Source organism: Tessaracoccus massiliensis, assembly GCF_000826065.2.
GTDB lineage: Bacteria > Actinomycetota > Actinomycetes > Propionibacteriales > Propionibacteriaceae > Arachnia > Arachnia massiliensis_A.
The window spans coordinates 1-113,822 of sequence record NZ_LN623539.1; the positions used below are offsets into that span (position 1 = coordinate 1).

The following is a 113,822-nucleotide window of genomic DNA, read 5'->3' on the forward strand; positions in this document are numbered from 1 at the left end:
TCACAGCGCTGGCAGTAGCCGCCCGCGGCACGGCAGCAGGAAGTAGGATCGGGCATCGTCGAGGTCCTTGAAGATCAGGCGGTGTGGTAACCCCGATTCTTGAGGGCCTCGACCCCCTTCACCCCGCCGACACGCCCGCCATCGGATCCACGCTCACCCCACGCTCAAGTCCGAAGAGCCACTAAACCCCACCACCACCGGTGGATCAAGGCTCAGGGACCGGCTGCGGGTTTCGACACCGCTCGTAGAACTCGCGGGCTCAACCAGCGACGCGGGCAGCGGCTCAACCAGGATCACCATGGCCACAGCGTGACCGCCTTTGGCATGGGCGGCGAATGCCCCCATCAGAGAATGCGGCACTCACCTGTGGCATAGGTGGCGCTCACGCTCAGGGATCAGCGAACGCGTTCCCTGAGCAGGATGGTGACGGCTGCGACGGCGACGACCACAGCGGTGACGGCGAAGGCCTGGCCGAAGCCGAAGCCGCCGGCCAGCGCACCGATGGCCATGGCTCCGGTGCCGGTGCCGACGTCGAAGCCCACGTTCCAGATCACCGAGGTCGAGGGGCGGTTCTCTTCGCCCGCATCGGCGTAGGAGCGCACCAGCGTGACCGTCTGCAGCGCGCCGTAGGCCAAGCCGAGGAGGGCGGCGCCGAGGATGATCCACACCACGGAGCGGTTGGTCAGCGACAGCGCGATGGCCGCCAGGCCCACGCCGGCAACGGCCAGCAGGGACCAGATGAAAGGCCTCGTGCCGTAGCGGTCGCTGAGGCCGCCCACGCCGAACCGGCCGACGGCGGCGACGCCGGTGACGCCCAGCAGCACGGTCATCGCCACCGCGGTGTTGTCCACCAATTGCGGCGCGAAGGTCAGCACGGCGCCGCCGGAGGCGGTGACCAGGAGCAGCGCCAACACGGGCACCCAGATGCGGGGCAGCACCCTCAGCAGCGGCGCGCCGGACGTGGAGGCGGTGGGGTCATCGGCCGTCTGGCGCACGATCTCCCGGCCCAGTTGGGCAACCCACAGCAGCGCCACGACGGGCACGAGCCCCAGGATGAGCGTCCACCGGGTGCCGATGGTCTCGGTCAGCAGCGGCGCTACCGTCATCAGCGCCAACTGCGGGATGGACACGGCCAAGCCGTATAGGCCCACGCCCCTGCCCCGCGCCTCCGGCGGTACCAGCAACGCGACAGCGGTGGAGCAGCACACGGTGATGATGCCGAAGCCCACTCCGCGCAGCGCGTTGGTGCCCAGCACCACCCACAGTTCGGGGCTGATCGCCTGCAGCGCCGCGGGCAGACCGAGGGCAATCAGGCCGAGCGCAAGGGTACGCGTCCAGCCCCATGCCGCGAGCAGCCGGTTGACCTGCAGTTGGGTGAGCACGGTGGTGGCCATCAGTACCGTCGTGGCCAGGCCGGAGCCAAATTCTCCCGCACCGCCCTGGGCGGCCCAGAGGGGTGAGACGGGCATCAGCAGCGCGAACCCGGCGAACGCGATGGACGCGGTCAGCAGGACCAGCGGCATACCTGGCGCGCGCAGCACCACGAGGCATCACTCACCTTCAGCAGAGTGTGGACAAAAGCCTGCCCACTCTACCTCACGGGGACGCGGCTCAGGTGGTGCGGTTGACCAGATCGGCGCTCACCTGAAGGAGCGCGTCCTTCGCCTCGCCGTCGGGCAGCGGCGCGAGGTGGGCCCGGGCGATGTCGGCGTGCCGCTCGACCTCCGCCTTGGCGCGACCCATCACCGGATGCTCCCGCAGCCCCTGGAGCGCGGCTTCGAGGGCCGGATCCGAGGTGAGGTCGCCGTCGATCAGCCGCAGCAGGGCGGCGTCGGCGGGATCGTTCTCCGCGCGGAGCATCAGCACGGGCAGGGTGGGCACGCCCTCGCGCAGATCGGTGCCGGGGGTCTTGCCCGTGGTGGTGGAGGTAATGTCGATCAGGTCATCGGAGAGCTGGAACACCAGCCCGATCTCCTCACCGAAGTTGGCCAGCGCGGTGAGCACCTCATCGGAGGCGCCGGAGACCATGCCGCCGAACCGGGCCGACGCGGCGATCAGCGAGCCTGTCTTGTCGGCGATCACCTGGATGTAGTGCGCCAGCGGGTCCTCGCCCTCTGCCGGGCCCTTGGTCTCGGCGATCTGGCCCTGGACCAGGCGGGAGAAGGTCTCAGCCTGGAGCATGACGTACTCGACCCCGAGTTCCGCGACGGTGGTGGATGCCCGGGCGAACAGGAAGTCGCCCACCAGGATGGCCACGGAGTTGCCCCACAGCCGGTTGGCCGAGGGGGCACCGCGGCGGAGGTCCGCGTCGTCCATGACGTCATCGTGGTAGAGGCTCGCCACGTGCGTGAGCTCCATCACCTGGGCGGCGCGCATCAGGTCTTCATGGTCCGCCTCGTCACCGAAGTGCGCGGAGAGGAACACCAGCAGCGGCCGGAACCGCTTGCCGCCCGCCGCGATGATGTGGCGGGCAGCTTCGGTCACGAACGGTGAGCTGGCAACGGCGCTCTCCACCAGCCGCTCCTCGAACTCGTCGAGGAGGGTGGTGAGGCGTGCGTCGAGCGGGGCGTTGCCCACTGGCTATCTCCTAGCGTGGTGTCAGCGGATGAACTGAGCGGCGCCGGCGATGAGGTCGAGCACGACACCCGGCACGAGGCCGAGGACCAGCGTAGCCACACCGGCGACCGCGAGCACAACCCATGTCGCGATGGACGCGGATTCAACCTCGCCCACGGTCTCCTCATCGGCGTCCTGGAACCACATGGCCACGACGACCTTGAGGTAGAAGAAGGCGGCGATGACGCTCATCACGACCGCGACCAGGACGAGCCAGCCGTAGCCGCCCTGCCACGCGGAGGCGAAGACGGTCAGCTTGCCGATGAAGCCCGCGGTCAGCGGGATGCCGGCGAAGCTGAGCATGAACAGCGTCATGAGCGCCGCTACGACGGGGCTGCGCTGGCCGAGGCCCTTCCAGGCGTCCAGCCCGTTGGCCTCGCCGCCTGCGCGGCGCACCATCATCACGATGGCGAACGCGCCGAGCGTGGCCAGGCCGTAGGTCAGCAGGTAGAACGCGACGGCGGCGACCGAGGCCACCGAGATGCCCTCCCCCGCCTCGACGGCGCCGACGACGCCCACGAGGATGAAGCCGGCGTGGGCGATCGACGAGTAGGCCAGCAGGCGCTTGATGTCGGTCTGGGCGAGCGCCGCGGTGGCGCCCACCAGCATCGTGATCACGGCGACCACCGCGAACAACAGCTGCCAGTCCCAGGCCAGGCCGCCGAGCGCGACGTAGAACACGCGCAGGAGCGCAGCCACGGCTGCGGTCTTGGTGGCCACGGCCATGAAGCCGGTCACCGGGGTAGGCGCGCCCATGTAGGCATCGGGGGTCCACATGTGGAACGGCACGGCGCCGATCTTGAACAGCAGGCCCACCGAGGTCAGCAGCATGCCGCCCAGCAGCAGCCAGTGCGACCCGGCGTTCGCGCTGATGGCCTCGGCGACGCCCGCGAGGCGCAGCGACCCGGAGTAGCCGTAGAGCATCGCGATGCCGTAGAGCATGATGGCCGAGGCCACGGAGCCCAGCAGGAAGTACTTCAGCGCAGCCTCCTGGCTCAGCAGGCGACGGCGACGCGCCATGCCCGTGAGCAGGTACAGCGGCAGCGACAGGATCTCGACGGCCACGAACACCACCAGCAGGTTGTTGGTGGCGGCGAACAGCAGCATGCCGAACAGCGCGAACACCATCAGAGGGTAGACCTCGGTGTGTTCCCGGCGGAGGCGGTCAGCCTCGCGCTCGAGCGGGGAGCCCGGCACGGTGGCGGCAGACGACGCGAACGCCGACACGCCGCCGCCGACGCGGCGCTCGGCGAACAGGGCAACCCCACCCAGACCGACCAGTAGCAGGATCGTCCAGAACACGTAGGCCGGGCCGTCGATCGCCAGCAGCCCCATGGCCGCCAGCGACGGCGCCTCCTGCACCCAGTTGAGGATGGTCACGCCCAGCGCGGCGAGGATGCCGATGGTGGCAAGACCAGCCTGCACGGGGTGGCGCAGGTGGTGCGGCAGGAACCCTTCGAGCAGGATGCCGAGGGCACCCACACCCAGCAGGATGAACAGCGGCGTCAGCAGCATCCACTCCAGAGTCGGAGCCGGGATCGGCGTCTCCAAGAGGTTGATCATCAGTTGCCTTCCTCTGCCTGCGGGGCGGGATCCGTCACGCCGACGGTGCCCATGACGCCCTGAGCTGCCTGATCCGCCACGTTCAGCACCGGCTGCGGGAAGAAGCCGAGGATGAGGAGCAGACCGATCAGCGGGACGGCCACGGCCTTCTCGCGAAGCGTGAGATCAGTGGTCACGTGGGTGGTGACCTGCTCGGTCACCGGGCCGGTCATCGTGGTCTTGTACATGCGCAGCACGTAGACGGCTGCCAGCACCATGGCCAGCACCAAGAACACGACGAGGACCGGGTGGCGCTGCCAGGAGCCGGCCAGCACCAGGAACTCGGACACGAAGCTGCCCATACCGGGCAGGGCCAGCGCCGAGAGGCCCGACATCAGGAGCACGCCAGCGAGCACCGGGGCCACCTTCTGCACGCCTCCGTAGGCGTCGATGTCGGCGGTGCCGCGGCGATGGATCATGAACCCGACGACGAGGAACAGCGCGGCGGTGGACAGGCCGTGGTTGAGCATGTAGAAGATCGAGCCGGTCAGCGACTGGGTGGTCAACGCGAAGATGCCGAAGACCATGATGCCGAAGTGGCTGATCGAGGTGTAGGACACCAGGCGTAGCAGGTCCTTGGCGCCGAACGCCATGAACGCGCCGTAGAGCATCGAGACGATGGCCCAGATCAGGATCACCGGGGTGGCCCACTGCGTGGCCTCCGGGAACGCCTGCAGACAGATCTTGATCATGCCGAAGGTGCCGATCTTGTCCAGGATGCCGACCAGCAGCGTCGAGGTGCCGGGCGTGGCCTGCTCCGCCGTGTCCGGCAGCCAGGTGTGGAGGCCGGCCAGCGGCGCCTTCACCGCGAAGGCGAAGAAGAAGCCGGCGAACAGCCAACGACCCATGGAGGTGCTCATGTCGAGGCCCACCAAGTCGCCGATCAGGAAGCTCGGGTTGCCCTGGGCCGCGGTGGCGGCGTACACACCGGCCACAGCGACCAGCATCACGAGGCCACCGGCCAGCGAGTAGATCAGGAACTTCACGGCAGCCGCGCGGCGACGCGGCCCACCGAATCCTCCGATGAGGAAGTAGGTGGGGATCAGCGTGGCCTCGAAGGCGACGTAGAACAGCAGGATGTCCGAGGCCATGAACACGAACAGCGCCAGGCCCTGCATCAGCAGCGCGAGGGCGAAGAACGTGGAGCCGCCCCAGCGGGAGCCGGGCTCCTCGCCGACGTGCCACTCGGCGAGCAGCACGACCGGGACGATGATCACGGTCATCAGCACCAGGATGGCGCCCATGCCGTCGATGTCGAGGGCGTAGTGCGCACCGATCGACGAGATCCACGGCACGTTCTCGGCGAGCGCCTCACCCTGCGTGTGCAGGACGAACACCAGCACGCCCAGCACGAGGGTGGTCAGCGCGATGCCGTAGCCGACGAGCTTGCCGACGTGGCCCTTCAGGAAGAACAGCACCAGCGCGCCCACGATGGGCAGCAGGGCAAGGATGGTCAAAAGAGGCAATGTCATTTCTCAGATACTCCTTAGCCCAGCTGCCCGATGATGACGACGGCGGCGAGGGCGAGCAGGCCCACCCCGGCGGTGAGGCCGTAGCTGCGCACGTAACCGTTCTGCAGCTTGCGGAACCATTCGCCCACACCGCTGGCCACTGCCGCGGAACCCATCACCGCGCCGTCTGCCACGCCGCGGTCGAAGGCGCCCAGGCCGGTGGCCAGGCCCTTCGCGGGGCGGATGACGACGTGCTCGTTGAACGCATCGCCGTAGAGGTCGTTGCGGCCGGCGAGCACCATCGGGTTCTTCGTGGCGGGCGCCTCGCGGGGGATGTCGCCCTTGTGCAGGAACCAGCCGATCGCCACGCCGACGGCGACCACGGCGAGCGTGATGAGGCCGACGGTGGTGAAGTGGATCAGCGGGGTGTTGTGCGGCTCCTGGCCCGTGGTGGGGGCCAGCCAGTCCTGGATCCAGCCGTTCATCAGCAGGCCCGCACCGACGGAGGCGATGGCGAGCACGATCAGCGGCACCGTCATGACCAGCGGCGACTCGTGCGGCTCGACGCCGTCCTCCCAGCGCTTCACGCCGAAGAACGTCATCATCATCAGGCGCGTCATGTAGTAGGCAGTGATGCCGGCGCCGATCATGGCGAGCACGCCGTAGATCATGTTCTGCTGGAAGGCCGCCTCGATGATGTGGTCCTTCGAGTAGAAGCCGGAGAGGAACGGGAAGCCGATGATGGCCAGGTAGCCCATGGCGAACGTCAGGAACGTGATCTTCATGGGCTTGGCCAGCGCGCCGAAGTGGCGCATGTTCACGTCGTCGTGCATGCCGTGCATCACGGAGCCGGCGCCGAGGAACATGTTGGCCTTGAAGAAGCCGTGCGTGATCAGGTGGAAGATCGCGAACGAGGCACCGATGGGGCCAAGGCCCGCGGCGAGCATCATGTAGCCGATCTGCGACATCGTGGAGCCCGCGAGGACCTTCTTGATGTCATCCTTCGACGTACCGATCCAGGCACCGGCCAGCAGCGTGACCGTACCGACGATGGCCACCGCGGTGGTGGCGATGGGGGCCGCCTCGTAGATCACGTGCGAGCGCACCACGAGGTAGACGCCGGCGGTGACCATGGTGGCCGCGTGGATCAGGGCCGACACCGGGGTGGGGCCCTCCATCGCGTCGAGCAGCCAGCTGTGCAGCGGCACCTGCGCGGACTTACCGCAGGCACCCAGCAGGAGGAAGAAGCCGATCAGCGTGACCCACAGCGGACTGAGGTTCTCGACGCCGGCGTTGACGTCCTCGAACCGCACCGAGCCGAACATGGCCAGCATGGAGAAGATCGCCATCGACAGGCCGAGGTCTCCCACGCGGTTGACGATGAACGCCTTGTTGCCGGCGGCGGCCGCGGCGGGGCGGTGCGCCCAGAAGCTGATCAGCAGGTAGGACGCGAGGCCCACGCCCTCCCAGCCGAGGAACAGCACGAGGTAGTTGTTGGCCAGCACGAGGATGAGCATCGCCGCGATGAACAGGTTCAGGTAGGCGAAGAACCGGCGACGGCGCTCGTCGTGGGCCATGTAGCCGATCGAGTAGACGTGGATCAGCGAACCCACGCCGGTGACGAGCAGCACGAACAGGATCGACAGCTGGTCCACCAGGAAGCCGAGCTCGATCGACCAGTTGCCGGTGGCGATCCACTGGTACAGGTCGACGTTGATGGCGCGGTCATCGGCGGGGGCACCGAGGAGCTGTAGGAACAGGACCACGCCGATCGCGAAGGACGCGATGGGGGCCAGGGTGCCGAGCCAGTGGCCCCAGGTGTTGGTGGCCTTACCGGCGACGAGCAGGAAGGCGGCGGACGCCGACGGAATGGCGACGAGCAGCCACACCATCAGGCCGGTGCTCGACAGGGCGGAGACAGATTCAAGGAGTTGCACGCTCAATGACCCCTTACAGCTTCATCAGGTTGGCGTCGTCGACCGAGGCCGAGCGGCGGGAGCGGTATACGGCGACGATGATCGCCAGACCGATCACGACTTCGGCGGCTGCCACGACCATCACGAAGAAGGCCGCGACGAGTCCGTCGAGGTTGCCGTGGAATCGGGCGAACGCGACGAACGCGAGGTTCGTGGCGTTGAGCATCAGCTCGATGCTCAGGAAGGCGATGATCGCGTTGCGGCGCAGCAGGAAGCCCGCGATGCCGATGGCGAACAGGATCGCCGACAGGATCAGGAAACCCTCGGGGTTCATTCGTCGTCTCCTTCGATCTCATCGGTGGGACCCTCGAGCGCGCCGTAAGCGGCGGTGGTGGGGGCGCGCAGCTCGTCGACATCGACCACCACACCACGCATGGTGAGGGTCTGCGACACCGACTTCTCCGCGACGGAGCCGTCCGGCAGCAGTGCCGGGATGGAGATCGCGTTGTGCCTGGCGAACACACCAGAGTTGGGTAGCGGGCCGGGGTGCTCCCCCTCCTCGGCGTAGGCGCGCTTGCGGGCCTCTGCGGAGTCCACCTGGGAGTCCTTCGCGCGGAGGCGCTCGCCGTGGGCCAGCACCATCGCGCCGACGGCGGCGGTGATGAGCAGGGCGGCGCTCGCCTCGAACAGGAACACGTACTCGCCGAACAGCTTCGCGGCCAGCGACGGGATGTTGCCGCCGTACTCGGCGTTGGCCTCAGCCAGGCCGGCCGGCTGGCCACCCATGGTGAACTGGCCGACGGCGGCGATCATCAGGATGCCGACGCCCAGCGCGACCAGCGACGCAGCGATGCGGTGGCCCTTGAGGGTCTCCACCACCGAGTCGATCGAGTCGACACCGATCAGCATGACGACGAAGAGGAACATCATCAGGATGGCGCCGGTGTAGACGACGATCTGGATGACGAACAGGAACGGTGCGTCCTGGGCGGCGTACAGCACGGCCAGGGAGACCATGACGCCGGCCATCGCGACAGCCGAGTGGATGGGCTTGCGCGAGAGGAGGAAGATCAGGGCGCACACCACAGCGAAGGGGGCGCACACCCAGAAGGCGACCTCACTGGCGGTCACCAGCGGGATCAGGGGGATCATTTGGCCGCTCCTGTGGTCGTAGAGCCGGTGCGGGTGTCGGGCGTGCCGGTGGACGGCAGGCCCAGGAAGTAGTCCTTCTCGTCGTCGCCGAGACGACGCGGGTGCGGGGGCTGCTCCATGCCGCTGAGCAGCGGCGCGAGGAGGTCTTCCTTCTCGTAGATGAGCTTCAGGCGCGTGTCATCCGAGATCTTGAACTCGTTGGTCATCGTCAGCGCTCGGGTGGGGCAGGCCTCGATGCAGAGGCCGCAGAAGATGCACCGCAGGTAGTTGATCTGGTAGACGTGCCCGTACCGCTCACCCGGCGAGTAACGGGCGTCGTCAGTGTTGTCGGCGCCCTCCACATAGATGGCGTCTGCCGGGCAGGCCCATGCGCACAGCTCACAGCCGACGCACTTCTCCAGGCCGTCCGGCCAGCGGTTGAGCTGGTGCCGGCCATGGAAGCGCGGCATGGTGACCTTCTCCGCGCCCTTCTTGTGCGGGTAGGACTGCGTGAACGTCTTGCGGAAGATCGTGTTGAACGTGATGCCGAAACCGGCCCACTGATCGAAGATGCCCATCAGGCTTGATTCCCTTCTGCGGTGACCTCAGCAACAGGCTCGGTCTCGTCCTGCCCGGGGCCGCGGACGACCCCGGCCAGCTCGGGCAGCATCTGGCCCGGCATCGGCGGCACGGGGTAGCCGCCGGCGAAGGGGTCGTAGACCTCTTCGACGACGGGGCGCTCCGCCGGAGTCTCGGTGACCGGGTTCTTCCCACCGAACAGCCACCACAGCACGATCAACAGCGCGAGGCCGAGGCCAAGGGTGGCGTTGCGGAACTGGGTGTTGGCCACGAGGGCCACCACGATGATCCAGATCAGGGAGATCTCGATCAGCGCCTTCCAACCGAGGTTCATGAACTGGTCGTAGCGCAGGCGCGGCAGCGTGCCACGCAGCCACACGAACACCGAGATCAGCAACTGGACCTTGATCATGAAGAAGATCGGGCCGAACCACGGGTTGTTGAACAACTCGATGTTGTTCAGCGGCCAGAACGGCAGGTAGCCGCCCAGGAACAGCGTGGTGCACACCGCGGAGACGGTGGCCATGTTGATGTACTCCGCGAGGAAGTACAGCGCGTAGCGGAAGCCGGAGTACTCGGTGAGGTAGCCGGAGACAAGCTCGGACTCACACTCGGGCAGGTCGAACGGCGCGCGGTTGGTCTCGCCCACCATGGAGATGGCGTAGATGATGAACGACGGGATCAGCAGCAGGAAGTACCAGCTCTGCAGACCCAGCGGGATCTCGGTGTTGGTGAACGGGACCACCAGCTGCAGCGTCTGGCGCTGCGACTCGACGATCTCCGAGGTGGACATCGAGCCGGCCATCAGGAACACCGCCACCATCGACAGGCCCATGGAGATCTCGTAGGAGATCATCTGCGCCGTGGAGCGGATGGAGCCGAGGAAGGAGTAGGTGGAGTTGCCGGCCCAACCGGCCAGCACGATGCCGTAGATGCCGATCGAGGCGGAGGCCAGGATGAACACCGCCGCCACCGGGAGGTCGGTCAGCTGCAGGCGGGTCTCCACACCGAACATGGTGACCTGGCCGCCGAACGGGATGACCGTCCAGCAGGTGAAGGCCGCCACCGCTGTGAGGACCGGCGCCAGGTTGAAGATCCATTTGTCGGCGTTCTTCGGGCGGAAGTCCTCCTTGACCAGCAGCTTGGCGCCGTCGGCGAGGGCCTGGCCGAGGCCGAAGGGGCCGTTCATGATCGGGCCGAGGCGGTGCTGCATCTTGCCGACGAGGCGCCGCTCGTACCAGACGTTGAAGATGGTCCAGACCAGCAGGATGACGAAGAGCGCCACCACCTTGATCAGAATCAACCACCAGGGGTCATTCATGAAGATGTTCATGCCGAAGCTCCTTCAACGACCGTGACTGCCGTGACGTGGACTGGCGTGCCTGGGGTGGCGGCGAGCCGCTCCCCCGAGCCGGGGTTCATGGGCACCCAGACGACACCGTCGACCATATCGGCGACGATCTCGATGGGGAGCACGAGGGCGGTGCCGTTGGCCTCGACCGTGACCACCTCGGAGAGCCCGAACTGCTCAGCCGTGGCGGCCGAGACCCGGGCGACGGTGGGCCGTGCGGTGGCGCGCAGCGCCAACTCGTAGTCGTTGCCCTGCGAGGCGTCGAGCAGTTCGCGCCAGCCGGCGACGACGAGCTCGCCCCGGGCGGGGGCAGCCTCGACGGTGGGTGCCGCGGGCCGTGCACCGTCCCAGGCGCCGAGCTCGGTGAAATCGGCGTAGGCGGCCTTGGGGGCGCGGAAGCCGAGATCGGAGCCGAGTGCATCGGAGAGTGCAGCGAGGATACGGATGTCCGTCATGGGCGAGACGGGGCGCTTGACGATGGTCTTGACCCGGCCGGCCCGGTGTTCCCAGTTGAGGAAGTGACCGGACTGCTCTTCGAGGAGATCCGCGGGGAAGACGACGTCTGCGCGCTCGGTGACCGCGCTGATGCGCTGTTCGATGCTCACCACGAACTGGGCGGCCTCGAGGCCGGCCAGTGCGGCCTCGGGATCGGCCAGGTCGTAGGGATCGACGCCGGCCACGACCACTGCCTTGAGCGAGCCGTCTGCCAGCGCGGCGAACTGCTCGTCGGCGGAGAGGCCGGCCTCGGCGGGCAGCGAGCCGACGCCCCAGTGGGACGCGACGTCGACGCGGGCCGCCGCATCGGAGACCGGACGGCCGCCGGGAAGGAGGCCCGGGAGGCAGCCCGCCTCGATGGCGCCGATGTCGCCTGCGCGGCGCGGGATCCAGGCGAGGCGGGCGCCGGTGGCGTCGGCCCTGGACGCGACGGCGCTGAGCACGCCCGGGAGGGCGGCGGCGCGTTCGCCGACGAGGATCACGGTGCCGGAGTCGAGCTCATCGAGCTGCTCGAGCGCGGCAGCCTCTGCCCCCGGTGCGGCGGGCACCAGCGTGGCATCCAGCTTGTCCGAGCCGCGGGTACTGAACGGGGCGATCGTGGTGACCTTGAGATTCTTCTTACGCACCGCCTTGCGGAGGCGGAGGAAGACGATGGGCGACTCGTCCTCGGGCTCGAAGCTGACCAGCACCACGTGCTTGGCCGACTCGAGGTCCTCGTAGGTGACCGTCTCGCCCAACTCCCGGCCGGCCACGCGGGCGGCGAGGAACTCGGCCTCTTCCGCCGAGGCGGGACGCGAGCGGAAGTCCACGCTGTTGGTGCCGAGCACCGCGCGGGCGAACTTGCCGTAGGCGTAGGAGGCTTCCACCGTCAGGCGTCCGCCGGTCTGGACGCCGACGGCGGTGCCGGCGGCGCGCAGCCCCTGGACGGCGATGTCGATCGCCTCGGGCCAGGAGGCGGGCTCGAGCACACCGTCGCGCCGCACGAGCGGGCGGGTGACGCGGTCGTCGCCGCGGCCGTACATGAAGCCGAAGCGGCCCTTGTCGCAGCTCCACTCTTCGTTGACCTCGGGCTTGTCGCCGGCGAGGCGGCGCTTGACCTGGTGATGGCGCTGGTCCGTGCGGAGTTCGCAGCCAGCGGCGCAGTGCTCGCAGGTCGTGGTCGCGGAGACCAGGTCGAACGGGCGGGCCTGGAAGCGGTAGGCGGCCGAGGTGAGGGCGCCGACGGGGCAGATCTGCACCACGTTGCCGGAGAAGTACGAATCGTACGGGTCCTGCTCGTAGATACCGATCTGCTGCAGCGCGCCGCGCTCCACCAAGGCGATGAACGGGTCACCGGAGATCTGCTCCGAGAAGCGGGTGCAGCGCGCGCACAGCACGCAGCGTTCGCGGTCGAGGAGGATCTGCGCGGAGATGCTCACCGGCTTGGGGAAGGTGCGCTTCAGCTCAGTAAAACGGCTCTCCCCCGGGCCGTTACTCAGGGCCTGGTTCTGCAGGGGGCATTCGCCGCCCTTGTCGCAGATGGGGCAGTCGAGCGGGTGGTTGATCAGCAGCAACTCCAGCATGCCGCGCTGCGCCTTCTCGGCGACCGGCGAGGTGAGCTGGGTGTTGACCACCATGCCCTCGGCCACCGGCATGGTGCAGGAGGCCTGCGGCTTGGGGAAGCCGCGTCCGTTGCCGGCATCCGGGATGTCAACCATGCACTGGCGGCAGGCGCCGACCGGGTCGAGCAGCGGGTGGTCGCAGAAGCGCGGGATGGCCGTGCCGACCATCTCGGCGGCGCGGATGATCAGCGTGCCCTTCGGGACGCTCACCTCCGTGCCGTCGATGGTCAGCGTCACCAACTCGGGCTTGGGGGCCACCTCAGCCGAGGTCGTCGTGGCGTCGACGGTCATCGGACGTCTCCTTCCGGGGCGAACAACGCGCTCTTCTCATAGGGGAACAGCTCCCACGCGGGCGTGTGGTAGCCCTGCTCGAACTCAGAGCGGAAGTGCTTGACAGCGCTGGTCACGGCCGCGACCGCGCCGTCGGCCAGCGCACAGAACGAGCGGCCGCCGATGTTGTCGCAGATGTCGAGCAGCTTGTCGACGTCGCCCTCGGCGGCGGTGCCGGCCTCGAACTTCATCAGAAGCTGCACCAGCCACCAGGTGCCCTCGCGGCACGGGGTGCACTTGCCGCAGCTCTCGTGCTTGTAGAACTCGACGAAGCGCAGCGTGGTGCGCACCACGGAGGTGGTGTCGTCGAAGATTTGCAGCGCCTTGGTGCCCAGCATGGAGCCGGCCGCGGCCATGCCCTCGTAGTCCATGGGGGTGTCGAGGTGCTCAGCCGTCAGGATGGGGGTCGACGAGCCGCCGGGGGTGAAGAACTTCAGTTCGTGCCCGTCGCGCATGCCGCCGCCCAACTCGATGAGTTCGCGCAGCGTCACGCCCATGGGGGCCTCGAACTGGCCGGGGGTCTTGATGTGGCCCGACAACGAGTAGATCGTGAAGCCCTTGGACTTCTCGGTGCCCATCGACTGGAACCAGTCGACGCCGTGGTTGACGATCGCGGGGACAGAGGAGATGGACTCGACGTTGTTGACCACCGTCGGCGACGCGTACAGACCGGCGACGGCGGGGAACGGCGGGCGCAGACGCGGCTGGCCGCGGCGCCCCTCGAGCGAATCCAGCAGCGCCGTCTCCTCGCCGCAGATGTAGGCGCCGGCGCCGGCGTGCACGATGATGTCGAGGTCGTAGCCGGTGCCCTGGATGTTCTTGCCCAGGTAGCCGGCCGCGTAGGCCTCACGGACCGCCTGCTGCAGGCGGCGGATGACGTGCAGCACCTCGCCACGGCAGTAGATGAACGCCGTGTGGCAGTTGATGGCGTAGGACGAGATGATGATGCCCTCCACCAGCGTGTGCGGGGTGGCCATCATCAGCGGGATGTCCTTGCAGGTGCCCGGCTCCGACTCGTCGGCGTTGACCACGAGGTACTTCGGGTTGGGGTTGTCCTGCGGCACGAAGGACCACTTCATGCCCGTGGGGAAGCCCGCGCCGCCACGGCCGCGGAGGTTGGCGTCCTTGACCAGCGTGATCAGATCGGCAGGCTGCATGCCCAGGGCCTTGCGCATCGCGCGGTAGCCGCCGGTGGCCTCGTAGCGCGCCAGCTTCCAGGAGTTGGGCTCGCCCCACTGCTCACTCAGGACGGGGGTCAGCAGATCGGTCACTGTGCAGCCTCCTGCTCCGGGGCCTTCCAATTGTTCTGGCGGGCGATCTCGACGCCGGCCAGCGACGCGGGCCCGGCGGACGGTCCCTCATCTGCACGGCCGTCGGGGAAGCCGGCGAGCACGCGCTCTGCCTCGCGCCACGTCGTGATGACGGCGCCACGGGAGGAGATGACCTCCTGATCACCCAGCAGGCGGTCGAGCAGGTCGTCGGCCTTGGCGGGCGTCATGTTGTCGAAGAACTCCCAGTTGACCATCATCACCGGGGCGTAGTCGCACGCCGCGTTGCACTCGAGGCGCTCCAGCGAGATCTGGCCGTCGGGGGTGGTCTGGCCCTCGTCGATGCCGAGCTTCTTCTTGGCCCGATCGAGGAGGATGTCGCCACCCATCACGGCGCACAGCGCGGTGGTGCACACACCCACGTGCTGCTTGCCGGCGGGGCGGCGCTTGTACATGGTGTAGAAGGTGGCCACGCCGGAGACCTGGGCGGTGGTGATGCCCAGCACGTCGGCGCACACCTCGATGCCGCGGGGGCTGATGCGCCCGTCCACGGACTGCACCAGGTGCAGCATCGGCAGCAGCGCGGAGCGCGGCTGCGGGTAGCGGCCAGCGAGCTCGCGCAGTTCCGCGATCGTGGTCTCGTCGATGTTGCTCGACTGGTCGGTGTAATCCACCGAGCCGGAATCCGGGAAGTGGCTCTCAAAATGGCCGCTCATCGGTCCACACCTCCAAGGACGGGGTCGATGCTGGCGAGCGAGACGACGACGTCGGACATCATGCCGCCCTCGCACATCATCGGGACCGCCTGCAGGTGGTTGAAGCCCGGGTCGCGGAAATGCACCCGGTAGGGGCGGGTCCCGCCGTCGGAGACGACGTGGCACGCCAGTTCGCCCTTGGGGGATTCGATGGCCTGGTAGACCTGGCCGACCGGAACCCGGAAACCCTCGGTGACGATCTTGAAGTGGTGGATCAGGGCCTCCATGGATTCACCCATGATGTGCTTGATGTGCTCGTTGCTGTTGCCCTGGCCGTCGGCGCCCAGCGACAGCTGCGCGGGCCAGGCGATCTTCTGATCGGCGACCATGACGGGCTGGCCCTGCGTGCGCTCCAGTCGCTCGATGCACTGCTCGACGATCTTGAGGGACTCCCAGCACTCCTGCAGACGGATGCGGAAGCGGCCGTAGCAGTCGTTGGAATCCCAGGTGACCACGTCGAAGTCGTAGGTCTCGTAGCCACAGTAGGGCTGCGTCTTGCGCAGGTCCCACGGGTAGCCGGTGGCGCGCAGCGGCGGGCCGGACATGCCCATCATGGTGGCGGCAGTGAGGTCCATCACGCCGACGCCGGACTGACGGCCGATGAAGATGGGGTTCTCGTTGCAGAACGTGGCGTACTCGGGCAGGTGCTTCTTCAGCCAGTCGACGATGGTACGCAGGTGGCTGATGCCGTCCTCAGGCAGGTCGTTGGCGACGCCGCCGGGACGGATGAACGCGTGGTTCATGCGCAGGCCGGAGATGGCCTCGAAGAAGTCGAGGATCATCTCGCGCTCGCGGAAGGCGATCGTCATGACCGTCAGCGCGCCGAGCTCCATGCCGCCGGTGCCCATGGCGACCAGGTGTGAGGCGATGCGGTTGAGCTCCATCATCAGGACGCGGATGATGGTCGCGCGCTCTGGGATGTCGTCGGTGATGCCGAGCAGCTTCTCCACGGCCAGGCAGTACACGGCCTCGTTGAACAGCGGGGCGACGTAGTCCATGCGCGTGACGTAGGTCACGCCCTGGGTCCACGTCTTGTACTCCATGTTCTTCTCGATGCCGGTGTGCAGGAAGCCGATGCCGGGGCGGATGGACTTGACGGTCTCGCCGTCCATCTCAAGGATCAGGCGAAGCACGCCGTGCGTCGACGGGTGCTGGGGACCCATGTTGACGACGATGGTCTCGTCGCCACGCTCGGCCTGCTCTGCGGCGATGTCGCCCCAGTCGCCGCCCTGCGCGAGGTAGAAGCGGTCCGCCTTCTCGTCGGTGCTGCCGGCGAAGATGTCTTCGGTGGTTGCATGCGTGTGGGTCACGAGTAGGTCCTCCGGTTGTCGGGAGCGGGCACCTTCGCGCCCTTGTACTCGACGTCGACGCCACCCAGCGGGTAGTCCTTGCGCTGCGGGTGGCCCTTCCAGTCATCCGGCATGAGGATGCGGGTCAGCGACGGGTGGCCGTCGAAGATGATGCCGAACATGTCCCAGGTCTCGCGCTCGTGGTAATCAGCCATGGGGTAGGTGGCCACGATCGACGGGATGTGCGGATCCTCCTCGGGGCAGGTGACCTCGAGGCGGACGCGGCGGTTGTGGGTGTAGCTGAGCAGGTGGTAGACGCTGTGCAGTTCCGCGCCCTTCTCCTGCGGGTAGTGCACACCGGAGACCGACACGCAGATCTCGAACCGCAGGTGCGGGTCGTCGCGGAAGGTCTTGGCGACGGCGGCGAGGTGCTCGCGGGGCACATAGATGGTCAGCTCGCCGCGGTCGAACAGCACGCGGGCGCCACCCAGTTCCTCGGGCAACACCTCCAGCGCACGGCTGTGGATGGCGTCGGCCGGCTCGTCGAACGGGGGCTCGGAGCGGCCCGGCATCGTCAGCTCGCGGGCGAGGCCGCCGTAGCCGGAGGTGTCCCCGGAGCCGCGCGACCACATGCCGGCCTTGCTGGCGAACACCGGCTGCTGCGCCGGCATGCCAGACGTCGACGGCAGGTTCTCCTCGGGCGTCAGTTCGTCGCTCATCGCATGAGCCCCTTCATCTCGACCTTCGCGGGTGCGGCGAGGGCGGCCTGCTCCAGGTCCTCGATCCGCTGCTCCATGTTGGCGCCGATCGGGTGGCTCTGGACCTTCTGGCGGAGCTTGAACATGGCCTCGATCAGCATGTCGGGGCGCGGCGGGCAGCCGGGCACGTACATGTCGACGGGCAGGAAGTGGTCACAGCCCTGCACGATCGAGTAGTTGTTGAACATGCCGCCCGACGATGCGCAGGCGCCCATCGAGATGACCCACTTGGGGTTGGGCATCTGGTCGTAGACCTGGCGGATGACCGGGGCCATCTTCTGCGACACGCGGCCCGAGACGATCATGAGGTCCGCCTGGCGCGGGGAGGCGCGGAAGACCTCCTGACCCCATCGGCCGGAGTCGTAGCGCGGCGTGCCGAAGGCCATCATTTCGATGGCGCAGCAGGCCAGGCCCATCGTCGCAGGCCAGAACGAGGCCTTGCGGAGCCAGCCGAAAACGCCCTCGAAGGTGGTCAGCAGGATGCCGCTAGGAATCTTGTCTTCGATACCCATGAAATAAGATCTCCGATCATTCCCAGTCGAGGCCGTTGCGGCGCAGGACGTAGATGTAAGGGATGAAGAACAGCACGATGAACACGATCATGGCGATGATGGCGAACATGCTGAGCTGGTTGTAGGCCACGGCCCACGGGAGCAGGAACACGACCTCGATGTCGAAGACGATGAACATCATCGCCGTGATGTAGTACTTGACCGGGAACCGGCCGCCGCCGATCGGCTGGGGTGTGGGCTGGATGCCGCACTCGTAGCTGTCGTACTTCGCACGGTTGTAGCGAGCCGGGCCGGTGACCAGGCTCAGCCCCATGGAGACCACGACGAACACGGTGGCGAGCAGCACCATGCCGACGATGGGGATATAGGGGTTCATCCTTCTTTCCTTCCGATCAGGCCGCCGGAGCGACCTTGCACAAGGTGTTAATGATCCGGTCCATCGCGTCCCCATCCCTGGAGTCGGTCAGGTTGGCCAGCAGCTTCATGACGAAGCGCATCAGCATGGGGCGGGGCAGGCCGTAGCGGGTGCAGATGTACATGATCCGCGGGTCGCCGATGAGCTTGGTGAAGATCATTCCGAGCCGATAGTAGCCACCGAGGCTGTCCTTCAGCGCGGCGGGGTAGGCCTGCATGGCCTTTTCGGCCGACGCGGTGCCGACGCCGCGGCTCTTTGCCTCGGCCAGCGCGTTGGCGGCCATCTCCCCCGCCTCCATGGCGTAAGCGATGCCCTCGCCGTTGAAGGGGCTGACCATGCCGCCGGCGTCGCCGACGAGCACCAGGCCCCGGCCGTAGTGGGGCTGGCGGTTGAAGGCCATGGGCAGCGCGGCGCTCTGCACCTTGCCCACCATGTTCTCTTCGCGGTAGCCCCACTCCTCCGGCGTGGCGGCGAGCCAGCGCTTCAGGAGGTCGCGGTAGTTGGTCTGGCCGAAACCCTTCGACGTGCTGAGCACACCCAGGCCGACGTTGCAGGTGCCGTCGCCCATCGGGAAGATCCAGCCGTACCCGGGCAGCAGGGTGGACTTGCCGGGCTCGCCGTCCCACAACTGGAGGTGGGACTCGAGAAACGGATCGTTGGTCTGCGGGCTCTTGTAATAGGTGCGCACCGCCACGCCCATGGGCCGGCTGTCGATCTTGTTGAGGCCCATCGACACCGACAGTCGCGACGAGTTGCCGTCCGCGGCCACCACGTAGGGGGCCTTGAAGACGCGGCCGTCCTTGGTCTCGACGCCGGTGATGCGGCCGGTACGTTCGTCCAGGACGGCACCGGTGACGTTGGCGCCCTGCACCAGCTCCGCACCTGCCGAGACGGCGTGCTGGGCGAGCATGTCGTCGAAATCCGCGCGGGGGCGCTGCACGCCGTAGGGCGGGAAGTCCGTCAGGTCTGGCCACAGCAGTTCGAAGGGCTCGACGTGGCCGCCGTAGACGCGCAGGCCCCTGTTGTGGATCCAGCCGGCCTCTTCGGAGGTGTCGATGCCGATCTTTGTCAGGGCCCGGGTGGCGCGGGGGGTGAGGCCGTCGCCGCAGACCTTCTCACGCGGGAAGTGCGACTTCTCGAGCAACGTGACGGACAGGCCGTGCCGTGCGAGGTAGGTGGCTGTCGCCGATCCGCCCGGTCCTGCGCCGACGACGATGACATCGGATTCCTGGGTGGGGCGGGCCGTGCCAGAGCTGGCGAACGACATACACACTCCTGTCGGCTGCGACGGTTAATACCGGCTCAGTCTAGGGGTGGCCGGACGTTTCGGCCAACCAGACCAGACCGGCCTATTAGGTCATGCCTGCGTTGCCAAATTAAGCGCCGACAAGGCGCTTCGTCAGGGCGGCAAATGGAGCCTTTCGGGGCGCTGAGTGGCCGCGCGAGGGCGCCACGGCTATCCTCGGCAAGGTGATTCTGGACTTCGGGAACGCGAGGACGCGTGCGACGACGGTCGCTATCGACGACCCCGGACCCCTCGAGCGGTTCTTACCGGAGTCAGGCGCCAGCGCCGCATTCCTGCGCCGTGGCGAGGGTTTCGTCGCGCTGGGCGAGGTGGCCCGCTTCGAAACCGACCGCCTCGAGGCGGCCGACGTGTGGTGGGACGAGATCTCCGCGCAGATCGACCACGACTCCGAGATGCTCGATGAGTTCGGCACCGGGCCCATCGCCGTGGGCAGCTTCACTTTCGACCCCGATCGCTCCGAAGAGCGCTCGGTGCTGTCCGTGCCCGAGGTGGTCATCGGCCGCCGCGGAGGCCTCACCTGGATGACCAAGCTGGGCGACGCCCACAGCAGCGCCGCGCTCCCCTCCCCCGGCGAGCCGACACGGGGGCCGAAGGCCATCGCCACCACCGACGGCTCGATGGCCGATGACGTGTGGACCGACATCGTCGCCGAGGCCGTCGGCCTCATCAGGCAGGGCGAGGTGCACAAGGTGGTGCTGGCCCGGGACCTCATAGCCCGCGCCGATGATCCCCTCGACCTGCGCCACATCCTGATGCGCCTCATGGAGTCCTATCCCATGACGTGGACCTACCTGGTCGACGGCATGATCGGCGCAACCCCGGAACTGCTGGTCCGCCGCCAGGGCGGGCTGGTCACCTCCCGCGTGCTGGCCGGCACCGTCTGGAGCGACGAGGACACCGCCGATCCACTGCGTCTGGCCACGCAGCTGGCCCGCTCGCAGAAGGACATCTCGGAGCACGAGTTCGCCGTCGATTCCGTCGCCCAGGCCCTGGCCCCCTACTGCCAGGCGATGAACGTGCCCGAGGCGCCGTCGGTGCTGAAGCTGCCCAACGTGATGCACCTGGCCACCGACATCACCGGAGTGGTCGACGGCGCGGCGAGCGCGTTGACTCTGGCCGCGTCGCTGCACCCCAGCGCCGCGGTGTGCGGCACGCCCACGCACCTGGCGCTGGACATCATCGCCGAGTTGGAGTCACTGGACCGGGGACGTTACGCCGGCCCCGTCGGCTGGGTGGACAAGGACGGCGACGGCGAATGGGCGATCGCCCTGCGCGGCGGCCACGTCCGGCCCGAGAACCCGCACGAGATCCAGCTGTTCGCCGGCGCCGGGATCGTCGCCGATTCCTCGCCCGAATCCGAGTTGGCCGAGACCGGGGCGAAGTTCGTCCCGATGCTCCAGGCCCTCGGCCTCAACGGCCCCTGAGCGCGGAGGCCAAGGCCACAAACACGCTGCGGGCGGGCTCAACCAGCGGGTCAGCGGTTGCGTTGGACCTTGATCTTCTGCTTCGGGGGCAGCTCGCCGGCACGGCGACGCTTCTCCTCCTCCAACGCCTTCTTCTGCAGTTCCTGCTGCTCCATGAGCTGCTCGCGGTCGAGGCCGCTGCGCAGGATCATGAAGGCGATCAGGCCGATGACCAGGGAGATCCACACGGGCCAGCCCAGAACGATGGGCAGGGTGACCAGGGCCACCATGTCGATGCCGCGCAGCAGCGAGAACATCAGGCCGGGGGGCATGGCGCCCAGGCCAGTGGCGACGATGGGGCCGGAGTAGTCCGGCGGGCGGGCCGAGACCCAGCGCACCGCGCCGAGGAAGCCGGCGGCGCCGGTGACGACGGCGGCTGAGGCCGCGTCGAACGGTTCTGCGGCGATGCCGCCGCCCACACCCATGAAGGCGGGAAGCGCGGCGATGGCCCACAGCAGCGCGAGGATGCCGGGGACCACCATGGCGGCCTGCTTGACCTTGCCCGGGTCGAACGGGAAGCAGCGTTGGAGGCCCTTGGTGCGGGTCAGCACGCGCAGGGAGTTCATGAACGGAACCAGCGCGGCGACGAGCACCAGGGCGGAGATGGGCGGGTTGAGCTGTGCCAGGCCCAGGGCCTGCACGGCATAGGGCACCACGACGGTGGCGGCCAGCGTCAGTAGCGGCAGCGGCTGGCGCCAGAGGCGTTGCACGTCGCGCATCACCAGGGCGTTCATGCCGGAGCCGGAGCCGCGGGTGGGCTTCACGTGGCCGCGCTCGCGGGCCTTGGCCTCGATGAGGATGTCGCGGATGAGGGCGAACTCGAGCGCGAAGGCGGCACCTTGGAGGCCGCTGAGCAGCGAGCCACCGGCGGTGAGGCGGTTGCGGCGCACGCCGCGGAGGCGGCGGTGGGCGATGAATCCCGCCACCAGCATCAGCAGCAGGCCGGCGCCGGCGACGATGAACGCGAGTTCGACGGCCAGCAGTTGGGCCTCACCGAGGTCGATCCAGCCGGCGGCGCCGATGACGAGCAGCACCATGGTGGCGATGGCGACCGCGCCGATGACCCACTGCACGAGGGTGACGATCCAGCGGCGGTCCAGACCCTGCTCGGCGGCGGCGAAGGCCAACAACCCGGCGGCGCCGAAGCCGCCGGCCAGCGCCCAGATACCCACCTCGTGCAGGGGCGATCCGGTCAGCGCAGCGACAAGGGCGCCGAGCAGGGCCCCCAGCACAAGGGCGAGGCCGATGGCGGCGACCAGTCGGCCGGCCAGCAGCCGCCGTCGGTCTGTGGGGCCGTCCATCAGCCAGAAGCCCTCCGCTGCGGAGGCGACGACGGGGCCGAACATGCGCGACAGGATCAGGGTGGAGGCCAGGATGCCAGCCACGGAGGCCCAGGGCAGGAGGCCGCGGGCGGCGAGGCAGCCGGCGGTGTCGCACACGGCGACGACCTGCTGGGCCCGCACGATGGAGGAGATCACCATGGCGCCGATGAGCACGATGCTGAAGACCATGACGTAGCCGTCGGACAGCGCCTGCATGAGGCTGCGGTCTGCGCGGCCGCGGCGCCAGTCCTTCATCAGCAGCTTGAGCTGCTTCTCGTCGACGACGCCGATCTCGCCGAAGCGTTCCCCGGTGACCGACATGGCTCAGACCCCCAGCCGGATGGAGCGGGCTCCGATGGCTTCGAGGAGGGCGGGTTCGTGGCTGGCCAGCACGATGGCCAACCCGCCGGCGAGGTCCGCCTTGAGGCGTTCGCCCAGCCAGGCGACGCCTTCCACGTCGAGGCGCTGCTCCGGCTCGTCGAGGACGAGGAGTTCGCGGGGGCGGACGAAGGCGGTGGCCAGGGCGAGGCGGCGGCGCTGGCCCGAGGACAGGGTGGAGGGCAACTGGCCGGCCTGCGGCACGAGCTGGACCTCTTCGAGCACCTCGTCGACGAGCTCGTCGGGCTCAAGGAGGCCGTGGGCCCGGGCGAGGAGGTCGAGGTGTTCCACGACCGAGAGGTCCGGGAAGAAGTCGAGGTCGTCTATGACGGTGGCGACGGTGCGGCGGATGTCCGGGTTGGTTTCGGAGACCTTGACGCCCCGCACGGTCACGGTGCCCTCGTCCGGCCTGTCGGCGCCGACGAGGCAGCGCAGCACGGTGGACTTGCCCGCGCCGTTGCGCCCGGTGAGCGCCACAGCCTCCCCTGCGTGCACCTTCATGGAGAAGTTCTCCACGATGGTCACGGGGCCGTAGCCCTTCTTGAGGTTGTCCACCTGGAGCACTACATCTTTCTTAGCCACGCCCGCCATTGTCCACCATCGCGGAAGCGGGGGCGAACCGGCGCCCGCGGCAACTGTCGGGGCTCGGCGCTAGGGTGAAGCAATGCACAGTGAGACGGGCCGTCGCGCCACCCTCGACAAGCGCCGGGGCGATGTCGCCGCCATGTTCGACGGCGTGGCCAAACGCTATGACCTGTTCAACGATGTGTTGAGCATGGGCCAGGTCCGCAGGTGGCGCCGCGCCACCGTCGAGGCCATCGATCCGCAGCCCGGCCAGCGCATCCTCGACCTGGCCGCCGGCACCGGCACGTCGTCGGCGGTGCTCGCCGCCCGCGGCGCCTACGTGGTGCCCTCAGACATCTCGCTGGGGATGTTGGCGCAGGGTCGCGTGCAGCAGCCCGGGCTGGATTTCGTGGCGGGAGATGCGCTCGCGCTGCCGTTCCAGGACGAGACGTTCGACGCGGTGACCATCTCCTACGGCCTGCGCAACGTGGAGCGCACGCTCGATGCCATCGCGGAGATGTACCGGGTGACCAAGCCGGGCGGGCGCGTGGTGATCGCCGAGTTCTCCACCCCCACCAACCCGCTGTTCCGTCACATCTACACCGATTACCTGGTGGCCGCGCTCCCCCGCATCGCGAAGCTGTCCAGCAACCCGGTGGCCTACGGCTACCTGGCCGAGTCCATCCTCGCCTGGCCGGATCAGCGCGGCCTGGCGGAGCTGATGATGGAGGCCGGATGGCAGGGCGTCGAGTGGCAGGACCACGCCGGGGGCATCGTCGCGCTGCACCGGGGCTGGAAGCGCTGATGAGCGGCTTCGTGCTGGACGCCTACGCCGCGCGCAGTTGCCCGGTCAAGACGTTCCACACCTTCGATCCCACGGTCACGCAGCCGGATCGGCCGCACGACGAGTCGCTGCGCGAGCAGTTCCAGGGCGGTTCGGATTTCCGCGACGCGGTGTTGGCGAAGCTCGCCCAGACCGACGGCGTGGTGGACCTGCGCGGCATGCACGCAGACGGCGCCTCGCCCGAGGAGCGGCTCAGGGCCGCGCTGGAGGCGATGGGCGCGGGAGCGACCCTCATCCTGGGCGGGCTGCTGCCGATGGACCTCGACGGGCATCGCAGCGGACGCCCGGATGCGCTGGTGCGCGGCACGGACACCGAGGCCGGCACCCCCGGCTACTGGCCGCTGAAGGTCAAGCCCTACCGGGTGCGCGAGAAGCAACTGCGCAGCACCCAACTCCAGACGTCCACGCTGCAGCAGGTGGGCACGCTGGAGGAGTTGCCGGATCTACGGTTCCGCGTTTACCGCGAGGGCGCGCTGCTGGAGCTGGCCCACCACTGGCGGTTGTTGGAGTCCTGCGGGTTCGCGTCGTCGGAGCCGCTGGTGGCCGTCGTCGGCGACGACAGGCAGGCAGATGCGGAGCCGTCGGCCACGTGGGTCAACCTCACCACCAAGTTCATCCGCACCTACTCGAAGACGGCCGGGCACAAGCAGCGCTCGCCGCTGGAGCGCTACGACCACGAGCACGGCTTCCGCGTCTACGTGGCCGAGCATGCGCGGGAGCGCACCGGGCACGACGACCCCTCCCCCGTGGTGCGCCCCATCCGCGTCAAGGAGTGCGAGTCCTGCGCCTGGTGGCAGGTGTGCCGCCCGCAGATGGACGACGACGACCTGTCGCTGCGCATCTCCAAGGCTCCCCTGGACGTGCGCGAGTTGCAGACGCTACTGGGGCTGGGGATCCGCACGGTCGCGGAGCTGGCCGAGGCGGATATCGACGCGATCCTGCCGCAGTACCTCCCCCTCACGCAGCACCGGGACCGCTCGGAGCACCGGCTGCGCCAGGCGGCCCGCCGGGCCCGCATGCTGGCCAAGGGTGTCGAGCTGGAGCGGGTCAGCGTCGAGCCCATCGGGGTGCCGCGCGCCCCCGTCGAGGTGGACCTCGACATCGAGACCGCGGACGACGGCTCGGTCTACCTGTGGGGCGTGCTGATCACGGATGACGAGGGATCGCGCTTCGAGCACTTCAGCCGCTTCGAGCCGTTGACGCCGGAATCCGAGGCCGAACTGGCCGCCGAGTTCGCGCAGTGGCTGATCGGCATGGTGCGGGAGCACCCGGGCCTGCAGGTATTCCACTACAGCGACTACGAGACGGTGCATCTGCGCCGGATCGCGGAGCGCAGCGACAACCCCGCCCTACTGGCCGCCGTCGAGCTGGTCCGGGACCACTTCACGGACCTGTTCGGCTTCGTGCGCGACAACTTCGTCGGCGTCGACGGGTTAGGGCTCAAGGTGGTCGCCACCCGCGGGGCCGGCTTCAGTTGGCGCGACGAGGAGCCCGGCGGCCTGGCCTCGCAGACGTGGTTCAGCGAGGCGGTGCACGGTGGGACCGACGAGGTGCGCGGCTGCGCCCGCCAGCGGGTGCTCGACTACAACGAGGATGACGTACGCGCCACCCTTGCGGTGCGCAACTGGCTCACCGCGCAGGATGTCACCTGAGCTCGTTGCGCCACGGGTGTGGTCTCGAGTCCGCCTGTCAGGGCGGGCCAAGCTGGGTGTGGGTGACCACGGCACGCTCAGGGACCAGCCAACGGCACGCTCAGAGACCGGGGCGGGTGACGGTGGCGACGATGAAGTCGGCGTCGCTGCGCAGGGCGTCGCCCAGGTCCTCGGCGGTCGCCACGCGAACCGCGCGCCAGCCCATCGCCGCGGCGACAGCGACGAGGTCCAGGCCCTGCGGGGTGCCGAAGACCCGCTCAAAGCTGTCCGCGTAATCGGGCGCGCCCTGTTCCAGGGTGTGGAAGATCGACCCGCCGTCGTCGTCGGCCACCACGACGCGCAGCCCGGGCCACGGTTCAAGCGTGGGCCGCACCAGGGCGCCGAGGTCGTGCTGCACGGTGAGGTCCCCGATGAGCACGGTGGTGGGGCGGGCGTCGGCCAGGGCGATGCCGGTGGCGGTGGCGATGGTGCCGTCGATCCCCGCGACGCCGCGGTTGGCGAACAGGCGCGGGGAGTCGTCGGCCACGGGTAGCGCGTCTGCGACGCGGATGATGGAACTGGAGCCGAGCACCAGGTCGTGCCCACCGTCGAGGGAGCCGAGCACCGCCTGCGCCACGTGGCGCTGCGTGAAGCCCTCCCCCACGGTGGCGGCATCGGCGGCGCGCCACCGCGCGAGCCACGCCTCGTCCTGTTCCGGCACCTCCACCGCGTCCGCCACGACGACGGCGCGGTGCCCGGGGTCCGGCCAGGCAGCGGTGGGGCTGACGATGATCAACTCGACGTCAGGCCGGCTGAGCAGGGCGGTCACCGGACGCGACAGCGTGGGGTGACCGAAGACGACCACCCGCTCGATCTCCGCGCCGAGCGTGCCGAGGAGATCCCGGTACCCGGCGATGGCGCAGCCGCCGCCTCGCGCGTTGGAGGTGGGCTCTGCCACCAGCGGCGCGCCCGCCGCCTCGGCGACCCTGCGGGCTTCGGCACCCATCTCGGGCGGCGCGTCGCCGGCGAGCACGACGGTGCGCAGCGGCCGCTCCGCCCGATGGGCGACGCCTGGCTGGCTCGGGCTGACGAGCAGGGGCCATTCGGCGGGCGCGGGCAGCTCGCCCACCAGGGGTGCGGCGAACTCCGCGTTGAGCTGGACGGGGCCGGGCTGGCGGGTGCGGTGACCCGCGGCGAGCACGACGGCTCGGTGCACGCCGGCGGCCCAGGCCGCGGCGTCGCCGGATTCGGACGACAGCCGGATGACGCCCAGTGCGGACGGGCCCAGGGCGCCCAACTGATCGGCGGTCTGGCTGGCGCCCGTGCCTACGAAGTGCGCGGGGCGGTCCGCGGTGACGAACACCAGCGGAATGCCGGAGTTGCGGGCCTCCATCGCGGCGGGTGCGAGGTTGGCCACGGCGGTGCCGGAGGTGGTGATGACCGCGACGGGCCGTTGCCCGGCCTTCGCGAGGCCGAGTGCGGTGAACGCGGCGACCCGTTCGTCGACCCGGACGTGCAGCCGCAGCACGCCCGCCCGGTCCGCACGGTCAGCTGCCAGCGCCAGCGCGGCGCTGCGGGAACCGGGGGCGAGCACGACGTCGCGGGTTCCCATGCTGATCAGCGCGTCGATGATGGTGCTGCCCAGGTGGATGCTGCTCATTGCGCCCTCTCCCATCGCTCCAGCCAGAATCTGGTGAGCTCCGGGCCCGCCGCATACTCCTCCAGCAGCGCGGGCTCCACCGTAACGGGGCGCACCGGCAGCATGCCGTCGACAGGGAAGAATGGATCCGCGGTGACGTCGCCGGCCAGCAGCCGCGCCGTCTCCAGCCCGCAAGCGAAGGGCAACTGCGGCAGCGCGGCGGCCAGTGCCACCCCTGCACGCAGACCCACGGACGTCTCGACGGCGCTGGAGACCACCACCGGCATGCCGAGCTCCTCGGCCAGGCGGAGGCAGGCGCGGACCCCGCCGAGGGGCTGCACCTTCAGCACGGCGACATCGGCGGCGCCGTCCTGTTTAACCAGGAACGGGTCGGCCGCGCGGCGGATGGACTCGTCGGCGGCGATGGGGGTGCCGAGGTCCATGGCCCGCAGCGCGGCGAGCTCGTCGACGGTGGCGCAGGGCTGCTCCGCGTACTCGAGCCCGTACTGCTCAAGTTCCCGCAGCGCGTCGGCCGCTGCGTCGAGGCTCCAACCGCCGTTGGCGTCCACGCGGAGGCTCGCGCCGGGGACGGCATCGCGCACGGCGGCGACCCGGGCGATGTCGTCGTCGAGCGACTCCCCCTTCGCCGCGACCTTGATCTTCAGCGTGCCGCAACCGGAGGCGACCGCGCGCTCCGCTGCCTCCGCCGGTGGCAGGCCCGGCACGATGCCGTTGACCGGCACCTCGCCGCGCACCGGTTCCGGGTAGCCGACTTCCGCCATCTCGACGGCGGCGCGGAGCCAGGCGGTCGCCTCGGCGTCGTCGTACTCGGGGAACGGGCTCCACTCCCCCCAGCCGGCGGGACCCTCGAAGAGGATGCCGCTGCGCCGCGTGATGCCGCGGAAGACGACGGTCAGGGGGATGTCGTAGACGTGCAGCTTCATGCCAGGTAGATCCCGACGAGGAGGCCCAGGCCGATGCCGATCTCGGCGAACCCGGTGGACTGGATCACCGGGATCAGGCCGCGTCCGTTGGCGCCGCCAAGCACACGGCGCAGCGGCTCGATCAGCAGGCCGATGGCCAGCAGCGCCACCAGCGCCCACCAACTGGTCAGCGCCGCGAAGCCGATGACCGCGGCCACCGTGAGCACGGCCAGCGCCAGGTAGAAGAGGCGGGTGTTGCGGTCCCCCAGGCGCACGGGCAGCGTCATCTTGCCGGTGAGCCGGTCCGTGGGGATGTCGCGCAGGTTGTTGGCCACCAGGATGCCGCTGGCGAGTGCCCCGACGGCGGCGCCGGCGAGCCAGGCGTGCAGCGGCGCCGCGTCGGCGATGACGTAGGTGGTGCCCACAGTGGCGACCAACCCGAAGAACACGAAGACCATCACCTCGCCCAGGCCGAGGTAGCCGTAGGGCCGCTTGCCGCCGGTGTAGAACCAGGCCGCCACGATGCACAGCGCGCCGAGAATGAGGAGCCACCAGTGGCCGCTCAGCGCCACGATCGCCAGGCCGGCGACGGCGGCCACGCCGAAGGACAGGAACGCGGCCCGCTTGACGGCTCCCGGCGAGGCGAGCCCGGAGGCGGTGAGCCGGGTGGGGCCCACGCGGTCGTCGTCGGTGCCGCGCACGCCGTCGGAGTAGTCGTTGGCGTAGTTGACGCCCACCTGCAGTGCCAGCGCCACCACCATGCACAGCGCCGCGATGCCCCAGTGGTAGCGGCCCAGCGCGGCAGCCGAGGCGGCTCCGGCGAGGATGGGGGCGACGGCTGCGGGGAGGGTGCGGGGGCGCGCGCCGGCCACCCAGATGGAGAGGGAGTCGTTCATGATTGAACCAACTGTAGAAGAGATTTCCGGTCCGGCTTGCCACCGCCGGTGCGGGGCAACCGCGCCACGGTGACCAGCTGCCGCGGCAGCCCTGCCGCCGGCAGCACCTCGCGGAGCCTGTCGCGCCACTCCTGCAGCGTGCCCCCGGGCGCGAACAGCACGACACGCGCACCCCACTCCGGATCCTCGACGGCCAGCACCTCGGCCTCCTGCTCGACGGCGAGCACGGCCCGGCGGACCTCCGCGAGATCCACGTTGACGCCCCCGCTGATCACCACGTCGTCGATCCGCCCGTCGATCACCAGCCGCTCCCCCTCCCAATGCGCCCGGTCGTTGGTGACGATATGGCCAGTGGGCCCGTCGAGCTGCACGCGGCCGTGCTCCCCCAGCGTCACTTCGACGCCCGGCAGCGGCACGCCGTCCCACACGACGCCGCCGCAGGTCTCGCTCATGCCGTAGGTCTCGATCACGCGGATCCCGGCGCCCTCGGCGCGCGTCCGCATTTCGGGGCGCAGTGCGGCCCCGCCCACGAGCACGGCGTCGAAGCGGGCCAGGGTCGCCGTCGTCGAGGGCGCCTCCAGCGCCCGGTACAACTGCGTGGCGACGATCGAGACGCAGTTGCGCCCAGGGGCGGGTTCGAGATCGGTGAGATCCGAGGATGCGGTGCGCACCCCGTCGCCCAGATGGCCGCGGACCAGCACCATCAGCCCGGCCACGTACTGGGGCGCGAGCGTGAGGTGCCAGGTGGCGGTGAACCCGAGCCGCTCGGTGGCGGCTCGCGCGGCGGCGGCGAGCGCGTCGCGGTGCAGCACCACCAGCTTGGCGTCCCCGGTGGAACCGGAGGTGGCGACGACAGCGCAGCCCTCCGGCGCGGCGCCCTCGCCGGGCGCGAGCCACAGGCCCGGGCCGCCGTCGAGGAGGGTGGCGACCGACCCGATGAGCTCGTGCATCCGGCCACCTTATCGGCGCGCCCGGGGCGCCGGGTAGACTCAGGCCATGCCTAGGGTTCTGCTGATCATCGCCGTGGTGATGCTCACCGTGTACTGCGTGGTCGAGGTGGCTCAGTCTCGCGGCTACAAGGTGCGCGCCATGCCGCGCTGGCTCTGGGCCTTTGCCGTCATCGTGCTGCCCGTCGTGGGCCCTGTCGCGTGGCTCACCCTGGGCCGGCCGGTGAAGAACCAGCCGCAGGTGCGCGGCTACCGCGCCCCTGATGACGATGAGGATTTCCTGCGCGGCCTGCGTTGAGCGTTCACCTGGGATGCGTACAATCACCGCCGATCGTCTGAGTTGAGGAGGACCCGTGCCGGATGGCGTGAAGGTGGTGGCCCAGTGGCTGCTCGATTGTTCGCGTGAGTTTGCTGCCCGTACCGATGAGCTCGATGAGCTCGACAAGGAGTTGGGCGACGGCGACCACGGAACGAACATGCGGCGCGGCTTCGCGGCCGCCGAGACCCTCGACCTCAATCAGAACACCCGCGCAGCCGATGCGCTGCGCCACGTGGGCATGGCCCTGGTGCAGAACGTGGGCGGCGCCTCCGGGCCACTGTTCGGCACGTTCTTCCTCCGCGCCGGCGCCGCGTGGGATCCGTCGTTGACCACCGCCGGTATCGCACGGGCGGTCCGCGCGGGCGTCGACGGTGTCATCGCCCGCGGCAAGGCGCAGGCCGGGGACAAGACGATGGTCGACGCGCTGCTGCCGGCCGCCGAATCGTTGGAGGCATCCCCCGCGGCGGGTGAGGACATGACCTCCGCCCTCGCCAGGGCGGCTGATGCCGCGGAGGCGGGGCGCGACGCCACCGTCGACATGGTGGCCCGCAGGGGGCGTGCCGCGCTGAAGGCGGACCGTTCCGTGGGCATCATCGACCCGGGAGCCGTGTCCATGGCGTTGATTCTGCGCACCGCCGTTCGCCACATCGGCTGACCCGCTCGCACCTCACCCGCTGAGGGGAATAGGGTGGGTGACATGAGCTACGAGGCACCTCACAAGGCAGTCATTCTGGCCCGCGGGCTGGGTACCCGCATGCGCAAGGAAGCTGAGGGCGTGGACCTCAGCGAAGAACAGTCCAAGGCCGCAGACGCCGGCGTCAAGGCGATGATCTCCGTCGGCCGGCCGTTCCTGGATCACGTGATGACGGCGCTGGCTGATGCCGGCTTCACCGACGTGTGTCTGGTCATCGGCCCCGAGCACGACATGATCCGCGACTACTACGACAACATCGACAAGCAGCGCGTCACCGTCTCCTACGCCATCCAGGAGGAGCCCCTCGGCACCGCCAACGCCGTCCTGGCCGCGGAGGAGTTCGCCGGCGACGAGCGCATCCTGGTGATCAACTCGGACAACTACTACCCCGCCGAGGCTCTTGAACTGCTCAAGGACGTCCCCGGCTCCGCGCTGGTGGGCTTCACCCGCGACGGCATGCTGAACAAGTCGAACATCGCCCCGGAGCGGATCGCCGCCTTCGCGCTGGCCACGGCAGACGAGGAGGGCAACCTCAAGGAACTCGTCGAGAAGCCGGACCAGGAGACCATCGACCGCCTCGGCGACGACGCGGTCATCTCCATGAACTGCTGGCTGTGCACGCCCGCGATCTTCGACGCCGCCAAGGCCATCCCGAAGTCCGCCCGCGGCGAGTACGAGATCACCGACGCGGTGCGCTACGCCATCGACCACGGCGACCCGTACGCGGTGGTCAAGGCCGACGTCGGCGTGCTGGACCTCAGCAACCGCAAGGACATCGAGTCCGTCGTCGCAGCCCTGGGTGACAGCGAGGCCCGCCTGTGAGGTGGTTCGTCCCCGGCCGCCTCGAGGTGCTCGGCAAACACACCGATTACGCCGGCGGCCGGTCACTGCTGGCTGCCGTGGACCGCGGCATCACCATCACCTTGGAGGACGCCGACGAGGGCATCTACGCCTCCACGACGGCGGTGGAGGGTGAACTGCATCTCACCCCGGGCACCCCGTCGGGCCTCCCGAAGGGCCACTGGGGCAACTACGTGCAGGCTACCATCGACAGGCTGCACCTCAACTTCGGTGAGCTGAAGCCCGCCCGCCTGATCATCGACTCCAACCTGCCGCTGGCCTCGGGCATGAGTTCGTCGTCGGCGCTGGTGGTGGCGGTGGCGCTGTCGATCATCGACCACAACGACATCCGCGAGCGCGAAGAGTGGAAGGCCAACGTCCACGACGACATCGACCTGGCCGGCTACATGGCCACGATGGAGAACGGTCTCACGTTCGGCACGCTTGAGGGCCTGCGCGGCGTGGGCACGTTCGGCGGCTCGGAGGATCACACGGCGATGCTGTGCTGCCACGAGGGCAAGCTGACCGAGTTCACGTTCTGCCCCATCGAGGAGGGCGAGTCCGTCGACCTGCCCGCCGAGTGGTCGTTCGTGGTGGCCGTCTCCGGCGTGCTGGCGGAGAAGACCGGCGCGGCGCTCGAGTCGTACAACAACGCCTCGCTGCGGGCCCGCGAACTCGCGGAGCGCTGGAACGACGCCACCGGCCGTGAGGACGCCGTCCTGGCAGATGCGCTGGCCTCGGATGCCGATGCGTTGGAGGGGCTCCGCTCGATCGCAGCCTCCGATGAGGCGCTCACCAAGCGCCTGACGGCGTTCGTCACCGAATCCGAGGTCGCCATTCCGCAGGCCGTCAAGGGGCTCAAGGCGGGCGACTTCGAGGCCTTCGGTAAGGCGGCGGACCTGTCGCAGCGCAACGCCGACGAGCAGTTGGGCAACCAGATCCCGGAGACCAACCGCCTCCAGGCCCTGGCCCGCGAGCTCGGCGCCACCGCCTCGGCCGGTTTCGGCGCAGGCTTCGGCGGCTCCGTCTGGGCGCTGGTCAGGACCAGCGAGGCTGAGGCGTTCGCCGAGAAGTGGCTCAGCGCCTACGTGGGCGAGTTCCCCGACGTCGCCGAGACAGCCTCGACGATCGTCACCCGCCCCGGCGGCCCCGCCCGCCGCCTCTGACCGCGCTGGTTGAGCCGGTCGCCCCCGAGGAACGAGGGGCGCGACCGTGTCGAAACCCCCGCAGCCGATCTGGCACCTCAACCCCACTCTGAGGGACCGCTCAGATGAGGTTCTCGTCCTCGTAGCTGCGGGGGTCCTCGATGGGCTCGAGGTGTCCCAGCACGAGGAGGTCCGGGAACTCCTCCCTGATCTCTTCGACCAGGTCCTCCAACGCGTCGTGGCCCTCCTGCACGGACCAGGCGCCGGGCACCAGCAGGTGGAAGTCCATGAAGGCCCGGGCGCCGGAGACGCGGGTGCGGAACGCATGGAACGCCATCTCGTCGCCCGCCGTCGCCGCCGCCAGAATCTCCCGCAGCCGGTCGTTGGTCTCCTTCGGCAGCGACTCGTCCATCAGCCCTGAGGTCGACTCCATCACCAGCCGCCAGCCGGTCCACAGAATGTTGAGGCCCACGCCGATGGCGATGACCGGGTCCAGCCAGTTCCAGCCGGTCAACGCCACGAGGACGACGCCGACGATGACGCCCGCCGTCGTGATGAGGTCGGTGTAGAGGTGCTTGGCGTCGGCGCGCAGTGTGATGGAGTTGTGCTGCTTTCCCGCGCGCATCAGCACGAATGCCACGGCACCGTTGACCGCGGCGGCCACGGCGGAGATGGCCAGGCCCAGGCCCACCTGCTCGATGGGTTGCGGGTCGAGCAGGCGGCGGATCGCGAAGACGAGGATGGCCGCGGCCGCGACGAAGATCATGATCCCCTCCACCGCGGAGGAGAAGTACTCGGCCTTGGAGTGGCCGAAGTGGTGGTTCTTGTCCGCCGGGCGCGCGGCGACCCTCAGTACGTACAACGCCACGCCGGCGGCCACGAGGTTGACCACCGATTCCGCCGCGTCGGACAGCAGACCCACCGAGCCGGTGACCCACCACGCACCCGCCTTGAGGGCGATGGTGACGAGCGCGGCGGCGATCGACAGCCACGCGAACTTCGTCAGGTCAACACGCTGAGCAGGGGCGGAGGTCACTGGTCAATCGTGGCCCCACGAGGCGGGCGGCGCAACCAGTGGCAGGCTCAGCGAAGCACGTTGCGTAGCTGATCTCCGGCTGCGAGCGCCTTCAACTGCCCGCCCAGGAACTCGGTGGCGCCCTGCGGCCGGTCGCTGGCCACGTGCGGGGTGATCAGCACATTCGGCTCGCCCCACAGCGGCGACGACTCCGGCAGCGGCTCGGTGGCGGTCACGTCCAGCGCCGCCGCGGCCAGGTGCCCCGAGCGCAGCGACTCCAACAGCGCCTCCTCGTCGACGGTGGTGCCGCGGCCGACATTGACCAGCAGGGCGCCATCCTTGAGTTGCGCCAGCCGCTCAGCGTTGAGCGACTTCGCCGTCGCGTCCCCGCTGGGCAGGATCATGATCAGCAGATCTGTCTCGGCCAGCACCTCGGGCAGTTGCTCGTCGGTGACCACCGGGTAGCCGTGCCGCTCCCCGGCGCTGCGGGCGACCCCGGTGACCGCCGCCCCCAAGGACGACAGCAGCGGCGCCAGCGTCGAGCCGATGGAGCCGAAGCCCCAGATGGTGACCTTCGCGCCCCTGAGCGTGACGATGCGCCCGTCGTCGCCCCGTTCCGAGACGGCGCCGCCCAGGTGGTGGTCCCACGTCCGTTCCTGTTGGTTGGCCAGCGCCAACGGGAGGAACCGCACCAGCGCGAGGCTCAGCGCCAACGCGTGCTCGGCCACAGTGACGTCGTGCAGGCCGACGCCGCTGGCGATGGTCACGCCGTCTGCGAAACCGGCGGCGACGACGTTGTCCGGCCCGGCGGCCAGCCCCTGCACCAACTTCAGCCGGCCCATCCGACGCGCCGCGTCCTCGAATACCGCCGTGGGCTGCTGCCACGCGACCAGCACCTCGGCGTCGAGGTGTTCCTCGGGCACCGGCTGGTCGTGGGGGACGACGACGACGTCCACGCCGTCGAAGCTGGGCTCGCTACCTGGATACGTGCTGGGGATGACAACCTTCATGGCATCCAGACTAGGCCGTGTCTCCCTATCCAGCGGGAGCGGATAACATGACGTGGTGCTGACCATGCAAGATGCCCTCCGCCGCCTGTCCGACTACTGGACCTCGAAGGGTTGCCTCACGTGGCAACCGTTCAACACCGAGGTCGGTGCCGGCACGATGAACCCGGCCACCGTGCTGCGCGTGCTCGGGCCCGAGCCGTGGGACGTGGCCTATGTGGAGCCGTCGGTGCGCCCGGACGATTCGCGCTACGGCGAGAACCCCAACCGTCTGCAGATGCACACCCAGTTCCAGGTGATCCTGAAGCCGGAGCCCGGAGACCCGCAGGAGCTGTACCTCGGCTCCCTTGAGGCCCTCGGCATCGACCTCTCCGCCCACGACGTGCGATTCGTCGAGGACAACTGGCAGCAGCCGGCCATCGGTGCCTGGGGCCTCGGCTGGGAGGTGTGGCTCGACGGCATGGAGATCACGCAGTTCACCTACTTCCAGCAGGTGGGCGGCCAGAACCTCGACCCCATCCCCGTGGAGCTCACCTACGGCGTGGAGCGCATCCTGATGGCGCAGCAGGGCGTGACGCACTTCAAGGACATCGTCTACTCCATCGCCGCTGACGGCAGGCCCGTCACGTACGGCGAGGCCTTCGGCCAGCAGGAGTACGAGATGAGCCGCTACTACCTTGACGACGCCGATGTCGACGCCAACCGTCGCCTGTACGAGACCTACGTCTCGGAGGCCACCCGCATGGTGGAGGCCCGCCTCCCCGTGCCCGCGCACGGCTACATCCTCAAGTCCAGCCACGCGTTCAACGTGATGGACGCCCGCGGCGCGATCTCCACCACGGAGCGCGCCAAGGCGTTCGCGACCATGCGCCGCCTGATGCGCGACACCGCCGCCCTGTGGATCGAGCGCCGCGAGGAACTCGGCTTCCCCCTCATGCGCGAAGACTCGCCGGCTGAAGATGGGACGCTGGTTGAGCCGCGCCCAGCGACGGAGTCGCCGGCGCGTGTCGAAACCCCTGAAGCCTCCCGACCGAGTCCACTCTCCGACGAGCCGCAGACGCTCGCCTTCGAGATCGGCGTCGAGGAACTGCCCCCGCACGTCGTGCCGCAGACCGTCGTCGCGGTGCGCATGGCGCTGACGGAGAAGCTGGCCGCCAGCCGCCTCACCCACGGCGAGATCACCGTTGACGGCACGCCCCGCCGCATCGTCGCGGTGGTCGACGGCGTCGCCGCCCGCGAGCCCGACGCCGAGCAACTGCGCAAGGGCCCCAAGTGGTCCGCCGCCTTCGACGCCGACGGCAACCCCACCAAGGCGCTCGAGGGCTTCATGCGCGGCCAGAAGGCCGACGCCAGCCAGATCGTGCGCGCCGAGATCGGCGGCAACGAGCACGCCGCCGTCCGCGTCAATGTCGCCGGCCGCGACGTGCTCACCGTCGCCGGCGAGGCCATCGCCTCGATCGTCGTCGGGCTGCGCGCCGAGAAGAACATGCGCTGGAACGACGCAGACCTGTCGTTCTCGCGCGCCATCCGCTGGCTGGTGGCGCTGTGGGGCACCGAAGTGGTGCCGGTGACCGTCTCCGGCCTCACCGCGGGCCGCACCACCTACCTGCAGCGCCCCGTCAAGGGCGAGGAGGACGGCAAGCGTTCAGACGGCGCCCTCGTCGGCCACGTCGAGGTTGCCTCCGCCGGTGAACTGCTGACCACCATCGAGGCCGGGCACGTCCAGCTCAGCACCGAGGCCCGCCGCGCCTCCGTCGTCGAGCAGGCGAACACCCTCGCCCGCGGCGTGGACGGCTCCATCGACGTGGAGGCCGAGGCCGCCGTCATCGACGAGATCACCAACCTCGTGGAGGACCCCCACGGCGTGCTGGGCAACTTCGACGCCCGCTACCTGGAACTCCCCGAGCAGATCCTAACCGCCGTCATGCGCAAGCACCAGCGCTACCTGCCCGTCTACCGCGACGGGAAGCTCGCCCCGCACTTCGTCACGATGGCCAACGGCCTGTGCGACGACGACGTGGTGCGCGCCGGCAACGAATCGGTCATCCGCGCCCGCTACGAGGATGCGCTGTTCTTCTGGAACGCAGATCTCGAGGCCGAGGGCGGGGTGGAGGCCTTCGTTCCGGGCCTCGACAAGCTGACGTTCGAGGATCGCCTCGGCTCGGTGGGCATGCGTGCGCGCCGCATCGCGGACGTGGCCGGCAAGCTGGCAGCCCGCCTCGGCATCGACGGCGCGGATCGCGAGACGCTCGCCCGCGCAGGGCAGCTCGCCAAGTTCGACCTGGCCACCCAGATGGTGGTCGAGATGAGCTCCCTGGCCGGCTTCATCGCCCGTGAGTACGCCGTACGCAAGGGCGAGAGCCAGTCCGTGGCGGATGCGTTGTTCGAGATGGAGCAGCCGCACACCTCCGCCGATGCGGTGCCCGCCTCCGTGCCGGGCGCGCTGCTGGCGCTGGGCGACCGCTTCGATCTGCTGGCCGCCATGTTCGCGCTGGGCGCCAAGCCCACCGGCTCGTCGGACCCGTTCGGCCTGCGCCGCGCGGCGCTGGGCGTGGTGCGCATCCTGCGCGAGTCCGCCGGCACCCCGCTGGAGCGCCTGACCGTGCGCGCCGGGCTCGAGGACGCCGTCGCGCGTCTGGCTGAGCAGGGCGTCGACGTGGCCGAGGACGCCGTCGATTCCGCGCTGGAGTTCACCATCGGTCGCTTCGCACAGTTGCTGCGCGACGAGGGCACGCCGGCCGCCCTGGTCCAGGCGATCCTGCCTGCCGCCGACGCCCCCGGCCGCGCCGCGCGCCTCCTCTCGGAGCTCAGCGCGGCCTCGGACAGCCAGGAACTCCGTGATCTGGTGGCCACCAACGTGCGCATCGCCCGCATCCTCCCCGAGGGGGTCGAGGCGTGCTACGACGCGTCGAAGGTGAGCGAGCCCGCCGAGGTCGCGTTGAGGGAGGCTCTGGAGGCTGTGCCCGCGGACACGCCCGCGCAGCCCGTCGGCGAGGTGCTGACCCGCACCGCGCCGGTCGCGGCGGCTGCCGCCACGTTCTTCGACGACATCCTCGTCAACGCGGAGGACCAAGCTGTGCGTGCCGCCCGCCAGGGCCTGCTCGCCTCCGTGCTGGCCCTGTCGCCCGAGGGCATCGACTGGAAGGCCCTCGACATCGCGTTGTGATCGCCGGTTGAGCACGCTGGTTGATCCGCCCACGCCTGAGGAACCAGGGCCGTGGTCGTGTCGAAACCTCCCATGCGTCCAAGTAGGCTGTACCCATGGCTGGTAAGGGTTGGTTCGGGCTGGACTTCTTCGCGAAGGACCCCCAGCCGAAAGTGGTCAGTTGCACGCTCTCAGGTGGCGGGTCGCGGGCCAGCTTCCAGTTGGGGGCCCTCGACTACCTCTACCGGCACGACGACCAGTTCACCCCGACGATCTTCGTGGGCACCTCAGCCGGCTCCATCATCGCGGGGACACTGGCTCAGGGCGGCAGTAATGACGAGCAGTACACCTATCTCCGCAGGCTGAGGTCGATCTGGGAGGGCATGCGCAGTTCGGACGACATGTTCACCCCGCGACCCTGGTACGCCACGTTGGAACAGCAGGGCCCCACCCTCATGGAGCTGATGAAGCCCGTGAAACCGGAGCCGCAGAGGCCGCGCCAGCCGCTGCTCCAGTTGCCGCAACTGCCGCAGTTGCCGTTCCGCCGCCAACAGCAGGAGCCCACCAGGCACGAGCAACTCCACGGGTCGGAGCCCAACCCGCTGGAGTTGGCGCTGCAACCGGATGAGGAGATCCGCTCGGAGTGGTCCCTGGCCTCGATCGGCGCCATGGCCTCCGCGCTGGGCAAGGTGAGGCTGGGCGACCTCAACGCGGCTGCCATGGGCGCGGAGCGCTCACGCTCGATGTACCGCCCCGGCCCGGTGCTCGCCCAGTTGCTCGACGACGAGATGTTCGTGCCGGAGCGGGTCGCCGCCTCGGGCATGACCCTGCGCGTGGCGATGGTCAGCCTCGAGACCGGCGAACTGCGCTACATGACGGAGACCGGGCAGCTGGTGGGGCGTTGGAACGAACACTTCGACGATCACCCGCGCAACCTCGCGCTCGGCATCCTGGCCTCCTGCTCGATCCCCGCCGTCTTCCGCCCGGTGCCGATCGGCGGGGAGACCTACGTCGACGGTGGGGCCAGGGAGAACCTGCCCGCCGAGTTGGCGATCGGCCACCTGGGCGCGGCCCGCAACTACGTGGTCAGCTCGCAGGGGCTGGGGGTGCAGCACCGCGCCTCGATGGCGGAGGCTGACCTGTTCGCCATCGTGATGCGCTCCACCGAGATCCTCATCGACGAGGCCGGCCGCGACGAGCTCGCCTACGCGCATTCCACCGACGCCACGGTCATCCATCCGGAGTTGAGCGTCCATGACGCCATGTCGGTGCACCCCGGGCTGATCGACATCAACGCCGCCTACGGCTGGCTCCGCGCCGCCGAGGAACACCTGGAGCTGGGGCCCGACGCCGAGGCGCGGCACCGTCGCATCATCGAGTTGCGGATGCGGATCGTCCAACTCGAGGAGCAGTATCTGGCGCTCGAGGAGCCCACCCGCCGCGACGTGCAACGGCTGCGCAGCGCGAAGGTGCAGCTCCGCGACACAGTTCGTTCCGCCCACGGCATCCCGCTGCCAGACGGCGCGGACGAGTGGTGGCGACAGTGGGAGAGGCATCCAGATCCGGTGGTGATCGACCCGCCTTGGCTGGACCACCCCGAGCCTTCCGTTGCCGAAACGTAGCTACTTTGTCGGCCGCTCGCGGTACGGTCATTCCATGAGACAGTTCACCCGCCGCGTGATCACGCTCCTCGCCATCCCTCTCTTGCTGCTGATGACCTCCTGCATCCGCATGACAGCCGATTATGAGATCGTCAGCGATGAGGAGATCCACTTGGCCGCAGACATCGGCATGAGGAACTCCGCTGCCAAGGAGATGGGCAGCGAGATGCCGGATTTCTGTGACCAGGACGGGTTCGATGTCGACGAGGGCGGGAAGGCTGAGCCGTACGCCGATGAGGGCGACGACGGGTACACCGGCTGCCGCATCAGCGGCACCGCCTCGCTGGCGGACATGAACGAGGGCGGCACCTCGATCACGTTCGTCGACGACGTGTGGACCTTCCACATGGAAGGTCAGGAGTCCGGCGGCCAGGAACTCAGCGCTGACATGTTCTCGGATTTCCGGATCAGCGTCACGTTCCCGGGCAAGGTCCTCACACACAACGGCTCCTCCACCCTCGAAGGCACCACGGTGACCTGGACCAACCCGTCAGACCTGTTCACCGCAGAAGGCTTGAAGGCCACCGCGGAGAACTCCGGCGGCAACCTGCTGTGGCTGTGGATCACCCTCGGCGTGCTGGGCCTGGCCGCGATCGGCGCGGTGATCTTCCTCGTCACGCGGAAGAAGAAGGGGCCCGAGGCCAACCCGTACCCCCAGGGCCAGCCGTACCAGCAGCAGGGGCAGCAGCACCCGCCGCAGGGCCAGCCCTATGGCCAGCAGACGCCCCCTCCGGGCCCACCCACGCCGCCGCCTCCGCCCAGCGGTCCCCCGTCGGGGCCGCCCGTGGGTCCGCCCGCCGGCCCGCCCCCGCAGAGCTGACCGAAGCGGGCACGGCCTGGAAGAAGCTCGAGGTCGAACATCATCCCAACCTCAGCGATCACCTTGCTGGACGCGCACAGGTGGACGAGAGTTCGACCATGCTCAACTGCAGGGGATAACATCGATGTATGGCGATGAAGACGAACAGGGCGCGGTCTGCGGCCGGCGGTGAGGTCGAGGCCATCACCCCGGCGGCCTCGTTGTTCCACAGCTTCAGCGATCCGTCCCGGCTGGTCATCTTGCACCATCTTCAGCTCGGCGAGCACCGGGTGGTTGATCTGACTGCACACCTGGGGCTGTCGCAGAGCACCGTGTCCAAGCATTTGGCATGTCTGCGCGAGACGGGCATGGTGACCGTGCGCTCGGAGGGGCGTGCCTCGGTCTACTCTCTCGCACATCCCGAAGCGCTGGTCGGCCTGCTGTCGGCGGCGGAGCGGGTGCTCGCACTGACAGGCGACGCGGTGACGTTGTGTCCGGTGCACGGCACGGCCGCCATCTCGCGGGCGAGCCAGGAGGCTCACGGGTAGGACGACTACCGTACCGAAGCCCCTGACGCGGCATTCAGGGATGCAGAGCGCCGGCGGCCTCGTGTTCGCTGTGGCGTTCGGTCTCCAACTGGATGGTGGTGTGATGGATCGCGACGTCGAAGTGTTCGGCGACGCAACGGCGCGCGTGCGCCAAGATCTCGACGGCATGCCCGTCGGTGAAACAAGAGTCGTCGAGCACTACGTGCGCTGACAGGGTGGGCAGTCCGGTGGCCACCGTGGAGGCGTGCAGGTCGTGCACGTCCTGCACGTGGTCCATCGAGAGCAGATGGCGGCGTACCTCATCGAGGTCGAGGCCACGCGGGGTGAACTCCATCAGCACACTCGTCGTCTCGCGGATGAGCAGCGCGGCTCGCGGGACGATCATCAGGGCGATGGCGATCGCGGCGAGAGTGTCGGCGCGCTGGTAGCCGGTGGTCATCATGAGGATCGCCGAGACGATCACGGCCAGAGTGCCGAGGGCGTCCATGAGTACCTCGAGGAAGGCCGCCTTCATGTTGAGGTTCGCGCCCCGGTTGGAGGCGAGCACCATCATCGCCGCGAAGTTCAGGATCAGCCCCAGGATGCCGAACACGAGTAGCTCAGACGCGGCGACCTCGGGCGGGTTCGCCCACCGCTCGATGCCCTCCATCAGCGCATAGCCGCTCGCCCCGACGAGCAGCACCGCCTGACCGAGCGCGGCGAGTACTTCGATCCGGCGGAATCCCCAGGTGTGTCTGGTGCTCGAAGGCCGGATCATCAGGGTCGCGGCCACTAGCGCCACCAGCAGCCCGGCCGAGTCGGTGAGCGAGTGCACCATGTCCACCAGCAGCGCCAGACTCCCCGTCACCCAGGCGCCGACGCCCTGCGCTACGACGATGGCGAAGACCAGAGCGAACGCCACGGCCAACCTGCGCCGGGAGTCCGGCGCCTGGGCCACTTCCTCCGGACTCGGTCCGTGATCATGTCCAGCACCCATCGAGACCCCTCACACTCGTGCACCATTCGCAGGCGGAACACCCATACGCGCCACTGGCGATTACATCGCCATAACTCGATGTTATCGATATGATAGAGGCGTGGCAACTGGCCCGAATCGATCACCCGTGCCGGGCGTCGGGTGGGGCCGGCCATCACCTCAGCCTGTCGCTGCGTCCTCGTCGACGCCGACCCGTGCGGTGCCCCCAGCGGGGATCGAACCCGCGACCCATGGATTAAAAGTCCACTGCTCTGCCAGCTGAGCTATAGGGGCCTGGACAGGATAGCGCGACTTCGGCGTGGCACGCTTGGAGGCATGCCCCCGTGGTTCTGGTTCGTCATCGTCGTCGCCGTCGGCCTGCTCGTCCTGGCCGGCGCAGTGTTGCTGGACCGCCGCGCCGCCCGGCAGATCTCAGGGGCAGGTGAGCCTGCGCCCCGCCGGGACCACCCCGCCGTCGACTCCCACGTGCCCCGCTACATCACCCAGGACAAAATTGATGACCTTCCCGCCCCTGGCACGGGGCGTGAGCGCGACCTCCCCAAACAGGGCGAGGGCTTCGCGTTCGGGCACGCGCACCCGGATTTCGCGACCAACCCTGATGGCGCCTCCCGGGACAACCCGCGCGTCCTGGTGGTCGACGGCGAGGTCACCGCCATGCGGGAACTGTTGGCGCCGCTGCGATCGGCCACCGCGGAGACGCCCCTCGTCATCGTCGCCGACGGCTTCCACACCGATGTCCTCACGACGTTGGCGGCCAACAGGCGGGCGCTGGGGCTGGCCGTCGTCGCAGCCAAGGCCGACCAACGGGAACGCACACGGCTGGCCGAGCTCACCGGCGCCACCCAGCTGAGTGTGTTGGACCTCCAAGCCGGATACGTCCCTGAGCCCGCGCTGGGGAAAGCCACCCACTGGTCGAGCACCGGATCTCGTACCTGGGTCCACTGAACCTCAACCTCAAGGGGTCAACCTCAAGCTCGACTTGAGTTGAGCCGAACCTGAAAGACCTGAACGCCTCTCATAAAGAGCAGCCTGGTCTCGCCCGCCCGACGCAGCGCATGAAACCCCAAGCCAGAGCGGTTTTCACGGATGACATGGGCGGAACTACACCCCGGTACTTCCCTCACACTTTCCGGCGTGTCGCCTTGAAAGCTCTAAGGAAGCTCTCAAGTTCGGTTGTTCACGTTGCCACTTCCTCCTTAGTGTCCTCCGGAGTGGGGGATGTGTCGGGGCCACCCAACGGCCCGGGGAAGCGACACGTCCCCTCTTTTCTGGGAAGACGACGAGGGAGTCACGTGAAGAAGGCACTCAAGAGCCTGAAGCTCGGTGCGGCCACGGTCGGCATCGCCGTCCTGGCCCAAGGGCTGGGCGGAGTGGCGCTCGGCCCCTTGGCCGACGCCACAAACAGCGAGGTGACCGCGAAAACACGCGTCCACGTCCGAACCGGGCCCACCACGGCCAGCAAGAGCCTCGCCGTGCTCGACAGGGGCCAACGCCTCCCCGCGCATGCCTCGAAGGACGGCTGGACCCAGGTCACCTTCAACGGGCAGAAGGCCTACGTCGCCAGCGTGTACCTGCGCGGCAACAGCGTGCTCTCGGGCGCCCCGGCCTCCGAGGTGCGCAACGGCACCAGGCAGTCCACGAAGGGCACCGTCTACACCACTGCGGGGCTCAACCTGCGGACCGGCCCGTCACTGAACGACGGTGTCGGCCTGGTGGTCAAGCGCGGCACCCGGCTCGAGCTCACCGGCACCGTCAGCGGCGAGTTCGCCCAGGTGACCTACCAGGGCAAGACCTACTGGGCCGCCGCACGCTACCTCAGCGCAACGGCGGCCTCGGCCGTGTCGTCGCTGCCCATGGCTACCGGCAAGGCCCGCGCCACAGCAGCATTGATGGTGCGCCCCTCCCCCACCGCCACCTCCTCCAGCCTCGGCGACGCCCCGGCGGGAACCATCTTCGACGTCACCGGCGAGAAGAAGGACGGCCTCGCGCAGGTGATCTACAACGGTGCCGTGCGCTGGGTGACCGCCCAGTACCTCACGCCCGTCCCGCTCACGGCGGACGCGCCGTCGGCCCCCAGCACGCCGTCCACCTCCAAGCGCTACGCCACCACCGTGCTCAACATCTGGGCGGCCAGCACCGGCTCCCGCTACAACGGCGAGATCCCGCGGGGCGGCGAGCTGCAGGTCACCGGGATCGTCGAGAACGGCCGCGCGCAGATCGTGCACAACGGCGAACTGCGCTGGGTCACGGCACGCTATGTTTCAACCACGCCGCCCGCCTCCTCCTCCAGCGGCGCAAACCCGGGCAACGGCGGCGACATCAACAAGGGCTACTCGTCGGGCCTGGAAAAGACCAACGCCAACGTGCAGGCCATCGCCTGGGACGTGTGGGGCCGCTTCCCGCAGATCACCACGCAGTACGGCTGGCGACGCGACGTCACACCCGACCATCCGGCCGGCCGCGCCGTCGACGTGATGATCCCGCGGTACCGCTCCAACCAGGCGCTCGGCTGGGAGATCGCGAACTACTACCGCGCCAACGCGAGCAAGTTCAACATCAACTACATCATCTTCGGGCAGAATATCTGGTCCGTGCAGCGCAACTCTGAGGGCTGGCGCCCCATGGCCTCCCGCGGCAACGACACCGCCAACCACTACGACCACGTCCACATCAACACCTACGGCTGACGCCCGCGAGGCCGTTTGCCTCCCCGGGCGGAAGTCTCTACACTTCTACGAGCTAGTCCCCATCGTCTAGCGGCCTAGGACACCGCCCTTTCACGGCGGTAGCACGGGTTCGAATCCCGTTGGGGATGCGATGCCGTCCACACCTCGGCGGGGGCGACAAACCGGTAGCGACAACGGGTTTCACCCGATGTGACAACTGCGAGGAAGTCACGCTATAGTTACCGGGCTGGTTCACCCCAGCAAGGTCGGGAAACCGGCCAGGTCAAGAAATTGGCCCCGTAGCGCAGTTGGTTAGCGCGCCGCCCTGTCACGGCGGAGGTCGCGGGTTCGAGTCCCGTCGGGGTCGCTGGTATGGCGGCAACGCCCAGCCAAACGGCCAGGTAGCTCAGTTGGTACGAGCGTCCGCCTGAAAAGTGGAAGGTCGCCGGTTCGACCCCGGCCCTGGCCACCACGACACCTGCAACCCCCCGCCCAGCGCGGGGGTTTCTGCTTCTGCGCGAGAAGCCGCTCAGGGACGGGCGTAGCAGCGCAGGAAGCGCCCGAACTCGGCGAACGCGACGGCGCGGACGGCCTCGGATGAGAGCGTCAGGTCGTGCATCGCGTCGGGGACCCGCACGATCACCACGGTGTCGCCCAGCTTCGGCGCGCTGGCCGCGATGAGGTTGACGTCCAGCACGGTGTCGGCCAACTGGTGCTCCTCGCTCCACGTCCTGCTGAACAGCGACCGCTGCGAGATGGCCACCAGCACCGGGCAGTCGATCCGTAGCCCCTCGGCGACATCGGATTGGCCCTTGGCGATGGCGGCGAGCCACCCGAACCGCACCTTGAAGTCCGGGTCGCCCTTGAGGTTGAGGTTGAATTCCCATTCCCCGTCCTCGTCTGCGGAGATGGCGCGCCGGTAGAAGCCCGAGTCGTTGACGGGCACCACCGTGGTGGGAGCAACAGATCTGGCGGCGCTCAGGGCGGGCCGCAGCAGCGTGTTGCCGTGCGCCTCCAGCCAGGGCGCGTTGAGGACGACGGCGGAGAAGGTGCCGGGCCGCTCGTGGGCGTACAGGGCGCACGTGAGCCCGCCCGTCGAATGGCCCATCAGCACGATCTCGTCGTGCCCCTCCCCCTGCAGGATGTCGACGGCGGCGTCGAGCTCCACGAAATAGTCGTGCACCTCGCCGATGTAGCCGGCGAGCTGCCCGGCGCGCAGGGAGCGCCCGTACCGGCGCAGGTCGAGGGCGTAGAAGTCGTAGCCCAACCCGGCCATCGCGTCGGCCAGGTGCCGCTGGAAGAAGTAGTCGTTCCACCCGTGCACGTAGAGCACCGCACGCGTCGCCGTCGGCGCATTCCGGCGCACGACGGTGGCCGCCAGGGAACCTTCGGGCTCCTTGGCGTAGGTGGGTTCGTCACCCAGCTCGATCGGGCGCTGTTCGTATCCCGGCAGCTCGGTGTCGGGGACCCAGCCGGTCATGCGAGTGGACTGTCAGGAAGAGCGGCGGTAGTCGCCGAGGTCATCGTCCTCAGGAATCTCGTACTCCGCTGCCAACTCTGCGTAGGGGTCAGGTTCCTCGTTTTCCCGGTCGTCGAACTCGTCGACAACGTCGCCACGCAACTCACGCTCGAGGGAGGAGAAATCAGTCTCCACCAAACGATACTTGAGCTCACGTGCGACCTTGGTCTGCTTCGCCTTTGCACGGCCGCGCCCCATATCGGGTCGACCCCCTTGCTTTGCTCATCGCGTACTTGCCGCGGATCTGGTCACTAACTCGTGGGGTACAGGCTACCCAATGGACCCGATTAGTCCAAAGCACCACGCAGGTCGCTCACCTCCTGTTCGCAACCGACGAACAGGTACAACGTCATCGCGCGATCGCTAAGCTGAGGAGGCGCATCCCGACTCTAGGAGTTCTCAACCCATGGGCAAGATCATCTACACCCTCACCGACGAGGCCCCCCTGCTCGCCACGTTCTCGTTTCTCCCCATCATCAACGCCTTCGCGGGCCAGGCGGGAGTCGACATCGAGACGCGCGACATCTCGCTGGCCGGCCGCATCCTCGCCCAGTTCCCGGACCGCCTCACGGAGAAGGTCGACGATGCCCTCACCGAGCTGGGCGAACTGGCGAAGACGCCCGAAGCCAACATCATCAAGCTGCCCAACATCTCGGCCTCCGTGCCCCAGCTCAAGGCCGCCATCGCCGAGCTGCAGGGCCAGGGCTTCGACGTGCCGGACTACCCGGAGGACCCCCAGACCGACGAGGAGCGCGACGTCCGCGCCCGCTACGGCAAGGTCATGGGCTCGGCCGTCAACCCCGTGCTGCGCGAGGGCAACTCTGATCGCCGCGCCCCGGAATCGGTGAAGAACTACGCGAAGAAGAACCCGCACCGCATGGGCGCGTGGACAGACGACTCCAAGACCGCCGTCGCCACCATGGGCGCAGACGACTTCCGCCACAACGAACAGTCGGTTGTGCTTCCTGCCGACGACACCCTGACCATCCGCCACCGCGCCGCCGACGGCACCGAGACCGTCCTCAAGGACGACTTGAGGGTCCTCTCCGGTGAGGTCGTCGACGCCACCGTGATGCGCGCCGCCGCGCTCGACGCGTTCCTGGCCGAGCAGGTCGCCAAGGCCAAGGAGGCCGGCGTTCTGTTCTCCGTCCACCTCAAGGCCACCATGATGAAGGTCTCGGACCCGATCATCTTCGGCCACGTCATCAAGGCGTTCTTCCCGCAGGTCTTCGAGAAGTACGGTGCCGATCTGGCCGCCGCCGGCCTGTCCGCCAACGACGGCCTGGGCGCCATCTACGCGGGCCTCGACAAGCTGGCCAACGGCGCCGAGATCAAGGCCGCCTTCGAGGCCGGCATCGCAGAGGGCCCCCGCCTCGCCATGGTGAACTCCGATAAGGGCATCACCAACCTGCACGTGCCGTCGGACGTGATCGTCGACGCGTCGATGCCCGCCATGATCCGCACCTCCGGCCACATGTGGGGCCCGGACGGTGAGGAGGACGACACCCTCGCGGTGCTGCCTGATTCCTCGTACGCAGGGGTCTACCAGGCCGTGATCGAGGACTGCCAGGCCAACGGCGCCTACGATCCGTCCACCATGGGCACCGTCCCCAACGTGGGCCTGATGGCACAGAAGGCAGAGGAGTACGGCTCGCACGACAAGACCTTCGAGATCCAGGCCGACGGCGTCGTCGAGGTGGTCAACTCCGCCGGGGACGTCCTCATGAGCCATGACGTGGCCGCCGGCGACATCTGGCGCGCCTGCCAGACGAAGGACGCCCCCATCCAGGACTGGGTGAAGCTGGCCGTCACGCGCGCCCGCCTCACCGGCTGGCCGGCCGTCTTCTGGCTCGACACGGAGCGCGCGCACGACCGCAACCTCATCGAGAAGGTCAACACCTACCTCGCGGATCACGACACCGACGGGCTCACCGTCGAGATCATGAGCCCCGTCGAGGCCACGAAGTACACCATCGAGCGCATCCGCAGGGGCGAGAACACCATCTCGGTGACCGGCAACGTGCTGCGCGACTACCTGACGGACCTGTTCCCCATCCTCGAGCTGGGCACCTCCGCCAAGATGCTGTCGATCGTTCCACTGATGGCCGGCGGCGGCCTGTTCGAGACCGGCGCGGGCGGCTCCGCCCCCAAGCACGTGCAGCAGCTCGTCGAGGAGAACTACCTCCGCTGGGATTCGCTCGGCGAGTTCCTGGCGCTGGCCGCCTCGTTCGAGCACCTCGCACAGACGGAGGGCAACGACCGCGCCGCGGTGCTGGCCGCCACGCTGGACCGCGCCAACGGCGAGTTCCTCGATCAGGACAAGTCGCCCACGCGCCGCGTCGGAGGCATCGACAACCGCGGTTCGCACTACTGGCTGGCCCGCTACTGGGCCGACGAGCTGGCCGCGCAGACCGACGACGCCGCACTGGCTGAGACCTTCAAGCCGGTCGCGCAGGCGCTGGCGGACAGGGAGCAGCAGATCCTCGACGAGCTGATCGGTGTGCAGGGCAAGAAGGCCGACATCGGCGGCTACTACCGCCCGGATCAGGAGAAGACCTCCGCGGTGATGCGCCCCAGCGGCACGCTCAACGAGATCATCGACTCGCTCTGATCGCTGCAGCAGATGCAGCAACGCGCCCGTGACCTCCTGGCCGGAAGGCTGGTGGTGGTCACGGGCGCTTCTGCTGGCATCGGCAGGGCGTTCGTGGAATCCGTGGCCTCGCCCGGCACGCGCTTCGTGCTGGTGGCCCGACGGCGCCCTGAGCTGGAATCGCTCGCTGAGGCCGTGTGGGCACGGGGCGGGGAGGCGCCGGTGCAGGCCGTGGACCTCCGGGACCCTGGCCGTCAAGGAACTGCGCCGAGAACTGGGCTCCGCTGCCACGCCGAGAAGCATCAAGGTCGCCGGCCCCTGACGGGACCGGCGACCTCGCAAGAATTGGGGGGAGAATACTCGCAGATGCCCCTCTACAGGGGGCATGCGACCGTTTCCTCTCCTTGATTCTCAGGCGGTCTGGCCTTCGTGCTTGCCCTCGCCGATCTCCTCGACGAGCTTCTTGTTGAAGGCGGGCAGGTCGTCGGGCGTGCGGCTGGAGACCAGGCCCTGATCCACCACGACCTCTTCATCGACCCACTCGGCGCCGGCGTTGCGCAGGTCCGTCTGCAGGCTGGAGTACGAGGTGAGCTTGCGGCCCTTCAGCACGTCGGCCTCGGTGAGGATCCAGCCGCCGTGGCAGATCACGCCCACCGGCTTGTGCTCCGCGAAGAAGTCGCGGGTGAACTTCACCGAGGCTTCGTCCATGCGCAGGTGATCGGCGTTGACGACGCCGCCGGGCAGGACGAGCGCGTCGAAATCTGCTGCCTTGACGTCGGCGCTGGCCTTGTCAACCTTCTGGGTGTGACCATTCTTGCCCTCCACCTCGCCGCTCTCTGGGGCGACCAAGGTGAGCTCAGCGCCCTCCTGCTCGAGCGTCTCCCAGGGGCTGGTGAGTTCGGAATCCTCATAACCATCGGTCAGGAGGAAAGCGACCTTCTTGCCGGACAGCTTGGACATTGTCATCTCCTATTGTTGGGGTGCTTTCCAGGCTAGCCAGCGTCCAGTCGTCGTCCAACCCCCTTTAGTGTGGCTGATCCCCTGATGAGGAGCATTGATTCAGGCATCGCATGATGCGAATATTGATGCATGCGCACGACTGTCACCCTCGACGAGGAACTGTTGGAGAAGGCCAGCAAACTGACCGGCATCAGCGAACGCTCCGCCCTTCTGAGGGAAGGGCTCAACGCGCTGATCCGCGCCGAGAGCGCCCGCCGCCTGGCAGCACTGGGAGGAAGCGATCCTGACGCGGCAGCGCCCCACCGACGTCGGGATGAGCCTCGGTGATTCTCGCCGACACATCCATCTGGATCGATCACCTCCATCGCCCTGAGGAAGCGCTTCGGAAACACCTGGTGGCCGGAGCGATCAGGACCCACCCGCTCGTCATCCACGAACTGGCACTGGGGTCGATCCGCAACCGCGAGGCGTTCCTCGAATCAATCAACGAACTCCTACGCCTTCCCGCCCTGACGCACTCCGAGTTCCTCGAGTTCGTCAAGCGGCGGGCCTTGTGGGGGCGGGGCCTCAGCGCCGTTGACGTGCATCTTCTGGGCTCAGTCGCCATCACCGAAGGCACCAGCTTGTGGACCAGGGACAAGCGGCTACGGGCAGCCGCCGAGGAATTGGGTCTCGGCTACTTGCCGGACTCCTCGAGTCGCCCGGCGACGTAGTCGATGTCCTTGTCCCCACGGCCGGACAGGTTGACCACGATGACCTCGTCGCGGCTCATCGACCGGGCGATCCGCATCGCATGGGCCAGCGCATGGCAGGACTCCAGGGCAGGGATGATGCCCTCGGTGCGGCACAGGAGCTTGAACGCGTCGAGCGTCTCGTCGTCTGAGGCGTGCACATACTCGACGCGGCCGATGTCGCGCAGGTGCGCGTGCTGCGGCCCGATGCCGGGGTAGTCCAGGCCGGAGGCGATGGAGTGCACAGCGGACGGCTCGCCGTCCTCGTCCTGCAGCACCATCGTCTTCATGCCGTGCAGCATGCCGTGCGTGCCGTGCGTCATGGTGGCCGCGTGCTCGCCGATGGTGCTCAGGTCGCGGCCGGCGGGCTCCACGCCGAAGATCTTGACCGACTCGTCGTCGAGGAATGCGTTGAAGATGCCCATGGCGTTGGATCCACCACCCACACAGGCGACCACAGCGTCCGGCAGCTTGTTCTCCTTGGCGAGGATCTGTTCGCGGGTCTCGCGCCCGACGATGGACTGGAAGTCGCGCACGATGGTGGGGTACGGGTGCGGGCCGACGACGGAGCCGATCGCGAAGAAGGTGTCCTTGTAGTCGGCTGCGAACACGTCGAAGGCCGAGTCGACGGCATCCTTCAGACACGCGCCGCCACTTGTGACTGGCACGATGGTGGCCCCGAGAAGCTCCATCCGCACGACGTTGGGTCGCTGCTTCTCGATGTCGATGGCGCCCATGTGGATCTCGCACTCGAGCCCCAGCAGAGCCGCGGCGGTGGCGAGCGCGACGCCATGCTGGCCGGCACCGGTCTCGGCGAGCAACTTCTTCTTGCCCATCCGCTTCGCGAGGAGCCCCTCACCCAGGCAGTGGTTGATCTTGTGTGCGCCCGTGTGGTTGAGGTCTTCGCGCTTGAGATAGATGGTGGCGCCGCTGAGCTCCTGAGTCAGCCGCTCGGCCTTGAACAGCGGCGACGGCCGCCCCACGTAGTCGGTCAGGAGCGCGTCATACTCCGCCATGAACGACGGGTCAGCGATCGCTTCCTGGTATGCCTCAGCCACCTCCGCAAGGGGCGTCTCGAGCTGGGGCGGCACGAACCGTCCGCCGTACTGACCGAAGAATCCATCTGCTGCGTTGCTCACGGTGCTGAGCCTACTGACCCGGCCCCCGCCCGCCCGCACGGCCCCTGCCCATCGTCATTGGCCACTGAGCATCGTGCCCGCGCTGGTTGAGCCCGCGAGTTCTACGAGCGGTGTCGAAACCTCTGAAGCCTCCCCAGCACCTTCACCACGGCGGTTGTGCTCCGTCTAGGCTGGGGGAAGAAGGACGCGAGTGTTACCCGAACGCATGGAAGGCGACCTCGGGCTGCCACGTCCCGGCGTGGCCTCGAAACTCGCGGCCTGGCGGCTGGCCTGGAGCGAGATCTCCCGCGGCCACGTGCTGATCCGCTCCCTCGAACAGGTCCACGGCGAGCCCGGCTCACCGGAACTGGCCAAGGATCTCAGCGCGTTGCGGGAAGAGGTGGTGGCCGAGCGCCGACGCCTCGGTCGCCGTCGAAGTGGAGCGCCAGCCGGCAGCCTGCAGTCGCTGCAGCAGGAGATCGACGCCTGCAACCACCACTTCGAGCAGATGTCGAAGGAGTTGGGCCAACGGTTGGCGGAGGAACACCGCTGCTGGGCGAGCACCTGTACGGCGCGGACCAGCCTGGCGCCACTCAGGCGAGGGCGACGCCGAGCCCGAGGGCCGCCGCGTTGGCGGCCACCTCGGCGGCCACGACGATGTCGCTGGCCGCGTTGCCCAGGTTCTGGCAGAGCAAACGGCCGATCGGGCGCCCTTCTGCCAGACGACGACCCACCCAGTCGGTCGCCAGCGGGTAATCCTCCCCCAGCTTCGCGGGGGCGACGGCGGCGAACTGGTCCACATCGTCGGACCAGACGATGCACGTCGACGCCAGGCCGGCGCCCACCGAGCTGGCGTAATCCAGCGGCAGCAGCACCACGTCGTCGCGCAGCGGCTCGCCGTCGAGCTCTGAACCGTGAAGCCCGATGGGCAGCCCCGTGATGATGGCCCCAGCGCGGGCGAGGGCGCCACGCGACTGCGACACCGCAATCTCCAGCCCAACTCCCGCAGCAAAGCCCCGGACGTCCTCGAGCGCTTCGGCCCGGCGACCCACGACGGTCACGTCGCGGTACCCCAACACGGCGAGCACCCGCAGGTGCGAGCGGGCCTGCGTGCCGGTGCCCACGAAGACGACCGGCTCATCGACCGGCACGAACGCCCGCAGGGAGGCACCGGTCACCGCAGCGGTGCGCAGCGCGGTCAGCGCCCCGGCAGCCATCAGACACACGGGCGCGCCCGTCTCAGCATCACTGACGATCATCAGGCCGTTGGCCGTCGGCAGCCCCAACGAGGCGTTCTCGGGCACCAGGGTGATCCACTTGCAGCCCAACAACCCCGGCGCAGACACAGGCATGGCGTTGGCGAACGCGTTGTCCCCGAACGTCACCGTGGGTTTGGGCGGCACCTGCGCCTCGCCGTCGGCACGCATCCGCAGCGCCTGCTCCGCAAGCTCGACGGCGCGCTCGGGCGACGGCAGCGCGGCCTCGACGGCGGCGTCGCTGAGGTAGCGCAATTCCCCGGTCACCGGGTCAGACCAGGACGGCGGCGCCGGGACCCTCGACGGCCTGCACCTCTCCCAGCACCCAGGACTCCACGCCGCGACCCTTCAGCAGCGCCAGCGCCGCGTCGACCTCGCTCTGCGGCAGCATGGCCACCATGCCCACACCCATGTTCAGAGTGGCGTCGATGTCCGGCTGCGACACCTCGCCCACCTCCTGCACCAGCTGGAAGATGGCCGGCGGGGTCCAGCTGGAGCGCTGCAGCACGGCGGTGTGGTCACCGGGCATCACGCGGGCCAGGTTGTTGGCCAACCCGCCGCCGGTGACGTGGCTCATGGCATGCACCTCAACCTCGCGGATGAGTTCCAGCACGTCGAGGGCGTAGATCTTCGTGGGCTCCAGCAGTTCCTCGCCGAGGGTGCGACCCAACTCGTCGACGTGGCGGTCCAGCGACCACCCCGCCTGCTCCAGCAGCACATGCCGCACCAGGGAGTAGCCGTTGGAGTGCAGGCCGGAGGCGGCCATCGCGATGACCGCGTCGCCCGCGCGAACGCGCTGAGCGCCCAGGATCTTCGACTTCTCGACGACACCGGTGGTGGCGCCCGCGATGTCGTACTCGTCGGGTCTCAACAGCCCGGGGTGTTCGGCCGTCTCGCCGCCCAGCAACGAGCAGCCGGCCGCCACGCACGCCTCCGCGATGCCCTTCACGATGGCCGCGATCCGCTCGGGCACCACCTTGCCGCACGCGATGTAATCCGTCACGAACAGCGGCTCGGCGCCGGCGACGACCAGGTCGTCGACGAGCATGCCGATCAGGTCGAAACCGATCGTGTCGTGCTTGTCCATGGCCTGCGCGATGGCGACCTTGGTGCCCACGCCGTCGGTGGAGGTGGCCAGCACGGGGTGTTCGTAGTGCTTGAAGGCGGAGGCGTCGAAGAAACCGGCGAACCCGCCGAGCCCGCCGAGCACCTCGTTGCGCCGGGTCTGGGCGACGTGGGCCTTCATCAGTTCGACGGCGCGGTCGCCCGCCTCGATGTCGACGCCGGCTGCTGCGTAGGCGCTCTTCTGCTCGGTCACGTGATCTTCTCCAGTTTCAGCAGTTCGGCCTGGGCCGGTGGGATGGCGATGGGGTAGTTGCCGTCGAAGCAGGCGCGGCACAGGTTCCCGGCCGGCACCTGCGTGGCCTCGGTGAGCCCCTCCAGCGAGACGAAGCCCAGCGAATCCGCCCCGATGGAGCGGCAGATCTGGTCGACGGTCAGCCCGGGCGCGATGAGCTCGGCGCGGGTGGAGAAGTCGATGCCGTAGAAGCATGGCCACTCCACCGGCGGCGACGAGATGCGCACGTGCACCTCCGCGGCGCCCGCCTCGCGCAGCATCCGCACCAGCGCGCGCTGCGTGTTGCCGCGCACGATGGAATCGTCGACGACGACGAGCCGCTTGCCGCCGATCTCCTCCCGCAGCGGGTTGAGCTTCAACCGGATGCCGAGCTGTCTGATCGTCTGGCTGGGCTCGATGAACGTGCGGCCCACGTAGTTGTTCTTGACGAGGCCCTGGCCGTAGGGGATGCCGGAGGCGCGGGCGAAACCCACGGCCGACGGGATGCCGGACTGCGGGACGGGGATGACCATGTCCGCCTCGGCCGGGCACTCCTCGGCCAGCTTCTCCCCCACCCGGATCCGCACGGCGTTGACGCTCGACCCGGCGATCGTCGTGTCGGGGCGCGCCACGTAGACGTATTCGAAGATGCAGCCCTTCGGCTTGGCTTCGGCGAACCGGCGGGACCGGATGCCGCCCTCGTCGATGGTCAGCAGTTCGCCGGGTTCCACCTCGCGGATGAAGCTGGCGCCCACCAGGTCCAGCGCGGCGGTCTCGGAGGCCACCACCCAGCCGTTCGACAGGCGCCCCAGCACCAGCGGCCGCACCCCCTGCGGGTCACGCGCGGCGAACAGCGTGGTCTCGGTCATGAAGGTGAGGCAGAAGGCGCCCTTGATCCGCGGCAGCACCGTCATCGCGATGTCCTCGATGCCCTGCCCCGGGAAGGCGGCAATCAGCGCGGTGATCAGCGTGGTGTCGTTGGTCGAATCCATCGCCTTCTGCTTGGAGACGTGCTGCTCCGACGGCGCGAGCTCGGCCAGCCACTCCTCCAGCTCATGCGTGTTGGTGATGTTGCCGTTGTGTGCGAGCGCCAACCCCTTGCCCTGCACGGAGCGGAAGGTGGGCTGCGCGTTCTGCCACACGCTGGCCCCCGTCGTCGCGTAGCGGGTGTGCCCGATGGCGAGGCGGCCCTGCAGCGACCTCAGCGTCGCCTGGTCGAAGATCTGGCTCACCAGACCCATGTCCTTGAACACCATGATGCGCTCGAGGTTGGACACCGCCATCCCCGCGGACTCCTGCCCGCGGTGCTGGAGGGCGAACAGGCCGTAGTAGGTCAGTTGCGCAACATCCTCTTCCGGGGCGAACACCCCGAAGACGCCGCATTCTTCCTTCGGGCCCTCGAAAGCCCCGGAATGATCATTGCCCAGCACGGGGCGAACTCTACCCCTACTCTTAGGCCGCATGACGACGTGGCCGGGCTGGGCACTTCGCCAGGCCCGATTCCGAGACCGCGGCCACGATCATGGACCTCATCGTGGAACTCACCCACGAGCTGGGCATCGCCACCATCGTCACCACGCACGACCCGCTGCTGATGGAGCGCGCCGATCGCGTCGTCCGCCTCCTCGACGGAGTCGTGGTCTAACCGGAGGGACGGAGGGCCACCTGGGTGGCCTTCAGCACCGCCACCACCCGGTCCCCCGGCGCGAGGCCGAGTTCGCGCACCGCGGCCGGGGTGAGGTCCGCCGCCAGCCGTTGACCGGCGACGGTGAGGGTGATGCGCTGCACGGGCCAGCGGTCCTCGATCAGCTCGACGACGGCGGGCAGCTCGTTGCGCGGCGAGCCATGCGGGGCCGCCCGGAAGATCGACACCGCGGTGGGTGGGAACACTGCGCGGGCCTCGCCGTCGGGCAGTTCCTCTTCAGCGATGCCGGAGACCGCCACGCCCTCGCCCAGCGCCAGCTCACCCCCGCGTGCCCGGCCGCGCAGCAGATTGAGGCCGACGAACCCGGCCAGGAACGAGGTCTCCGGGCGTTGCACCAGCACGTCCACGGGGCCGTCGCCCACCACGGCGCCATCGGCCAGTTCGACGACGCGGTCGGCCAGCGAGACCACGTCGAGGAAGTCGTGGGTCACCAGCACGGTGGTCATCCCCTGCAGCCTAGATCGCAGCAGTCGGCGCAGCTCCGGGGTGACGGTGGCGTCGAGGGCGGCGAAGGGCTCGTCGAGCAGCATCACCTCGGGATCCGTCGCCAGTGCGCGGGCCAACGCCACGCGCTGCGCCTGCCCGCCCGACAGGTGCTGCGGCCGGCGCTCCCCGTAGCCTTCGAGCCCCACCGCGGCCAGCTCCGCGGCCGCCCGGGCGCGCGCCTCGGTCCTGCCCATCCCGCGGGAGCGGAGCCCGTAGGCCACGTTGTCCAGGACGGTGAGATGCGGAAAGAGCAACGCGCGTTGCTCCAGGTGGCCGAAGGGGCGTTGGTGCATGGGCACGGCCCGCTTCGGTGAGGACAGTTCGCGCCCGCGGAGGCTGACGGTGCCGGTGTCGGGCAGCAGCCCGCCGGCGATGAGTTCGATGAGGCTGGACTTGCCCGCCCCGTTCGGCCCCACGACCGCGACCGTCCGGCCCTCGGGGATGCCGACGTCGAGGTCCAGGCCGCGGGCCGCCACCGTCGCGTCGATGCGCACCGCGTCAGCCATGGCTGCCCCTCAGCCGCTGGGAGAGGCCGACGATGACCGCGGCCACCGCGAGCAGCACGACGGCCAGGGCGAGGGCGAGGTCGGTGTCGGTCTCGCGGAGGAGGTAGATCTCGAGCGGCAGCGTGCGGGTGACGCCCTGCAGCGAGCCGGCGAAGGTGAGGGTGGCGCCGAACTCCCCCAGCGCGCGGGCGAACGCGAGGGCGGTGCCGCTGGCGACTGCCGGAGCGAGCACCGGCATGGTCACGGTGAGGAACGTGCGGGTGGGGCTGGCCCCGAGGTGGGCCGCGGCGCGCTCGTAGTCGCCCCCGGCGGTGCGGATGGCGCCCTCCAGCGAGACCACGAGGAACGGGAGCGCGACGAAGGTCTGCGCGACGACGACGGCCGCGGTGGTGAAGCCGATCTCGATGCCCACTACGGACAGGTGCTGGCCGAGGAGGCCGCGGCGGCCGAGCGTGGTCAGCAGGGCCAGGCCAGCGACGACCGGCGGCAGCACCATGGGCACGGTCACGAGCGTGCGCACCCAGCCGGTCCACCGCCCCGTCGAGCGGGCCAGCACCAACGCCGTCGGCGTCCCGATGATGAGGACGAGGAGGGTGGAGACTACGCAGGTGGCGAGGCTGAGGCCGAGCGCGTCGAGCGCTCTCTCGGAGGTCAGGAGTTCAGGCAGGCGGGTCCAGGGAGCGCGGACGAGCAGCCCCAGGATGGGGACGGCCAGCAGCGCCAGCGCCACCCCGAACGGCACCCAGGCCCAGCGTGGGATGCTCATAGTGGCGGCCCGAACCCGAAGTGCTGGAGGTCGTCGACCCATTCGCCCACGAGGCTGTCCACGTACGCGCGGGCGGCCTCGGCGTGGGCGGCTCCCTTGACGACGGCGACCCAGTAGGTGTTGGGGTCATCCTCGGCGCCCGGCACGTCCATGATCTCGACCGAGTCGGAGCTGGCGGCGTCGGTGGCGTAGACCAGGCCGGCGTCGGCCTCGCCGGAGGCGACCTTGCCCAGCACGTCGGTGACCTTGGTCTCCTCGGAGACGGGCTTGAGGGTGAGCTCGTTGGCGTCGGCGAACTTCTTGGTGGCCGCGCCACAGGGCACCTCTTCGGCGCAGATCACGAGCTTGACGCCGTCGAGCGAGTCGTCGAAGCCGGTCACGTTGCCGGGGTTGCCGGTGGGCACCACGAGCACGAGGTAGTTGGTGGCGAACATCTGGGGTTCGCCGTCGATGAGGCCCTCTTCGACGGCGCGGTCCATGTTCTTCTTGTCCGCCGAGGCGAACACGTCTGCCGGTGCGCCGCCGGCGATCTGGTCGACGAGGCCGGAGGAGCCGTCGAAGGAGTAGTTCGCGTTGGGCTCGATCTCGGGCAGGATCTGGTTGAGCGACGCGGCGGCGAACACGATGGGATCGGCGCCGGCGGCCTGCGTCTCTGCGGGCGGGGCATCCGTGGCCCCTGTCTCGGCCGGGGTGGTCTGGCCGCAGGCTGCGAGCAGCAGCGCGGCCGCGGCGGTGGCGAGCAACTTACGCACGTGCGGTCCTTCCTTCGATGGTGACATTGGTGGCCTTGATGACGGCGGTGGCCACGGAACCGGCCTTGAGGCCCAACTCCTCGACCGCCTCGGTGGAGATCAGCGACACGATGCGGTAGCGCCCGCACTGCATCTCCACCTGGCTCATGACGCGGTCCGAGACCACGCGGGTCACGATGCCGGTGAGGTGGTTGCGGGCCGAGCGCACCCCGACCCCGGAATCGAGCGAATCCAGCGAGTCATCGGCCAGATCCTTCACGAGGGCGGCGAGGTCCTCCCCCGCGACGGCTTTCTTACCCTGCTCGTCGGTGGCGCGCAGTTTCCCGGAGTCGATCCAGCGACGAACGGTGTCATCGCTGACGCCGAGCAACGCGGCAGCCTCATTAATCCTCAAATGCGTCATAAAGTCACCATATCTCACCGCACTTACGGTTTAGCACATCGTTACGGGATTGATCCAAAGAAGTTGTTCATGGCCCTAGAATGTGGGCCATGACCTATCCCGCCGCCGTGATCATCTGTTCCGACCGTGCCGCCGCCCAGGTGTATGAGGATCGGTCCGGGCCCATCGCAGCCAGCGCTTTGGAGACGGCCGGGTTCACCGTCGCCCATCGCGTGATCGTGCCTGACGACCCGGAGCAGATCCGGCAGGCCATCTGGGACGCCGTGGTCACGGCCGGGGCCCGCGTGGTCGTCACCAGCGGCGGCACCGGGGTCAGCCCCACCGATGTGACGGTCGAGGTGACCCGCGAGCTGATCACCTACGAGCTGCCGGGCCTCATGGAGGAGGTGCGGCGCCGGGGCAGCCAGATCCAGCCGCTGGCGCTGCTGAGCCGCGGGGTCGCCGGGGTGCTCGTCTTCGACGACGCCAAGCGCGCCCTCGTGATCAACGCCCCCGGTTCCCGGGGCGGGGTGCGTGACACCATGGCGGTGGTGGGCCCGCTGCTGACCCACATCGTCGAGCAGCTCGACGGCGCGGACCACGACATGACGCTGCCCGATTCCGCCCCGCACCCCTGAAAATCAGGAGGGGATGAGTTCCCCGTGTCGTCGATCTTCTGGTCCAAGCCATTGGAGAAGCGACGCGTCGATGGTGCGCAGCTTGGTGCCGGTGATCCCGACTAGTTCGGGCGGGTCCAGTCGCCCGAGCGGCCGCCGCTCTTGGCGGTGATCTTCGCCGAGACGATCTCGGCGGAGCGGTCGACCCCCTTGACCATGTCGACGATCGCCAACGCCGCGACGGTCACGGACGTGAGCGCCTCCATCTCGACCCCGGTGCGGTCCGCGGTGCGGACGGTGGCGGTGATGTCCACCCCTTCGTCGGTGATCTCGAGGTCGACGACGCAGCCGTGGACGCCGATGATGTGGGCCAGGGGCAGCAGATCCGGGGTCTTCTTCGCGGCGGCGATGCCGGCGACACGGGCAACCGCGAGCACGTCGCCCTTGGGCACGGTGCCGCTGCGCAGCGTGTCGACGACGTCCGGCGAGGTGCGCACTGTCGCCACGGCGGTGGCTGAGCGCACCGTCGGTTGTTTGGCGGTGACGTCGACCATGCGGGCCTGGCCCTGACCGTCGAGATGGGTGAATTCCATGGCGCGTAATCTACTCTTTCGCGAACTTCTGCGGCGGGTGCGGTCAGCGGGTCAGGAGTACTTCGACGGTCTCGCCGGGCCCGTCGAGTTCGGCCGGGACGACGGCGAGGCCGTCAGCCAGGTGCAGGGAGGCGATGAGGTGCGAGCCGGAGCCGAGCGCGTGCGACGGGGCGATTCCGCCGTCGATCAGCCGCACCGGGATGTACTGGCGCCGGTTGGAGGATTTGCGCCACGTCTGGCCTACCGGCAGGAGGATCGAGTCTGGGTGGAGGCGTCCCTCGATACGATCTCGCTCGTTCCTCGCGAGATCACTCGGGACGCCAGCGAAGGCGGCGAGGAGGGGGCGCAGGAACATCCAGGCCGAGACCCAGGCGCTGACCGGGTTGCCGGGTAGGCCGAGGAATGCGACGTCGCGGCCGTCCGGGGCGCGCAGCTTCCCGCTGGCCTGTGGCTTCCCTGGCTGCATGTTGACCTTCACAAAGTCGATGTCGCCCTCGGTGACCTGGCGCACCACCTCGAACGCGCCGACGGAGACCCCGCCGGTGGTCACCACCACGTCGGCGGCCAGCGCCTCGTCGAGGGCGGCGCGGAACTCCTCGGGGTCGTCCCCGACGGCGCGGCGCAGGCTCACCTCTCCCCCGAACCGCTGCACCAGCCCGGCCAGGAGATACGAGTTGGAGTCTGGGATCTGGCCGAAACCGAGCTCGGTGCCGGGGGCGACCAGTTCGTCGCCGGTGGCCAGCACGGCCACCCGGGGGCGGCGGCGCAACGGCACCGTGGCGTAGCCGATCGACGACGCGGCCCCGGTGGTTTCCGGGCCCCAGCGGGTGCCGGCGGCGAGCACGACGTCGCCCACCGCGACGTCCTCCCCGCGGCGGCGCACGTGACGCCCCTCGGCGACCACCTCGCGCACCTCCACCTCCGCGGGCAGCGGCGCATCGCCCATCGGCTGATCCGTCTGCTCCACGGGCACCACTGAATCGGCCCCCTCTGGCATGGGGGCGCCGGTCATGATCCGCACGCACTCCCCCGCGCCGACCGTGGGCGCCGACGCGGCACCCGCCGGCACGTCGCCGACGACGCTCAGCCGCACGCCTTCGGCGAGGTCGGCGGCGCGCACCGCGAAGCCGTCCATCGCCGAGTTGTCGAACGGCGGCACCGCGAACCGGGCCGGGAGGTCCTCGGCCAACACCTGACCGGAGCCGCCTCCCACCGCCACCTCCTCGGCCGGGAGGGGGTGGGCCAACGCCACCACCCGGGCCAGGTAATCCTCAACGCTGATCATGACAATGCCTTTCTGAGCGGGAGCACCGACCATCGGGCGCGGGCGGCGTCCAGCACCATGACCCTACCCACCAGCGGTTCGCCGAAACCGGCGAGCAGCTTGATCGCTTCCGTCGCCTGCAGGGCGCCGACCTGGCCCACCATGGCGCCGAGCACGCCGATCTCGGTGGCCACCGGGTAGTCCCCGGGAGCCGGTTCCTCCGGGATGAGGTCGCGTAGATACAGGGCGTCGCCATGGGCGCCTGGCACCCCGAACACCGAACACTGCCCCTGCATGCCCACCGCCGTGGCCCACACCACGCGGGCGCCGACGGCCTGGGCGGCGTCTGAGATGAGGAACTTGGCGCCGAAGGTGTCGCAGCAGTCCAGCACCAGGTCGTAGCCACCGAACAGGTCGACGGCGCGCTCATAGGTGAGGAACTCCGGCAGCACCCCGACGGTGACGTCCGGGTTGATCGCGCGCATCCGCTCCGCCGCGGATTCGGCCTTGTTGCGGCCCAGCTCTGTGTGCAGCACCTGGCGCTGCATGTTCTTCAGTTCGACGGTGTCGCCGTCGACCACGTCGATGCGCCCCACCCCGGCTGCGGCGAGGTAGGTGAGCGCCGGGGAGCCGAGCCCGCCGGCGCCGATGACCAGCACCTTCGAGGCCAGGAGCTGCCGCTGCCCCTCGACGCCTATGCCGACCACGTCGATGTTGCGGACGTAGCGCTCGTGGTTGAGGTGCCCGGTCAGGGGCATGCCGACCACTCGTGGGTGCCGTCGGCGAGGAACTGCTTCTTCCAGATCGGCAGACGTTCCTTCGCCGCGTCCACGAAGTCGGCGATGCAGGTGAACGCCTGCACGCGGTGCGAGGCGGCCACGGCGACGTAGAGGGCCACTCCCCCGATGTCGAGATGCCCGACGCGGTGCTGGGCCACGATCGCATGGACCCCTTCGCGGTCCTCGAACTCCCGGATGACCTCGGCCATCACGTCGCCGGCGGACGGGTGGCCGCTGTACTCGATGCCGGTGACCGACTTGCCGTGGTCATGGTTGCGCACCACACCGGCGAACGTCACGACGGCGCCTGCGCGGTCGTCGGAAACTGCTGCGAGCAGCGCATCGGTGTCGACGTCCTCGGACGTCACTCCAGGAAAACGGGTCATACTCACCACCTTAGATCCTGGCTCGGACCCTCACCGTGAGCAATTGGATAGGGTCAACGATTCCGTAACAGCGTTTCACCGGCGTGTCGCGCGACGACCCCATCCAATTGCTCACCGACGTGACCACCGCAAGCGACATCAGCTGGGCTTCGGCGCGCCGGGGCGGGCGTAGCGCAGCCAGGTGATGACGATGCACACCACGGCGAACACGGCGCCGATGATGTAGAACACCGTCGGCGACATGAGGGTCAGGCCCACACCGAACAGGAACGGCCCGAACGCGGCGATGGCGGCGGTCCAGCCGATCACGCCGCCGGCCTGGCGGCGTTCGAAGATCATCGGCATCTGTTTGAACGTGGAGGCGTTGCCGATGCCGGAGAACAGGAAGATGGCCAGCATGCCCCACAGGAACAGGGTGAACCCACTCTGGAGGGATTCGGCGCTGCTGTAATCCGGGGTGAGCGCGGGGATGGTCACGATGATGGAGGCCAGGATGCCGATGCCGGAGATGAGGGTCCAGACAGCGCCGCCCATCCGGTCTGTGAGTGGCGAGAACAGGACGCGGGCACCAGCCCCGACCAGGGGGCCGAGGAACACGAACTTCACCGGATCCGGCACGTTGTAGCCGTCGACCAGCAGTTGGGCGGTCTCGCCGGCCCCTTCGACGATCTGCGGGTTGGCCGCGCCGTACAGGTTGGCCATGAGCAGCCCGAACTGTGCGGACAGGCCGGAGAAGGTGCCGAACGTCATGATGTAGAGCAGCGTCATCAACCAGGTGTCGGGGTTGTTGAAGATGTCGAACTGTTGGCGGATGTTGGCCTTCACCGGCACGGATTTCAGCACGATGTAGGCCCAGATGGCACCGACGAGGATGAACGGGATGTAGACCAGCGCGGAGTTCTGGTACCAGACGGTGACCGGGTCCTGCCCTGCGACGGACATCTGCTGCGAGCCGAGGAACGCGAACATGCCGAACGAGATCAGCCACGGGGTGAGCAGCTGCACCAGCGACACGCCGAAGTTGCCGATGCCGGCCTGCAGGCCGAGCGCGGTGCCCTGCATGCGGCGGGGGAAGAAGTAGGAGGTCGACGGCATGAAGCCGGAGAACGCGCCGCCACCGATGCCGGCGAGGAAGGCCAACGCCATCAGCCGCCAGTACGGCACGTCGGGGTTGGTGACCTCGAAGCCCCAGCCCAGCACGGGCAGGATCAGCAGTAGCGTGGTCAGCGTGACCATCTTGCGGGTGCCGATCTTGGGTGGCAGCACCATCCAGATCAGGCGCAGGAGGCCGCCGGACAGGCCTGGCATGGCCGCCATCCAGTACAGCTGGGACTTGGTGAAACTGAACCCCAACGCATTGAGTTTGGGGATGATCGCGCTGGGCAGAAACCAGGCGACGAAACACAAGGTGAGCGTGAACGTCGTCACGATGAGGGTGTGCCAGGCGAGCTTCTTGTCCCAGGTGGCTTCATCCTCGGGGTCCCAGGCGACGAGCCAGTCACCCTTGGTTTCAAGCTTGTCGGTGGTCATGCCTGCGCCTCCTTGGGCAGTTCGATGGTTCCGGCCAGCTCAGGAGTCTTGCCTTCCAGCATCCGGACAATGGTGACGTGCATCCAGACCGCGCAGATGCCGGTGAGGATGAAGATGACGAAGAAGGTGCTGCTGGGGAAGCCGGACCAGGTCTTCGAGTAGGCGAACAGAGGCGGGAGGATGAAGCCGCCCAGACCACCGAGCATGCCGACGAGGCCACCGACCGAGCCGACGTTGTCGGGGAAGTACTCGGGGATGTGCTTGAACACCGCGGCCTTGCCCAGGCCCATCGCGCAGCCCAACAGGAAGACCAGGATCACGAACCACGGCAACGACATCATGTAATGGAGGTGGTCGGTGGTGGATCCGTTGGGGTGGGTGATGGTGATGAAGCCGTTGGGCATCATGAGCACACCGCTGGAGAACAGCATCAGGGCGAACGTCCAGTACATGACCGAACGGGCGCCCCACCGGTCTGACAGCCAACCGCCGACGGGGCGCAGCAGCGAGGCGGGGAAGATGAAGCTGGCCGTCAGCAGACCTGCCAACGCCAGGTCGATGTCGAAGTTGTCGACGTAGTACTTCGGCAGCCACGCCGACAGCGCCACGTAGGCGCCGAAGACGGCCACGTAGTAGAGGCTGAAGCGCCACACCCGCACGTCTTTGAGGGGCTGCAGCATCTCCGACAGCGGCTTGGAACTGCCCGGTGCACGGTCCACGCGCGGCACCAGCAGCCAGGTGGCGATGCCGGTGAGCACCAGCAGCAGCGCGTAGATGACGGGGATGAGCCGCCAGCCACCCTGAACGCCCAGGATCAGCGTGGAGCCCGCCGTCGCCGCGATCAGTCCGGGGCCGATGAACTTGGTGACCGACGCGCCGACGTTACCGGCGCCGAACACGCCGAGCGCCAGACCCTGACGGTCCTTGCCGTACCAGGCGGAGTTCCACGCGGTGCCCACGGAGAAGAGGTTGCCCGCGAAGCCCACGAGAAACGCCAGCACGAGCAACATCATGTAGTTCTGCGCCGTCGACACCAGGTAGGCCGGAATGGCGCAGGCGAACAGCAGGAACAAGGTGACCTTACGGCCACCGATGCGGTCCGTGATGATGCCGGCGGGCAGCCGCCACATCGACCCGTTGAGGACGGCCACGGCCGAGACCCAGCTGAGCTGTTCATCGGTGAGGCCCAGTTCCTGCTGGATGGGGATGCCCAGGATGCCGAACATCAACCACACCGCGAACATCAATGTGAACGCGATGGTGGACATCGTCATGACGCGGCCGGCGCCCTTGCCCGTTTCGTGAATGGGCGCGACCTCAATGAGCTTGCTCAACGAGCACCTCTTCTATTGTGTTCTGGCGGTGATCTGGAGTGGCGGGCAGACTCAGCGTCGAGTCTGCTGCCGGTCGGGGGTACCGACGGGGTCCCAGCCGCGGCCGGTGCGGGTCTGCGACGACTCCCCCACCGGTCCGCGGGAGCGGTACACGATGTAGGGGCGGAACAGGTAGTGGAACGGCGCCGTGAAAGCGTGCACCAGGCGGGTGAACGGCGTGATGATGAACAGCGTCATGCCCATCAGCACGTGCACCTGGAACTGCCAGGTGGCGGCACCCATCGCCTCGACGTTCGGGTTGAACATGAACAGCGAGCGGAACCACACGGAGACGGTCTCGCGGTAGTTGTGCTCCTCGCCGGTGGCGTAGGTGCCACCGGTGAGCGTGGCCACCATGCCCATGCCGACCACGCCGGCCAGCACGACGTACATGACCTTGTCGTTGACGGTGGTGGCAGCGAAGACGGAACCATGGGTGCGCCGACGCCAGATCAACATGACCAGCGCGACGCAGAGCGCCAGGCCCGCCAGTCCACCACCGACGAGCGCCACCGTGTGGTAGTTGTGCTGACTGATACCCACCCAGTCAGTGAACGCCTTGGGAATGACCAGGCCCATGAGGTGCCCCATGAGCACCGCCAACAACGCGAAGTGGAACAGCGGTGAGGCGATTTTGAGCATCTTGGACTCGTACAGCTGGGAGGAGCGCGTCGTCCACCCGAACTGGTCAAACCGGTAGCGCCAGATCAGTCCGCCGACCAGAACAATCACCATCAGGTAGGGAAGGATCCCCCAGAGCAAGATGTTCATCGTGTACTTCCTTGGAGTTGTGGGTATGGCAGAAGGGTGGAGTTCAGGCCCACCGTTTCGGTGGGTGGGCCTTCGATCAGCGCCTGCACCTCGGCACGCGTCGCCGGGGAGGGCCCGCCGAGTTCGGTGCAGATGGCCGCGACGATGCCCGCCTGCGGCAGCTTGTCCTCGGCCAGGCCGATGCGCAGCAATTCCAAGGAGGCACGGTAGCGGTTGAGCAGACCCAGGCCCAGCTCGGGATGGCCGACGGCGGCGAACTCGAGCACCATGGGCAGGAAGTCCGGCAACTCGCCGGCGAGATCGACGAGCAGCCCGGACTCGCGGTAGGTCTGCTTGATGGCGGCCAGCACCTCGCCGCGACGGCGGGTGTCGCCGTCGGTCCAATAGGTGAGATGCAACGCGTGCCGGCGGGACAGGTCGAACTCCTGCACGTGCCAGGACTGCAGTTCCATGATGGGCATGGAACGCAGGTGCGTGATTGTCGGGGCGAAAGCTGCGGCTGCCCGCGTCTGAGCCACCGCTGCTTCGATGAGGTCGAGCCGCTCGAGCAGCTCCTCATCCGGGTAGGTCAGCAGTAGGCCGGCAGCCTGGAAGACGACTTCGCGCATCATGCCCCCGACGGATCGGTCTGGCGCGCCTTGGCGTCCGCGAAGCTCTCAATCGCCACGGGCACCGGGCGGCCAGAGGACGAACCGAACGGGCCGTCTCCGCCGGCACCGGGACCACCTTCGAAGTCCAGCGAGCAGCCCATCTCCTCGAGATTGTGGGCGTCTTCGTAGTGAGCTTTCGGGATGACGTAGCGCTCGTCGTACTTGGCGATGGCCAGCAGCCGGTACATCTGCTCCATTGCACCGGGCTCCATGCCGACGGCGTGCGCCAGTTCCGGTTGCCGCTCACGGCCCAACGTGACGTCACGCATGTAGGCGCGCATAGCGGCCAGCTTCTGCAGCACCAGGGTGACCACCTCTGCATCGCCCGCGGTGAAGAGCTCGGCGAGGTACTCCACCGGGATGCGCAGCGAATCGATGGCACCGAAGAGGTTGCCACCAGCCTCGGAGTCATGGCCCTGTTCCTTCAGGAGGTCCACGACGGGCGACAGCGGCGGTACGTACCAGACCATGGGCATGGTGCGGTACTCCGGATGCAGCGGCAGCGCCACCTTGAAGTGCTTGATCAGTGCGTACACCGGCGACTTCTGGGCGGCCTCGAGCCAGTCAAGCGGAATGCCGTTGGCTTTCGCGTCTGCGATGACCTGCGGATCTGAGGGGTCCAGCATGAGGTCGAGTTGGGCCTCGTACAGGTCCTTCTCATCCGCCAGCGCAGCCTCGGTGACCTTGTCAGGGTCGTACAGGATGATGCCGATGTAGCGCAGCCGGCCAACGCAGGTCTCGGAGCACACCGTGGGCAGGCCCACCTCGAGGCGCGGGTAGCACATGGTGCACTTCTCGGCCTTGCCAGAGCGGTGGTTGAAGTAGATCTTCTTGTACGGGCAGCCGGTGATGCAGTGGCGCCAGCCGCGGCACTTGTCCTGGTCCACCAGCACGATGCCGTCCTCGGCCCGCTTGTAGATGGCACCCGACGGGCAGGCGGCCATGCACGACGGGTTGAGGCAGTGTTCACAGATGCGGGGCACGAAGAACATGAAGGTCTTCTCGTACTCCGCCTTGATCTGCTGGTTGGCCTCGTCGCGCAGCTTCTCCACGATCGGATCCTGCTCGATGGTCTCGTGGATACCGCCGAGCGAGTCGTCCCAGTTCGCGGAGGCCTTGATGGCCATGTCGTCGCCGGTGATCAGCGACTTCGGGCGGGCGACGGGGAAGTCGTCGCCCAGGGGCGCCTGGATGAGCTGCTCGTAGTCGTAGGTCCACGGCTCGTAGTAGTCACCCAGTTCGGGTTGGACCGGGGAGGCGAAGATGCTCAGCAGCTTCTTGAACCGGCCGCCGGAGCGCAGCTTGAGCCGGCCGGACTTCGTGCGGATCCAGCCGCCCTGCCATTTCTCCTGGTCTTCGTAGCGGCGTGGGTAGCCCAGCCCGGGGCGGGTTTCGACGTTGTTGAACCAGACGTATTCGGTGCCGGCCCGGTTGGTCCAGGCCTGTTTGCACGTGACGGAACACGTGTGGCATCCGATGCACTTGTCCAGGTTCATCACCATGGCGACCTGGGCCATGACGCGGCGCTGCTTGGCCATCAGTACTGCACCTCCTGCGAGCGGCGGCGCACGGTCGAGACGATGTCGCGTTGCACGCCGGTGGGGCCGATGTAGTTGAAGGCGTACGCCTGGTGGGCGTAGCCGCCGATGAGATGGGTGGCTTTCAGCAGGATGCGGGTCACCGAGTTGTGGATGCCGCCGCGGCGGCCGGTGGCCTCGGATTTGGGCACGTCGATGGTGCGTTCCTGCGCGTGCTGCACGTAGGCGATGCCGTCGGGCAGCTTGGGCGTGACGACGGCGCGGGCGACGAAGACGCCGTTGGCGTTGGTCAGCTCGATCCAGTCGTTGTCCTTCACCCCGATCGAGGCCGCGTCGTTGACACTCAGCCAGGCTTGAGGTCCACCTCTACCCAGACTCAACATGAACAGGTTGTCCTGGTATTCGGAGTGGATGGACCACTTGTTGTGGACGGTGAGGTAGCGCACCGTGATGGCCTTCTCCCCCGTCGGGCCGATCTCCGGTTCACCATAGGCGGTGGACATGTCCAGCGGGGGCCGGAAGGTGGGCAGTTGCTCGCCCGCATCTGTCATCCAGTCGTGGTCCAGGAAGAAGTGCATCCGGCCAGACAGGGTGTGCCAGGGCTTGAGCCGCTCAACGTTGATGGTGAACGCCGCGTAGCGTCTGCCACCCGTCTCCGAGCCGGACCATTCCGGCGAGGTGATCACGGGTTGCGGCGCCTGTTGCGTCTCGACGAACGTGATGCGGCGGTGCTCCAGGCCCTCGGAGAGGTCTGCCAACTCGCGACCGGTCTTCTTCTCCAGCGTGCGGAAGCCCTGCGTCGCCAGCTCACCGTTGGTGGTGCCGGAGAAGATCAGGATGGCCTCGGCCAGGCGCTGGTCCGTGTTGATCGCGGGGCGGCCTGCGGCAGGGCCGGACGGGTACACACCGTGCAGCTTGCCCAGCTGTTCCACCTGGTGCTTGACGTCGTAGTTGATGTTCTTGACGGTGAAGCCCAGCTCCTCGGCGAGGGGGCCGACCGTGAGCAGCTTGTCCGCGATGGCGGTGTAGTCCCGTTCCACCACCTGCAGCACCGGCATGTTGTGGCCGGGCACGCCGGGCACGTCGGTGTCGCGCCAATCCGGCACGGTACCGCCGGGCTGGGCAATCTGGCCCGGCGTGTCGTGCTGCATGGGCACCGCGACGATGTCCTTGCGCGTGTCGAGGCGCCCCTTGGCCAGTTCGGAGAACTTGGCGGCCAGGTCTGCGAACACGTCGAAGTCTGACCTGGTCTCCCATGGCGGGTCGATGGCCGGGGTGAAGGCGTGCACGTAGGGGTGCATGTCGGTGCTGGACAGATCGTACTTCTCGTACCAGGTGGCGGCCGGGAACACGATGTCACTGAGCAGCGTGGAACTGGTCATGCGGAAATCCGCAGTGATCAGCAGGTCGAGCTTGCCTTCGGGTGCCTCGTCATGCCAGGTGACCACTTCGGGCTTGAGGTCTGCTCCGTGCTGGTTCTCCATCACGTTGTTGTGCGTGCCGAGAAGGTGCTTGAGGAAGTACTCGTTGCCCTTGGCGGAGGAGCCGAACAGGTTAGAGCGCCACAGGATCATGGTGCGCGGCCAGTTCTGCGGCGCGTCGATGTCCTCCACGGAGCTCTTCAGCTCACCCGATTTCAGCTTGGCGGCCACATATTCCTGCGGGCTGGCATACTCGCCGGCGTCGACGGCGGCCTGCGCCTCGTCGGCCAGGTCCAGGGGGTTCTGGTCGAACTGCGGGTAGAACGGCATCCAGCCGAGCCGGTGCGACAGGGCCACCGAATCTGCGGTGTGCATGCCGTCAAGGGCGCCCGTCGACAACGGGGACTTGATCCGGTCGGCGGAGAAACCGTCGGTGCGCCACTGATCCGTGTGCATGTACCAGTAGGCGGTACCGATCATGGTTCGCGGCGGGCGGGACCAGTCGGTGGCGTTGGCCATGTTGAACCAGCCCGTCATGGGGCGGCATTTCTCCTGGCCAACGTAGTGCGCCCAGCCGCCGCCGTTCTTGCCGATGCAGCCGGTAAGCATGAGCAGCGCCATGATCGAGCGATACGTGGTGTCGGCGTGGAACCAGTGGCAGATGCCGGCTCCGATGATGATCATCGTGCGGCCCATGGATTCCTCGGAGTTCTGGGCGAACTCGCGGGCGGTGCGGATGCAGGCCTCGGCGGGCACGGAAGTGATCTCCGCCTGCCATGCGGGCGTGTACGGCGAGTTGACGTCGTCGTAGCCGTTGGCCCACACGCCGGGGAGGCCGTCGCGGCCGACGCCGTACTGCGCGAGCATGAGATCGAAGACGGTGGTGACCAGGTGGTCTCCGACCTTTCGGGCCGGCACACCGCGCTTGATGACGGAGCCCACGCCCTTGGGGTCCTCGAACACTGGCAGCGCAACCTCCACGCCGTCGGCACCCGTCTCGTCGAGGAGGGTCATGGCGGGGTCGATGTCGCCCAGTTCCAGGTTCCAGAGGCCTGCGCCCTCGTCGTTGTAGCGGAAACCCATCGAGCCGTTGGGCACGGCTGGCGCCGATGTCGCCTTGTCCCACATCACGGTCTTGAACGCGGCATCCGGCTTGCTGGCGTGCTCCGGCAGATCAGCCGCCGTGAGGAATTTGCCGGCGGTCAATCCTTGGCCGTTGGGATGGTCAACCAGCGTGATGAGCATGCCCAGATCCGTGTACTGCTTCACGTAGTCCTGGAAGTAGGGCACCTGCTTGTCGACGAAGTTCTCCTTGAGGATGACGTGACCCATCGCCATCGCAAGCGCGGCATCTGTGCCGGCTTGCGCGGGCAGCCATTCGTCGGCGAACTTCACATTGTCTGCGTAGTCGGGCGCGACGGTGATCACCTTGGTGCCGCGGTAGCGGACCTCAGCCATCCAGTGCGCGTCCGGGGTGCGGGTGACGGGAACGTTGGAGCCCCACATCATGAGGTAGGTGGCGTCCCACCAGTCGCCCGATTCCGGGACGTCGGTCTGGTCACCGAAGACCTGCGGCGAGGCGACCGGCAGGTCCGCGTACCAGTCGTAGAAGCTGGTCATGGCGCCACCGATGAGGTGGGTGAAGCGGGTGCCGATGGCGTGGCTGACCTGGCTCATCGCCGGGATGGGCGAGAACGACACACAGCGGTCCGGGCCGTAGTTCTTGATGGTGTTGACGTAGCTGGCCGCGGCGATCTCGAGCGCCTCGTCCCAGGTGATGCGCACCAGGCCGCCCTTGCCGCGGGCCTGCTGGTACTTGCGGCGCCGGACGGGGTCAGTGGAGATTTCGTGGAAGGCTTCGACGGGGTCACCCAGGCGCTTCTTGGCTTCGCGGTACATCTCGATGAGCACGCCGCGGGCGTACGGGTAGCGCACGCGGGTGGGCGAGTAGGTGTACCAGGAGAACGCCGCGCCTCGGGGGCAGCCGCGGGGCTCGTACTCGGGGCGGTCAGGGCCGGTGGACGGGTAGTCGGTCTGCTGCGCCTCCCAGGTGATGATCCCGTCCTTGACATAGACCTTCCAGGAGCAGGAGCCGGTGCAGTTGACGCCGTGGGTCGAGCGCACCACCTTGTCGTGGCTCCACCTGTCTCGGTAGAACACGTCTCCGGCGCGTCCTCCCTGGCGGAACACCGCCCGGTCATCGTCGGTGGTTTCCCATTCGGTGAAGAACCGCCCCAGCTTCAGCAGGGCATCTGAGGCGGGACCGTCAAGGCGCGCGGAATCGGTGCTCATGCCCGATAGTGTGCACCATCGCGACGCTGTTTCGCTGACTAACTTGAAAAAAAGTCCTACGTGACGTCGTAATAAATCTGAATTAGGCGTCAAAAGCCCCAGATTCGGGCCTGCTCCGGCGTGTCGACATCAGCGGTGACCGACGCCGGGGCGGGCACCTGGGCCACCTCGAGGCACCGGAGGAACCGGCGGACCGAGAGGTTGCGAAGCTCCCCGGCAGCTTCGACGGCGTGGCGCAGCGCCTCGCTGCGGTAGCGGCCCGCCAGGTATTGGGGCCACCCCTCGTCGTCAACCAGGACCACGCCGTCAGGGCCCGTGGCGGCGGCGCTGAGGATGTCGACGACCGCCTCGGGGTTGGCCAGGTCACCCGCCAGGATGAACACCTCACGCTGGTTGAGCCGATCGCCTGCGAGGGACGAGCGGCGCGATCGTGTCGAAACCCCCTCAGCCGCCACGCGAGCTGCGTTATCACCTTCGGTGGTTTCGACACTGCTCGCAGAGCTCGCAGGCTCAACCAGCGCCGGTGGTTCGACAGTGCCCGCAGGCTCAACCAGCGCCAGTGCGGCGGCGATCCCTGCGACGGGCCCCCCGAAAGGCGGATCCTCCAGCACGAATTCGGCGTCCAGCTCAGGCTGCTCGCGGCCCGAGACGATCACCCGGTCGACGTGGCGTGCGGCGGCCCGGCAGGTGCGGGCCAGCAACGAGAGGCCGTCGCGTTCCAGGGCCAGCTTGTCGCGGCCCATCCGTGACGAGCGACCTCCGCCCAGCACGATGGCCAGCCGCACGGCTCAACCGCCGGCGAAGGGCGGCAACACGTCGAGGCTCTGCACCTCGGACAGGTCGGTGGTCCGGTCCCCCACCCTGGCTCCGTCAGCCAGCAGGGCGCTGACCTCCAACACCTTGGCGAGCCGCTCGTTGCCGTCGGCCAGGCGTGCCACCACCTCGTCTGCGGTGAGCCCGGTGGCGTCCACCTCCACCGCATCGGTGCCGGCTGCCTCTGCTGCGCCGGCGAAGAACCGTACCTCCATGGGTGCTCCTCCCCTATCCGCCGATGGCGCTCATGGTGCGCTCCGGCTGGACAAAATCGTCGTCATCGATGCCGTGGGCCCTCGGTTTGGCACGGTGTGCCCCGGTCCAGGCCGCCACCACGTCGTCATCGGTGCCGCCGCCGCGCAGGATGGCACGCAGATCCGTTTCCGTGCGGGAGAACAGGCAGGTACGGACCTGGCCGTCAGACGTGATGCGGGTCCGGTCGCAGTCACCGCAGAACGGGTGCGTGACCGAGGCGATGACCCCGATCCGCCCGCCGGGCTGGCTGTCATCGGCGGCCACCTGCCACAACTGGGCGGGGGCGGCGCCGCGAGGCTCTTCGGCGGCGCTCAGGCCGTAGCGCTCCTGCAGCGGCGCGAGGATCTCCTCTGCGGTGACCATTGCCTCACGGTCCCATTCGCCCCGGGGCCCGAGCGGCATCTGCTCGATGAAGCGCAACTCGTAACCGCGTTCGAGGCAGAACTGGGACAGCGGCACGATGTCCGGCTCGTTGATGCCGCGCATGATGACCGAGTTGACCTTGACCGGCCGCAGCCCGGCACGGTCCGCGGCCTCGATGCCCTTGAGCACATCGTCCAGCCGGTCCCGGCGGGCGAGTTGAGCGTAACGCTGCGGATCCAGCGAGTCGAGTGAGATGTTGACCCGGTCCAGGCCCGCGGCCGCCAACGCCGCCACGCGCTTGTCCAGCCCCAGGCCGTTGGTGGTGAGCGCCAGTTCTGGCCGTGGATCGAGGCGTGCGGCGCCGGCGACGATATCCTCGAGCCCGCCGCGTAGCAACGGCTCGCCGCCGGTGAAGCGGATTTTGGTGACCCCGAGGCGCTCGACGGCGATGCGGATCACGCGCAGCATCTCGTCGTCGGTGAGCGTCTCCTCCACCGGCTGCCACTCCAGGCCCTCGGCGGGCATGCAGTAGGTGCAGCGCAGGTTGCAGCGGTCGGTCAACGACACGCGCAGATCGCGCGCCGTGCGTCCATAACCGTCAAGCAGCATGTCAGGCATCGTACCCGTGATTACACCAACCCCCTGTTCGAACTCTGGGAGGGCTGTGTTTAAATGGACAAATGCATGGACTAGGACCGACCCGCACCCGCGTGCTGTCGCTCCTGCAGTCGACCTCCAAGCCCCTCACCGTGGAAGCAGTCGCCGACGAGCTGGAGCTGCACAAGAACTCGGCGCGGTTCCACCTCGACGCGCTCGTCGAGGCCGGCTACGCGGAGCGCTCCACGGAGCCCAGCGGCCGCACCGGCCGCCCGCCGCTGCTGTACACCGCCACCGACGAGTCCCCCACCATCGGCAACGCCCACCTGCTGGAGTTGACCAACGTGTTGCTCGGCGAGTTCGTCGCGCCCAGCGACGACGCCACGCAGCGGGCGCGGGTCGCGGGCTTCAACTGGGGCAGCGCCACGCGCGAGGCGGACGCCGAGCCCACCGTCGATCTGGTGCTGGAGCGCCTCGGACGGCGCGGGTTCGGCGTGATGGAGAACGACGGGGACCTCACGTTCACGCGTTGCCCGTTCCGCGAGGTGATCTCCGAGGAGCAACTGCCGCTGGTGTGCGCCATGCACCAGGGCCTCCTGGAGGGCTTCGTGACGGGCTCCACCATCGAGGTGGGGCCCATCGACGTCGGCCCGCGCGTGTGCCACGCCACGCTCACCGTGACCAGCTGACCCCCGGACAGCAACAAAGCGGCGGCTCCCCTTGGGGAGCCGCCGCTTCGCGATCTGGTGTCGATCAGCCCTTGACGCCGCCGGCGGTGAGGCCGGAGACGATGTACTTCTGCAGGTACATGAACAGCAGCACGATCGGGATGGCCGCCACCACCGCGCCGGCGGCGAACAGGCCCCACGGGGCGTTGCGCTCGTCGGAGCCCCACACGTACAGGCCGACGGCCAGCGTGTAGTCCTCCGTCCGCGGCAGGATGATGCGGGCCAGGATGAAGTCGCCGTACGAGCTGACGAAGCTCAGCAGGCCCACCACCGCGAGGATGGGGGTGACCAGCCGCATGATGATGCCCCAGAAGATCTGGGCGTGCGAGGCGCCGTCGATCTTGGCGGCCTCATCGATATCCATCGGGATGGTGTTGAAGAAGCCGTACATCAGGAACGTATTGGCGCCCAGCGCCCCGCCCAGGTAGATGGCGATCAGTTGCAGGTGCGAACCGATGCCGAGCCCGGGGAAGATCTCACCGAGGGCCAGGGCCAGCAGGAAGATGGCGATGAACGCCAGCATCTGCGGGAACATCTGCACGATCAGCAGGGCCGTCAGGCCGCCGCGGCGCCCCTTGAACCGGAACCGGCTGAACGCGTAGGCCGCAGCAGCGGCCATCAGCACGGTGCCGACGGCGGTCACGCCGCTGACATAGAAGGAGTTCAGCAGCCAGCGCGGAAACTGGCTGGCGAACAGGTCGGCGTAGTGCTGGCCGGTGAAAGCCTGGAACAGGCGGTTCGAGCCGGTCAGCGTGCCGCCCGGGTTCACCGAGGCGGAGATCACGTACAGGATCGGGAAGAGGCAGTAGACGATCATCAGGAGGGCGAAGATGTGCTTCCAGCCCACCTGGGCCCACCAGCGCTTACCGCGGAGGCGGGTGTCGTTGTCACCGTTGGCAAGTTTCCTGGCCATCACACGATCTCCTCAAGCTTGCGGGTCTGGCGGAAGCCGAGCCAGGAGATGAAGCCCACCACCACGAAGATGAGGATCGACATCGCGCTGGCCAGGCCGAACTGCCTGGTGCCACCCTCGAACGCGATGGCGTAGACCATCGAGATGAGGATGTCGGTCTCACCGATCGGCCACGGTGCGCCCGCATAGTTGGGACCACCGCCTGTCAGCATGAAGATCAGGGAGAAGTTGTTGAAGTTGAACGCGAAGCTCGCGATCAGCAGGGGCGCCACCGAGACGAGCAGCAGCGGCAGCGTGATGGACCAGAAGCGACGCAGGGGCCCAGCGCCGTCCATGACGCCAGCCTCCGTGAGCTCGCCCGGGATGGACTGGAGCGCGCCGGTGGCGACCAGGAACATGTACGGGAAGCCCAGCCACAAGTTCACCCCCAGAATGGCCAGCTTCGCCATGGTCCCGTCCGTCAGCCACGGGATCTGTGCGCCTGCCAGCAACACCTGGTTGATGAAGCCGAAGTCCCGGTTCAGCAAGCCTCGCCACACCAGCGCCGCCAGGAAGGCGGGGAACGCGTACGGGAGGATGAACATCGCCCGGTAGAACGTGCGGCCCTTGACCCGCGGGTCATTGAACACCACGGCGAGCACGAGGCCCAGCGCGAACGTTGTCAGCACCGAGAGGATCGCGAACGCGAAGGTCCACACCAGCGCCTTGAAGAAGGGGCCGGCCAGCCTCGAATCGGTGAACATGGTAGAGAAGTTGTCGGCCCCCACCCCCACGCGCCAGCCGGGGCTGAGCGTCTGGCCGTCCTCGGCCACGAACAGGCCGCGGCTCTCGTCGGCCGTGTACACCTTGCCTTCCGGGTCGGTGAAGGTGTCGGCACCCTCGTCGTAGCTGAGCAGCGACTTCGCGACGTAGGCCATGGTGCCGTTGTCGGTGCGCAGCCAACCGTCGTCGGGGTTGTCCGTCATCGACACGCGCAGGTCGAGGACCTCGCTCTGGCGCTGCTGGATCTGGGCGATCGGCAACACCTCGGCGCCGTCGACGGCGGTGACGCGGCCGTCGGCGACCTCGCCGCCCGCGGGCTCGAGGGGTGTCTCCGCATCGCCCACCATGAGCTCGTCGTCGTGTACGACGGCGAACGCGACCTCGCCCCCGCGGTCGAGCACGGTGACCGGATAGGTCTGCGTGCCCTCGACGCGGCGGTCCGATGTCTTCATGATCTGGGTGATCGCGGGTTCCTTGCCGTCGTTGTGGCCGTCACCGTAGTTGGTGAAGGCCACGAAGGCGGTGTTAGCCATGACGTACAACTGGAACACGATCAGGAACAAGAGGCCTGGCACCAGGTACTTCGCGGGCACCGCCCGCTTGGAGAAGTACACGTAGTCGGCGACGAGGAGCGCCAAGACGAGGAAGAAGAGGATTCCCCACTCCTGCTGGCCGTAGCTGGCCATGATGCCGTAGACGCCCAGGGCGTTGACCAGCATCATCAGGAGGAGCTTCACGTAGAAGCCCGGGCGCGAGAGGTCCCGCGCATGGGAAAGCCGCGGCGACGGGTCTGTCGAGCTGCTCACAATGGATGTACCTCGCTTCGTTGCGGTGATGGAACCTGACTCTAGGCGATCTTTGAGCCGGGCGTGTGAACGGGGGTCGCACGGTCGAACCGTGCGACCCCCGTCTGGTGTAGCGGAGTGGATCAGCCCTCGGTGGAACCGAACGCTTCCTTGATGTTGGCATTCATGGCCGTCCAGGCCTCGGCAGGGGCAGCGTCACCGTTGATGATGCTGACCTGGGCGCCGCCCCAGAAGCTCCACACGGCACCCATCTCGGGGATGGCGGGCATGGGCTGGCCTTCCGCGCCGGCCTCGGCGAAGCCAGCGAGGATCTCGTCGTCGACGGCGTCAGCGGACTCGGTGAGGGCGGGCATGCGGCCGGCGAGCTCGTAGAGCTTGTCCTGGGCTTCCTTGCTGGCCATGTAGTCGATGAACTGGCCGGCGAGGAGGGTGTTCTCCGACTGCGAGGAGAGGAAGACGCCCTGCGCACCGACGAACGGGGCGGACGGCTGGCCACCGGCCGAGGGGACGGGGACGACGGAGACGTCGATGCCCGCGGCCTGGAAGTCAGCGATGTTCCACACACCGGTGATCATGTAGGGGGTCTTCTGGTCGAGGAACGCCTGCTTGGCCTGGTCGCCGCCCATGGAGACCGAGACGATGCCCTCGTCGGCCATCTTCTTCAGGTACTCGGCGAACGCGGTGCCCTCAGGGCCTTCCATGCCGAGCTCGGCGGTGTAGTCGCCGTTCTCGTCGGTCTTGAAGACGGGAGCGCCGAAGGAGGTCTGGATCGGGTACAGGTGGTACGCGTCGCCGTCGGGGCCCTGCTGGATGACGATCGGGAACTCGGCGCCCTCGGCGGCCTTGCCCTGCTCGATCAGTTCGTCGAACGTGGCGGGGGTGTCCTGCACCATGCCGTTATTGCGCACGAGGCCGATGTTCTCTGTGGCGTAGGGCACGCCGTAGAGCTGGCCCCCCTGCGTGAAGCCGCGCATCGCAACCTCGTTGAAGCCGGAGACCCTGTCCCCGAGCTCGATGGGCTGGATGACGCCGTTGGTGATGAGGTCGCCGGTCCAGTCGTGGGCGCCCACCACCAGATCGGGGCCCTGGCCGGTGGGAGCCTGCGCGATGAAGTCGGTCTTGATGTCCTGCGTGGGCTTCTGGACGACGTCCAGGGCGACGCCGGTGGCGGCCTGGAAATCGGCGCCGAGCTCCTTGAAGGCGTCGATGCGGGTCTCGTCGACCCAGACGGTCAGGGTGCCGGCCGCCTCGGCCGGCGGGTTGGCCATCGTGGTCTCACCCGCGGCAGTGGTTTCGGTGCCGGCGGCCGTGGTCTCGGCGCCCGCGGGGGTGGTCTCAGGATCAGTGGTGGTACCGCCGTTGCTGCCGCCACAGGCGACCAGCGTCAGCGAAAGCCCGGCCGCGGCAACGGCGAGGAGGCTCTTACGCATGGGGTTCTCCTTGGGTTCTTCGGGCCGCATCGGTGCCAACCCGTTGAGAAGATAGTAACGGTTTTTGCAAGGCTTGCAACCCCGTTGCATAACAACTTGATAACAAACGGCCTTGCGATGGCCGCAGCCACACGGTAAATACCCCTGTGCATCGGACGACACGTGCTGCAAGGCATTGCAAAGCGTTGCAGTGTGCTGCAAGATGGTCGGCAACCGATCGTGCGCGGTGCACACATTTCTCAAGGGAGAGGAGAGCGCAGTGATCCCTCAGGGCGCCAGACTTGCCGACCTTGCCCGGGCTGCGGGCGTCTCCACGGCCACCGTGTCGCGCGTGTTGAACGACAAGCCTGGGGTGGCGGAGGCCACGCGCAGCAGCGTGCTCTCGGCCATCGAGTCCCTCGGGTACCAGGTGGGCGAGCAGAAGCCCGACGCGAAGGGCTTCATCGCCGTCATGGTCCCGGAACTGGGCAACCCCGGCTTCGCGGCCTTCGCATCCGAACTCTCCCTCCAACTCTCGGCCGGCGGCCGGCACATGATCCTGTGCACCGCGGGCCCAGGCGCCACCACCGAGGTGGCCTACCTCGACGCCCTGCTCGATGTGCAGACCGCCGGCATCATCTCGGTCTCGGGCACCCTCGCGGACAAACTCGTCTCCCACGAGCACTACCAGGGCCTCACCGCGGCCGGCGTGCCCACGGTCTTCATCAACGCCTTCGACCCCTCCGTCGACGGGGCCTTTTTCTCCACCTCCGACGCGGAGGCCGTCGCCATGTCGCTGACGCACCTGCGCCAGTTCGGGCACGAGAAGATCGGCCTGGCCGTCGGCCAGCAGCGCTACCAGCCCGCGCAACGCAAGATCGACGCGTTCCTGGCCCAGGGCATGTCGCGGGGCAGCGTCGTCTCCACGATCTTCAGCGTGGAGGGCGGCCAGTCCGCCGCCGCGCGGCTGCTCGATTCAGGCCACACCGCCATCATCTGCGGATCGGACCTCATGGCGCTGGGCGCCATCCGCGAGGCGCACGCCCGTGGGCTCGACGTGCCCGGCGACGTTTCGGTGGTCGGCTACGATGATTCGCCGGTGATGGCCTTCACATCTCCGGGGCTCACGACCGTGCGCCAACCGGTGGCGGCTCTGTGCCAGGCCGCCGTCGGTGCGCTGATGAGCGCGATCCGCGGCCTGCCCACCGATTCCACCGAGCTGTTCTTCCATCCCGATCTCATCATCCGTCAATCCACAGGACCTCACCATGACAACTGAGTGGTGGCGCGACGCCGTCATTTACCAGATCTACCCCCGCTCGTTCGCAGACTCCACCGGCGACGGTTACGGAGACCTCCCGGGCATCACCGGGAAGCTGCCCTACGTGGCGCAACTGGGCGCGGATGCCGTGTGGCTCTCGCCCTTCTACACCTCGCCGATGTCTGACGCGGGCTACGACGTGGCCGATTACTTCAGCGTCGACCCGCTGTTCGGCGACGTCTCCGACGCGGAGCGGCTGATCGAACGGGCGGGCGAGGTGGGCCTGCGCGTGATCGTCGACCTGGTGCCCAACCACACCTCGGACGAGCACGCCTGGTTCCGCCAGGCGCTGGCGAGCGATCCCGGCTCGGTGGCGCGGGACCGGTACCACTTCGTCGAGGGACGCGGAGAGCACGGCGAACTGCCGCCCAACAACTGGAAGTCCGTCTTCGGCGGCCCGGCCTGGACGCGCGTCAAGGACGCCCCCGGCACCGGCCGCGCCCAGTGGTACCTCCACCTGTTCGACGTGAAGCAGCCGGATCTCAACTGGGACAACGAGGAGGTCCGCCAGGGCTTCGACGACATCCTGCGCTTCTGGCTCGACAAGGGCGTGGCAGGGTTCCGCGTCGACGTGGCGCACGGCCTCGTCAAGCAGGAGGGCCTGCCCGATTGGGACGAGGCCACGGCCATGCTCGACGGCGTCTCGGGCCCCATGTGGGACCAGGACGGCGTGCACGACATCTACCGGCGCTGGCGCGCGGTGCTCGACGAGTACGACGGCGACCGCAGTCTCGTCGCCGAGGCGTGGGTGGACGACCCGAAGCGCCTGGCGCTGTACCTGCGCCCCGACGAGATGCACACCGCGTTCAACTTCCGCTTCCTGGACAGCCGCTGGGATGCCGCCGAGTACCGCGAGGTGATCACTGCGACGATGGCGGCCGACGAGGCCGTGGGCGCGCCCACCACGTGGGTGCTCAACAACCACGACGTGCTGCGCAGCGTGAGCCGCTTCGGCCTGCGGGACCCTGGCTCCAGCCATGAGGGCCTGGGCGCCGACGACGAGCAGCCGGACAACGAGGTGGGCCTGCGCCGCGCCCGCGCCGGCGCGCTGCTGATGCTGGGCCTGCCCGGATCGGCGTACGTCTACCAGGGCGAGGAGTTGGGCCTGCCCGAGCACACCACCCTGCCCGACGAGCTGCGCCAGGACCCCACCTGGTTCCGTTCCGAGTTCGAGCGCGTGGGCCGCGACGGCTGCCGCATCCCCATGCCGTGGGTGGCCGACGAGCCGGCCCTGGGCTTCTCCCCCAACGGCGCCCGTTGGCTGCCGCAGCCGCCGGCGTACCAGCCGTTGGCGGCCGATCAGCAGATCGGCGTGGAAGGCTCCACCTGGGAGATGTACCGCCGGGCCATCGAGCTGCGTAAGGAACTCCACCTCGGCGGCGGCGAGCTGGAGTGGGTGGACGCGGGCGAGCACGTCGTCGCCTTCGACAACGGCTCTGTGCGCGTGATGACCAACGTGCTCGGCGGGCCCGTGGCCCTACCAGACGGCTACGAGGTGGTGCTCGCCAGCGCCGACGTGACCGGCGGCACGCTGCCCACCGATGCCTCCGTCTGGCTCGTCCGCAGCGGCTCCTAAACCTTGAGGAGAGCTTCGGCCGCCGCTGACCTCGCGTCAGCGGCGGTCGCTGCGTTGAGGGCGGCTTCGGCGGCGCGCTCGCAATCCGTTGACGTGACCTTCTCGAGTTGCACGCCGACGGCGGGCACCGCCGCGGCGGCCATCGACAGGCTCGTGATCCCCATGCCCACCAGCACGCAGGCGAGCAACGGATCTGCCGCCGCCTCGCCACACACACCCACGGGCTTGCCCACCCGTTTACCGGCCTGGGCGGTGAAGTTGGTCAGGCGCAGGACGCCGGGCTGCCACGGGTCCGTCAGGTGGGCGAGTTCCGGAGCGAGACGGTCTGCCGCCATGACGTACTGGGTGAGGTCGTTGGTGCCCACGGAGACGAAGTCCACCTCGCGGAGGATCTCCTCGGCGAGCAGCGCGACGGCGGGCACCTCCACCATGACGCCGGCGCGGAGGTTGCGCTCGCGGCAGTCCTCGGCGAACCCGCGGGCCTCGTCGACGGTGGAGATCATGGGTGCCATCACCCAGGGGCGGGGCTCGTGCCCCTCCGCGGCAAGGGCGATCGCGTCGAGTTGGTTGCTGACGAGGCCGGGCTGGGCCAGTGCCAGGCGGTGGCCTCGGATGCCCAGTGCGGGGTTGGGTTCGTCGGCCAGCGACGCGAAGGGGACGGGCTTGTCGGTGCCGGCGTCGAGGGTGCGCACCACCACCTTGCGGCCCCCGAACGCGTCGAGGACCTCCGCGTACGCCGCGGCCTGCTCCTGCACGCTGGGTTCCGTGACCGAGTTCAGGAAGCCCAGCTCCGTGCGGTAGAGGCCCACGCCGTCGACGGGGCGCGCGGAGGCATCGCGGGCGGCCTCGCCGTCGGCCACGTTGGCGAGGAGTTCCACGCTGACGCCGTCCGCGGTGCGCGCGGGGCCCGCCCACGCGTCGATGGCGGCGCGGCGGCGGGCGTCGGCGGCCACGAGGGCGTCGGCGTCCAGATCCGCCAGGCGGCGGGTGAGCGTGCCGGCGGCACCGTCGAGCAGCACGGAGTCGCCCTCCGCGATATCGCTCAGGGCGGTGGCGCCCACCACGCAGGGCAGCCCGCGCTGGCGGGCGATGATGGCGGTGTGGCTGGTGTGGCCGCCCATACGGGTGGCGATGCCGACGATGAGGCTGAGGTCGAGGTCCGCGGTGTCCGCCGGAGACAGGTCATCGGCCAGGAGAATCGACGGCACCTCCGGCGTGGGCACGCCAGGCTCCGGCTGGCCGGAGAGCCGGGCGACGACGCGGTCGCGGATGTCGGCAAGGTCCGTGGCGCGCTCCCCCATGACGCCGCCGAGCTTGCGGAAGCTGGTGGCGATGGTCTCGATCGCGTTGATGCACGCGGTGGTGGCGGGGACCCCGTCGGCGATGGCCTTGAGCGCTGGACGGATCCAGCCGCGGTCGCTGGCCAGTTGCGCGATGGCGGTGAGCACCTCGGCGGTCTCCCCGTCCGCCTGATGGGCCCGCTCCTCGTAGCCGACGGCCACCATCTGGACCGCATGAATGAGGTCTTCGGCCTCCGCCTCCCGGTGCTCCGAGGGCAGGGCGTACAGGGGCGCGGGAAGTGGGCTGAACGACCGCTTCCAGATGGCGGGCGCCTTGACCACGCCTGCCACCACTCCGGTTCCACGCACGACGTCGGTCATGGTCCTCCCCTGTGTTGAGCGACTCAGCCAATCTACTTCGTCGCGCCCCCATATGGCGGCAGACCCGCGTGTCGGACCGGTTGCGGGAACGACTATGCTGGCTGTGAGTCCGCGCAAAGTGGCGCCTGGGCCGCCGTGAAAGGAGCAGCTCGTGCCGAGCAGAACTGTGACCGTAGGGTCCACTGTGGGGCTGCATGCCCGCCCCGCCGCACTCATCGCCGCCGCCGCTGGCGAATACGACGACGACATCACGCTCTCCATGGACGGCGAGGCTGTAGACGCCTCCTCCTCCCTGTTGATCATGACGTTGGGCGCGGAGAAGGGCCACGAGGTCACGGTGACCTCCGAGAACGCGGAGGCCGTCGACGAGATCGCCGGGATGATCGAGAAGGACCTCGACAGCTAGGCAGCAGAGTCAGGCGACCACTGGGGGCTCCGCGGTCTCGCGTATGCTTCTGAGGATGTCGACGATGCCCATGACCTCCGCCTCGGGGAACAGGAAATCCGGGCCCGTCGGGGCATGGTCCGTGAACGGCGATTCGAACAGCCGCCCGGAGTCCATCACCCCGTTTGACGTGAGTTCGTCGATGATCAGGCCGATGAACCGCACCTGATCCGCGGTGAAACGCGAGCCGTCGAGATAATCGGCGAAGGCCTCGTTGGCTGCCTGCCTGTCGAGGCCGACGAGGGTCCGGGCGAACAGGCCGAGCCCACCCGAGCTTTCGCGGGCCCACATCAGATCCGCCGGCGTGCCCGTTCCGCTGCTGAGCAGCATGTCCTCCAAGGACTCAAGATCCGCTGCCGTCAGCGGGCGATTGCGGCGCAGGCGCTGCAGGGCGACGTGATCGGTGTGCTTCCGGAGGAACGCTTCGGCCTTCGCCTTGAAGCGCGCCATGTTCGTGCCCGGTGTGACCCTCGCGAGGTGCACCTCGGTGGCCTCCACCGTCTCGTCGACGAAATCTGTGTAGACCGTGGCGCGCGCCGTGCGTTCGACGAAGCGCACCAGGTCACGCACCGTGCGCCTCAGGTCTTCGAGCATGGGGAGCGTGACGTCGGTCCACCACTCATCTCCGGCCACCGCCTCCAGCAGCACCGCCTGTGCCCCGACGGACGGGATGGTGGTTCTGGTCAAGAGCGCCGCTGCGAGGTGTTGAGCGGTCTCCCGGACCCGTTCGACGGTGCCCACGTCCCCCTCCAACTGGGCGAGCTGGCCGCGGAGAATGAGCAGGTCGAAGCGCTTGGCGTCCTCGTCGCCGTCCTTGACAGCGCTGGGCAGGCCGGCCAGCGCCATCGCCTGTGCTGTGGCCTCCGCCGACATGGCCTGCCAGGCGTCCTCCTCCGCACAACGCGTGACCGCCTCGCGGTGGGGCCGCACCAGCACGTTGTGCGGGTTCATGCCACACACGAAGTCACGCAGCGCGTTGGCCGCGTCGTGGCGCAGGCCGGCCTCGGCACCCTGCTTGTCGAGCAGGTGCACGAGGTGGAGCCGGTTCTCGAACACCCGCTGGGTCAGCGACTTCTCCAGGGACCCCTCGCTCGTGGGCAGGTCCTGCTCAAAGAACTCCAGGTTGCCGCAGAAGTCGAAGACGAGGAAGTCCTCCTTGTCCCGGCCGGGCCCGTACAGGTCCGGTGCGAGCCGGGTGCCCCGGCCGATCATCTGCCAGAACTTCGTCTTGGAGCGCACGGCCGTGAAGAACACCAGGTTGACCACTTCTGGCACGTCGATGCCGGTGTCGAGCATGTCCACGCTCACGGCGATATGGGGAGCCTTCGCCGGATCCGAGAAGGAGTCGATGAGGTGCTGGGCGTAGGGCGTGCCGTGGGTGATGGTGCGGGCGAAGTGGCCGGCGTACTCGGGGTACTGGAGGTCGAAGCGGGACACGATGAAGTCTGCGTGTGCCTGGTTCTTGGCGAAGATGATGGTCTTGCCGAGTTGGTCGCCCCCGGCCACCTTGTAGCCGTCGCGCATCAGGGTGCCGAGCACCCTGTCGACGGTGTCGGCGTTGAAGAGGAACTGGTTGAGTTCCGCGGCGCCCACCTCCTCGGGTGGGTCATCGGTACCCCAGTCGAGGGCGTCCCACTGGTCCTTCTCGTCCTCGCTGAGATCGTCGTACCTGATGCCCTGGCGCAGGAACTTGGTGCCCACGCTCACCCCCTTCGGGGGCACCAGGTAGCCGTCGGCGACGGCCTCGTCCAGCCCGTAGGCGTCCGTCGGCACGCCGTCCTCCAGGTGGAAGAGGCGGTAGGTGTTGAAGTCCACCTCGTCCTTCGGCGTGGCGGTGAGCCCCACCAGCAGCGAGTCGAACCATTCGAAGATGGCGCCGTACTTGGCGTAGACGGAGCGGTGGGCCTCGTCGATGATCACCAGGTCGAAGTAGCCGGGGCCGAACCTGCCGCCGGCCTCGATGAGGTTGCGCATGGTGGGATAGGTGGCCACGTAGACGCGGCCTTCGGCGTCCTTGCTCTCCACCAGGTTGACGGTGGCGACGCTGGGCAGGTGTTCGGTGAAGGCGCGGGCCGCCTGCTTCACCAGCGCGGTGCGGTCCGCCAGGAACAGCACCCGCTTGACCCAGTTGGCCTTCATCAACTGGTCGACCAGCGCGACGATGGTGCGGGTCTTACCGGAGCCGGTGGCCATGACCAGCAGCGCCCGGCGCTCCTTGCCGTCCAGGGACGTGCCGATGGACCGGATGGCGCGCACCTGATACGGCCGCCCGGCCACCTGGGAGTTGACGGGGGCGTTGGCCAGCGCCAGCCGCGTGGAGCGTCGCTGGATGAGCAGTTCCAGTTCGTCGCAGGTGTAGAACCCTTGAATCGGGCGCGGTGGGTAGCCGCCCGCGTCGTCCCAGATGACGTGGGTGTAACCGTTGGAGTAGAAGATGACGGGCCGGCGACCGAACTGGGCCTCGAGCCGATCGGCGTACAGCCTTGCCTGTTCCCGCCCCACCTCCGCGCTCTTCGCGGTGCGTTTGGCCTCCACCACGGCCAGCGGCCTGCCGTCTGCCCCCCAGAGGACGTAGTCGACGAAGCCCTTGCCCTGGGCGTTCGGCATTCCGGTGACGGGGTACTCGCGGTCTCGCGCATCGGTCAGCGGCCACCCTGCGGCGTTGAGGTCCGCGTCGATGAAGACGCGGGTCTCCACCTCCGAGTAGTCGCGGTCATCGATCTTGACGTTGGCGGCCTGCGCCTCGGCGATCTGCTTCTTGAGGTCGGCGATCTCGGCCTCGTGGCCGCGGATGGTGGCGTCGCGTTCCTCCAGTTGGCGCTGCAGGGCGGTGAACTCGCCCCTCGTGAGAGGTGCCCTCTTCTCGGCGATATCGGCGTCGAACGCTGCGCCGGTGGGCGCAACGTCGGGGCGGGGCGAATGCCGGAAAGCGGCCCAGATGGCCACGTGGTGGAGCTCGACGAGGATGGCGCGGGCAAGTTCGGGGCGCACCGGCTTCCCACCGGGGTGCGCCGCGTCGTTGCCCGAGATGCGGATGCGGGTGAGCTTGTCGCCGATCTCCTCCCCCACGGCGCGCTTGAACGCTGGCGCATCCATCAACGCCGCGAGGTTCGTGGCGTATGGGTCCGGTAGCTCCAGGACGTCATAGAGGTAGGTGACGAGCCCCTCGATGGCCCGCCGCGCATAGAACACTGCCGTGCGCGGATCCAACGCGAGATACGCCTCGGCCTTCGAGAAGTCGAGGTGGACGGTGGGGATGGCGGCACGCAGGAACGCGAAGTTGCTCATGGTGCCGCCGCCGTCATGCGATCAGCTTACTGATCCCTTCCCTGCCGTAGCGGCGTAGCGGCGCATCAGGCCCGCCGAACTCCCCCGCGGCAGGCGGGCCCGTGACGGCCGTGAGCTTCCACATGCCTCACCTCCACGCCCGTGGGTTGGTAGCCTGAAACAAGGAGATGCGGCAGGCTTTCCACCGATCCGGCCAGTGGCCGTGCGGATGGCCGGGCACGTCCGACATTCTTCGAGAAGCTGCTCATCATGGCTGTTGGAGATTGTTGCCGGAGATCGGGAGCGCCCCGGCCCCGCCCGTGCCACGACGACGCGCCCGCTCCGCTTACGCCAGCGCGGGTGTCGTCGTGTCAATGCCCGACCAAGCCCTGCCCGGGGCGCTCCCGATCTCCTTCACCAAATAGCTCGCCCTGGGGACTGGCCGAAACCTGCGCGGCCCCGTTGCCGGAGCGACCGCGGGCGGGTGGGCCGCTGTGCGTCGCCCCGGCCGGGGGACGTGAACGCCGTCAGAGCTCGGGCGGGGTGCGCTAACACCCGATCCCCCGCCCCCGGCCACTCCTTGAAACGTAGCTCCGTTCAGAGCTCTCCCCTGAAGGCCCTGGACTGGAGCGAGGAGAAGAGTGAGTCCAGCGGATCAGCTAGGAGACGCTGCGATGCCCGCCCCAATCCCTCTACCCTCGCCACGAACTGGCTCTGCAAAGGCTGCGGGAAAATCGCAATCGGCATGGCCAGGAGTTCTTGGGCATTGATGTTTGCCTGATTGACTGCAGCCTTTGCCATTCTCCTGCGCATCGCCCGGCCATGATCGCTACCGAGATAGGCAGAGATAACCTCCGGCCGATGCCCGTCCTTCGTGCGGATCCTGACCAGGTATCCAGCGAAAGCCATCGGCTGCTCCAGACGAAAGACCGCTGCCTTGCCGACCTTGTCCAGGCTGTTGGTCCGATTGAAGAGGAGGTCGCCTCGCCGAACTGTGTACTTGTTCACCTCGGCATCAGGGAGATCCAAGTACTTGAGGTCAGAGGCATCGATATGCCCGGAGTCTGTGATGTTTCCCATGCGCAACACGGGCCAAGCCCCAGTCGCACCTGCCTTCGCTGACGTCCCATACTGTGTGGACTCCACCATGTCCCGGATGGTTCCTTTAGGCCATCTTGCCCACCACTCTGAGGGGTGGCCAAACATGTCGTGGAAGATCGACTGGGTGAGGGAGTCGAGGTGGGCGAGGGTCTGGCGGCGCTTGGTGCGCAGGGCGTCGGCCTTGTCGAGGATCGCCGCGATCCTCCGCTGCTCCTCTAGGTCAGGCAACGGCACCTGGAGAGACTCGACGGTTCGCTTCGACAGTTCCTTGAACGTAGCCCCATTACCGAGGCCCTGAAGCTGCTGCGTCTGGGATTTCAGCCAGTACAGAAGATAAAGCGCATCCAAGTCAGGCCCAGGAACCAAGCTTTTGAAGCCCTGGTTAGTCGCCATCGGCACGGTGTTGATCGCCACATAGCCAATCGGAGCTCTCGAGCTGAGCAACACTGACCCGGCAGGGAGGATCTGTGCCGCGCAACTCGCCAAACCTTCTGGAGTCAACGTGCGTTGCGTGGTACCAATGAGATTGCCGCGCAGGGAACCCAGCTCGGCCGGAGTCACCCAATGCAGGTTTCCACCCCAGTACGCTGCTACTCCCGTCTTGGGTGTTGCCCCGGACACGACATCGGCGATTTCGCCCAGCGGAACCATCTTCACGAGAGCATCGCCTTCAGTTCGGCGAGGCCGTCGGCGATCTCGGCCTCAAGCTTCTCGATGTCCGCGATGATCTCGAGCGGCGGGCGGTGTTCCTCCTCCTCGAAGACGAGTTCCTTGTAGCGGTTGATGCTGAGGTCGTAGCCCTGGGCAACGATGTCGGCCTTGGGCACCAGGAACGACTGCTCGGTGCGGGCCCGCTCGCGCTCGGTGGTGTGGCGTTTGCCCCAGCGTTCGAGTACGTCGGGCAGGTCGTTGGCGGTCACCGGGTTGCGTTTGTCGTCGAGGGAGAATCCGTCTGCGCGCACGTCGTAGAACCAGACGTCTTCGGTGCCGCCGCTGTCGGTCTTGGTGAAGAACAGGATGGCTGTCGAGACGCCGGCGTAGGGGCGGAAGACGCCGCCGGGGAGCTTCACCACCGCGTCGAGTCGCTGGTCCTCCACGATGATGCGGCGCAGATCCTTGTGCGCCCTGGTGGAGCCGAACAGCACCCCGTCGGGCACGATCACCGCGGCCCGGCCGCCAAGCTTGAGCAGCTTGAGGAACAGCGCGAGGAACAGCAGCTCGGTCTTCTTGGTCTTGACCACCTGCTGCAGGCTCTTGGCGGTGGACTCGTAATCGAGCGACCCGGCAAACGGCGGGTTGGCGAGGATCAACGAGAACTTGTCCTTGTCCCCGGCGCTGGCGCCCTCGGAGAGCGAATCGCGGTAGCGGATGTCCGGGGCCTCCACACCGTGCATCAGCATGTTCATGCTGCCGATGCGCAGCATGGTGGAATCGAAGTCGTAGCCGTGGAACATCGAGTTGTGGAAGTGCTGGCGCTGCGTGGCATCGGTGAGGATGCCCGGGTGCGTCTCCCGCAGGTACTCGGCCGCCTGCACCAGGAACCCTGCGGTGCCGCAGGCGGGGTCACAGATCTCGTCGGTGGGGGTGGGGGCCGTCATGTCCACCATCAACGTGATGATGTGTCGAGGGGTGCGGAACTGGCCGTTGACGCCGGCGCTGGCGATCTTGGAGAGGAGGTACTCGTAGAGGTCGCCGTTGGTGTCGCGGTCAGCGAGGTTGATGTCGCTGAGCATGTCCACCACCCTGGAAAGAAGCGCGGGCGTGGGAATGGTGAAGCGGGCGTCCTTCATGTGCTCCGAGTACGTGGAGCCGTCTGCACCCAGATTCCGCAGGAACGGGAACAGCTCATTGGCGACCCTCGCGTACATCACGTCGGCGTCAGCGTTCTTCAACTCGCTCCAGCGGAGGTGCTGGTACCCCTCCGGGAACACCTCATTCACGATGGGCTGCTGAGTGAGGGCCGCGCGTCGTTCGGCGAGGGTCTGCAGGTCGTCGAGACGGCGCGCGAACAGCAGGTAGGTGATCTGCTCGATGACCTCGATCGGGTTGGAGATACCGCCGGACCAGAACGCGTCCCAGACGCGGTCGATCCTGCTCTTGAGGTCACCGGTGATCATGCCGGACAGCCTAGAGGGGTCAGCTGAAGTCAGCTACCCAACCCCTGGGCCGAGGTCATAGGTCAGCTGCGGGGCCCTTCGACCAGCCGCGGGCGGCTGGCTCAGGGACCGATTCTCAGACCTGGTCGCGGACGTCCGCGGCGTCGAGTTGCTTCTCCATCTGGGCGATCAACTCGGGCGTCATGGCCGGCATGGCGCCGGTGTCGAAGATGCCGCCGGACAGATCCGTCGGGTCCAGGGCCTTGTCGATCTCCGCCTCGGTGAGCCTGCCGTCCTCGAGGACGAGATCGCGGATCGAGCGGCCGCTGCGGAGGGCCTCCTTGGCGATCTTCGCCGCCGGCAGGTAGCCCAACTGCGGCATGAGTGCCGTGACCACACCCACGGACGTGGACACCTGACGCTCCAGGTTCTCGCGGTTGACCTGGATGCCGTCGACGCAGTTGATCCGCAGCGTGCGCACGGCGCGGCGCAGCCAGGTGGAGTTCTGCAACAGGATGTGCGCGATGACCGGCTCGAAGGCGTTGAGCTGCAACTGCCCGGCCTCCGCGGCGAACGACACGGTCACGTCGGAGCCCGCGATGATGAACGCCACCTGGTTGACCGCCTCCGGGATCACCGGGTTGACCTTGCCGGGCATGATCGAGCTACCCGCCTGCACCGGGGGCAGGATGATCTCGCCCAGGCCGGCCTGCGGGCCGGAGCTGAGCAGCCGCAGGTCGCTGCAGATCTTGCTCAGCTTCATCGCGGCGCGCTTCATCACAGACGAGGCGGAGATGAGCACCCCGGTGTCTGACGTCGCCTCGATCAGGTCAGGCCCGTTGTGCAGATCCTCCTGCCCGGTGATCTCGCGCAGGTGGGTGATCACCGCCTTGGCATACCCCTCGGGGGCGGTGATGCCGGTGCCGATGGCGGTGGCGCCCAGGTTCATCTCCGCCAGCAGCGGCCAGGCGCTCTCGATGCGCTCGATGTCCTCCCCCAGGGTGGTGGAGAAACCGCGGAACTCCTGCCCCACGGTCATGGGCACCGCGTCCTGCAACTGCGTGCGGCCCACCTTCAGCACGTCCTTGAACTCGCGCCCCTTCGTGGCGAACGAATTGCGCAGCAGCCGCATCTCCTGCGTCAGCCGACGCAGGGCGTAGATGAGGCTCAGCTTGACCGCTGAGGGGTAGGTGTCGTTGGTGGACTGCGACCGGTTCACATGGTCGTTGGGCGAGATGTACTCGTAATCCCCGAAGGGGCGGCCCGCCAACTCGAGGGCGCGGTTGGCGATCACCTCGTTGACGTTCATGTTGGTCGACGTGCCGGCCCCGCCCTGGATCACGCCGACGATGAACTGCTCGTGCAGCTTACCGTCGATGATGTCCTGCGCGGCCCTGTCGATGAGATCTGCGAGGTCTTCCTCGAGCACCCCGATCTCCCGGTTGGCCCGGGCCGCGGCCTGCTTGACCTGCGCGAACGCCACGATCAGATCCGGATACACGTTGATCTGGCGGCGGCTGATGTAGAAGTTCTCCACCGCGCGGGCGGTGTTGATGCCCCAGTAGGCGTCGTCGGGGATCTCCCGCTCGCCCAGCGAATCGCGCTCAACCCTGACCACGGCGCCTCCTTGGATATAGCGACGTCGTCACGCTACCCGACTTGGCTATCCCGCGGAGCAGGCGAGCTCAGCTTCCAGCGCCATCCAGGCCTGCAACTGCGTGGAGAGCTCCACCCGTTCCCCCACCCCCGCACCCTCGGGGGCGGTGTCCTGCGGGAATACGACGACGCCGCGGCCCCGCCAACCGCGCTCCTCCCGGTTGGCCCACAGGTTCCCCGCCGTCGCCCGCACCAGGCCGGCGGCCGGCTCCCGCGTCTCCACAGGCAGCCGGTCATCGCCGGCGGCCAGGGCCAGGTAGCGGCACAGGATCCCGGTGAACAGCCCGCCGTCGCCGCTGCCGTGCGTGCGGAGGACGGCGGTGCCGGGGTGGGTGAGATGCTCGCCGACGGCGTGCACCAGCGCGGCGGCGTCGTGCAGGCGGCCGAGTTCGAGCATGGCGCCCAGCGCGGGGCCCTGGTTGTAGGTGAACACGTGCGGCACCAGCACCTCGGTGCCGCCCTCCATCCTGAGCCCGTCGCGGAACAGCCCGGTGTCCGGATCTGCCAGGTGGGCGCCCAACCAGTCCAGCAGCAGGCCGGCCTCCGTGCGGCGCCCGGTGCGGGCCAGGTACAGCGCGACGGGGCCGGTGGCCGCGGTGTTGCGGAAGTCGCGGGTGGTGTTCCACCAGACCCCGCCGTCGGGCGTGACCGCCGAGCCCAGGGCGACGTCCAACCCTCGGGCCGGGCGCCCGGCCCGCAGCGCGGCAAGCGCGAGCCAGGCCATGTCGTCGAAGTAGAGGTTGCGGAACCTCAAACGGTTCCGCAGCCAGATGCCCCGGATCACCGCCCGCGCCGACCCTCGGCGCACCGCGGCAGACCCGCGCAGCTCCGCGTCGATGAGGCAGTCCACGAGGTGCGCCTGCCACCAGTAGTGCCACTCACTGCGGTCCCGGCCCGGGCGCGCGATCTCGCCCAGCCTTCCGGCCAACAGGCGGCGACCGAAGACGGCCAGAACCGATCGGGCAGCCTCGTCAGCAGGTATTCCCATACCCCAAAGGATAGGGACAGCAGAGATTTGTCACCCCCCGCACACGACCACTACTCAACGTAGTAGAGTCCCGGTTAATCCAAACTTTTCGTGGAGGAGGCGAGCAGAGTGGCCCGGTTCAATCTCAACAACTGGTGGACCCCGGCCAACGTCCTGCGCGCCCTGGCCATCTTCGTGGTGGGCTCACTCTTCGGCGTGGGCGTGTTCACGTTCGGCTACGCCAAGGGCGCCTCCTACCTGAGCAACGACCCGGCCACCTGCATCAACTGCCACGCCATGGAGAGCCAGTGGGACGGCTGGAACGCCAGCAGCCACAAGGCCGTGGCGGGCTGCAACGACTGCCACGCCCCGCACGACAACGTGGTGCACAAGTGGCTGGTCAAGGGCGAGAACGGGTTCTGGCACGCGCTGAAGTTCACCACCGGGTGGTACCCGGAGAACATCGAGATCCGCGAATCCAACCTGAAGGTCACCAACAACGCGTGCCTGTACTGCCACGCGGATTACGTGGATGAGATCCACATGACAAGGCCTGAGAGACAACAGGTCACCTGCACCCAATGCCACTCGGATGTCGGACACAAGTAGGGATCAATCATGAGCACCAGTGCGAACGAACCCAGGAAGCGGAACTTCTGGGCGGACTCGAGCAAATGGGTCATCGGCATCGTGGCCGTGGCCCTGGTCACCTTCGGGCTCACCGCGCTGCTGATCACGATCATGGAGCGCCAGACGGAGGCCCGGCAGCCGTTCACCAAGGTGGTCGAACTCGACGAGACCACGGTGGATCCCGAGATCTGGGGCCAGAACTTCCCCATCCAGTACGAGAGCTACCTCAAGACCGAGGAGATGGGCCCGACGAAGTGGGGCGGCAGCCACCCCGTCGAGCAGGAGGCCACTGAGCGCGATCCCCGCACGACGGTGTCGTCCAGCCGCCTCGAAGAGGACCCCCGCCTGGTGACCATGTGGAACGGCTACCCGTTCGCCAAGGGCTACAGCCACGCACGTGGCCACGCCTACATGCTGGAGGACCAGCGCTACACCGTGCGCGTGCTCGACTTCGACCAGCCCGGCACCTGCCTCAACTGCCACGCCTCCACCGTCGACCTCATGGACGAGCTCGGCGACGGCGACCGCGACGCCGGCTTCGCCGCGATGAACCTGATGCCCTACTCCGAGGTCTCCCAGATGGTGGAGCACCCCGTCAGCTGCCTCGACTGCCACGATCCCGACACCATGGCGCTGCGCATCACCCGCCCGGCGTTCGAGCGCGGCATCGCTGCGCTGAAGGCCTCCGAGGGCATCGAGAACTACGACGTCAACAAGGACGCCACCGCACAGGAGATGCGCAGCTACACCTGCGCCCAGTGCCACGTCGAGTACTACTTCGAGGGCGAGACCAAGGAACTGGTCTTCCCCTGGGCCAAGGGCATCGACATCGACGACATCTGGGAGTACTACGCCGAGGACGGCCACGTCGACTGGGTGCACGAGGACACCGGTGCCGAGATGCTGAAGGCCCAGCACCCCGAGTTCGACATCTGGAGCAACGGCATCCACGCCGCCGCCGGCGTCAGCTGTGCCGATTGCCACATGCCGTACGTGCGCAACGGCGCCCAGAAGGTCTCCGACCACCACCTCCAGAGCCCGCTGTTCGACGCGAACGCCTCCTGTGGCACCTGCCACAACGAATCGGCCGAGGAGATGACCGACAGGGTCGAGACCATCCAGGACCGCTACATCCACTCGCGCAACCAGGCGTTCGACGCCCTGGTGGACCTCATCGCCGACATCCAGGCCGCCCAGGCCGACGGCGTGGACGAGGCCCGCATCGCCGAGGCCCAGGAGTTCCAGAAGAAGGCCAGCTTCTACCTCGACTACGTCTACTCCGAGAACTCCAACGGCTTCCACGCCCCGGCCTACATCCACCGCATCCTGGGCGACTCCCTGGACGCGTCCCGCAAGGGCCAGAAGGTGCTCACCGGCGTGCCGGCCGCAGACCTGGCCCCCAGCGACACCACCCTCCAGTACGAAGAAATGATCTCCGGTGAAAACCGATGACATCCTGACGTTCCTCGAGACGGCCCCGGAGGAGATCCGTCCGTGGGCCGAGGAACAGAAGCGCAAGCTCACGCACCCCGAAGTGGAGGCGAAGCCGTCTCGTTTTCAACGCGTGACTGACCGTTGGCTCAAGCCCGTCATCATGGCGGCGGCGATCTTCGCGATCATCTTCGGCGTGTGGTACGTCGGCAAACCCCCGGAGCAGCCCGAGGCCGCGGCCCCGCACGGGCAGACCCAGATGGGCGAGCCCGCCCAGCAACAGGTGGATGTGGCGCGCATGGCCGAACTCACCGCGCAGGTGGAGGCGGACCCGTCGAACGTCGACGCGCGGCTCGAGCTGGGCGTCCTGCTGCTGCAGAGCGGAGACCTCGATGCCGCCGAGGAGCAGTGGGTGGCGGCCGCCGAGGAGGACCCGGAGCGGGTGGAGGCCCTCTACAACCTGGGCTTCCTCTACATGTCGAAGGAGCCTGCGGACAACGCGAAGGCCCGCGAGGCCTGGCAGAAGGTCCTCGAGATCGAGCCCGATTTCCCGCAGGCCGACATCATCCGCAACCACATGCCTCAGGAATGATCCATGAGCCAGACTCTCGAGAAGCCGCAGCCAGATCCGCACATCGAGGTTGACGACGATCACTACGCCGCGCCGGCCAAGGACCTGTTCCGCAAGATCTACCGGTTCTTCCACAACAAGTTCGTCGGCTTGGCGCTGATCCTCGCGATGGCGGTGCTGACGCTGCTGGGCACGATGATCGCGCAGGCCCCGCCCGGCGTGTTGCAGGACCCGGATTCGGCGCAGCAGTGGCTCGACTCGATCCGCCCCCGCTTCGGCGGCTGGACGGACGTGCTGAACTTCCTGGGCTTCTTCAACCTCTACAAGTCCGTCCCGTTCCTGCTGGTGGTGGCGCTGCTGACGCTGTCGATCATCGCCTGCACCACGCACCGCCTCCCGCTCCTCTGGAAGCGCGCCACCAAGCCGCAACTGCACGTCACCGACGGCTTCTTCATCCACGCCCGCTACTGCGCCGACGAGACCCTGCCGGTGGCGCCCGAGCGCGTCGAGGCCGTGGCCCGCCGCGCGCTGAAGGGCCACCACTTCCGGGTCCTCGACGACGAGCGCGGCCCCGGCATCAACCTCTACGCGGACCGCTACCGCTGGGGGCCCTTTGGCACCGCGCTGGCGCACGCCAGCTTCGTGATCATCCTCATGGGCTTCGTGGTGAGCGCCTTCTGGGGGCTCGACACCCACCTCAACATCCCCGTCGGCACCAAGGCCGCCGTCGGCCATGACACCGGCTACGAGGTGGAGGCAGTGTCCTTCCAGGACGCCTACAACGAGGACGGCCGCCCCATCGACTACGTCTCCCACCTGGTGCTGTACAAGGACGGCGAGCAGGTGGCCGAGCAGGAAGAGGTGCGCGTCAACCAACCGCTGCGCCACGACGGCGTGAAGTTCCACCAGGCCAGCTTCGGCATCGCCACCATGGTGCGCGTCACCGAGGGCGGCACCGAGTTGTATGCCGGCGGCGTGCCGCTGCAGTGGACCAGCCGCGACGGCAGCAACTCACTGGGCCGATTCGAGCTCCCCGAGAAGAACCTCGAGGTCATCGTCGTGACCGCCGCGTCCGGGCGCTCCGGCTCCACCATCCCCGCCGGTGAGGCCGTCTTCGAGGTCTACCCCGAGGGCTCCAACCAGCCCCTCGCGGTGCTGCCCGCCCCGCAGGGCACCGCCGCAGAGGCGGCCGGCATCGAGTTCACCTTCGAGCGCGAGATCCAGTTCACCGGCATCACCGTGCGCTCGGATCCGGGCACGGCCTGGGTCTACACGGGTTCGGCGCTGATGGTGTTCGGCATGTTCATGACCTTCATCCTGCGCCACCGCCGCGTGTGGGTACGCATCACCCCCGACGGTGCCGGCAGCCGCGTGCGGCTGGGTTCCTCGGAGAAGGTCGACACCCTCTACGAGCGCGAGTTCGCGCGCCTCACAGCTGAAATCACCACCGGAAAGGCACCGCAGCCATGATGGACATCGCTGAATACTGTCTGATCGGGGCGCTGATCGTCGCCGGCGTCGCGCTGTTGATCAACATCGGCGCCGTCACCTCCAAGAAGCGCGCACTCGACAGGGCCGAGGCCCGGGAGCCGCAACTGGTGGGCACCGACGGCGCCCCCGTCGTCGAGGCCAGCCCCCGCGACGACTACGCCGATTACGGCGCCCAGCCCGTGCCAGGCATCCACGAGAAGCGCGCGCACAACCTGGGCTGGTACGGCACGGCATTCACCATCATGTCGCTGCTGCTGCTGACCGCCTACATCGGCATCCGCATGTCGATCACCGGCCACGGCCCGTTCTCCAACCAGCACGAGTTCGCCGTCGCCTTCGCGTGGGGCATCCTGCTGGCCTACGTCGTCTTCGAGTGGCTCTACAAGCTGCGCGCCCTGTCCCTGGCCGTTCTGCCGGTGACCATCGGCATGATGCTCTACGCCATGAACCTCGATGCCACGGTCAACCCCCTGGTGCCCGCGCTGCAGAACTCCGTGATGCTGACCCTGCACGTCGGGTTCGCGGTGCTGGCCTACGGCACCGCCTGCGTGTCCTTCGCCGCCGCCGTCCTGTGGCTGGTGCGGCCCAGGATCACGTCGAAGCGGTTCCCCAGCCAGGACACGTTCGACGACATCGGCTACCGCGCCGCCGCCCTCACGTTCCCGCTGCTGACCATCATGATCGTGTTGGGCGCCATCTGGGCCGACACAGCGTGGGGCCGCTACTGGGGCTGGGACCCCAAGGAGACCGCGGCGTTCGTGACCTGGCTGACCTACGGCGGCTACCTCCACGCCCGCGTGGTGCGCGACTGGCGCGGCAAGAAGGCAGCCTGGCTGCTGATCATCGGGTTCGCCACCGTGCTGTTCGCCTACTTCGGCAACCACTTCTTCGGCGGGCTGCACTCCTATGGCTGAGCCCCGATCCCTGCCGGACAACCGCCTCGTGTCCGTGCTCGTGCTCGTCCTCACGACGGCGCTGATCCTGGCCGGCGTATGGTTCGTGCGCAGCCAGATCGGCGCAGCCGACGGGGCGATGAGCGAGGTGACCCTCTCGGCCGACCTCGGCCCCGCCCCCAAGGTGGGCGAAGCCGCCACGGACTTCTCCGGCCTCACCGTCGACGAGGCCGCACTCAAGCTCTCCGAATACGAGGGCAAGCCCGTGTGGCTGATGTTCAACGCCACCTGGTGCGCCTCCTGCCGGGCCGAGAACCCGGATGTGCAGGCGGCCTACGAGGCGCACGACGACGTCGAGGTGCTGGCCGTCTACCTGGGCGAGACCGCCCGCGACGTGGCACCGTACGCCGAGAAGCTGGGGTTGGAGTACACGCACATCGTCGACCCCACCACCCAACTCTCGGCGCAGTACCAGGTGCGCGGCGTGCCCATGCACTTTTTCATCGGGGCCGACGGCGAGGTCAAGTCCATCCGGGCCGGCTCCATGAACCGCGCTCAGATGGACGAGGAACTCGCAAAGATCGCTGCTACCTGAGCGTGTCGCGTCCGAGCTTGCGAGGACCGCGACGCTCAGGGAGCGACGCTGAGGTTCTGGAGGAGCAGGGTCTCGGCGAGCGCGGCCTTGGCGAAGTCGCCCAGGTCGAGCGACTCGTCGATGCCGTGCATCCGCGACGTCGGGTCGACCACCGCTGTGACCAGCACCAGCGCACCGTCGTTGCGGCCGGCGAACTCGCCCACGATCGGGATGGAGCCGCCGATGCCCATCTCCACGGGCTCGGTGCCGAACGCGTCGCGGATGGCGGCGACGGCGGACCGGGCGCGCTCGTCGTCGAGGCTGGTGCGGCTGCCCGCTCCCCCACGCTCCGACTTGATGTCGATCTTCGCGCCCCACGGGGTGTTCTTCTCAAGGTGGGCGCGCAGCGCCTTCTCCGCGGTGACCGGGTCGTCGCCGGGGGCCAGGCGGACGCTGACCTTCGCCCGGGCCGACGGGATGAGCGTGTTGGAGGCGTCCTTGACAGGGGTGGCGTCGATGGCGAGCACGGAGCAGGCCGGCTTGGTCCACATGCGGGCCGACGCCTTGCCCTCACCGATCCACTCGACGCCGTCCAGGATGCCCGCCTCGGCGCGCAGCTGGGCGTCGTCCTCGTAGTCGATGGCGGGCTCGGGATCCGAGGCCAGGCCCTCGATCGCCACGTTGCCCTTCTCGTCGTGCAGCGTGGCGAGCACCCGGCACAGCGCGGTGAGCGCATCAGGAGCCAGGCCGCCCCACTGGCCGGAGTGCACCCCGGATTCGAGCGTGGAGACGGTGACCACCGCGTCGATCAGGCCGCGCAGCGTGGTGGTGAGCGCGGGTTGGCCCACCGTCCAGTTCATGGAATCCGCAATGACGAAGACGTCTGCGGCGAGCTCCGTGGGGAACTTGTCGAGCAGATCCTTCATCGACGGGGAGCCGATCTCCTCCTCACCCTCGATGAAGACCTTCACGCCCACCGGGGGCTTGCCGTCGAACGCCCGCAGGGCGGCGAGGTGGAGGCCGATGCCCGCCTTGTCGTCGGCGGAGCCGCGGGCGTACAGGCGGCCGTCGCGCTCCGAGGCGGTGAAGGCGGGGGTGGTCCAGGCGTCCGCGTCGCCAATGGGCTGCACGTCGTAGTGCGCGTACAGCAGCACGGTGGGCTGGCCCTCGGGTGCCGGGAAGTGACCGTAGACGGCGGGCTTGCCGCCGGCCTCGAGGAACTGCACGTCGGGGCAGCCCACCTCACGCAACAGGTGCGCGACGGCTTCGGCGGCGGCGAGCACGTCGTCGTCGTGCTCCGGCTGGGAGGACACCGACGGGATCGCGATGAGGCTCTTCAGGTCGCTCAGGACGGACGGCAGTACTTCGGTGACACGCTCTTGCAGGCTCATGCCCCCACCCTACTCAGCCCCTCTAGATTCGGTGTGGTCCGCGACCTCAAATCTAGATGGGGGCTTCCTCCCTGAAAACCGAAGGGGTATTCTGTTTACATGAAACTACGGCCCCCTGCGATCGCCCCCCTCCTGCGCACCGACCTCCAGGGCGACCTCCTGGCCTCCCTCTTCCTCCACCCCGGGCAGGAGTACACGCTCACCGATCTGGCGGGGATGCTCGACGCGGGGCTCAGCACGGTGCACACGGAGGTCGAGCGGCTGGCGGAGGCGGAGCTGATCAGGGAGCGACGCATCGGGCGCGCCAGGCTGGTACGCGCCAACCAGGACCATCCGCTGACGCCGTCGCTGACCGAACTGCTCACGCTCACCTACGGCCCGCCCGCCGTGCTCCCCGCGATGCTGAAGGGACTCAAGGGGCTGGAGCGGGCCTACCTCTACGGTTCCTGGGCCGCCCGCAGGCTCGGCGAGCCCGGCCCTTTCCCGGAGGACGTCGATGTGCTGGTGATCGGCGAGGTCTCCCGTCGCGCCGCCGGCCGCGTCCAGGCAGAGGCTGCGGAGGTGCTGCGCCGGGAGGTGAACCTCACCGTGCTCCCCCGCGACGAGTGGGACAACCCGACGACGGGTTTCGCGAAGACCGTGCGCGACGGGGCCTTGGTGGAGCTTGGCGTGGAGTTTGGGGGTTAAGGTGGGCCCATGGTGCGCAACGACCTGGCTGAACTGATCAAGGAGCGCCGCATCGAGACGGTGGCGCGTGACCCGCAGCAGGTCGCGGCGCTGCGCGAACAGGCCGACGCCCACCTGGCCAGTTCGCGGATGATCGGGCACACCGATGTGGCAGGTGCGTTCTCGCTGGCCTACGACTCCATCCGCAAGCACCTCACCGCCCTGCTGCTGGAGCACGGGTTCCGCGCCAAGTCCGCGGGGTCCCATGCCGCGACGGGGCAGGCCGCCGCCAAACTCGTCCCCGGCTTCGACACCGACGGTTTTGAGTGGCTGCGGCTCGTGCGCAACGCCACCGAGTACGGCTCGGACAAGCGACCCGGTGCGAGCATGGCGGATCTGGAGGATGCCTGGGAGTTCGCCGCCGAACTCAGGTCACTGATACAGCAGCCGGGCGGGTAGCCGCAGCACCACCACCAAAGCCAGCACCACCGAGAGCGCTCCCAGCCACTGCAGCACCACGCCGATCTGCCGGTAGACCCCTCGCCAGACCCAGCCACGGGTGGCCGCGGGGCAGCGTCAGTTCATTGCGTCCGGAATAGGCCCCAGCCAGGTGCGCTTCGCTTCGTCCGCGCTCACTGCGAACCGCCCGACGAACTCCAACTCGCCGCCCTCGGTCACCTCGCCGAGACGGTGGAACGGCACGCCGTGTTCCGCGCACAGCGCCTCGAACTCGCCCATCGATCCTCCCGGCAGCGACACCAGCGCCCGCGCCGCGGACTCAGCGAACAGTTCGACGGTGGGGTCGCCGTCGGGCAGCGTCACCGCGAACCCGAGCCCTCCCTTGAACGCGGATTCCGCCAGCGCGACGGCCAGGCCGCCCTCGCTCAGATCGTGAGCCGACGACAGCAGCCCGCGCCGAGCGGCCTCGCCCATCACCTTGGCCAGTGCCATCTCGGCCTGCAGCTTGACCTTGGGCGGCATGCCGCCAAGGTGGCCGTCGTGCACCACGGCCTCCCAGATGGAGCCGGAGAGTTCCTCGGCGGTCTCGCCGAGCAGCACGACGGCGTCGCCCGCGTACGCGAAGGCTGCGGGGATGCGGGTGGCGACGTCGTCGATCACGCCGAGCACGCCGATGGTGGGCGTTGGCAGGATGGGCACCTCGGCCGTCTGGTTGTACAGCGACACGTTGCCGCCGGTGACGGGGATGCCGAGGTCGCGGCAGGCGTCGACCAGGCCCAGGATGGCCTCGGTGAACGTCCACATGACCTCCGGATCCTCCGGCGAGCCGAAGTTGAGGCAGTCTGTGATGGCCACCGGCTCCGCACCCGTGACGGCCACGTTGCGGTAGGCCTCCGCCAGCGACTGCTGCGCCCCGAGGTAGGGGTTGAGGTAGGTGAAGCGCGAGTTGGCGTCCAGCGACAGCGCAATGCCCAGCCCGGTCTCCTCGTCGATGCGCAGCATGCCGGAGTTCTCCGGCTGCGCGAGCACGGTGTTGCCGCGCACGTAGCGGTCGTACTGCTGCGTGACCCACGTCTTGTCTGCGACGTTGCCGTGGCTCAGCACCTTCAGCAGCGCGGTGCGCAGCCCCTCGGCCGAGTTGTCGCGCGGGAGGTCTTCTGCGGCATCGGCCTGCACGTCGTCGAGCCATTCGGGGCGGTGGTAGGGGCGGTGGTAGACGGGGCCGTCGTGCGCGACGGTCTTCGGGTCCACGTCGACGATCCTCTGGCCGTCCCATTCGATGATGAGCCGGTCCCCCTCGATGACCTCACCCACGACGGTGGCCTGCACGTCCCACTTGCGGCAGATCTCCATGAACCGCTCGACGTTGCCCGGCTCCACCACGGCCATCATGCGCTCCTGGGACTCGCTCATGAGGATCTCCTCCGGGGCGAGGTTGGGGTCGCGCAGCGGCACCAGGTTGAGGTTGACGAACATGCCGCCGTCGCCGGCCGAGGCCAGCTCCGAGGTGGCGCAGGAGATGCCGGCGGCGCCGAAATCCTGGATGCCGTTGATGATGCCGGCCTGGAACAGCTCCAGGGTGCATTCGATGAGCAGCTTCTCCATGAACGGGTCGCCCACCTGCACGCTGGGGCGCTTGGCGGGGCCGTCCTCGTCGAAGGTCTCCGACGCGAGGATGGAGGCTCCGCCGATGCCGTCACCGCCGGTGGCCGCGCCGAACAGGATGACCTGGTTGCCGACGCCGGAGGCGTGGGCCAGGTGCAGGTCGTCGTGGCGCAGCACGCCGACGCACAGCGCGTTGACCAGAGGGTTGCCGAGGTAGGTCTTGTCGAACTGCACCTCGCCGCCGATGTTGGGCAGGCCCAGGCAGTTGCCGTAGCCGCCCACGCCGGAGACGACGCCGGGCAGCACGCGGCGGGTGTCCGGCTCGTCGAGCGGGCCGAAGCGCAGCGAGTCCATCACGCCGATGGGGCGGGCGCCCATGGCGAGGATGTCGCGGACGATGCCGCCGACGCCGGTGGCGGCGCCCTGGTAGGGCTCCACGAAGGACGGGTGGTTGTGGGACTCGGCCTTGAAGGTGACGGCGTAGCCCTGGCCGATGTCGACGACGCCGGCGTTCTCGCCGATGCCGGCCAGCAGCGGGCCGCGCGGGGTCTCCTGCGACAGGGTGCCGAACTTCTTCAGGTGCACCTTGGAGGACTTGTAGGAGCAGTGCTCCGACCACATCACGGAGTACATCGCCAACTCCGCCGCGGTGGGGCGGCGGCCCAGGATGTCTCGGATCATCTGGTATTCATCGTCCTTGACCCCGAGCGCCGCGTAGGGCTGCTCGACATCCGGCGTCTGGACGGCATGCTCAACGGTGTCTACCACGGGGTTCAATCTACCGTGCGCCTCCGGAACGCGCGCGGCTGGATCATCCCGCCCTTTCGGGTGGAGACCACGTGGATGCCTGGGGTTCTCCCTGTGTGGCTACACGCCGACGGAGGGCAGGCCGGGGGCGAGGCCGCGTTGCTGCGCCTCCCGCACCGCCGTGGCGATCTCCTCCTCGTGGATCGCCTCGCGGACCAGGCGCACCAGGGTGCCCGGGGCATCCGGGTGGGCGGCGAGCCAGGCGTGACCCGTCTCCTGCCCGCCCTCGGGGAAGCCGCCGCGCACGAGGCGCATGGCGATCTCGATGGGATGCGTGCGCCAGACCTGTTCGAGATCCTCGAAGTAGCGCTCAGCGTACGGGGCCCGCAGCCCGGCCTGGCCGGGCGCGTTGAACCCTGCCAGCAGCGCGTCGACGGCGTCGTTGCTCTCGCCGTCGACGGTGTGGGCCCGGCGCCAGGCCTCATCCTTGACGCCCTGCTCAGGCCTCGAGGCCCATGCCCGCAGGCGGGCGGTGCGGCCGGCGGCGGTGTCGTCGGCCGCGAGTGCCTCGTCGAGTTCCGCGTCGGTGGCATCGCCCTGGGCCGCGAGGCTCTGCCAGGCCGCCCAGCGCAGATCCGCCGAGAGGTCGAGGCCGCTCAGTTCGCCGTCGAGTACCCACCGCACATCCTGCGGGGCGAGGGCGGCCGCCCGAAGGTAGGCGCGCGTCCAGAGGAGCTGGCCCGCGGATCCCGGCTCGGCGGCCACTGCGGCGGCGCGGACGCCGTCGCGCCACGCCTCGGCGACCGCCGGGTCCAAGCTGTAGCGCGACACCGCGGTGAAGGCCCGCTCGAGCAGCGAGGCGAGCACGCCGGTCTGCTGCTCGTCGGCGGCGAGCACGGCGTCGGCGAAGCTGCCGGGCGGGAGGTCGCCGGCGCGCACCTCGCCCCACAGCGCCGTCCACGCCACGGCGCGCGCAAGGGGCTCCATGGTGCCGACGTGGCGCAGCAGGACGCCGCGCGAGGCGTCGTCCAGCGCGATGCGGGCGAAGCTCTGGTCGAGGTCGTTGATCAGCACCACGTCGGGCGGCGGCTGGCCGATGGCGGACGCGACGGTGGTCTCGCCGTCGGTCAGCACGAGGTCGTGGCGCGCCTGCAACTGCAGCTCATGCCCGTTGAGGGCGTAGAGGCCGACGGTGGTGGCGTGCGGGCGGTTGGCTCCAGGATCGCCCGCGCCGAGGAAGTCGCGGTGGATAACCAGTTCGCGGATGGTGGCGTCCTCCGGGTTGGCGAGGACGGTGGCGCGCAGCGTGTCGTGGCCGGCGGTCTGGAGCCACGACTCGATCCAGTGGCTGAGGTCGCGCTCGGTCTCGGCGTCGAGCGCCGCGATGAAATCCGCCAACGTCGCCGAGGAGAACGGATGGGCGGCGAAGTAGCGGCGCGAGCCCGCCAGGAAGGCGGGCAGTCCCACATAGTGCACCAGTTGCGTGAGCGCGGAGGCGCCCTTGGAGTAGGTGATGCGGTCGAAGTTGGTCTTGGCGGCCTCCAGGTCCGGGATGTCGGCGACGATCGGGTGCGTCGTCGGCATCGAATCTGCCAGGTAGGCGCCGACCTTGCGGTTGGTGGCGAAGTTGACCCAGCCCTCCTCGAAGCCAGCGGCCTCGACGGAGACGTGGCTGCCCATGAACTCGGCGAAGGACTCCTTCAGCCACAGGTCGCCCCACCAGCGGGGCACGACGAGATCCCCGAACCACATGTGGCTCATCTCATGCAGCACGGTGTTGGCGCGGCCCTGCAGCTGCGCCGGGGTGGGGTTGGAGCGGAACAGGTACTGCTCGGTGAACGTGACCAGGCCGGGGTTCTCCATGGCCCCGAGGTTGTACTCCGGCACGAAGATCTGGTCGTACTTGGAGCCCCACGGGTAGTCTCCGAAGTTCCCGGTGAACCAGTCGAGGCCCGCCTTCGTCACGCGGAACAGCTCCTCAGAGTCGAGGTACTGCACCATCGACTTCCGGCACAGCAACCCCAGCTCGAGGCCCTGCCAAGCATCCGTGACGCGGCGATACGGGCCGGCGCAGAGGCAGGTGATGTAGGTCGAGAGTGTCTGGGTGGGCTCGAACTCGACGCGCACCACGCCGTCGGCCACGGTCTCCCTGGACGCCTCGGGCTGGTTGGAGCCCAGCCACCAGGCCTCCGGCCCGGTCAGGGAGAAGGTGAACGGGGCCCGGATGTCCGGCTGTTCCATGTTGGGGAACACGCGGCGCGCGTCGGCGGGCTCGTACTGGGTGTAGAGATAGGTCTCGCCGTCGACAGGGTCGACGAAACGGTGCAGACCCTCCCCCGTGCGCGAGTAGCGGCCCCGCGCCTCGACGACGACCTCGCAGTGCCGCCCCACCGGCAGGTCCCGGAGGTGCAGACGGGCCCCGTCGTGGTTGACGGGCCGCTCCTCGCCGTCGATCAGGACGCGGTCGACCTCACCGATGAAGTCCAGCCACGTCGTCGGCTCCTGGGAGGTGAGCTCGAGGGCGGCGACAACGGGGAACTGCGCTCCGTCGGGATCGACGGCGCCGCGCACGTCGACGTCGACACGGTAGGCGTGCACGTCAACATGCGCGGCGCGGTGGGCGGTTTCCTGCTGGCTGAGGTTGGCAGACGACATGTCCCCCGAGTTTAGACCCGTGCCAATCGAACCGGTTATGCTGAGCCAGCGCAGCGATTCGTTGAGCATTGACCATCTTCGGGGGGATGTCGCGCGTCAGACTTAGTGGCAGGCCGTTATGTAGGTCCTGAAGGAGAGTCAGACATGGGTAGACCACCCTCGATTCCGGCGGAGAAGAAGACCCGGATCGTGTTGAGCGTGCTGGCCGGCGAGATGTCCATCGCCGAAGCGGCACGCAAGGAGAAAGTCAGTGAGCAGTCCATCGGACGGTGGAAGGCCGAGTTCCTGGAAGCTGGCAGGACCGCCCTGGTGGCCGGCAGGTCCGGACCATCCTCCCGAGAGGAACAGCTGGAGGCCGAGGTCGCCGAGCTGACCCAGGCCTTGGGCGAGGCACACCTGGAGGCCAGGGTGTGGAAGAAGTCCGCGGAGGGCCGGCTGGGCCCTTCGAGGACCTCGAGGTGATCCGCGTGGAAGCGGGCATGTCGACCGCGAGGTTCTGCCAGCTTTTCGACATGCCCGAGCGGGCCTGGCGCCGCTGGCAGGCCAAGGCCCGCACCGGGACGGCGGTGAAGGGACCGTGGCCGCAACCGGCACGGCAGGCCGCCAGGGACCTGGTGGTCAAGCACGCGCTGGCCCATCCGGCGTGGGGGCATCGGAAGATCTGGGCGATGGTCCGCCATGACGGGCATGTGGTTTCCGAGGCGACCGTGCTGCGAATCCTGCGCGACGAGGGGCTGATTCTGCCCGCGCAGTACCAACGGGAGCGACGGAAGCTGGCCGAGCGGCGCAAGGCCGCGTTCGCCACCGAGCCCTCAGGCCCGAACCAAGTCTGGCAGCTGGACTTCAGCGAGTTCGAGACCACCACCGGAGGGACCTGGCGGCTGGCCGGGTGCCGGGACTACTGGTCCAAGTACGAGCACCCCTTCCACGTTTCGCCCACCGGGAACCAGCACGATGCGATCGACGCGATCGAGTTGGCCCTGGCCGACTACGAGGCCATGTTCGGTCACCCGCTGGTCGAGGCCTGCCCGATCGATCCCGAGACCGGTGAGCTGTTGCCCGTGGTGACCATCGTGACGGACAACGGCGGGCCGTTCCGGTCCTTCCGCTTCGAGTCCTTCATCGCCGCCCACCCCGAGCTACACCACGTTCGCACCCGAGTGAAGACCCCGGGACAGAACGGGTCCCGTGAGCGCGGCTTCTGCACGCTGAAGTACGAACGGCTCTACCTGGATGAGATCGACGACGCGCTCGTGCTCGCCGAGCGGGCCGAGGACTACAGGATCGAGTACAACGAGCTAAGGCCCCACGAGGCCATCTCATGGAACCGGCCCACGGAGGTGCACCTGGGCCTGGCCGACCCCACCACCCCGACATTCAAAACCAAGGAAATCCTGCCAACTACTTGACGCGGTACAAGAGAACCTCAGGCCGATTCACGGTTCACGTGGTGACTCGATGGTCCCACCAGAATCTGTCGCACGCCAACGACATCTCGAACCAGTCAGCCCAAATCTCAAAATCAAGCCTTCGGCGATCAGAGCCAACCAATCGAATGCCCATCAGCCCACTCATCCCGTCCGCTGCCGCAATCGCGGGGCCTGTTTGCTTTAGCCGGAGGTTGCTGATGCCGCCCCACTGGAGGCAGACGAGATCGGTCTCGGACAGAAGCTCAAGCGAGACCTTCTGATCGTCAATCACGACGCCTCGTAAACCGAAGTCAGCCTTAAGGTCTAGGATTCGGGACGGGGATATCTGAAGTTCGTGCTCATAGTCATCGGTTTTCCAGTGCAGCTCCCCATTTGCGCTCTGTTCAACAATCACTCTTCTATCGCTTCCTGAGGTGCCAGCGCACCCGTGCCAGACCTGCCCAAGATGTGGAACGGTGCTCAGTCCTCGCTCCCATAAAGCGCTCCCCAGTCTTCGGATTGACACTTGCCATACTTATGCGTGTATTGATGCGGAGTTCTCACAGAGCCATGAGACCTGCCTGTCAGGTCGTAGTGGGTCTTGCCTCGTCGTGTGGTGACTGTAACTCTAGCGCGCCCATTTGTATTCAAGCGTTTCATGTTCTTGGCTACTTGCGCCTTGCGAGCGTAGTTCGCGTTCTTTGCGGCGTTGTACGTCTTCTTTCCGTACTGGTATGCCTTCTTCCCGTACTTGTAGGGACTGCTGAAGGTTTGGTTGACCTCCGGGTTTATGCCGCCAGTGTAGCGGCTGGGTTCATGATGAGTTCGAACTCGATGGGGGTGAGTTTCCCGAGTCGGCGTTGACGGCGTTTCCGGTGGTACTTGCCCTCGATCTCACGACACGATGGCCAGGCGCAGTTCCTCTCGTGTGAGCTTGTCAAGTTGTCTGTGTAAGTGGTCGGTTTTAGATGGTTTGGGGGAATCGTTCGGGGTAGCGTAGGGCGAGTTCGTTGAGGGCTTTGGTCCAGCCTTGGACGGTGGCGCCTTCGACGAGTTTGGCCGGTGCGTTGCGGGGTTGGCCCTTGGGTCGGCCGGCTTCTTTCGCGCGTTCGCGGGCCCGTTTGTCTTCGATGTTGCGGATCGCGAGCCAGAGCAGTTTGACCACCGCGGCATCGTTGGGGAACTGGCCGCGGTTCTTGATGATCTTTCGCATCTGATAGTTCAACGACTCGATCGAGTTGGTGGTGTAGATCACCTTGCGGGTCGCGGGCCCGAATTCGAGGAACGGGATGAACCGGTCCCAGGCATCTTCCCAAGTCTTGACAGCCATGGGATATTTGCGGCCCAAGGTCGAGTCGGCAAACGCCGTCAGCGCCATCAGGGCGTCGTTGTCGTCGATGGCGGTGTAGATCGGTTTGAGCATCCCGGCCACGGCCTTGCGGTCCGAGTAGGACACGTAGCGCATCGAGGCGCGGATCAGGTGGACCACGCAGGTCTGCACCAGCGCGCCAGGCCAGGTCGCCTCGATCGCTTCAGGGAAGCCGGTGAGCCCGTCGCAACACACGATCAACACGTCCTGAACGCCGCGGTTAGCGAGCTGGGCACATACCGCTGCCCAAAACTTGGCGCCTTCGCTCGCTTGGACCCAGATCCCGAGCACGTGTTTGATGCCGTCGAGGTCGACCCCGACCGCGATGTGGGCATGCCGGTTGACGACCCGGTTCTGGTCACGGACCTTGACCACCAGTGCGTCGAGGTAGATCACCGGGTAGAACGCCTCCAAGGGCCGGTTCTGCCAGGCGGCGACCTCGTCGGCCACCGCTTCGGTTACATTCGAGATGGTCTCGTGTGACAAGTCGGTGCCCAACGTGGCGGCGAGGTGGTGTTGGATCTCGCGGATGGTCATCCCGCCGGCATACAAGCTGATGATCTGGTCCTCGAGCCCACCGAGGCGCCGTTGCCCGTTGGGCACCAGCCTGGACACGAACGTGGAGTTACGGTCCCGGGGCCGATCCAACTCGATGGGCCCGACTTCGGTGGCGACGGTCTTAGGTGTGGTGCCGTTACGCGAGTTGCCCGAACCCCTCCCGGCAGGGTCGTTCTTCTCGTAGCCCAGATGCGAGGTCAGCTCCGCGCTCATCCCGCGCTCCAACACGGACTTGATCAACTCGGGCAGGAACCCACCCTCCCCAGTCAACGAGATCCCCCGTTCGCTGGTCGAGGCCAACATCGCATCAAGCAGTTCGTCGTCGATCAACTCACGGCGCAACTGCCCGGCCTCGCTAACCGGCTTGTCGTTGTTCTTGGTCATAGTCATAGTCAATCTCCTTCAGATCGGCTTGACCTCTTACACAGACCATTTGACACCCCCTCTCGTGTGCCCCAGGATCGACGGTCGAGGACGTTCTTCTGCAGTAGCGCGAAGAACGACTCCATCGCGGCGTTATCGCCACATGCCCCGACCCTGCCCATCGAGCCATGTAGCCTGTGGCGCTTCAGCGCCTTGCGGAAGCGGCGCGACCGGAATTGGGACCCTCTATCGGAATGGACGATCACCCCAGCGGGCTGGCCTCGGTGGGCCACCGCCATCTCGAGCGCGTTGACGGCGATACGGGCCTTCATCCGTGAATCGATCGAGTAGCCCACGATCCGGTTGGAGAACACATCTTTGATCGCACACAGATACACCTTGCCCTCGCGGGTGCGGTGCTCGGTGATGTCGGTGAGCCACAACTGGTTGGGCCCCTCAGCGGTGAACTGACGCTGCACCAGGTCATCGTGGACCGGTGCGCCGGCCTTCTTGTAGCGGGATTTGCGCTTGACTATGGCCGATTGGATCCCGGCGACCCGGCACAACCGCCACACTCTGCGCTCGGACAACTCGTAGCCCAACTCAGCGAGGTCGTCTGCCAGCACCCGGTAGCCGCCCTCCGGGTCGTCGTTGTGAAGCTGATGCAGCACCGAGATGAGCTCTTGCTCCTCGGCCTCACGGGCTGACACCGGTTGCTTGAGCCACTTGTAGTAGCCCTGTGTGGAGAATCCCAGTATCCGGCACGCGACCGCCACCGGCACCCTCACCCGGGCACCGACCGCGGCCATCTCCTTCACGAGCGGATAGATAATTTTGGGGGCGTGATGTGAGCCTGCGACAGATACGCCGCCGCGCGGCGCAGCACCTCGTTTTCCATCTCCAACTCCCGGATCCGACGCAGTGCCTGCGACATGTCCTTGCGCTGCTCTGGATCGGTGGTCGGGGTCATCCCATGGGACTTGAACCTCGCGTCACGGAGCCACGCCTGCAGCGTGGTTTTCGCCACTCCGAGGTCCTTGACGACCTGCTTTTGCGGGATGCCTGAGGCGACCAACGCGACCGCGTCGCGCTTGAACTCGTCGGTGTAAGTGATCTTCGGCATGATTGCCATCCTTTCAGCACGACCCCCTCTCAGGAATCATGCGGTCTTGGAGTCAACCAAACCTTCGGCAGTCCCGTACACCTTAGGCGCCCACTTGACCGCGAGTACGACGATCCTGACAGCTATCGCTACCCATTGTCCAGTTACGTCTTGTCCGTTGATGGGGTCGTTGGGGTAGGTGTAGGGGGTGTCGTTGCCTCCGTAGATGGGGTCGAGGCTGGTGAAGAGTCCTGTGGTGGGGTTGTAGAAGTGAACCGCCCCGGGTTTAGTGGAGGGCGAGTTCTCCCGAGACCGGCTGGTCTTGGGGTTTGTTGAGCTGATCGTAGTACCCCTGTTCGTACTCGACAGGCGGTAGGTAGCCAATGGCTGAGTGGAGCCGGCCGGTGTTGTACCAGTCGACCCACATCAGCGTGGCCAGTTCGACCTCGTCGACGGTCTTGAACGGTCCGTCGAGCTTGATGCACTCGGTCTTGTAGAGCCCGATCACCGACTCGGCCATCGCATTGTCGTAGCTGTCTCCGACGCTGCCGATGGAGGCCAGCGCCCCGGCCTCGCAGAGGCGTTGGTGGTAGCGGATGGCTGTGTACTGACGCCCGGCATCGGAGTGATGAATCAGCCCATCGACGTGGTGGCCGGCACGGCCGCGGACCCACAGCGCCATCTCCAAGGCGTCGAGCGGCAGTTCGGTCGGCATCCGGTGATGGGTGCGCCAGCCGACGATCCGACGGGAGAACACGTCGGTGACGAACGCGGTGAACACCATCCCCGACCACGTCGGCACATAGGTGAAATCGACGATCCACAACCGGTTCGGAGCCGCAGCGGTGAAGTTGCGTCCCACCAGGTCAGCCGGCCGCGAAGCGGTCTCATCTGGCTGGGTGGTGATGACCTTCTTCCGGCCTCTGACAACGCCTTGCATCCCGTGTTCGCGCATCAACCGGGCCACCGTGCAGCGCGCCACGTCGACGCCGTCGCGTTTGAGCAGGTGCCACATCTTGCGGTATCCGGCCACGCCTCGGCCCTTCGCCCGATCCGCTTGCACCGCCTCGATGTGTTCCCACACCACCGCATCCGAAACAGTCCGCGCCGACGGCGTCCTGGCTCGGGCGGCGTAATAGGTTGACGGGGCGATCTTGCAACCGTGCTGGGTCAGCACGCGGCAGATCGGCTCGACCCCGAACCGAGCCCTGTGGTCGTCGATGAACTCGACTACCACGGCAGTCGCGGGTCGAGCTCCCGCGCGAAGAAACTCGACGCCGCCATCAGTATCTCGTTGGCGCGCTTGAACTCACGCACTTCCTGCTCAAGCTGCTTGATCCGGGCCGCGTCACTGGTGGTCGTCCCCGAGGCCTCGCCCGCGTCGATGCGGGCTTGCTTCGTCCACCCGCGCAGCGTGTCTGGATTGACCCCGACACGCTGCCCGATCCTGATCACCACCTGGTTCATCGACAACGAAGGCTCCTCCTTCATCGCTTCGCGAACCAGACGGATCGAGCGGTCCCGCAACTCTGGCGGATACTTCCTCGGTGCTGGCATGGTCATCATCCTTTCGTGGAATCACACCCTCCACCAGACCCGGGGCGGTTCACACATACGACAACAACCGCCTCATCCCAGGACGCTCCCGCGCACTCCGCGCCCCCGACGTCACATCAGAAAACACATCACGCCGCTCAACCCCCGCACCCACCAAAGCATCCACCTGGAGCTGCGGATCCTGACCCGCCGTCGACACCCGCTCCAGAGCCCCAGCCGGTCAAAACGACGGCGCTCAGAGGCCCACTGCCCTGGCGCCGTATGCGGCCTGCTCTGCGGTGAAGCCCTCGTAGAGCAACTGATCGATGAGGCCATCACGGGAGAACGCCGTTACGTCTAGATAGGCCTGGGCCATGGCCGCGGCCTGCTTGTTCCAGTCGACTCCCAGCGAGTCCACCGCGTAGGTCGCGTCCGCCGTGGAGAACTTCTCGTACTCCAACTGCTCGATCAGGCCGATGCGCGAGAACGCCAGCACGGAGAGGTAGTCCTTCGCCATCTGGATCGCCTGCTGCTGCGAGCGGGTCGAGGTCGCAGGCTTGGCCGGCGCCGGGGCGGACGGAGCAGGCTTCGGGGTGACGCCGATGGGCTGCTTCGGGCCGTTGGCCGGCGGGGTCACACCCGTGACACCAGCCGGGATCGTCGTGACCGGGGCAACCGACGAGGTGGAGAAGCGCACCATCGAGTTGAAGACCTCCTTGGTCTCCTGCTTCACCACGCCACCCACCTCGGAGGCCACCGTGGCCACGATGTAGTTACGGCACGCGCCACGACCGGTGGCGGCCGTGTCACACTCGGTGCGCCACTGGCGACCATCCGACGAAGTCCAGGAGCCGGTGCTACCCAGCGGGTTGCCCGCCCACGAATCGCGGGCCGAGGGCAGGTAGGACAGGTTGTTGAACGTCCAGGTGTTCTGCTTGTACCACTGGCCGCCCTCCGGGAACACCTTCGTCGCGAAGATGTCCGTGGTGCAGCGCACCACCGTCGTCGAATAGTTCTTGCACGTCGTCTGCCAGTAGCGCCCGTTGATCAGATGCACCCCGGGCGTCGAGTACACATCCGTGGCCGCCTGCGCCGGCGTCGCCGCCACAAACCCCGTGGCCGCGATCACCGCGGCAGCCAGGCCGGCCAGAGCTTTACGAAACCTCATGTCACACTTCCCTTCCACGGTGGCGACATGCCCCCGAGTCAGGATGATTATGACAGGTGCGCTTCCGCTACGGGCGAGCGGGGCTGGAAATCCCCGATCTGGCCTGGCGAGCCGGTGGCAATTGCCCACCATGGATATACACTGTGTAGATACAGGAGGCATCATGCGTACCACCAGCGTCTTCAGATCCGGCAACAGTCAGGCGGTGAGAATTCCGGCCGACCTGGCATTCCCCACCGGGCGGGTCACCATCGAAATCGACGGCGACGCGCTCATCCTGCGCCCCGCGCCCCAGTCGATGGCAGAGTTCGTCGCGGCCATCCCCGTCGTCCCCGATGCACCGTTCCACG

102 protein-coding genes, 4 tRNA genes, 2 pseudogenes and 1 other annotated feature (1 of these 109 running past the window's edge) are annotated in these 113,822 nt (G+C 68.0%); of the genes and pseudogenes, 37 read left to right on the forward strand and 71 right to left on the reverse strand.

Annotated features, from left to right (window positions below; genetic code table 11):
- Nucleotides 1-395: 395 nt before the first annotated feature.
- The 17 genes from BN1186_RS01875 to BN1186_RS01955 all read right to left on the reverse strand — a co-directional run bounded on the left by BN1186_RS01875 (nt 396) and on the right by BN1186_RS01955 (nt 19,336).
- Nucleotides 396-1,544 (reverse strand): MFS transporter, encoded by a 1,149-nt coding sequence (locus tag BN1186_RS01875; protein ID WP_139650756.1) that lies wholly within the window; start codon nt 1,542-1,544, stop codon nt 396-398.
- Between the two features lie 67 nt (nt 1,545-1,611).
- Nucleotides 1,612-2,577 (reverse strand): polyprenyl synthetase family protein, encoded by a 966-nt coding sequence (locus BN1186_RS01880; RefSeq protein WP_040282058.1) that lies wholly within the window; start codon nt 2,575-2,577, stop codon nt 1,612-1,614.
- A 21-nt stretch (nt 2,578-2,598) separates the two neighbouring features.
- On the reverse strand, nt 2,599-4,179 hold the full coding sequence (gene nuoN, locus BN1186_RS01885; RefSeq protein WP_040282060.1) for an NADH-quinone oxidoreductase subunit NuoN: 1,581 nt from the start codon (nt 4,177-4,179) through the stop codon (nt 2,599-2,601).
- Nucleotides 4,179-5,690: an NADH-quinone oxidoreductase subunit M gene (locus tag BN1186_RS01890; RefSeq protein ID WP_040282061.1), complete on the reverse strand. Its 1,512-nt coding sequence runs from the start codon at nt 5,688-5,690 to the stop codon at nt 4,179-4,181. The genes nuoN and BN1186_RS01890 overlap by 1 nt, the downstream gene beginning before the upstream one ends.
- Before the next feature lie 14 nt (nt 5,691-5,704).
- Nucleotides 5,705-7,561 (reverse strand): NADH-quinone oxidoreductase subunit L, encoded by a 1,857-nt coding sequence (gene nuoL, locus BN1186_RS01895; protein ID WP_040282312.1) that lies wholly within the window; start codon nt 7,559-7,561, stop codon nt 5,705-5,707.
- Between the two features lie 58 nt (nt 7,562-7,619).
- A complete protein-coding gene (gene nuoK / locus BN1186_RS01900; RefSeq protein WP_040282062.1) occupies nt 7,620-7,919 on the reverse strand; it encodes an NADH-quinone oxidoreductase subunit NuoK in 300 nt (99 codons plus the stop codon).
- The gene (locus BN1186_RS01905; protein ID WP_040282063.1) at nt 7,916-8,737 is read right to left on the reverse strand and encodes an NADH-quinone oxidoreductase subunit J; all 822 of its coding nucleotides are present in this window, start codon (nt 8,735-8,737) and stop codon (nt 7,916-7,918) included. Before BN1186_RS01905 ends, nuoK begins: the two co-directional genes overlap by 4 nt.
- Complete coding sequence (gene nuoI / locus BN1186_RS01910) at nt 8,734-9,294, reverse strand: NADH-quinone oxidoreductase subunit NuoI (RefSeq protein WP_040282065.1); 561 nt, start codon at nt 9,292-9,294, stop codon at nt 8,734-8,736. Before nuoI ends, BN1186_RS01905 begins: the two co-directional genes overlap by 4 nt.
- A complete protein-coding gene (gene nuoH, locus BN1186_RS01915; protein WP_052459662.1) occupies nt 9,294-10,628 on the reverse strand; it encodes an NADH-quinone oxidoreductase subunit NuoH in 1,335 nt (444 codons plus the stop codon). Before nuoH ends, nuoI begins: the two co-directional genes overlap by 1 nt.
- Nucleotides 10,625-13,033: an NADH-quinone oxidoreductase subunit G gene (locus BN1186_RS01920; RefSeq protein ID WP_040282067.1), complete on the reverse strand. Its 2,409-nt coding sequence runs from the start codon at nt 13,031-13,033 to the stop codon at nt 10,625-10,627. The genes nuoH and BN1186_RS01920 overlap by 4 nt, the downstream gene beginning before the upstream one ends.
- Nucleotides 13,030-14,343, reverse strand: coding sequence for an NADH-quinone oxidoreductase subunit NuoF (nuoF, locus tag BN1186_RS01925; RefSeq protein WP_040282069.1), 1,314 nt, complete (start codon nt 14,341-14,343; stop codon nt 13,030-13,032). Before nuoF ends, BN1186_RS01920 begins: the two co-directional genes overlap by 4 nt.
- Nucleotides 14,340-15,056, reverse strand: coding sequence for an NADH-quinone oxidoreductase subunit NuoE (gene nuoE, locus BN1186_RS01930; RefSeq protein WP_040282071.1), 717 nt, complete (start codon nt 15,054-15,056; stop codon nt 14,340-14,342). The genes nuoF and nuoE overlap by 4 nt, the downstream gene beginning before the upstream one ends.
- The gene (locus BN1186_RS01935) at nt 15,053-16,375 is read right to left on the reverse strand and encodes an NADH-quinone oxidoreductase subunit D (protein ID WP_040282316.1); all 1,323 of its coding nucleotides are present in this window, start codon (nt 16,373-16,375) and stop codon (nt 15,053-15,055) included. The genes nuoE and BN1186_RS01935 overlap by 4 nt, the downstream gene beginning before the upstream one ends.
- Nucleotides 16,376-16,401: 26 nt before the next feature.
- The gene (locus BN1186_RS01940) at nt 16,402-17,103 is read right to left on the reverse strand and encodes an NADH-quinone oxidoreductase subunit C (RefSeq protein WP_040282073.1); all 702 of its coding nucleotides are present in this window, start codon (nt 17,101-17,103) and stop codon (nt 16,402-16,404) included.
- Nucleotides 17,100-17,654 (reverse strand): NuoB/complex I 20 kDa subunit family protein, encoded by a 555-nt coding sequence (locus BN1186_RS01945; protein ID WP_040282075.1) that lies wholly within the window; start codon nt 17,652-17,654, stop codon nt 17,100-17,102. Before BN1186_RS01945 ends, BN1186_RS01940 begins: the two co-directional genes overlap by 4 nt.
- A 16-nt stretch (nt 17,655-17,670) precedes the next feature.
- On the reverse strand, nt 17,671-18,030 hold the full coding sequence (locus tag BN1186_RS01950; RefSeq protein WP_040282077.1) for an NADH-quinone oxidoreductase subunit A: 360 nt from the start codon (nt 18,028-18,030) through the stop codon (nt 17,671-17,673).
- Nucleotides 18,031-18,046: 16 nt separating this feature from the next.
- Nucleotides 18,047-19,336, reverse strand: coding sequence for a geranylgeranyl reductase family protein (locus BN1186_RS01955; protein WP_052459663.1), 1,290 nt, complete (start codon nt 19,334-19,336; stop codon nt 18,047-18,049).
- A 203-nt stretch (nt 19,337-19,539) separates the two neighbouring features.
- Between BN1186_RS01955 and BN1186_RS01960 the strand changes: the two genes are divergently transcribed.
- Complete coding sequence (locus BN1186_RS01960; RefSeq protein WP_040282079.1) at nt 19,540-20,799, forward strand: isochorismate synthase; 1,260 nt, start codon at nt 19,540-19,542, stop codon at nt 20,797-20,799.
- A 50-nt stretch (nt 20,800-20,849) separates the two neighbouring features.
- Here the strand turns inward: BN1186_RS01960 and BN1186_RS01965 are convergent, their stop codons facing one another.
- Together BN1186_RS01965 and BN1186_RS01970 are read right to left on the reverse strand one after the other, a co-directional pair.
- Nucleotides 20,850-22,481, reverse strand: a complete 1,632-nt coding sequence (locus tag BN1186_RS01965; protein ID WP_040282080.1) for a DUF6297 family protein — start codon at nt 22,479-22,481, stop codon at nt 20,850-20,852.
- A 3-nt stretch (nt 22,482-22,484) separates the two neighbouring features.
- A complete protein-coding gene (locus tag BN1186_RS01970) occupies nt 22,485-23,129 on the reverse strand; it encodes an ABC transporter ATP-binding protein (protein ID WP_139650758.1) in 645 nt (214 codons plus the stop codon).
- Nucleotides 23,130-23,202: 73 nt separating this feature from the next.
- Here BN1186_RS01970 and BN1186_RS01975 point away from each other — a divergent pair, with 73 nt between their 5' ends.
- Together BN1186_RS01975 and BN1186_RS01980 are read left to right on the forward strand one after the other, a co-directional pair.
- Nucleotides 23,203-23,907: a demethylmenaquinone methyltransferase gene (locus BN1186_RS01975; RefSeq protein ID WP_040282082.1), complete on the forward strand. Its 705-nt coding sequence runs from the start codon at nt 23,203-23,205 to the stop codon at nt 23,905-23,907.
- Complete coding sequence (locus tag BN1186_RS01980; RefSeq protein WP_040282084.1) at nt 23,907-25,598, forward strand: TM0106 family RecB-like putative nuclease; 1,692 nt, start codon at nt 23,907-23,909, stop codon at nt 25,596-25,598. Before BN1186_RS01975 ends, BN1186_RS01980 begins: the two co-directional genes overlap by 1 nt.
- Before the next feature lie 100 nt (nt 25,599-25,698).
- Here BN1186_RS01980 and menD read toward each other — a convergent pair whose 3' ends face one another.
- Genes menD through BN1186_RS02000 form a run of 4 tightly spaced genes read right to left on the reverse strand, consistent with a single transcriptional unit; the run spans nt 25,699 to nt 29,985 of the window.
- Complete coding sequence (menD, locus tag BN1186_RS01985) at nt 25,699-27,237, reverse strand: 2-succinyl-5-enolpyruvyl-6-hydroxy-3-cyclohexene-1-carboxylic-acid synthase (RefSeq protein WP_052459664.1); 1,539 nt, start codon at nt 27,235-27,237, stop codon at nt 25,699-25,701.
- Nucleotides 27,234-28,160: an o-succinylbenzoate synthase gene (locus BN1186_RS01990; RefSeq protein WP_040282086.1), complete on the reverse strand. Its 927-nt coding sequence runs from the start codon at nt 28,158-28,160 to the stop codon at nt 27,234-27,236. The genes menD and BN1186_RS01990 overlap by 4 nt, the downstream gene beginning before the upstream one ends.
- A complete protein-coding gene (locus BN1186_RS01995) occupies nt 28,157-29,035 on the reverse strand; it encodes a 1,4-dihydroxy-2-naphthoate polyprenyltransferase (protein WP_040282088.1) in 879 nt (292 codons plus the stop codon). The genes BN1186_RS01990 and BN1186_RS01995 overlap by 4 nt, the downstream gene beginning before the upstream one ends.
- A complete protein-coding gene (locus BN1186_RS02000) occupies nt 29,032-29,985 on the reverse strand; it encodes an AMP-binding protein (RefSeq protein WP_040282090.1) in 954 nt (317 codons plus the stop codon). The genes BN1186_RS01995 and BN1186_RS02000 overlap by 4 nt, the downstream gene beginning before the upstream one ends.
- 46 nt (nt 29,986-30,031) lie before the next feature.
- Between BN1186_RS02000 and BN1186_RS02005 the strand changes: the two genes are divergently transcribed.
- Genes BN1186_RS02005 through BN1186_RS02020 form a run of 4 tightly spaced genes read left to right on the forward strand, consistent with a single transcriptional unit; the run spans nt 30,032 to nt 33,001 of the window.
- Complete coding sequence (locus BN1186_RS02005) at nt 30,032-30,280, forward strand: PLD nuclease N-terminal domain-containing protein (RefSeq protein ID WP_040282092.1); 249 nt, start codon at nt 30,032-30,034, stop codon at nt 30,278-30,280.
- A 55-nt stretch (nt 30,281-30,335) separates the two neighbouring features.
- On the forward strand, nt 30,336-30,956 hold the full coding sequence (dhaL, locus tag BN1186_RS02010; RefSeq protein WP_040282094.1) for a dihydroxyacetone kinase subunit DhaL: 621 nt from the start codon (nt 30,336-30,338) through the stop codon (nt 30,954-30,956).
- A gap of 42 nt (nt 30,957-30,998) precedes the next feature.
- A complete protein-coding gene (locus BN1186_RS02015; RefSeq protein WP_040282096.1) occupies nt 30,999-31,817 on the forward strand; it encodes a nucleotidyltransferase family protein in 819 nt (272 codons plus the stop codon).
- A complete protein-coding gene (locus tag BN1186_RS02020) occupies nt 31,814-33,001 on the forward strand; it encodes a GHMP family kinase ATP-binding protein (RefSeq protein ID WP_040282098.1) in 1,188 nt (395 codons plus the stop codon). The genes BN1186_RS02015 and BN1186_RS02020 overlap by 4 nt, the downstream gene beginning before the upstream one ends.
- A 100-nt stretch (nt 33,002-33,101) precedes the next feature.
- On the opposite strand, the gene BN1186_RS02025 is transcribed toward BN1186_RS02020, so the two are convergent.
- Entirely contained in the window at nt 33,102-34,016 is a 915-nt protein-coding gene (locus BN1186_RS02025; RefSeq protein WP_040282100.1) for a cation diffusion facilitator family transporter, read from the reverse strand.
- 47 nt (nt 34,017-34,063) lie between these two features.
- Nucleotides 34,064-35,005 carry an NAD(P)-dependent oxidoreductase gene (locus BN1186_RS02030; protein WP_040282102.1) on the reverse strand — a complete coding sequence of 314 codons (942 nt, stop codon included), beginning with the start codon at nt 35,003-35,005 and terminating at the stop codon, nt 34,064-34,066.
- Between the two features lie 64 nt (nt 35,006-35,069).
- Here BN1186_RS02030 and BN1186_RS02035 point away from each other — a divergent pair, with 64 nt between their 5' ends.
- The 4 genes from BN1186_RS02035 to BN1186_RS02050 all read left to right on the forward strand — a co-directional run bounded on the left by BN1186_RS02035 (nt 35,070) and on the right by BN1186_RS02050 (nt 41,155).
- Nucleotides 35,070-38,168: a glycine--tRNA ligase gene (locus BN1186_RS02035; protein WP_246043225.1), complete on the forward strand. Its 3,099-nt coding sequence runs from the start codon at nt 35,070-35,072 to the stop codon at nt 38,166-38,168.
- Between the two features lie 95 nt (nt 38,169-38,263).
- Nucleotides 38,264-39,769, forward strand: coding sequence for a patatin-like phospholipase family protein (locus BN1186_RS02040; RefSeq protein ID WP_052459665.1), 1,506 nt, complete (start codon nt 38,264-38,266; stop codon nt 39,767-39,769).
- 34 nt (nt 39,770-39,803) lie between these two features.
- On the forward strand, nt 39,804-40,628 hold the full coding sequence (locus BN1186_RS15350) for an LppM family (lipo)protein (protein WP_180348999.1): 825 nt from the start codon (nt 39,804-39,806) through the stop codon (nt 40,626-40,628).
- A 128-nt stretch (nt 40,629-40,756) separates the two neighbouring features.
- A complete protein-coding gene (locus tag BN1186_RS02050) occupies nt 40,757-41,155 on the forward strand; it encodes an ArsR/SmtB family transcription factor (RefSeq protein ID WP_052459667.1) in 399 nt (132 codons plus the stop codon).
- Between the two features lie 34 nt (nt 41,156-41,189).
- Here the strand turns inward: BN1186_RS02050 and BN1186_RS02055 are convergent, their stop codons facing one another.
- Both BN1186_RS02055 and BN1186_RS02060 read right to left on the reverse strand, forming a co-directional pair.
- Nucleotides 41,190-42,131: a cation diffusion facilitator family transporter gene (locus BN1186_RS02055; protein WP_040282104.1), complete on the reverse strand. Its 942-nt coding sequence runs from the start codon at nt 42,129-42,131 to the stop codon at nt 41,190-41,192.
- 200 nt (nt 42,132-42,331) lie between these two features.
- A tRNA-Lys gene (locus BN1186_RS02060) sits at nt 42,332-42,404 on the reverse strand.
- 42 nt (nt 42,405-42,446) lie between these two features.
- Between BN1186_RS02060 and BN1186_RS02065 the strand changes: the two genes are divergently transcribed.
- From BN1186_RS02065 to BN1186_RS02085, 5 genes are all read left to right on the forward strand, one after another.
- Nucleotides 42,447-43,076 carry a hypothetical protein gene (locus BN1186_RS02065; protein ID WP_040282107.1) on the forward strand — a complete coding sequence of 210 codons (630 nt, stop codon included), beginning with the start codon at nt 42,447-42,449 and terminating at the stop codon, nt 43,074-43,076.
- A gap of 347 nt (nt 43,077-43,423) precedes the next feature.
- Nucleotides 43,424-44,818, forward strand: a complete 1,395-nt coding sequence (locus BN1186_RS02070; protein WP_040282109.1) for an SH3 domain-containing protein — start codon at nt 43,424-43,426, stop codon at nt 44,816-44,818.
- Between the two features lie 55 nt (nt 44,819-44,873).
- Nucleotides 44,874-44,946: transfer RNA gene (locus tag BN1186_RS02075), tRNA-Glu, on the forward strand.
- Nucleotides 44,947-45,090: 144 nt separating this feature from the next.
- Nucleotides 45,091-45,164, forward strand: a tRNA-Asp gene (locus tag BN1186_RS02080).
- Between the two features lie 28 nt (nt 45,165-45,192).
- Nucleotides 45,193-45,269: transfer RNA gene (locus tag BN1186_RS02085), tRNA-Phe, on the forward strand.
- A 57-nt stretch (nt 45,270-45,326) separates the two neighbouring features.
- Here BN1186_RS02085 and BN1186_RS02090 read toward each other — a convergent pair.
- Together BN1186_RS02090 and BN1186_RS02095 are read right to left on the reverse strand one after the other, a co-directional pair.
- Nucleotides 45,327-46,277, reverse strand: a complete 951-nt coding sequence (locus tag BN1186_RS02090; RefSeq protein ID WP_040282111.1) for an alpha/beta hydrolase — start codon at nt 46,275-46,277, stop codon at nt 45,327-45,329.
- A gap of 12 nt (nt 46,278-46,289) precedes the next feature.
- Nucleotides 46,290-46,514, reverse strand: a complete 225-nt coding sequence (locus BN1186_RS02095; RefSeq protein WP_040282113.1) for a DUF3073 domain-containing protein — start codon at nt 46,512-46,514, stop codon at nt 46,290-46,292.
- Nucleotides 46,515-46,722: 208 nt separating this feature from the next.
- On the opposite strand from BN1186_RS02095, the gene BN1186_RS02100 reads away from it, so the two are divergent.
- Nucleotides 46,723-48,927, forward strand: coding sequence for an NADP-dependent isocitrate dehydrogenase (locus BN1186_RS02100; protein WP_040282115.1), 2,205 nt, complete (start codon nt 46,723-46,725; stop codon nt 48,925-48,927).
- A gap of 12 nt (nt 48,928-48,939) precedes the next feature.
- A complete protein-coding gene (locus tag BN1186_RS16430) occupies nt 48,940-49,314 on the forward strand; it encodes an SDR family NAD(P)-dependent oxidoreductase (RefSeq protein WP_040282117.1) in 375 nt (124 codons plus the stop codon).
- Nucleotides 49,315-49,317: 3 nt separating this feature from the next.
- On the opposite strand, the gene BN1186_RS02110 is transcribed toward BN1186_RS16430, so the two are convergent.
- The gene (locus BN1186_RS02110) at nt 49,318-49,866 is read right to left on the reverse strand and encodes a type 1 glutamine amidotransferase domain-containing protein (RefSeq protein ID WP_246043212.1); all 549 of its coding nucleotides are present in this window, start codon (nt 49,864-49,866) and stop codon (nt 49,318-49,320) included.
- Nucleotides 49,867-49,995: 129 nt separating this feature from the next.
- Here BN1186_RS02110 and BN1186_RS02115 point away from each other — a divergent pair, with 129 nt between their 5' ends.
- Both BN1186_RS02115 and BN1186_RS02120 read left to right on the forward strand, forming a co-directional pair.
- Nucleotides 49,996-50,193, forward strand: coding sequence for a type II toxin-antitoxin system VapB family antitoxin (locus BN1186_RS02115; protein ID WP_040282122.1), 198 nt, complete (start codon nt 49,996-49,998; stop codon nt 50,191-50,193).
- Nucleotides 50,190-50,579 (forward strand): type II toxin-antitoxin system VapC family toxin, encoded by a 390-nt coding sequence (locus tag BN1186_RS02120; protein WP_040282125.1) that lies wholly within the window; start codon nt 50,190-50,192, stop codon nt 50,577-50,579. The genes BN1186_RS02115 and BN1186_RS02120 overlap by 4 nt, the downstream gene beginning before the upstream one ends.
- Here BN1186_RS02120 and trpB read toward each other — a convergent pair.
- The 5 genes from trpB to purF all read right to left on the reverse strand — a co-directional run bounded on the left by trpB (nt 50,543) and on the right by purF (nt 55,770).
- Nucleotides 50,543-51,736, reverse strand: a complete 1,194-nt coding sequence (gene trpB / locus BN1186_RS02125; RefSeq protein ID WP_040282130.1) for a tryptophan synthase subunit beta — start codon at nt 51,734-51,736, stop codon at nt 50,543-50,545. The two genes, BN1186_RS02120 and trpB, sit on opposite strands and share 37 nt — an antisense overlap.
- 337 nt (nt 51,737-52,073) lie before the next feature.
- Nucleotides 52,074-52,262 carry a hypothetical protein gene (locus BN1186_RS02130; RefSeq protein ID WP_040282133.1) on the reverse strand — a complete coding sequence of 63 codons (189 nt, stop codon included), beginning with the start codon at nt 52,260-52,262 and terminating at the stop codon, nt 52,074-52,076.
- Between the two features lie 46 nt (nt 52,263-52,308).
- Complete coding sequence (locus BN1186_RS02135) at nt 52,309-53,238, reverse strand: hypothetical protein (RefSeq protein WP_218975378.1); 930 nt, start codon at nt 53,236-53,238, stop codon at nt 52,309-52,311.
- A 4-nt stretch (nt 53,239-53,242) separates the two neighbouring features.
- Nucleotides 53,243-54,289 (reverse strand): phosphoribosylformylglycinamidine cyclo-ligase, encoded by a 1,047-nt coding sequence (gene purM / locus BN1186_RS02140; RefSeq protein ID WP_040282135.1) that lies wholly within the window; start codon nt 54,287-54,289, stop codon nt 53,243-53,245.
- Complete coding sequence (purF, locus tag BN1186_RS02145) at nt 54,286-55,770, reverse strand: amidophosphoribosyltransferase (RefSeq protein ID WP_040282137.1); 1,485 nt, start codon at nt 55,768-55,770, stop codon at nt 54,286-54,288. Before purF ends, purM begins: the two co-directional genes overlap by 4 nt.
- A 59-nt stretch (nt 55,771-55,829) precedes the next feature.
- On the opposite strand from purF, the gene BN1186_RS16200 reads away from it, so the two are divergent.
- Nucleotides 55,830-55,952: a hypothetical protein gene (locus tag BN1186_RS16200; protein WP_281278429.1), complete on the forward strand. Its 123-nt coding sequence runs from the start codon at nt 55,830-55,832 to the stop codon at nt 55,950-55,952.
- Here the strand turns inward: BN1186_RS16200 and BN1186_RS02155 are convergent.
- From BN1186_RS02155 to BN1186_RS02170, 4 genes are read right to left on the reverse strand one after another with little or no spacing between them, the layout of a single operon-like run.
- Nucleotides 55,949-57,004 (reverse strand): sulfate/molybdate ABC transporter ATP-binding protein, encoded by a 1,056-nt coding sequence (locus BN1186_RS02155; RefSeq protein WP_040282139.1) that lies wholly within the window; start codon nt 57,002-57,004, stop codon nt 55,949-55,951. The genes BN1186_RS16200 and BN1186_RS02155 overlap by 4 nt on opposite strands.
- Entirely contained in the window at nt 56,997-57,770 is a 774-nt protein-coding gene (locus BN1186_RS02160; RefSeq protein WP_040282141.1) for an ABC transporter permease, read from the reverse strand. Before BN1186_RS02160 ends, BN1186_RS02155 begins: the two co-directional genes overlap by 8 nt.
- Nucleotides 57,767-58,522: a molybdate ABC transporter substrate-binding protein gene (gene modA, locus BN1186_RS02165; RefSeq protein ID WP_246043214.1), complete on the reverse strand. Its 756-nt coding sequence runs from the start codon at nt 58,520-58,522 to the stop codon at nt 57,767-57,769. Before modA ends, BN1186_RS02160 begins: the two co-directional genes overlap by 4 nt.
- A complete protein-coding gene (locus BN1186_RS02170) occupies nt 58,515-58,925 on the reverse strand; it encodes a TOBE domain-containing protein (RefSeq protein WP_040282145.1) in 411 nt (136 codons plus the stop codon). Before BN1186_RS02170 ends, modA begins: the two co-directional genes overlap by 8 nt.
- An 89-nt stretch (nt 58,926-59,014) precedes the next feature.
- Here BN1186_RS02170 and BN1186_RS02175 point away from each other — a divergent pair, with 89 nt between their 5' ends.
- On the forward strand, nt 59,015-59,542 hold the full coding sequence (locus BN1186_RS02175; protein WP_040282146.1) for a MogA/MoaB family molybdenum cofactor biosynthesis protein: 528 nt from the start codon (nt 59,015-59,017) through the stop codon (nt 59,540-59,542).
- A gap of 101 nt (nt 59,543-59,643) precedes the next feature.
- Here BN1186_RS02175 and moaC read toward each other — a convergent pair whose 3' ends face one another.
- The 13 genes from moaC to moaA all read right to left on the reverse strand — a co-directional run bounded on the left by moaC (nt 59,644) and on the right by moaA (nt 74,158).
- Nucleotides 59,644-60,114 carry a cyclic pyranopterin monophosphate synthase MoaC gene (gene moaC / locus BN1186_RS02180; RefSeq protein WP_040282148.1) on the reverse strand — a complete coding sequence of 157 codons (471 nt, stop codon included), beginning with the start codon at nt 60,112-60,114 and terminating at the stop codon, nt 59,644-59,646.
- Nucleotides 60,115-60,157: 43 nt separating this feature from the next.
- Nucleotides 60,158-61,399 carry a molybdopterin molybdotransferase MoeA gene (locus BN1186_RS02185; RefSeq protein ID WP_040282150.1) on the reverse strand — a complete coding sequence of 414 codons (1,242 nt, stop codon included), beginning with the start codon at nt 61,397-61,399 and terminating at the stop codon, nt 60,158-60,160.
- Nucleotides 61,396-62,136, reverse strand: a complete 741-nt coding sequence (locus BN1186_RS02190) for a HesA/MoeB/ThiF family protein (RefSeq protein ID WP_082031079.1) — start codon at nt 62,134-62,136, stop codon at nt 61,396-61,398. The genes BN1186_RS02185 and BN1186_RS02190 overlap by 4 nt, the downstream gene beginning before the upstream one ends.
- Nucleotides 62,127-62,543 carry a molybdenum cofactor biosynthesis protein MoaE gene (locus BN1186_RS02195; RefSeq protein ID WP_040282152.1) on the reverse strand — a complete coding sequence of 139 codons (417 nt, stop codon included), beginning with the start codon at nt 62,541-62,543 and terminating at the stop codon, nt 62,127-62,129. Before BN1186_RS02195 ends, BN1186_RS02190 begins: the two co-directional genes overlap by 10 nt.
- 138 nt (nt 62,544-62,681) lie before the next feature.
- Nucleotides 62,682-64,073 (reverse strand): MFS transporter, encoded by a 1,392-nt coding sequence (locus BN1186_RS02200; protein ID WP_040282154.1) that lies wholly within the window; start codon nt 64,071-64,073, stop codon nt 62,682-62,684.
- Nucleotides 64,070-65,407 carry an MFS transporter gene (locus tag BN1186_RS02205; protein WP_246043215.1) on the reverse strand — a complete coding sequence of 446 codons (1,338 nt, stop codon included), beginning with the start codon at nt 65,405-65,407 and terminating at the stop codon, nt 64,070-64,072. Before BN1186_RS02205 ends, BN1186_RS02200 begins: the two co-directional genes overlap by 4 nt.
- Before the next feature lie 51 nt (nt 65,408-65,458).
- Entirely contained in the window at nt 65,459-66,217 is a 759-nt protein-coding gene (gene narI / locus BN1186_RS02210) for a respiratory nitrate reductase subunit gamma (protein ID WP_040282156.1), read from the reverse strand.
- A complete protein-coding gene (gene narJ, locus BN1186_RS02215; protein ID WP_040282158.1) occupies nt 66,214-66,828 on the reverse strand; it encodes a nitrate reductase molybdenum cofactor assembly chaperone in 615 nt (204 codons plus the stop codon). The genes narI and narJ overlap by 4 nt, the downstream gene beginning before the upstream one ends.
- Nucleotides 66,825-68,405, reverse strand: a complete 1,581-nt coding sequence (narH, locus tag BN1186_RS02220) for a nitrate reductase subunit beta (RefSeq protein WP_040282159.1) — start codon at nt 68,403-68,405, stop codon at nt 66,825-66,827. The genes narJ and narH overlap by 4 nt, the downstream gene beginning before the upstream one ends.
- On the reverse strand, nt 68,405-72,118 hold the full coding sequence (locus tag BN1186_RS02225) for a nitrate reductase subunit alpha (RefSeq protein WP_040282161.1): 3,714 nt from the start codon (nt 72,116-72,118) through the stop codon (nt 68,405-68,407). Before BN1186_RS02225 ends, narH begins: the two co-directional genes overlap by 1 nt.
- 89 nt (nt 72,119-72,207) lie before the next feature.
- Nucleotides 72,208-72,903 carry a molybdenum cofactor guanylyltransferase gene (mobA, locus tag BN1186_RS02230; RefSeq protein ID WP_074436888.1) on the reverse strand — a complete coding sequence of 232 codons (696 nt, stop codon included), beginning with the start codon at nt 72,901-72,903 and terminating at the stop codon, nt 72,208-72,210.
- A 3-nt stretch (nt 72,904-72,906) separates the two neighbouring features.
- Nucleotides 72,907-73,146, reverse strand: coding sequence for a MoaD/ThiS family protein (locus BN1186_RS02235; protein WP_040282163.1), 240 nt, complete (start codon nt 73,144-73,146; stop codon nt 72,907-72,909).
- 13 nt (nt 73,147-73,159) lie between these two features.
- Nucleotides 73,160-74,158 (reverse strand): GTP 3',8-cyclase MoaA, encoded by a 999-nt coding sequence (gene moaA, locus BN1186_RS02240; RefSeq protein ID WP_425471463.1) that lies wholly within the window; start codon nt 74,156-74,158, stop codon nt 73,160-73,162.
- Nucleotides 74,159-74,229: 71 nt separating this feature from the next.
- Here moaA and BN1186_RS02245 point away from each other — a divergent pair, with 71 nt between their 5' ends.
- On the forward strand, nt 74,230-74,835 hold the full coding sequence (locus BN1186_RS02245) for a helix-turn-helix transcriptional regulator (RefSeq protein ID WP_082031066.1): 606 nt from the start codon (nt 74,230-74,232) through the stop codon (nt 74,833-74,835).
- 64 nt (nt 74,836-74,899) lie between these two features.
- Here the strand turns inward: BN1186_RS02245 and BN1186_RS02250 are convergent, their stop codons facing one another.
- The 3 genes from BN1186_RS02250 to BN1186_RS02260 all read right to left on the reverse strand — a co-directional run bounded on the left by BN1186_RS02250 (nt 74,900) and on the right by BN1186_RS02260 (nt 78,785).
- Nucleotides 74,900-75,787, reverse strand: a complete 888-nt coding sequence (locus tag BN1186_RS02250; protein ID WP_040282169.1) for a sugar ABC transporter permease — start codon at nt 75,785-75,787, stop codon at nt 74,900-74,902.
- The gene (locus BN1186_RS02255) at nt 75,787-77,355 is read right to left on the reverse strand and encodes an ABC transporter permease subunit (protein ID WP_040282171.1); all 1,569 of its coding nucleotides are present in this window, start codon (nt 77,353-77,355) and stop codon (nt 75,787-75,789) included. Before BN1186_RS02255 ends, BN1186_RS02250 begins: the two co-directional genes overlap by 1 nt.
- Before the next feature lie 122 nt (nt 77,356-77,477).
- Nucleotides 77,478-78,785, reverse strand: coding sequence for a sugar ABC transporter substrate-binding protein (locus tag BN1186_RS02260; RefSeq protein WP_040282173.1), 1,308 nt, complete (start codon nt 78,783-78,785; stop codon nt 77,478-77,480).
- 259 nt (nt 78,786-79,044) lie between these two features.
- Between BN1186_RS02260 and BN1186_RS02265 the strand changes: the two genes are divergently transcribed.
- Both BN1186_RS02265 and BN1186_RS02270 read left to right on the forward strand, forming a co-directional pair.
- The gene (locus BN1186_RS02265) at nt 79,045-80,043 is read left to right on the forward strand and encodes a LacI family DNA-binding transcriptional regulator (RefSeq protein WP_246043216.1); all 999 of its coding nucleotides are present in this window, start codon (nt 79,045-79,047) and stop codon (nt 80,041-80,043) included.
- Nucleotides 80,033-81,661, forward strand: coding sequence for a glycoside hydrolase family 13 protein (locus BN1186_RS02270; protein ID WP_040282176.1), 1,629 nt, complete (start codon nt 80,033-80,035; stop codon nt 81,659-81,661). Before BN1186_RS02265 ends, BN1186_RS02270 begins: the two co-directional genes overlap by 11 nt.
- Here BN1186_RS02270 and BN1186_RS02275 read toward each other — a convergent pair.
- On the reverse strand, nt 81,658-83,322 hold the full coding sequence (locus tag BN1186_RS02275; RefSeq protein WP_040282177.1) for a phosphoenolpyruvate--protein phosphotransferase: 1,665 nt from the start codon (nt 83,320-83,322) through the stop codon (nt 81,658-81,660). The genes BN1186_RS02270 and BN1186_RS02275 overlap by 4 nt on opposite strands.
- A gap of 151 nt (nt 83,323-83,473) precedes the next feature.
- On the opposite strand from BN1186_RS02275, the gene BN1186_RS02280 reads away from it, so the two are divergent.
- The gene (locus BN1186_RS02280; protein ID WP_040282179.1) at nt 83,474-83,728 is read left to right on the forward strand and encodes an HPr family phosphocarrier protein; all 255 of its coding nucleotides are present in this window, start codon (nt 83,474-83,476) and stop codon (nt 83,726-83,728) included.
- A gap of 9 nt (nt 83,729-83,737) precedes the next feature.
- Here BN1186_RS02280 and BN1186_RS02285 read toward each other — a convergent pair whose 3' ends face one another.
- The 5 genes from BN1186_RS02285 to BN1186_RS02305 form a co-directional block, all read right to left on the reverse strand.
- A complete protein-coding gene (locus BN1186_RS02285) occupies nt 83,738-87,055 on the reverse strand; it encodes a DEAD/DEAH box helicase family protein (RefSeq protein ID WP_040282181.1) in 3,318 nt (1,105 codons plus the stop codon).
- A 576-nt stretch (nt 87,056-87,631) separates the two neighbouring features.
- Entirely contained in the window at nt 87,632-88,786 is a 1,155-nt protein-coding gene (locus BN1186_RS02290; RefSeq protein WP_074436904.1) for a restriction endonuclease subunit S, read from the reverse strand.
- Nucleotides 88,787-88,788: 2 nt separating this feature from the next.
- Nucleotides 88,789-90,252 (reverse strand): type I restriction-modification system subunit M, encoded by a 1,464-nt coding sequence (locus tag BN1186_RS02295; RefSeq protein ID WP_040282182.1) that lies wholly within the window; start codon nt 90,250-90,252, stop codon nt 88,789-88,791.
- Nucleotides 90,253-90,367: 115 nt separating this feature from the next.
- Nucleotides 90,368-91,849: an aspartate ammonia-lyase gene (locus BN1186_RS02300; RefSeq protein WP_218975379.1), complete on the reverse strand. Its 1,482-nt coding sequence runs from the start codon at nt 91,847-91,849 to the stop codon at nt 90,368-90,370.
- A 45-nt stretch (nt 91,850-91,894) separates the two neighbouring features.
- Nucleotides 91,895-92,875, reverse strand: a complete 981-nt coding sequence (locus BN1186_RS02305; RefSeq protein ID WP_040282186.1) for a glycoside hydrolase family 76 protein — start codon at nt 92,873-92,875, stop codon at nt 91,895-91,897.
- 108 nt (nt 92,876-92,983) lie between these two features.
- Between BN1186_RS02305 and nrfH the strand changes: the two genes are divergently transcribed.
- Genes nrfH through BN1186_RS02335 form a run of 6 tightly spaced genes read left to right on the forward strand, consistent with a single transcriptional unit; the run spans nt 92,984 to nt 98,465 of the window.
- Nucleotides 92,984-93,463 (forward strand): cytochrome c nitrite reductase small subunit, encoded by a 480-nt coding sequence (gene nrfH / locus BN1186_RS02310; RefSeq protein ID WP_040282188.1) that lies wholly within the window; start codon nt 92,984-92,986, stop codon nt 93,461-93,463.
- Nucleotides 93,464-93,472: 9 nt separating this feature from the next.
- Nucleotides 93,473-94,936 carry an ammonia-forming cytochrome c nitrite reductase subunit c552 gene (locus BN1186_RS02315; protein ID WP_040282189.1) on the forward strand — a complete coding sequence of 488 codons (1,464 nt, stop codon included), beginning with the start codon at nt 93,473-93,475 and terminating at the stop codon, nt 94,934-94,936.
- On the forward strand, nt 94,923-95,507 hold the full coding sequence (locus tag BN1186_RS02320; protein ID WP_052459671.1) for a tetratricopeptide repeat protein: 585 nt from the start codon (nt 94,923-94,925) through the stop codon (nt 95,505-95,507). Before BN1186_RS02315 ends, BN1186_RS02320 begins: the two co-directional genes overlap by 14 nt.
- 3 nt (nt 95,508-95,510) lie before the next feature.
- A complete protein-coding gene (locus tag BN1186_RS02325; protein WP_040282191.1) occupies nt 95,511-96,956 on the forward strand; it encodes a cytochrome c biogenesis ResB family protein in 1,446 nt (481 codons plus the stop codon).
- Nucleotides 96,953-97,891 (forward strand): c-type cytochrome biogenesis protein CcsB, encoded by a 939-nt coding sequence (gene ccsB, locus BN1186_RS02330; RefSeq protein ID WP_040282193.1) that lies wholly within the window; start codon nt 96,953-96,955, stop codon nt 97,889-97,891. The genes BN1186_RS02325 and ccsB overlap by 4 nt, the downstream gene beginning before the upstream one ends.
- Entirely contained in the window at nt 97,884-98,465 is a 582-nt protein-coding gene (locus BN1186_RS02335; RefSeq protein WP_052459672.1) for a TlpA family protein disulfide reductase, read from the forward strand. Before ccsB ends, BN1186_RS02335 begins: the two co-directional genes overlap by 8 nt.
- A gap of 35 nt (nt 98,466-98,500) precedes the next feature.
- Here the strand turns inward: BN1186_RS02335 and BN1186_RS02340 are convergent, their stop codons facing one another.
- Entirely contained in the window at nt 98,501-99,835 is a 1,335-nt protein-coding gene (locus tag BN1186_RS02340) for a dipeptidase (protein WP_040282195.1), read from the reverse strand.
- A 99-nt stretch (nt 99,836-99,934) separates the two neighbouring features.
- Between BN1186_RS02340 and BN1186_RS02345 the strand changes: the two genes are divergently transcribed.
- Nucleotides 99,935-100,522: a hypothetical protein gene (locus BN1186_RS02345; RefSeq protein ID WP_040282196.1), complete on the forward strand. Its 588-nt coding sequence runs from the start codon at nt 99,935-99,937 to the stop codon at nt 100,520-100,522.
- Between the two features lie 9 nt (nt 100,523-100,531).
- Nucleotides 100,532-100,960: a hypothetical protein gene (locus BN1186_RS02350; protein ID WP_052459673.1), complete on the forward strand. Its 429-nt coding sequence runs from the start codon at nt 100,532-100,534 to the stop codon at nt 100,958-100,960.
- 117 nt (nt 100,961-101,077) lie between these two features.
- Here the strand turns inward: BN1186_RS02350 and purL are convergent, their stop codons facing one another.
- A complete protein-coding gene (gene purL / locus BN1186_RS02355) occupies nt 101,078-103,333 on the reverse strand; it encodes a phosphoribosylformylglycinamidine synthase subunit PurL (protein ID WP_040282198.1) in 2,256 nt (751 codons plus the stop codon).
- A gap of 99 nt (nt 103,334-103,432) precedes the next feature.
- Nucleotides 103,433-105,967, reverse strand: coding sequence for an aminopeptidase N (gene pepN, locus BN1186_RS02360; RefSeq protein ID WP_040282200.1), 2,535 nt, complete (start codon nt 105,965-105,967; stop codon nt 103,433-103,435).
- A 144-nt stretch (nt 105,968-106,111) separates the two neighbouring features.
- On the opposite strand from pepN, the gene BN1186_RS02365 reads away from it, so the two are divergent.
- Both BN1186_RS02365 and BN1186_RS02370 read left to right on the forward strand, forming a co-directional pair.
- Nucleotides 106,112-106,429: a helix-turn-helix domain-containing protein gene (locus BN1186_RS02365; RefSeq protein WP_074436889.1), complete on the forward strand. Its 318-nt coding sequence runs from the start codon at nt 106,112-106,114 to the stop codon at nt 106,427-106,429.
- 17 nt (nt 106,430-106,446) lie between these two features.
- The gene (locus BN1186_RS02370) at nt 106,447-107,376 is read left to right on the forward strand and encodes an IS3 family transposase (protein WP_218975380.1); all 930 of its coding nucleotides are present in this window, start codon (nt 106,447-106,449) and stop codon (nt 107,374-107,376) included.
- Between the two features lie 34 nt (nt 107,377-107,410).
- Here BN1186_RS02370 and BN1186_RS02375 read toward each other — a convergent pair whose 3' ends face one another.
- The 7 genes and pseudogenes from BN1186_RS02375 to BN1186_RS15685 all read right to left on the reverse strand — a co-directional run bounded on the left by BN1186_RS02375 (nt 107,411) and on the right by BN1186_RS15685 (nt 113,472).
- Nucleotides 107,411-107,791, reverse strand: coding sequence for a hypothetical protein (locus tag BN1186_RS02375; RefSeq protein WP_040282203.1), 381 nt, complete (start codon nt 107,789-107,791; stop codon nt 107,411-107,413).
- A gap of 373 nt (nt 107,792-108,164) precedes the next feature.
- Nucleotides 108,165-108,306, reverse strand: a pseudogene (locus tag BN1186_RS16435) (IS3 family transposase); the annotation flags it as partial.
- Nucleotides 108,307-108,340: 34 nt separating this feature from the next.
- Entirely contained in the window at nt 108,341-109,693 is a 1,353-nt protein-coding gene (locus BN1186_RS02380; protein WP_040282205.1) for an IS256 family transposase, read from the reverse strand.
- A 53-nt stretch (nt 109,694-109,746) separates the two neighbouring features.
- Nucleotides 109,747-110,789 (reverse strand): annotated as a pseudogene (locus BN1186_RS02385) (IS3 family transposase); the annotation flags it as partial.
- Nucleotides 110,790-111,054: 265 nt separating this feature from the next.
- Nucleotides 111,055-112,325, reverse strand: a protein-coding gene (locus BN1186_RS02390; protein ID WP_425471464.1) for an IS3 family transposase whose coding sequence is annotated in 2 segments (ribosomal slippage) — nt 111,055-112,040 and nt 112,040-112,325 — 1,272 coding nt in all. Because the reading frame shifts where the segments join, the coding sequence is not laid out codon by codon here.
- Nucleotides 111,913-112,040, reverse strand: a sequence feature (AL1L pseudoknot). It overlaps the preceding gene by 128 nt.
- A 49-nt stretch (nt 112,326-112,374) precedes the next feature.
- Nucleotides 112,375-112,524, reverse strand: a complete 150-nt coding sequence (locus BN1186_RS02395) for a recombinase family protein (protein ID WP_281278430.1) — start codon at nt 112,522-112,524, stop codon at nt 112,375-112,377.
- A 36-nt stretch (nt 112,525-112,560) separates the two neighbouring features.
- Complete coding sequence (locus BN1186_RS15685) at nt 112,561-113,472, reverse strand: Ltp family lipoprotein (protein WP_218975381.1); 912 nt, start codon at nt 113,470-113,472, stop codon at nt 112,561-112,563.
- A 163-nt stretch (nt 113,473-113,635) separates the two neighbouring features.
- Between BN1186_RS15685 and BN1186_RS02405 the strand changes: the two genes are divergently transcribed.
- Nucleotides 113,636-113,822: the 5' portion of an antitoxin gene (locus tag BN1186_RS02405; protein ID WP_040282208.1), read on the forward strand. It continues 41 nt past the right edge of the window; 187 of the gene's 228 nt are visible here — the first part of the coding sequence; the start codon lies at nt 113,636-113,638; the stop codon falls past the right edge of the window.

Coding starts and splice junctions, on each gene's coding strand:
- nuoN (WP_040282060.1), bottom strand. CDS start 4,179: ATGATCAACCTCTTGGAGACGCCGATCCCGGCTCCGACTCTGGAGTGG.
- BN1186_RS01890 (WP_040282061.1), bottom strand. CDS start 5,690: ATGACATTGCCTCTTTTGACCATCCTTGCCCTGCTGCCCATCGTGGGC.
- nuoL (WP_040282312.1), bottom strand. CDS start 7,561: ATGGTGTGGCTGCTCGTCGCCATTCCGTCGGCGTCCGCCGCCTTCCTG.
- nuoK (WP_040282062.1), bottom strand. CDS start 7,919: ATGAACCCCGAGGGTTTCCTGATCCTGTCGGCGATCCTGTTCGCCATC.
- BN1186_RS01905 (WP_040282063.1), bottom strand. CDS start 8,737: ATGATCCCCCTGATCCCGCTGGTGACCGCCAGTGAGGTCGCCTTCTGG.
- nuoI (WP_040282065.1), bottom strand. CDS start 9,294: ATGGGCATCTTCGATCAGTGGGCCGGTTTCGGCATCACGTTCAACACG.
- nuoH (WP_052459662.1), bottom strand. CDS start 10,628: ATGAACATCTTCATGAATGACCCCTGGTGGTTGATTCTGATCAAGGTG.
- BN1186_RS01920 (WP_040282067.1), bottom strand. CDS start 13,033: ATGACCGTCGACGCCACGACGACCTCGGCTGAGGTGGCCCCCAAGCCC.
- nuoE (WP_040282071.1), bottom strand. CDS start 15,056: ATGAGCGGCCATTTTGAGAGCCACTTCCCGGATTCCGGCTCGGTGGAT.
- BN1186_RS01940 (WP_040282073.1), bottom strand. CDS start 17,103: ATGAGCGACGAACTGACGCCCGAGGAGAACCTGCCGTCGACGTCTGGC.
- BN1186_RS01945 (WP_040282075.1), bottom strand. CDS start 17,654: ATGGGTATCGAAGACAAGATTCCTAGCGGCATCCTGCTGACCACCTTC.
- BN1186_RS01950 (WP_040282077.1), bottom strand. CDS start 18,030: ATGAACCCCTATATCCCCATCGTCGGCATGGTGCTGCTCGCCACCGTG.
- BN1186_RS01955 (WP_052459663.1), bottom strand. CDS start 19,336: ATGTCGTTCGCCAGCTCTGGCACGGCCCGCCCCACCCAGGAATCCGAT.
- BN1186_RS01965 (WP_040282080.1), bottom strand. CDS start 22,481: ATGTCGGTCACCGGGGAACGCTTCGGCGAGATCGGCGTCGTCGACGAG.
- BN1186_RS01970 (WP_139650758.1), bottom strand. CDS start 23,129: ATGGCGGGCGTGGCTAAGAAAGATGTAGTGCTCCAGGTGGACAACCTC.
- BN1186_RS01975 (WP_040282082.1), top strand. CDS start 23,203: ATGCACAGTGAGACGGGCCGTCGCGCCACCCTCGACAAGCGCCGGGGC.
- BN1186_RS01980 (WP_040282084.1), top strand. CDS start 23,907: ATGAGCGGCTTCGTGCTGGACGCCTACGCCGCGCGCAGTTGCCCGGTC.
- menD (WP_052459664.1), bottom strand. CDS start 27,237: ATGAGCAGCATCCACCTGGGCAGCACCATCATCGACGCGCTGATCAGC.
- BN1186_RS01990 (WP_040282086.1), bottom strand. CDS start 28,160: ATGAAGCTGCACGTCTACGACATCCCCCTGACCGTCGTCTTCCGCGGC.
- BN1186_RS01995 (WP_040282088.1), bottom strand. CDS start 29,035: ATGAACGACTCCCTCTCCATCTGGGTGGCCGGCGCGCGCCCCCGCACC.
- BN1186_RS02000 (WP_040282090.1), bottom strand. CDS start 29,985: ATGCACGAGCTCATCGGGTCGGTCGCCACCCTCCTCGACGGCGGCCCG.
- BN1186_RS02005 (WP_040282092.1), top strand. CDS start 30,032: ATGCCTAGGGTTCTGCTGATCATCGCCGTGGTGATGCTCACCGTGTAC.
- BN1186_RS02015 (WP_040282096.1), top strand. CDS start 30,999: ATGAGCTACGAGGCACCTCACAAGGCAGTCATTCTGGCCCGCGGGCTG.
- BN1186_RS02030 (WP_040282102.1), bottom strand. CDS start 35,005: ATGAAGGTTGTCATCCCCAGCACGTATCCAGGTAGCGAGCCCAGCTTC.
- BN1186_RS02035 (WP_246043225.1), top strand. CDS start 35,070: ATGCAAGATGCCCTCCGCCGCCTGTCCGACTACTGGACCTCGAAGGGT.
- BN1186_RS02040 (WP_052459665.1), top strand. CDS start 38,264: ATGGCTGGTAAGGGTTGGTTCGGGCTGGACTTCTTCGCGAAGGACCCC.
- BN1186_RS15350 (WP_180348999.1), top strand. CDS start 39,804: ATGAGACAGTTCACCCGCCGCGTGATCACGCTCCTCGCCATCCCTCTC.
- BN1186_RS02050 (WP_052459667.1), top strand. CDS start 40,757: ATGGCGATGAAGACGAACAGGGCGCGGTCTGCGGCCGGCGGTGAGGTC.
- BN1186_RS02055 (WP_040282104.1), bottom strand. CDS start 42,131: ATGGGTGCTGGACATGATCACGGACCGAGTCCGGAGGAAGTGGCCCAG.
- BN1186_RS02065 (WP_040282107.1), top strand. CDS start 42,447: ATGCCCCCGTGGTTCTGGTTCGTCATCGTCGTCGCCGTCGGCCTGCTC.
- BN1186_RS02090 (WP_040282111.1), bottom strand. CDS start 46,277: ATGACCGGCTGGGTCCCCGACACCGAGCTGCCGGGATACGAACAGCGC.
- BN1186_RS02095 (WP_040282113.1), bottom strand. CDS start 46,514: ATGGGGCGCGGCCGTGCAAAGGCGAAGCAGACCAAGGTCGCACGTGAG.
- BN1186_RS02100 (WP_040282115.1), top strand. CDS start 46,723: ATGGGCAAGATCATCTACACCCTCACCGACGAGGCCCCCCTGCTCGCC.
- BN1186_RS16430 (WP_040282117.1), top strand. CDS start 48,940: ATGCAGCAACGCGCCCGTGACCTCCTGGCCGGAAGGCTGGTGGTGGTC.
- BN1186_RS02110 (WP_246043212.1), bottom strand. CDS start 49,866: ATGTCCAAGCTGTCCGGCAAGAAGGTCGCTTTCCTCCTGACCGATGGT.
- BN1186_RS02115 (WP_040282122.1), top strand. CDS start 49,996: ATGCGCACGACTGTCACCCTCGACGAGGAACTGTTGGAGAAGGCCAGC.
- purF (WP_040282137.1), bottom strand. CDS start 55,770: ATGCGGCCTAAGAGTAGGGGTAGAGTTCGCCCCGTGCTGGGCAATGAT.
- BN1186_RS16200 (WP_281278429.1), top strand. CDS start 55,830: ATGGACCTCATCGTGGAACTCACCCACGAGCTGGGCATCGCCACCATC.
- BN1186_RS02155 (WP_040282139.1), bottom strand. CDS start 57,004: ATGGCTGACGCGGTGCGCATCGACGCGACGGTGGCGGCCCGCGGCCTG.
- BN1186_RS02160 (WP_040282141.1), bottom strand. CDS start 57,770: ATGAGCATCCCACGCTGGGCCTGGGTGCCGTTCGGGGTGGCGCTGGCG.
- BN1186_RS02170 (WP_040282145.1), bottom strand. CDS start 58,925: ATGACGCATTTGAGGATTAATGAGGCTGCCGCGTTGCTCGGCGTCAGC.
- BN1186_RS02175 (WP_040282146.1), top strand. CDS start 59,015: ATGACCTATCCCGCCGCCGTGATCATCTGTTCCGACCGTGCCGCCGCC.
- moaC (WP_040282148.1), bottom strand. CDS start 60,114: ATGGAATTCACCCATCTCGACGGTCAGGGCCAGGCCCGCATGGTCGAC.
- BN1186_RS02185 (WP_040282150.1), bottom strand. CDS start 61,399: ATGATCAGCGTTGAGGATTACCTGGCCCGGGTGGTGGCGTTGGCCCAC.
- BN1186_RS02190 (WP_082031079.1), bottom strand. CDS start 62,136: ATGCCCCTGACCGGGCACCTCAACCACGAGCGCTACGTCCGCAACATC.
- BN1186_RS02195 (WP_040282152.1), bottom strand. CDS start 62,543: ATGACCCGTTTTCCTGGAGTGACGTCCGAGGACGTCGACACCGATGCG.
- BN1186_RS02200 (WP_040282154.1), bottom strand. CDS start 64,073: ATGACCACCGACAAGCTTGAAACCAAGGGTGACTGGCTCGTCGCCTGG.
- narI (WP_040282156.1), bottom strand. CDS start 66,217: ATGAACATCTTGCTCTGGGGGATCCTTCCCTACCTGATGGTGATTGTT.
- narJ (WP_040282158.1), bottom strand. CDS start 66,828: ATGATGCGCGAAGTCGTCTTCCAGGCTGCCGGCCTACTGCTGACCTAC.
- narH (WP_040282159.1), bottom strand. CDS start 68,405: ATGGCCAAGCAGCGCCGCGTCATGGCCCAGGTCGCCATGGTGATGAAC.
- BN1186_RS02225 (WP_040282161.1), bottom strand. CDS start 72,118: ATGAGCACCGATTCCGCGCGCCTTGACGGTCCCGCCTCAGATGCCCTG.
- BN1186_RS02235 (WP_040282163.1), bottom strand. CDS start 73,146: ATGGAGGTACGGTTCTTCGCCGGCGCAGCAGAGGCAGCCGGCACCGAT.
- moaA (WP_425471463.1), bottom strand. CDS start 74,158: ATGCTGCTTGACGGTTATGGACGCACGGCGCGCGATCTGCGCGTGTCG.
- BN1186_RS02245 (WP_082031066.1), top strand. CDS start 74,230: ATGCATGGACTAGGACCGACCCGCACCCGCGTGCTGTCGCTCCTGCAG.
- BN1186_RS02250 (WP_040282169.1), bottom strand. CDS start 75,787: ATGGCCAGGAAACTTGCCAACGGTGACAACGACACCCGCCTCCGCGGT.
- BN1186_RS02260 (WP_040282173.1), bottom strand. CDS start 78,785: ATGCGTAAGAGCCTCCTCGCCGTTGCCGCGGCCGGGCTTTCGCTGACG.
- BN1186_RS02270 (WP_040282176.1), top strand. CDS start 80,033: ATGACAACTGAGTGGTGGCGCGACGCCGTCATTTACCAGATCTACCCC.
- BN1186_RS02275 (WP_040282177.1), bottom strand. CDS start 83,322: ATGACCGACGTCGTGCGTGGAACCGGAGTGGTGGCAGGCGTGGTCAAG.
- BN1186_RS02285 (WP_040282181.1), bottom strand. CDS start 87,055: ATGAGCAACTTCGCGTTCCTGCGTGCCGCCATCCCCACCGTCCACCTC.
- BN1186_RS02290 (WP_074436904.1), bottom strand. CDS start 88,786: ATGGTTCCGCTGGGCGAAATCGCCGATGTCGTGTCCGGGGCAACACCC.
- BN1186_RS02295 (WP_040282182.1), bottom strand. CDS start 90,252: ATGATCACCGGTGACCTCAAGAGCAGGATCGACCGCGTCTGGGACGCG.
- BN1186_RS02305 (WP_040282186.1), bottom strand. CDS start 92,875: ATGGGAATACCTGCTGACGAGGCTGCCCGATCGGTTCTGGCCGTCTTC.
- BN1186_RS02315 (WP_040282189.1), top strand. CDS start 93,473: ATGAGCACCAGTGCGAACGAACCCAGGAAGCGGAACTTCTGGGCGGAC.
- BN1186_RS02325 (WP_040282191.1), top strand. CDS start 95,511: ATGAGCCAGACTCTCGAGAAGCCGCAGCCAGATCCGCACATCGAGGTT.
- ccsB (WP_040282193.1), top strand. CDS start 96,953: ATGATGGACATCGCTGAATACTGTCTGATCGGGGCGCTGATCGTCGCC.
- BN1186_RS02335 (WP_052459672.1), top strand. CDS start 97,884: ATGGCTGAGCCCCGATCCCTGCCGGACAACCGCCTCGTGTCCGTGCTC.
- BN1186_RS02340 (WP_040282195.1), bottom strand. CDS start 99,835: ATGAGCCTGCAAGAGCGTGTCACCGAAGTACTGCCGTCCGTCCTGAGC.
- BN1186_RS02345 (WP_040282196.1), top strand. CDS start 99,935: ATGAAACTACGGCCCCCTGCGATCGCCCCCCTCCTGCGCACCGACCTC.
- BN1186_RS02350 (WP_052459673.1), top strand. CDS start 100,532: ATGGTGCGCAACGACCTGGCTGAACTGATCAAGGAGCGCCGCATCGAG.
- pepN (WP_040282200.1), bottom strand. CDS start 105,967: ATGTCGTCTGCCAACCTCAGCCAGCAGGAAACCGCCCACCGCGCCGCG.
- BN1186_RS02365 (WP_074436889.1), top strand. CDS start 106,112: ATGGGTAGACCACCCTCGATTCCGGCGGAGAAGAAGACCCGGATCGTG.
- BN1186_RS02370 (WP_218975380.1), top strand. CDS start 106,447: ATGTCGACCGCGAGGTTCTGCCAGCTTTTCGACATGCCCGAGCGGGCC.
- BN1186_RS02380 (WP_040282205.1), bottom strand. CDS start 109,693: ATGACTATGACCAAGAACAACGACAAGCCGGTTAGCGAGGCCGGGCAG.
- BN1186_RS15685 (WP_218975381.1), bottom strand. CDS start 113,472: ATGAGGTTTCGTAAAGCTCTGGCCGGCCTGGCTGCCGCGGTGATCGCG.